General features: G+C 73.7%; 98 protein-coding genes and 3 tRNA genes (1 of these 101 cut by a window edge). 61 read left to right on the forward strand and 40 right to left on the reverse strand.

All coding sequences use genetic code 11. The annotated features are described in order from the left end of the window. Positions 1-55: 55 nt before the first annotated feature. Positions 56-1,564, forward strand: coding sequence for an alpha/beta fold hydrolase (locus GA0074704_RS09415; RefSeq protein WP_088970143.1), 1,509 nt, complete (start codon positions 56-58; stop codon positions 1,562-1,564). Positions 1,565-1,572: 8 nt separating this feature from the next. Here GA0074704_RS09415 and GA0074704_RS09420 read toward each other — a convergent pair whose 3' ends face one another. Together GA0074704_RS09420 and GA0074704_RS09425 are read right to left on the reverse strand one after the other, a co-directional pair. Next, the gene (locus GA0074704_RS09420; RefSeq protein WP_088970144.1) at positions 1,573-1,953 is read right to left on the reverse strand and encodes a MauE/DoxX family redox-associated membrane protein; all 381 of its coding nucleotides are present in this window, start codon (positions 1,951-1,953) and stop codon (positions 1,573-1,575) included. Next, positions 1,950-2,432, reverse strand: coding sequence for a DUF6232 family protein (locus tag GA0074704_RS09425; RefSeq protein WP_088970145.1), 483 nt, complete (start codon positions 2,430-2,432; stop codon positions 1,950-1,952). Before GA0074704_RS09425 ends, GA0074704_RS09420 begins: the two co-directional genes overlap by 4 nt. A 341-nt stretch (positions 2,433-2,773) precedes the next feature. Between GA0074704_RS09425 and GA0074704_RS09430 the strand changes: the two genes are divergently transcribed. Beyond that, positions 2,774-3,181: a nuclear transport factor 2 family protein gene (locus GA0074704_RS09430; RefSeq protein WP_231926799.1), complete on the forward strand. Its 408-nt coding sequence runs from the start codon at positions 2,774-2,776 to the stop codon at positions 3,179-3,181. On the opposite strand, the gene GA0074704_RS09435 is transcribed toward GA0074704_RS09430, so the two are convergent. Further along, positions 3,127-3,666 (reverse strand): DUF6232 family protein, encoded by a 540-nt coding sequence (locus GA0074704_RS09435; protein WP_088970146.1) that lies wholly within the window; start codon positions 3,664-3,666, stop codon positions 3,127-3,129. The genes GA0074704_RS09430 and GA0074704_RS09435 overlap by 55 nt on opposite strands. A 98-nt stretch (positions 3,667-3,764) precedes the next feature. Between GA0074704_RS09435 and GA0074704_RS09440 the strand changes: the two genes are divergently transcribed. Together GA0074704_RS09440 and GA0074704_RS09445 are read left to right on the forward strand one after the other, a co-directional pair. Continuing rightward, on the forward strand, positions 3,765-4,538 hold the full coding sequence (locus GA0074704_RS09440) for an enoyl-CoA hydratase-related protein (RefSeq protein ID WP_088970147.1): 774 nt from the start codon (positions 3,765-3,767) through the stop codon (positions 4,536-4,538). 108 nt (positions 4,539-4,646) lie between these two features. Further along, positions 4,647-6,269, forward strand: a complete 1,623-nt coding sequence (locus GA0074704_RS09445) for an acetolactate synthase (protein ID WP_088970148.1) — start codon at positions 4,647-4,649, stop codon at positions 6,267-6,269. Positions 6,270-6,289: 20 nt separating this feature from the next. On the opposite strand, the gene GA0074704_RS09450 is transcribed toward GA0074704_RS09445, so the two are convergent. From GA0074704_RS09450 to GA0074704_RS09460, 3 genes are all read right to left on the reverse strand, one after another. Beyond that, positions 6,290-6,658, reverse strand: a complete 369-nt coding sequence (locus GA0074704_RS09450) for a PLD nuclease N-terminal domain-containing protein (protein WP_088970149.1) — start codon at positions 6,656-6,658, stop codon at positions 6,290-6,292. 90 nt (positions 6,659-6,748) lie between these two features. Next, positions 6,749-7,048 carry a DUF202 domain-containing protein gene (locus tag GA0074704_RS09455; RefSeq protein WP_088970150.1) on the reverse strand — a complete coding sequence of 100 codons (300 nt, stop codon included), beginning with the start codon at positions 7,046-7,048 and terminating at the stop codon, positions 6,749-6,751. Next, positions 7,045-7,428 carry a YidH family protein gene (locus GA0074704_RS09460; protein ID WP_377471520.1) on the reverse strand — a complete coding sequence of 128 codons (384 nt, stop codon included), beginning with the start codon at positions 7,426-7,428 and terminating at the stop codon, positions 7,045-7,047. The genes GA0074704_RS09455 and GA0074704_RS09460 overlap by 4 nt, the downstream gene beginning before the upstream one ends. A gap of 44 nt (positions 7,429-7,472) precedes the next feature. On the opposite strand from GA0074704_RS09460, the gene GA0074704_RS09465 reads away from it, so the two are divergent. The 4 genes from GA0074704_RS09465 to GA0074704_RS09480 all read left to right on the forward strand — a co-directional run bounded on the left by GA0074704_RS09465 (position 7,473) and on the right by GA0074704_RS09480 (position 10,827). Continuing rightward, positions 7,473-8,270, forward strand: a complete 798-nt coding sequence (locus tag GA0074704_RS09465; RefSeq protein WP_088970152.1) for a GNAT family N-acetyltransferase — start codon at positions 7,473-7,475, stop codon at positions 8,268-8,270. A gap of 2 nt (positions 8,271-8,272) precedes the next feature. Beyond that, on the forward strand, positions 8,273-8,680 hold the full coding sequence (locus GA0074704_RS09470) for a hypothetical protein (protein ID WP_088970153.1): 408 nt from the start codon (positions 8,273-8,275) through the stop codon (positions 8,678-8,680). A gap of 396 nt (positions 8,681-9,076) precedes the next feature. Continuing rightward, positions 9,077-9,856 (forward strand): electron transfer flavoprotein subunit beta/FixA family protein, encoded by a 780-nt coding sequence (locus GA0074704_RS09475; RefSeq protein WP_088970154.1) that lies wholly within the window; start codon positions 9,077-9,079, stop codon positions 9,854-9,856. An 11-nt stretch (positions 9,857-9,867) separates the two neighbouring features. Further along, complete coding sequence (locus tag GA0074704_RS09480; protein ID WP_088970155.1) at positions 9,868-10,827, forward strand: electron transfer flavoprotein subunit alpha/FixB family protein; 960 nt, start codon at positions 9,868-9,870, stop codon at positions 10,825-10,827. A 150-nt stretch (positions 10,828-10,977) separates the two neighbouring features. On the opposite strand, the gene GA0074704_RS09485 is transcribed toward GA0074704_RS09480, so the two are convergent. Beyond that, positions 10,978-11,958 (reverse strand): anti-sigma factor, encoded by a 981-nt coding sequence (locus GA0074704_RS09485; RefSeq protein ID WP_088970156.1) that lies wholly within the window; start codon positions 11,956-11,958, stop codon positions 10,978-10,980. Continuing rightward, complete coding sequence (locus GA0074704_RS09490; RefSeq protein ID WP_088970157.1) at positions 11,912-12,520, reverse strand: RNA polymerase sigma factor; 609 nt, start codon at positions 12,518-12,520, stop codon at positions 11,912-11,914. Before GA0074704_RS09490 ends, GA0074704_RS09485 begins: the two co-directional genes overlap by 47 nt. A gap of 239 nt (positions 12,521-12,759) precedes the next feature. On the opposite strand from GA0074704_RS09490, the gene GA0074704_RS09495 reads away from it, so the two are divergent. The 3 genes from GA0074704_RS09495 to GA0074704_RS09505 all read left to right on the forward strand — a co-directional run bounded on the left by GA0074704_RS09495 (position 12,760) and on the right by GA0074704_RS09505 (position 15,526). Next, positions 12,760-13,590, forward strand: coding sequence for a DUF4397 domain-containing protein (locus GA0074704_RS09495; RefSeq protein WP_088970158.1), 831 nt, complete (start codon positions 12,760-12,762; stop codon positions 13,588-13,590). Beyond that, a complete protein-coding gene (locus GA0074704_RS09500) occupies positions 13,587-14,270 on the forward strand; it encodes a class F sortase (RefSeq protein WP_088970159.1) in 684 nt (227 codons plus the stop codon). The genes GA0074704_RS09495 and GA0074704_RS09500 overlap by 4 nt, the downstream gene beginning before the upstream one ends. 80 nt (positions 14,271-14,350) lie before the next feature. After that, complete coding sequence (locus GA0074704_RS09505) at positions 14,351-15,526, forward strand: cysteine desulfurase family protein (RefSeq protein WP_088970160.1); 1,176 nt, start codon at positions 14,351-14,353, stop codon at positions 15,524-15,526. A 21-nt stretch (positions 15,527-15,547) separates the two neighbouring features. Here the strand turns inward: GA0074704_RS09505 and GA0074704_RS09510 are convergent, their stop codons facing one another. Then, complete coding sequence (locus GA0074704_RS09510; RefSeq protein ID WP_231926800.1) at positions 15,548-16,441, reverse strand: CDP-diacylglycerol diphosphatase; 894 nt, start codon at positions 16,439-16,441, stop codon at positions 15,548-15,550. 302 nt (positions 16,442-16,743) lie between these two features. On the opposite strand from GA0074704_RS09510, the gene mnmA reads away from it, so the two are divergent. The 4 genes from mnmA to GA0074704_RS09530 all read left to right on the forward strand — a co-directional run bounded on the left by mnmA (position 16,744) and on the right by GA0074704_RS09530 (position 20,608). Next, positions 16,744-17,817 carry a tRNA 2-thiouridine(34) synthase MnmA gene (gene mnmA, locus GA0074704_RS09515; protein WP_197697614.1) on the forward strand — a complete coding sequence of 358 codons (1,074 nt, stop codon included), beginning with the start codon at positions 16,744-16,746 and terminating at the stop codon, positions 17,815-17,817. 320 nt (positions 17,818-18,137) lie between these two features. Beyond that, complete coding sequence (locus GA0074704_RS09520; protein ID WP_088970163.1) at positions 18,138-19,142, forward strand: methionine synthase; 1,005 nt, start codon at positions 18,138-18,140, stop codon at positions 19,140-19,142. Positions 19,143-19,185: 43 nt separating this feature from the next. After that, positions 19,186-19,554 carry a VOC family protein gene (locus tag GA0074704_RS09525; protein WP_172880487.1) on the forward strand — a complete coding sequence of 123 codons (369 nt, stop codon included), beginning with the start codon at positions 19,186-19,188 and terminating at the stop codon, positions 19,552-19,554. 52 nt (positions 19,555-19,606) lie between these two features. Continuing rightward, on the forward strand, positions 19,607-20,608 hold the full coding sequence (locus GA0074704_RS09530) for an ADP-ribosylglycohydrolase family protein (RefSeq protein WP_088973566.1): 1,002 nt from the start codon (positions 19,607-19,609) through the stop codon (positions 20,606-20,608). Between the two features lie 14 nt (positions 20,609-20,622). On the opposite strand, the gene GA0074704_RS09535 is transcribed toward GA0074704_RS09530, so the two are convergent. Beyond that, positions 20,623-21,183, reverse strand: a complete 561-nt coding sequence (locus GA0074704_RS09535) for a type II toxin-antitoxin system PemK/MazF family toxin (RefSeq protein WP_231926801.1) — start codon at positions 21,181-21,183, stop codon at positions 20,623-20,625. Between the two features lie 117 nt (positions 21,184-21,300). Between GA0074704_RS09535 and ligA the strand changes: the two genes are divergently transcribed. From ligA to gatA, 4 genes are all read left to right on the forward strand, one after another. Beyond that, the gene (gene ligA / locus GA0074704_RS09540) at positions 21,301-23,436 is read left to right on the forward strand and encodes an NAD-dependent DNA ligase LigA (protein WP_088970166.1); all 2,136 of its coding nucleotides are present in this window, start codon (positions 21,301-21,303) and stop codon (positions 23,434-23,436) included. 147 nt (positions 23,437-23,583) lie between these two features. Then, positions 23,584-26,154, forward strand: a complete 2,571-nt coding sequence (locus tag GA0074704_RS09545; RefSeq protein ID WP_088970167.1) for a putative bifunctional diguanylate cyclase/phosphodiesterase — start codon at positions 23,584-23,586, stop codon at positions 26,152-26,154. Between the two features lie 187 nt (positions 26,155-26,341). After that, the gene (gatC, locus tag GA0074704_RS09550) at positions 26,342-26,647 is read left to right on the forward strand and encodes an Asp-tRNA(Asn)/Glu-tRNA(Gln) amidotransferase subunit GatC (protein ID WP_088970168.1); all 306 of its coding nucleotides are present in this window, start codon (positions 26,342-26,344) and stop codon (positions 26,645-26,647) included. Then, on the forward strand, positions 26,644-28,119 hold the full coding sequence (gatA, locus tag GA0074704_RS09555; RefSeq protein ID WP_088970169.1) for an Asp-tRNA(Asn)/Glu-tRNA(Gln) amidotransferase subunit GatA: 1,476 nt from the start codon (positions 26,644-26,646) through the stop codon (positions 28,117-28,119). Before gatC ends, gatA begins: the two co-directional genes overlap by 4 nt. A gap of 94 nt (positions 28,120-28,213) precedes the next feature. Here the strand turns inward: gatA and GA0074704_RS09560 are convergent, their stop codons facing one another. Together GA0074704_RS09560 and GA0074704_RS09565 are read right to left on the reverse strand one after the other, a co-directional pair. Next, a complete protein-coding gene (locus tag GA0074704_RS09560) occupies positions 28,214-28,786 on the reverse strand; it encodes a hypothetical protein (protein WP_088970170.1) in 573 nt (190 codons plus the stop codon). Positions 28,787-28,815: 29 nt separating this feature from the next. Further along, positions 28,816-29,385 (reverse strand): hypothetical protein, encoded by a 570-nt coding sequence (locus tag GA0074704_RS09565; protein ID WP_157743635.1) that lies wholly within the window; start codon positions 29,383-29,385, stop codon positions 28,816-28,818. A gap of 129 nt (positions 29,386-29,514) precedes the next feature. Here GA0074704_RS09565 and gatB point away from each other — a divergent pair, with 129 nt between their 5' ends. Together gatB and GA0074704_RS09575 are read left to right on the forward strand one after the other, a co-directional pair. Continuing rightward, positions 29,515-31,014: an Asp-tRNA(Asn)/Glu-tRNA(Gln) amidotransferase subunit GatB gene (gene gatB, locus GA0074704_RS09570; RefSeq protein ID WP_088970172.1), complete on the forward strand. Its 1,500-nt coding sequence runs from the start codon at positions 29,515-29,517 to the stop codon at positions 31,012-31,014. Positions 31,015-31,136: 122 nt separating this feature from the next. Next, positions 31,137-33,494, forward strand: coding sequence for a transketolase-like TK C-terminal-containing protein (locus GA0074704_RS09575; RefSeq protein WP_088970173.1), 2,358 nt, complete (start codon positions 31,137-31,139; stop codon positions 33,492-33,494). 347 nt (positions 33,495-33,841) lie between these two features. Here the strand turns inward: GA0074704_RS09575 and GA0074704_RS09580 are convergent, their stop codons facing one another. The 3 genes from GA0074704_RS09580 to GA0074704_RS09590 all read right to left on the reverse strand — a co-directional run bounded on the left by GA0074704_RS09580 (position 33,842) and on the right by GA0074704_RS09590 (position 38,583). Then, a complete protein-coding gene (locus GA0074704_RS09580) occupies positions 33,842-35,461 on the reverse strand; it encodes a metallophosphoesterase (RefSeq protein ID WP_088970174.1) in 1,620 nt (539 codons plus the stop codon). 76 nt (positions 35,462-35,537) lie between these two features. Continuing rightward, positions 35,538-36,713, reverse strand: coding sequence for a PQQ-dependent sugar dehydrogenase (locus tag GA0074704_RS09585; protein ID WP_088970175.1), 1,176 nt, complete (start codon positions 36,711-36,713; stop codon positions 35,538-35,540). Between the two features lie 46 nt (positions 36,714-36,759). After that, the gene (locus GA0074704_RS09590) at positions 36,760-38,583 is read right to left on the reverse strand and encodes a SpoIIE family protein phosphatase (RefSeq protein ID WP_088970176.1); all 1,824 of its coding nucleotides are present in this window, start codon (positions 38,581-38,583) and stop codon (positions 36,760-36,762) included. A gap of 177 nt (positions 38,584-38,760) precedes the next feature. On the opposite strand from GA0074704_RS09590, the gene GA0074704_RS09595 reads away from it, so the two are divergent. Further along, on the forward strand, positions 38,761-39,687 hold the full coding sequence (locus tag GA0074704_RS09595; protein WP_088970177.1) for a 2-hydroxyacid dehydrogenase: 927 nt from the start codon (positions 38,761-38,763) through the stop codon (positions 39,685-39,687). Between the two features lie 12 nt (positions 39,688-39,699). Here the strand turns inward: GA0074704_RS09595 and GA0074704_RS09600 are convergent, their stop codons facing one another. After that, entirely contained in the window at positions 39,700-40,077 is a 378-nt protein-coding gene (locus tag GA0074704_RS09600; RefSeq protein WP_088970178.1) for a PH domain-containing protein, read from the reverse strand. Between the two features lie 208 nt (positions 40,078-40,285). Here GA0074704_RS09600 and GA0074704_RS09605 point away from each other — a divergent pair, with 208 nt between their 5' ends. Next, positions 40,286-42,970 (forward strand): putative bifunctional diguanylate cyclase/phosphodiesterase, encoded by a 2,685-nt coding sequence (locus tag GA0074704_RS09605; RefSeq protein ID WP_088970179.1) that lies wholly within the window; start codon positions 40,286-40,288, stop codon positions 42,968-42,970. Positions 42,971-43,003: 33 nt separating this feature from the next. Here the strand turns inward: GA0074704_RS09605 and GA0074704_RS09610 are convergent, their stop codons facing one another. Then, positions 43,004-44,023 carry a LacI family DNA-binding transcriptional regulator gene (locus tag GA0074704_RS09610; RefSeq protein ID WP_088970180.1) on the reverse strand — a complete coding sequence of 340 codons (1,020 nt, stop codon included), beginning with the start codon at positions 44,021-44,023 and terminating at the stop codon, positions 43,004-43,006. A 371-nt stretch (positions 44,024-44,394) separates the two neighbouring features. On the opposite strand from GA0074704_RS09610, the gene GA0074704_RS09615 reads away from it, so the two are divergent. From GA0074704_RS09615 to GA0074704_RS09635, 5 genes are all read left to right on the forward strand, one after another. Next, positions 44,395-45,681: an ABC transporter substrate-binding protein gene (locus GA0074704_RS09615; RefSeq protein ID WP_088970181.1), complete on the forward strand. Its 1,287-nt coding sequence runs from the start codon at positions 44,395-44,397 to the stop codon at positions 45,679-45,681. Positions 45,682-45,809: 128 nt separating this feature from the next. Further along, a complete protein-coding gene (locus GA0074704_RS09620) occupies positions 45,810-46,826 on the forward strand; it encodes a carbohydrate ABC transporter permease (protein ID WP_088970182.1) in 1,017 nt (338 codons plus the stop codon). A gap of 56 nt (positions 46,827-46,882) precedes the next feature. Beyond that, entirely contained in the window at positions 46,883-47,725 is an 843-nt protein-coding gene (locus GA0074704_RS09625) for a carbohydrate ABC transporter permease (protein WP_088973567.1), read from the forward strand. Next, entirely contained in the window at positions 47,722-50,184 is a 2,463-nt protein-coding gene (locus GA0074704_RS09630) for a glycoside hydrolase family 2 protein (protein ID WP_088970183.1), read from the forward strand. The genes GA0074704_RS09625 and GA0074704_RS09630 overlap by 4 nt, the downstream gene beginning before the upstream one ends. Beyond that, entirely contained in the window at positions 50,181-52,163 is a 1,983-nt protein-coding gene (locus tag GA0074704_RS09635; protein WP_088970184.1) for a cellulase family glycosylhydrolase, read from the forward strand. The genes GA0074704_RS09630 and GA0074704_RS09635 overlap by 4 nt, the downstream gene beginning before the upstream one ends. Before the next feature lie 50 nt (positions 52,164-52,213). Here GA0074704_RS09635 and GA0074704_RS09640 read toward each other — a convergent pair whose 3' ends face one another. Continuing rightward, a complete protein-coding gene (locus GA0074704_RS09640; protein WP_088970185.1) occupies positions 52,214-52,729 on the reverse strand; it encodes a DinB family protein in 516 nt (171 codons plus the stop codon). 168 nt (positions 52,730-52,897) lie between these two features. On the opposite strand from GA0074704_RS09640, the gene GA0074704_RS09645 reads away from it, so the two are divergent. Beyond that, positions 52,898-53,110 (forward strand): hypothetical protein, encoded by a 213-nt coding sequence (locus GA0074704_RS09645; protein ID WP_088970186.1) that lies wholly within the window; start codon positions 52,898-52,900, stop codon positions 53,108-53,110. 3 nt (positions 53,111-53,113) lie between these two features. On the opposite strand, the gene GA0074704_RS09650 is transcribed toward GA0074704_RS09645, so the two are convergent. After that, positions 53,114-53,836, reverse strand: a complete 723-nt coding sequence (locus tag GA0074704_RS09650; RefSeq protein WP_231926802.1) for a hypothetical protein — start codon at positions 53,834-53,836, stop codon at positions 53,114-53,116. A 45-nt stretch (positions 53,837-53,881) separates the two neighbouring features. After that, positions 53,882-55,729, reverse strand: coding sequence for a dihydroxy-acid dehydratase (ilvD, locus tag GA0074704_RS09655; protein ID WP_088970187.1), 1,848 nt, complete (start codon positions 55,727-55,729; stop codon positions 53,882-53,884). Between the two features lie 111 nt (positions 55,730-55,840). On the opposite strand from ilvD, the gene GA0074704_RS09660 reads away from it, so the two are divergent. From GA0074704_RS09660 to serA, 5 genes are all read left to right on the forward strand, one after another. Beyond that, the gene (locus GA0074704_RS09660) at positions 55,841-58,219 is read left to right on the forward strand and encodes a putative bifunctional diguanylate cyclase/phosphodiesterase (protein WP_088970188.1); all 2,379 of its coding nucleotides are present in this window, start codon (positions 55,841-55,843) and stop codon (positions 58,217-58,219) included. A gap of 187 nt (positions 58,220-58,406) precedes the next feature. Continuing rightward, positions 58,407-60,287, forward strand: a complete 1,881-nt coding sequence (locus GA0074704_RS09665; protein WP_088970189.1) for an acetolactate synthase large subunit — start codon at positions 58,407-58,409, stop codon at positions 60,285-60,287. A 61-nt stretch (positions 60,288-60,348) separates the two neighbouring features. Continuing rightward, complete coding sequence (ilvN, locus tag GA0074704_RS09670) at positions 60,349-60,864, forward strand: acetolactate synthase small subunit (protein ID WP_088970190.1); 516 nt, start codon at positions 60,349-60,351, stop codon at positions 60,862-60,864. An 85-nt stretch (positions 60,865-60,949) separates the two neighbouring features. Then, positions 60,950-61,963 carry a ketol-acid reductoisomerase gene (gene ilvC, locus GA0074704_RS09675; protein ID WP_088970191.1) on the forward strand — a complete coding sequence of 338 codons (1,014 nt, stop codon included), beginning with the start codon at positions 60,950-60,952 and terminating at the stop codon, positions 61,961-61,963. Between the two features lie 370 nt (positions 61,964-62,333). After that, positions 62,334-63,932 (forward strand): phosphoglycerate dehydrogenase, encoded by a 1,599-nt coding sequence (gene serA, locus GA0074704_RS09680; protein ID WP_088970192.1) that lies wholly within the window; start codon positions 62,334-62,336, stop codon positions 63,930-63,932. Positions 63,933-64,008: 76 nt separating this feature from the next. Here serA and GA0074704_RS09685 read toward each other — a convergent pair whose 3' ends face one another. Further along, entirely contained in the window at positions 64,009-64,365 is a 357-nt protein-coding gene (locus GA0074704_RS09685) for a hypothetical protein (RefSeq protein ID WP_088970193.1), read from the reverse strand. 335 nt (positions 64,366-64,700) lie between these two features. Next, complete coding sequence (locus tag GA0074704_RS09690) at positions 64,701-65,576, reverse strand: FAD:protein FMN transferase (RefSeq protein ID WP_088970194.1); 876 nt, start codon at positions 65,574-65,576, stop codon at positions 64,701-64,703. A gap of 221 nt (positions 65,577-65,797) precedes the next feature. On the opposite strand from GA0074704_RS09690, the gene GA0074704_RS09695 reads away from it, so the two are divergent. The 5 genes from GA0074704_RS09695 (at position 65,798) to GA0074704_RS09715 (ending at position 80,096) form a co-directional block, all read left to right on the forward strand. Next, positions 65,798-66,829: a 3-isopropylmalate dehydrogenase gene (locus GA0074704_RS09695; protein ID WP_088970195.1), complete on the forward strand. Its 1,032-nt coding sequence runs from the start codon at positions 65,798-65,800 to the stop codon at positions 66,827-66,829. 213 nt (positions 66,830-67,042) lie between these two features. Continuing rightward, positions 67,043-68,140 (forward strand): branched-chain amino acid aminotransferase, encoded by a 1,098-nt coding sequence (locus GA0074704_RS09700; protein ID WP_088970196.1) that lies wholly within the window; start codon positions 67,043-67,045, stop codon positions 68,138-68,140. A gap of 208 nt (positions 68,141-68,348) precedes the next feature. Continuing rightward, positions 68,349-78,101: a pre-peptidase C-terminal domain-containing protein gene (locus GA0074704_RS09705; RefSeq protein ID WP_088970197.1), complete on the forward strand. Its 9,753-nt coding sequence runs from the start codon at positions 68,349-68,351 to the stop codon at positions 78,099-78,101. A gap of 62 nt (positions 78,102-78,163) precedes the next feature. Continuing rightward, positions 78,164-78,604, forward strand: a complete 441-nt coding sequence (locus GA0074704_RS09710; protein WP_088970198.1) for a hypothetical protein — start codon at positions 78,164-78,166, stop codon at positions 78,602-78,604. 4 nt (positions 78,605-78,608) lie between these two features. Next, a complete protein-coding gene (locus GA0074704_RS09715; protein ID WP_231926803.1) occupies positions 78,609-80,096 on the forward strand; it encodes a DUF7405 family protein in 1,488 nt (495 codons plus the stop codon). Positions 80,097-80,104: 8 nt separating this feature from the next. Here the strand turns inward: GA0074704_RS09715 and GA0074704_RS09720 are convergent, their stop codons facing one another. From GA0074704_RS09720 to GA0074704_RS09735, 4 genes are all read right to left on the reverse strand, one after another. Next, positions 80,105-80,803, reverse strand: a complete 699-nt coding sequence (locus GA0074704_RS09720; protein WP_088973570.1) for a tyrosine-protein phosphatase — start codon at positions 80,801-80,803, stop codon at positions 80,105-80,107. 123 nt (positions 80,804-80,926) lie between these two features. Next, positions 80,927-81,391 (reverse strand): PRC-barrel domain-containing protein, encoded by a 465-nt coding sequence (locus GA0074704_RS09725; protein ID WP_088970199.1) that lies wholly within the window; start codon positions 81,389-81,391, stop codon positions 80,927-80,929. Between the two features lie 160 nt (positions 81,392-81,551). Continuing rightward, the gene (locus GA0074704_RS09730; protein WP_088970200.1) at positions 81,552-82,082 is read right to left on the reverse strand and encodes a carboxymuconolactone decarboxylase family protein; all 531 of its coding nucleotides are present in this window, start codon (positions 82,080-82,082) and stop codon (positions 81,552-81,554) included. A gap of 2 nt (positions 82,083-82,084) precedes the next feature. Next, a complete protein-coding gene (locus GA0074704_RS09735) occupies positions 82,085-82,645 on the reverse strand; it encodes a peroxiredoxin (protein WP_088970201.1) in 561 nt (186 codons plus the stop codon). A gap of 381 nt (positions 82,646-83,026) precedes the next feature. On the opposite strand from GA0074704_RS09735, the gene cimA reads away from it, so the two are divergent. Beyond that, entirely contained in the window at positions 83,027-84,610 is a 1,584-nt protein-coding gene (gene cimA, locus GA0074704_RS09740) for a citramalate synthase (RefSeq protein ID WP_088970202.1), read from the forward strand. A gap of 15 nt (positions 84,611-84,625) precedes the next feature. Here the strand turns inward: cimA and GA0074704_RS09745 are convergent, their stop codons facing one another. Continuing rightward, positions 84,626-85,612, reverse strand: coding sequence for an endonuclease/exonuclease/phosphatase family protein (locus GA0074704_RS09745; RefSeq protein ID WP_088973571.1), 987 nt, complete (start codon positions 85,610-85,612; stop codon positions 84,626-84,628). A 346-nt stretch (positions 85,613-85,958) separates the two neighbouring features. Here GA0074704_RS09745 and GA0074704_RS09750 point away from each other — a divergent pair, with 346 nt between their 5' ends. The 7 genes from GA0074704_RS09750 to arfB all read left to right on the forward strand — a co-directional run bounded on the left by GA0074704_RS09750 (position 85,959) and on the right by arfB (position 91,514). Then, positions 85,959-86,471 carry a hypothetical protein gene (locus GA0074704_RS09750; RefSeq protein ID WP_088970203.1) on the forward strand — a complete coding sequence of 171 codons (513 nt, stop codon included), beginning with the start codon at positions 85,959-85,961 and terminating at the stop codon, positions 86,469-86,471. Positions 86,472-86,716: 245 nt separating this feature from the next. Next, a complete protein-coding gene (locus GA0074704_RS09755; protein ID WP_088970204.1) occupies positions 86,717-87,763 on the forward strand; it encodes an AAA family ATPase in 1,047 nt (348 codons plus the stop codon). Beyond that, positions 87,760-88,797 (forward strand): DUF58 domain-containing protein, encoded by a 1,038-nt coding sequence (locus tag GA0074704_RS09760; protein WP_088970205.1) that lies wholly within the window; start codon positions 87,760-87,762, stop codon positions 88,795-88,797. Before GA0074704_RS09755 ends, GA0074704_RS09760 begins: the two co-directional genes overlap by 4 nt. Further along, complete coding sequence (locus GA0074704_RS09765; protein WP_088970206.1) at positions 88,794-89,753, forward strand: VWA domain-containing protein; 960 nt, start codon at positions 88,794-88,796, stop codon at positions 89,751-89,753. The genes GA0074704_RS09760 and GA0074704_RS09765 overlap by 4 nt, the downstream gene beginning before the upstream one ends. 41 nt (positions 89,754-89,794) lie before the next feature. Then, positions 89,795-90,661 (forward strand): S1C family serine protease, encoded by an 867-nt coding sequence (locus GA0074704_RS09770; RefSeq protein WP_088970207.1) that lies wholly within the window; start codon positions 89,795-89,797, stop codon positions 90,659-90,661. 109 nt (positions 90,662-90,770) lie between these two features. Next, positions 90,771-91,079 carry a hypothetical protein gene (locus GA0074704_RS09775; RefSeq protein ID WP_088970208.1) on the forward strand — a complete coding sequence of 103 codons (309 nt, stop codon included), beginning with the start codon at positions 90,771-90,773 and terminating at the stop codon, positions 91,077-91,079. Positions 91,080-91,088: 9 nt separating this feature from the next. Beyond that, positions 91,089-91,514, forward strand: coding sequence for an alternative ribosome rescue aminoacyl-tRNA hydrolase ArfB (gene arfB / locus GA0074704_RS09780; protein WP_088970209.1), 426 nt, complete (start codon positions 91,089-91,091; stop codon positions 91,512-91,514). A 28-nt stretch (positions 91,515-91,542) separates the two neighbouring features. On the opposite strand, the gene GA0074704_RS09785 is transcribed toward arfB, so the two are convergent. Next, a complete protein-coding gene (locus GA0074704_RS09785; protein WP_088970210.1) occupies positions 91,543-92,415 on the reverse strand; it encodes a 3-methyladenine DNA glycosylase in 873 nt (290 codons plus the stop codon). A gap of 33 nt (positions 92,416-92,448) precedes the next feature. Next, complete coding sequence (locus GA0074704_RS09790) at positions 92,449-94,035, reverse strand: hypothetical protein (RefSeq protein WP_157743636.1); 1,587 nt, start codon at positions 94,033-94,035, stop codon at positions 92,449-92,451. A gap of 150 nt (positions 94,036-94,185) precedes the next feature. On the opposite strand from GA0074704_RS09790, the gene GA0074704_RS09795 reads away from it, so the two are divergent. The 4 genes from GA0074704_RS09795 to GA0074704_RS09810 all read left to right on the forward strand — a co-directional run bounded on the left by GA0074704_RS09795 (position 94,186) and on the right by GA0074704_RS09810 (position 95,636). Then, positions 94,186-94,989, forward strand: coding sequence for a fumarylacetoacetate hydrolase family protein (locus GA0074704_RS09795; protein ID WP_088970211.1), 804 nt, complete (start codon positions 94,186-94,188; stop codon positions 94,987-94,989). Positions 94,990-95,096: 107 nt separating this feature from the next. Next, a tRNA-Gln gene (locus GA0074704_RS09800) sits at positions 95,097-95,168 on the forward strand. 136 nt (positions 95,169-95,304) lie between these two features. After that, positions 95,305-95,377: transfer RNA gene (locus GA0074704_RS09805), tRNA-Glu, on the forward strand. Between the two features lie 186 nt (positions 95,378-95,563). Continuing rightward, positions 95,564-95,636 (forward strand) — tRNA-Glu (locus GA0074704_RS09810). 225 nt (positions 95,637-95,861) lie between these two features. Here GA0074704_RS09810 and GA0074704_RS09815 read toward each other — a convergent pair. Beyond that, complete coding sequence (locus GA0074704_RS09815; RefSeq protein WP_088970212.1) at positions 95,862-96,548, reverse strand: IclR family transcriptional regulator; 687 nt, start codon at positions 96,546-96,548, stop codon at positions 95,862-95,864. Between the two features lie 551 nt (positions 96,549-97,099). Between GA0074704_RS09815 and GA0074704_RS09820 the strand changes: the two genes are divergently transcribed. Next, complete coding sequence (locus GA0074704_RS09820) at positions 97,100-97,777, forward strand: HU family DNA-binding protein (RefSeq protein WP_172880884.1); 678 nt, start codon at positions 97,100-97,102, stop codon at positions 97,775-97,777. A 79-nt stretch (positions 97,778-97,856) separates the two neighbouring features. Here GA0074704_RS09820 and GA0074704_RS09825 read toward each other — a convergent pair whose 3' ends face one another. The 5 genes from GA0074704_RS09825 to cofC are packed head-to-tail and all read right to left on the reverse strand — an operon-like array spanning position 97,857 to position 103,509. Then, positions 97,857-98,732 (reverse strand): NUDIX hydrolase, encoded by an 876-nt coding sequence (locus GA0074704_RS09825; protein WP_088970214.1) that lies wholly within the window; start codon positions 98,730-98,732, stop codon positions 97,857-97,859. Beyond that, positions 98,720-100,234, reverse strand: coding sequence for a CYTH and CHAD domain-containing protein (locus GA0074704_RS09830; protein WP_088970215.1), 1,515 nt, complete (start codon positions 100,232-100,234; stop codon positions 98,720-98,722). The genes GA0074704_RS09825 and GA0074704_RS09830 overlap by 13 nt, the downstream gene beginning before the upstream one ends. Before the next feature lie 19 nt (positions 100,235-100,253). Continuing rightward, positions 100,254-102,581, reverse strand: a complete 2,328-nt coding sequence (locus tag GA0074704_RS09835) for an RNA degradosome polyphosphate kinase (RefSeq protein ID WP_088970216.1) — start codon at positions 102,579-102,581, stop codon at positions 100,254-100,256. A 51-nt stretch (positions 102,582-102,632) separates the two neighbouring features. Next, complete coding sequence (locus tag GA0074704_RS09840; RefSeq protein ID WP_088970217.1) at positions 102,633-102,830, reverse strand: cold-shock protein; 198 nt, start codon at positions 102,828-102,830, stop codon at positions 102,633-102,635. 40 nt (positions 102,831-102,870) lie between these two features. Then, positions 102,871-103,509, reverse strand: coding sequence for a 2-phospho-L-lactate guanylyltransferase (cofC, locus tag GA0074704_RS09845; protein ID WP_088970218.1), 639 nt, complete (start codon positions 103,507-103,509; stop codon positions 102,871-102,873). Between the two features lie 116 nt (positions 103,510-103,625). Between cofC and GA0074704_RS09850 the strand changes: the two genes are divergently transcribed. The 5 genes from GA0074704_RS09850 (at position 103,626) to GA0074704_RS09870 (ending at position 108,760) form a co-directional block, all read left to right on the forward strand. Further along, positions 103,626-104,363 (forward strand): lysophospholipid acyltransferase family protein, encoded by a 738-nt coding sequence (locus GA0074704_RS09850; RefSeq protein ID WP_088970219.1) that lies wholly within the window; start codon positions 103,626-103,628, stop codon positions 104,361-104,363. After that, a complete protein-coding gene (locus tag GA0074704_RS09855) occupies positions 104,360-105,367 on the forward strand; it encodes an NAD(P)H-dependent glycerol-3-phosphate dehydrogenase (protein WP_088970220.1) in 1,008 nt (335 codons plus the stop codon). The genes GA0074704_RS09850 and GA0074704_RS09855 overlap by 4 nt, the downstream gene beginning before the upstream one ends. Further along, positions 105,364-106,503 (forward strand): cystathionine gamma-lyase, encoded by a 1,140-nt coding sequence (locus GA0074704_RS09860; protein ID WP_088970221.1) that lies wholly within the window; start codon positions 105,364-105,366, stop codon positions 106,501-106,503. The genes GA0074704_RS09855 and GA0074704_RS09860 overlap by 4 nt, the downstream gene beginning before the upstream one ends. A gap of 335 nt (positions 106,504-106,838) precedes the next feature. Beyond that, on the forward strand, positions 106,839-107,633 hold the full coding sequence (locus GA0074704_RS09865) for a putative protein N(5)-glutamine methyltransferase (RefSeq protein WP_088970222.1): 795 nt from the start codon (positions 106,839-106,841) through the stop codon (positions 107,631-107,633). Positions 107,634-107,707: 74 nt separating this feature from the next. After that, the gene (locus GA0074704_RS09870; RefSeq protein ID WP_088970223.1) at positions 107,708-108,760 is read left to right on the forward strand and encodes an ROK family protein; all 1,053 of its coding nucleotides are present in this window, start codon (positions 107,708-107,710) and stop codon (positions 108,758-108,760) included. A gap of 61 nt (positions 108,761-108,821) precedes the next feature. Here the strand turns inward: GA0074704_RS09870 and GA0074704_RS09875 are convergent, their stop codons facing one another. Both GA0074704_RS09875 and GA0074704_RS09880 read right to left on the reverse strand, forming a co-directional pair. Then, the gene (locus tag GA0074704_RS09875) at positions 108,822-109,022 is read right to left on the reverse strand and encodes a DUF397 domain-containing protein (protein ID WP_088970224.1); all 201 of its coding nucleotides are present in this window, start codon (positions 109,020-109,022) and stop codon (positions 108,822-108,824) included. 4 nt (positions 109,023-109,026) lie between these two features. Then, a complete protein-coding gene (locus tag GA0074704_RS09880; protein WP_088970225.1) occupies positions 109,027-109,872 on the reverse strand; it encodes a helix-turn-helix domain-containing protein in 846 nt (281 codons plus the stop codon). 258 nt (positions 109,873-110,130) lie between these two features. On the opposite strand from GA0074704_RS09880, the gene GA0074704_RS09885 reads away from it, so the two are divergent. After that, positions 110,131-110,346, forward strand: a complete 216-nt coding sequence (locus tag GA0074704_RS09885; RefSeq protein WP_088970226.1) for a hypothetical protein — start codon at positions 110,131-110,133, stop codon at positions 110,344-110,346. 3 nt (positions 110,347-110,349) lie between these two features. Here the strand turns inward: GA0074704_RS09885 and GA0074704_RS09890 are convergent, their stop codons facing one another. Next, complete coding sequence (locus GA0074704_RS09890) at positions 110,350-111,666, reverse strand: ATP-binding protein (protein WP_088970227.1); 1,317 nt, start codon at positions 111,664-111,666, stop codon at positions 110,350-110,352. A gap of 244 nt (positions 111,667-111,910) precedes the next feature. Between GA0074704_RS09890 and GA0074704_RS09895 the strand changes: the two genes are divergently transcribed. Next, positions 111,911-113,005 carry a D-alanine--D-alanine ligase family protein gene (locus GA0074704_RS09895; RefSeq protein WP_088970228.1) on the forward strand — a complete coding sequence of 365 codons (1,095 nt, stop codon included), beginning with the start codon at positions 111,911-111,913 and terminating at the stop codon, positions 113,003-113,005. A gap of 10 nt (positions 113,006-113,015) precedes the next feature. On the opposite strand, the gene GA0074704_RS09900 is transcribed toward GA0074704_RS09895, so the two are convergent. Both GA0074704_RS09900 and GA0074704_RS09905 read right to left on the reverse strand, forming a co-directional pair. Further along, positions 113,016-113,621, reverse strand: a complete 606-nt coding sequence (locus GA0074704_RS09900; protein ID WP_088973573.1) for a DUF3515 family protein — start codon at positions 113,619-113,621, stop codon at positions 113,016-113,018. Between the two features lie 60 nt (positions 113,622-113,681). Then, positions 113,682-113,915, reverse strand: a complete 234-nt coding sequence (locus tag GA0074704_RS09905) for an Lrp/AsnC ligand binding domain-containing protein (RefSeq protein WP_088970229.1) — start codon at positions 113,913-113,915, stop codon at positions 113,682-113,684. Positions 113,916-114,037: 122 nt separating this feature from the next. Between GA0074704_RS09905 and GA0074704_RS09910 the strand changes: the two genes are divergently transcribed. Beyond that, complete coding sequence (locus GA0074704_RS09910) at positions 114,038-114,976, forward strand: thiamine-phosphate kinase (protein WP_088970230.1); 939 nt, start codon at positions 114,038-114,040, stop codon at positions 114,974-114,976. 19 nt (positions 114,977-114,995) lie between these two features. Further along, positions 114,996-115,343, forward strand: partial view of a GNAT family N-acetyltransferase gene (locus GA0074704_RS09915; RefSeq protein ID WP_088970231.1) — the 5' portion only. 120 nt of this gene lie beyond the right edge of the window; only the first 348 of its 468 coding nucleotides appear in the window; its start codon is at positions 114,996-114,998; its stop codon lies off the right edge, out of view.

Below are 115,343 nucleotides of genomic sequence, written 5' to 3' on the forward strand. Positions count from 1 at the left end.
GGCGGTGGCCGTCCGGGTGGTGGGGGGCACGGGCGCCGGGCGGTAGGGTGCGGCCATGTCGGCCCGCCCCGCAGGTGTCGTCCCGGCCACCCGCGCGACCGTGCTGCTCGCCGTGCTGGCCCTGCTCGCCGTGGTGCTCGGCGGCGTCCGGTTGGCGCAGGCCGGCGCCGGGTCGAGCGCCCGCCAGGTCACCGTCGACGGGGTGCCGTTGACCGAGGTGCGGGCCGGGTCGTCGCCGGGCCGGCACCCTGGGGTGGTGGTGGCGCACGGCTTCGCCGGCTCGGCCCGGCTGATGCGTCCGCTCGCCGACACGGTGGCCCGGCACGGCGCGGTGGCGCTGCTGCTCGACTTCGCCGGGCACGGCGCGAACCCGGCCCGGCTCCCCGGCGCCGGCCGGGACGGCTCCGCCGCACGGGCCGTGCTGGAACACGACCTGGACGTGGCCGTGGCGCACCTGCGGGCCCTGCCGGACGTGGACCCGGACCGGATCGTGCTGGTCGGCCACTCGATGGGCGCGGGTGCGGTCACCCGGTACGCCGCGACGCACCCGGAGATCGCGGCGACCGTGGCGGTGTCGTTGCCGGACGCGGGCGCCCTGCCGTACGGGCGGCCCCGGGCGTTGCGCCTGGTGGTCGGGGGCGCCGAGTTCCCGGGCTTCCGCCGGGCCGCCGAGCAGGCGCTGCGGGCGGCGCCGCCGGGGCAGCGGAGCCTGACCGTGGTGTCGGGGACCGAGCACATCTCGGTGCTCTTCGCCGGGCGTACCCACGAGACGGTGGTCGCTGCCCTGCCCGGCGGGTCGGCCGGCCCGCCGCCGCGGCCGGGCGCCCGGCTGGCCGGCGCGGGTCTGCTCCTGCTCGGCCTGGGGGTCGGCTTCGTGCCGTTGGTGGCGGCGCTGCGCGGGCGGCGCCCGGACGGCCCGGCAGCCGCCGACGTGCGGCCGGTCACCGGCCGGTGGCTGCTGCTCGGCGCGGTGGCGGTCGCGGCCGGGTTGGCGGCGGTGGTCGCCACGGTGGCGCCCACCGTCCGGTTGCCGCTGGCCGTCGGCGGCTACGTGACCGGTTACCTGCTGCTCACCGGGCTGCTGCTGGCCGTGCTGGCCCGCCGGCTCGTCCCCGGCCGGGGCACCCCGCCGGTCCGGGAGGCCGGCTCACGGCCCGCGCCGCTCGCCGCCCTGACCATCGGGTACGCGCTGGTCTCGGTGGCCGTGCCGATCCACCTCGGCTTCACCGCGGCCTGGCCGGTCGGCGCGAGGTGGTGGCTGCTGCCCGTGGTGGCGGTGGGCTGCCTGGCCTTCCTGCTCGGCGCGGAGCGGATCGCGGCGGGCCGCAGCGGCCGGTACGCCGCCGTGCTCGCCCTCACCGTGCTGGTCCTCGCCGTCGCGGCGGTGGCCGGCTTGGCGCCCGGTTTCGTCCTGCTGGTGGTGCCGCTCTTCGCGGTGCTGGCGGGGTGGGCGGCGGCCTGGGCGGCGGTGCTGCGCCGGGCCGGCGTGCCGGGCTGGCTGCCGGCCGTGGTGGGCACGGTGCTGCTGGCCTGGCCGATCGCCACCACGCTGCCGCTGGCCTGACCAGGGGATCAGCCGTTGTCGGCGGTGCGCTCGGCGACCCGCAGCGCCCACCAGATCAGCGGCGCCTGCAACGGCAGCCGGCCGTAGCCGATCGCCCGCTTCGCGGGCCCCCGGTGCCGCCAGTCCGCGGCCATCTTCACGTTGGCGGGCAGCACGGCGACGAAGAGCGCCGCGGCGGCCAGCCCGCCGGCCCGCCGGGTCCGCGGCGCGGCCACGGCCGCCGCCACCGCCAGCTCCGCGACCCCGCTGGCGTACGTCCAGAAGCGCGCCGGACCGGGCAGCCGGCGCGGCACGATCGGGTCGTAGAAGCGGGGACGGGCCAGATGGGTCACACCGGCCGCCGCCAGCAGTCCGGCCAGGGCGAGGGCCTCGCCGCGACGACTCGTCACCGATGGTCTCCCTGCTGTTCGACGGCGCGTTGCACGGCCCGGTAGATCTGCCCGAACCGTAGCGCGTCCGGGGTGCGCAGCAACATCACCTCCTGCCCGTGGTGCTGCACCCACAGCTCGTGCACCCGGTTGCCGCGCTCGTACGAGCGGTCCAGCCAACCCAACGGCAGTTCGAGGAAGGGGGTGAGGACCAGCGCGCCGACCGCGCAGGCGGCCAGGATGATCAGGGCCAGCTTCCAGTTGCCCCGGTCCTGCGCCGCCCAGGCGAGCGAGAGCACGCAGACCAGCGCGACCAACGGCGGCAGGGACAGCAGCAGCACCAGGACGCCCCGACCCAGCACCCGACCCCGGACGGCCAGCGTGGTGACCCCGCGGGCGTGCCAGACGTACGTCACGTCGGCCACCCGGACCGCCTGCCCACCGGCCCGGATCGACTCGGAGGTCACCTGCACGGTGTCGTCGCGGTAATAGAGGGTCATCACTAAGCATTACCACCGGTGTCCAAGCCGGAACACCCCGTGGGCTCCCCGGTCGTCATCTCAGCTCCGGCTCCGAAGGCGGCGGCGGAACGGCCGGCCGGCCCTGCGGCTCCCCGCGGGTAGCTCGTCGGGGTGCCTACAGACTTGAGAGCGTGGACGACTCAGGACGCGGGTGGTCGGGTCCCGTCCGACCGGGACGGTTGGTTCGGTCGGGAGCCGAAGGCCCCCCGTGGCGGCGCGTTTCGTGTGGCAGCCGTGGTCGAGTCGTTCACGCTCTCAAGTCTGTAGTGGCCGAAGGGGGTATCGGCGGGGTCAGCCAACCTCGGCCTATTCTCGGCGGAGTGGGAGGCGACGAGCGGGAGCGCAACGTCGAGGTGGTCCGCCGGTATCTGCGGACCTTCGTCACGAAGGACCTGGCCGAGTTGGCTGCGGTGGTCGCCGAGGACGTGGAGATCTACGGCTCCGGCCGCAGCGTGCGGGGGCGGGAGTATCCCGAGGGCGCGGTCTCCTCGCCCGGGCTGACCGTGCTGGACCTGGAGATCGTGGAGATCTTCGCGGCGGAGGACCGGGTGGTGGTGTCGATGGCGCTGACCTACCGGCGGGACGCCACCGGGGCGGTCGCCGTGCAGAGCGCCTGCAAGATGTACCGGCTGGCCGGCGGGCGGATCGTGCAGTTCTGGGGCGAGCAGGACCTCTACGGTCTGCTGCGCGGCCTGGAGCTCCTGCCGGCCGAGCTGCCCGCGTTCTGAGTGGCCGACGGGGCCGGCCGGCGGGCGACGGGCTGGCCGCTCTCCATCGCCCGCTGCACCGCCCGGTAGATCTGGCCGAAGCGCAGCGCGTCGCCGGTGGCGAGCAGCCGGACCGGCCTGCCCCGCCAGCGGGCCCACATCTCCCACTGCCGGCTGCCGCGGGCGTACGACCGGTCCAGGTGTTCGAAGAGGAAGTCGGCGAGCGGGCCGACGGCGAGCCCGACGAGCACCGACGCCCCGACGATGGCGATCGTCACGGTGGCGGAACGGTGCAGCCAGAGCGCGAGTGCGACGCCCAGGGCGGCGGCCACCAGCGGGCCGGCCAGCGCGGCCCCGATCGCTCCCCGCCCGGCGAGCACCCGCCACGACCGGCTGCCCCGGCGGTGCCACACCATGCTGATCTCGGCCAGCGGGAAGGTCCGCTCGTCCACCCGGACGGCGGTGGAGGTGACCCGCACCGACCTGTCGTCGTAGAACGTGATCATGGCTTGACTCCCGGTGGTGGGGCTGACACCACACTACGTACCCAAACGATCCGGGTCGTAAGGTTGGCACGCGACTTCGACGAGGAAGTGAGGGCAGCGTGGGCGAGTTCGTCAGGCTGGAATCCAAGGACGGCATCGGCACCATCCGGCTCGAGCGGCCGCCGATGAACGCGCTGAACAAGCAGGTCCAGGAGGAGTTGCGCGCCGCGGCCGCCGAGGCCGCCGCCGACCCCGAGGTCCGCGCGGTCATCGTGTACGGCGGCGAGAAGGTCTTCGCGGCCGGCGCGGACATCAAGGAGATGGCCGACATGTCCTACGTGGACATGGCGGAGCGGGCCGCCGACCTGTCCAGCGCGCTCGGCGCGTTCACCCGGATCCCGAAGCCGGTGGTCGCGGCGATCACCGGGTACGCCCTCGGCGGCGGCTGCGAGCTGGCGCTGGCCTGCGACTGGCGGATCGTGGCCGAGGACGCCAAGCTCGGCCAGCCCGAGATCAAGCTCGGCATCATCCCGGGCGCCGGCGGCACCCAGCGGCTGGCCCGCCTGGTCGGCCCGGCCCGTGCCAAGGACCTGATCATGACCGGCCGGATGGTCGACGCCCAGGAGGCGCTGCGCATCGGCCTGGCCGACCAGGTGGTCCCGGCCGCCGACGTCTACGCCGCTGCCGTGGCGTACGTGAAGCCGTTCCTGACCGGTCCGGTGCAGGCGCTGCGGGCGGCGAAGCTGGCCGTGGACGGTGGCCTCGACATGGACCTGAACTCGGGTCTGGCCTGGGAGAGCCAGCTCTTCGCGGGGCTCTTCGCCACCGACGACCGGCGGGAGGGCATGGCCGCCTTCGTCGAGAAGCGCAGGCCCGGTTTCACCGGCCGCTGAGCCACGCTCTCGGGTCGGCGGCCCTCCGCCGTCGACCCGAGAGCGGTTCACATTCCGCGTACCGGCCAGTAGCGTGTGACTCCGGTCATGCGACGAAGGGGAGTGGCGATGACGGAACAGGTCGAGGGGCACGGCGGGCAGCTCGCGCTGGCGGCGCTGCGGGCGCACGGCGTACGCGAGATGTTCACCCTCTCCGGCGGGCACGTCTTCCCGCTCTACGACGCCGCGCACCAGGCCGGTTTCCCGATCTACGACGTCCGGCACGAGCAGTCCGCCGTCTTCGCCGCCGAGGCGGTCGCCAAGCTCCAGCGCCGCCCCGGCCTGGCCGTGCTCACCGCCGGTCCCGGTGTCACCAACGGCGTCTCCGGGCTGACCAGCGCCTTCTTCAACGCCTCCCCGGTCCTCGTGCTCGGCGGCAGGGCGCCGCAGTTCCGCTGGGGCTCGGGCAGCCTCCAGGAGATGGACCACCTGCCGCTGGTCGCCCCGGTCACCAAGCACGCCGAGACGGTGTTCAGCGCCGACGACATCCCGCGCGCGGTGACCACCGCGCTCACCGCGGCGCTCACCCCGCACCGCGGCCCGGCGTTCCTCGACTTCCCGCTGGAGGCGGTCTTCTCCGTCGGCGACGCCGAGCTGCCCCCGGTGGCCCCGGTCGCCCCGATCGAGCCCGACCCGGACGAGGTCGCCCGCGCCGCCGCGCTGATCGCCGCCGCGCAGCGCCCGGTGATCATCGCCGGTTCCGACGTGTACGCCGGTGACGCCGTCGACGCGCTCCGGGCCGCCGCCGAGGCGTTGCAGGTGCCGGTCTTCACCAACGGCATGGGTCGCGGCTCGTTGCCGCCAGAGCACCCGCTCGCCTTCGCCAAGGCCCGCCGGGCCGCCCTCTCCGGCGCCGACGTGGTCGTGGTGATCGGCACCCCGCTGGACTTCCGGCTGAGCTTCGGCGACTTCGGCGACGCCCAGGTGGTGCACGTGGTCGACGCCCCGAGCCAGCGCGCCGGGCACGTCCAGCCCGCCGCCAGCCCCGCCGGCGACCTGCGGCTGATCCTCACCGCCTTCGCCGAGCACCCCGGCGACCGGACCGACCACGCCGACTGGATCGCCGGGCTGCGTACCGCCGAGGACGCCGCCAAGGCCCGCGACGCCGAGGCGATGGCCGCCGAGACCGACCCGATCCGCCCGGCCCGCGTCTACGGCGAGCTGCGCAAGGTGCTGGCCCCCGACGCGATCACCATCGGCGACGGCGGCGACTTCGTCTCCTACGCCGGCAAGTACCTCGAACCCGCCCAGCCCGGCACCTGGCTCGACCCCGGCCCGTACGGCTGCCTCGGCACCGGCATGGGTTACGCCATGGGGGCCCGGGTCACCCACCCCGACCGGCAGATCTGCGTGCTGATGGGCGACGGCGCGGCGGGCTTCTCGCTGATGGACGTCGAGTCCCTGGTGCGGCAGAACCTGCCCGTGGTGATCGTGGTCGGCAACAACGGCATCTGGGGTCTGGAGAAGCACCCGATGCGGGCCATGTACGGCTACGACGTGGCCGCCGACCTCCAGCCCGGGCTGCGCTACGACAAGGTGGTCGAGGCGCTGGGCGGCGCGGGGGAGACGGTCGAGAAGTCCGCCGACCTCGGCCCCGCCCTGACCCGCGCCTTCGACGCAGGCGTGCCGTACCTGGTCAACGTGCTGACCGACCCGTCGGACGCGTACCCCCGTTCGTCGAACCTGGCCTGAGCGCGGACACCGGCCGGCGGTCAGACCTCCGGCCGGTCCTGCTCGTCCTCCCGGCGGCGCAGGTCCCGCTCCCAGCGGTCGAAGAGTTCCTCGTCCTGCCGGCGGCCGCGCTCGGCGACGGAGCGGAGGAACTCCGGGTCGTCGTCGGGGGCGACCGGCCGCCGCGAGTTGCCGGTCCCGGTCGGCCGCGCTCCGTGGGCCGGTCCGGTGTCCCGCCCGGCGACGAACCAGGCGATCGGGCCGGCCAGCGGCAGGAACACGATCACCGGCACCCAGACGGGCCAGGGCAGCGAACGGACCTCGCGCTTCTCCGCCGAGAGGCAGCTGATCAGCGCGAGGGCGCCGAGGACGACGTGGGCCAGGACGAGAAGGATCGCGAGCCGCACCATGGCTCAACTATGGCGCACCTTCGCCCGATCACCACAGGCGGCGCGAGGCCGCGTGCCGGCCAGGCCGGACGTCATCGGCCGTCGGGGCGTTCACCGCAGCCCCCGTAGCACGTGCAGCACCCCCAGCAGGGCCAGCCCGGCGGCGGCGAGCGCGGTGAGGGGGAACGACCAGCGTTGTCCGCGCTGGACGCCTGCCCCGGTCGCCCGCCGCCAGTCGACGACCAGGATGGCGAGCCAGGCGGCCACCGCGACGCCGGCCAGCAGCGCGTCGACCACGTCACCGGCGAACGCCAACCGCAGCTCCAGCACGACGACCCCGGTGAGCGCCAGCAACGTCCGTCGCCAGGCCAGCCGGGTGCGCTCCGGTTGCAGCCCCGGGTCCCTGGTCATCCGATCGCGCGAGCCAGGACGGCGGCCACCAGCAGCAGCGCGCCGAGCGCCACGACCAGGGCGAGCACGGCGGGGAAGCGGGAGGCCGGCAGCTCCTCGCCGAGCCGGATGGCCCGCTCGGTACGCGCCCAGTGGTCCACCGCCCGGACCGCCACCGTGCCGCCGAGCAGCAGCAGCGCGACGGCGATGATCTCGCGCAGGTGGGCCAGGGGCAGTGGTGGCAGGAACTGGGCGGCGGCCAGCCCGCCGGCGATCAGCGCCAGCCCGGTTCGCAGCCAGGCCAGGAAGGTCCGCTCGTTGGCCAGCGAGAAGCGGTAGTCCGGGGTGCTGCCCACCGAGCGCAGCTCGCGGGGATCGAACCACCGCCTGATCGCCGTCATCACACCGACGATTATCCGCTTTGTCCCGCGAATAGCCTGGGCGGATGACTGATCTTGACGCTCGCACGCTGCGCGACGCCTACGACAACCAGGTCCGCCCGGAGCTGCCGGACCCGCTGCCCGCCGGGGTGACCGTGGAACGGGACGGCCCGCTGTTCCGGGTTCTCGGCCTGGACCAGCGCGGTTTCCTCACCTACCGGGACCTGGGTGGGCTGGCCGGCGCCGAACTGGACGCGCTGGTCGCCCGGCAGGTGGAGTTCTTCCGGGCCCGGGGCGAGGCGGTCGAGTGGAAGCTCGCCGGGCACGACGAGCCGGCCGACCTGGCCGACCGGCTGCGCGCGGCCGGGTTCGTGCCGGAGGACCGGGAGACCGTCGTGGTGGGCCCGGTCGCGGCCCTGGCCGGCGCCGTCCCGGTCCTGCCCGAGGGGGTACGCCTGCGCGAGGTCACCGCCCGGGAGGACCTGGAGCGGATCGCGGCCATGGAGGAGGCGGTCTGGCAGGAGGACCGCAGTCACCTGGTGTACGCGTTGGCCAAGGAGATCGAGGCCGACCCGCAGTCGATCACCATCGTGGTGGCCGAGGCGGGCGACGAGGTGATCAGCGCCGGCTGGATCCGCTACCAGCGTGGCACCGGCTTCGCCAGCCTGTGGGGCGGCTCGACCCTGCCGCAGTGGCGGCGCAGGGGCGTCTACCGGGCGCTGGTGGCGTACCGGGCCCGGCTGGCCGAGCAGCGGGGCAAGACGCTGGTGCAGGTGGACTGCTCCGAGGACAGCCGGCCCATCCTGGAGCGGCTGGGTCTGGTTGGCGTCACCACGACGACACCGTACGTCTACACTCCGTGATCATGGAGCAACGGTTGACCGACGAGGAGCGCCTGACCCTGCGGACCGGCGCGTTCGGCGCCGTCTTCCTGGTGTCGAACGCCGACCCGGGGGTCCTCGCCATGGTCAAGGAGAGCTTCGCCGCCTCGGCCGCGTTCGCCGGGGCGGCCGGGCTGGTCAAGGAGGCGCTCACCGCCGGCCCGTTGCCCGAGCTGCCGACGGATTCCGCGCTGGAGGTGGAGTCGGTGGTGGTGCCGGCGCTGGAGCGGTCGTTGCGGATCCTGGCCGAGAAGTCGCCGGGGGAGGTGGCCGCCTACCGGGCGGTGGTGCTGGACGCCGCCGACCGGGTTGCCGAGGCGCACCGGGGCGTGGTGCCGGCCGAGGCGGCGGTGATCGACCGGATCAGGACGGCCCTGGCCGAGCCGGCGTGAGGGGCGCCACGGGGCTCGGGCGGTCGTTCCAGAGCGCCCGCACCACCGCCCGTACGCACCGGTCCCGGATCCGGCCGCAGGCGCAGCGGTAGGTCTCCGGGTGCGCGCGGTGGTGGCGGCCCGGGTCGCCGTGGCGCGGGCCGCCCAGCCCGCTAGGGCTAATTTGTCCGAACATGAGCCGATACCTCCCTTTGTCCGCAGCGTACCGGCTCGGCGGCGTCGGGTGAGCTGTGTCACTCTGAGTGCCCGGGGAGGCGATGCTACTGACAGGTAACATTGCCCTCGTGGGCAACTGCACAGCAGCCCGCGGTTGACCGAGCGTTCAGTCTCGCGGGAGGCTGCGCCCGTGACCGGGCGAGAGATCGCTACACCAAACAGGAGGGTCGTCGAAGCGCGATGAACATCGTCGTACTCGTCAAGCAGGTGCCCGATTCGGGCGCGGACCGCAACCTGCGTTCTGACGACAACACCGTCGACCGCGGTTCGGCGAACAACGTCATCAACGAGATGGACGAGTACGCCATCGAAGAGGCGTTGAAGATCAAGGAGGCGCACGGCGGCGAGGTCACCGTCCTGACCATGGGTCCGGACCGGGCGACCGAGTCGATCCGCAAGGCGCTCTCCATGGGCCCGGACAAGGCCGTGCACGTCGTCGACGACGCGCTGCACGGATCCTGCGCCGTGGCGACCTCGAAGGTCCTCGCCGCCGCCCTCGGCCAGCTGAACGCCGACCTGGTGATCTGCGGCGCCGAGTCGACCGACGGCCGGGTCCAGGTCATGCCGCACATGATCGCCGAGCGGCTGGGCGTCGCCGCCCTGACCGGGGCGCGCAAGCTCACCGTCGACGGCTCCACGCTGACCGTCGAGCGGCAGACCGAGGAGGGCTACGAGGTGGTCACCGCCTCGACGCCGGCCGTGGTCTCCGTCTGGGACACCATCAACGAGCCGCGCTACCCGTCCTTCAAGGGCATCATGGCCGCCAAGAAGAAGCCGGTGCAGACGCTCTCCCTGGGTGACCTCGGGGTCGCCCCGACCGAGGTGGGCCTCGACGGCGCGACCAGCGCCGTGCTGGAGCACACCAAGCGCCCGCCGCGCTCCGGCGGCGCCAAGATCACCGACGAGGGCGAGGGCGGCGTCAAGCTGGTCGAGTTCCTCGCCACCGAGAAGTTCGTGTGAGAGGTCTGGACATGTCTGAGGTTCTCGTCGTCGTCGAAGCCACCCGGGAATTCGGCGTCAAGAAGGTCACCCTGGAGATGCTCACCCTCGCCCGCGAGCTGGGCACGCCCAGCGCGGTCGTGCTCGGTGGCCCCGGCGCCGCCGAGGCGCTGAGCGCCAAGCTGGGCGAGTACGGCGCGGAGAAGATCTACGCCGCCGAGAGCGAGGAGATCGACGGCTACCTGGTGGCCCCGAAGGCCACCGTGCTGGCCGAGCTGGTCAAGCGGGTCCAGCCGGCCGCCGTGCTGCTGGCCTCCGCGCAGGAGGGCAAGGAGATCGCCGCCCGCCTCGCGGTCAAGCTGGACAACGGCATCCTGACCGACATCGTCGGGCTGGCCGCCGACGGCACCGCCACCCAGGTGGCCTTCGCCGGCTCCACCATCGTCAAGTCCAAGGTCACCAAGGGCCTGCCGCTGGTCACCGTCCGGCCCAACTCGGTCAACCCGACCCCGGCCGCGGCCACCCCGGCCGTCGAGCAGCTCACCGTGTCGGCCACCGACACCGACAAGCTGGCCAAGGTCGTCGACCGGGTCGCCGAGCAGAAGGGCTCCCGCCCCGAGCTCACCGAGGCCGGCGTGGTCGTCTCCGGCGGTCGCGGTGTCGGCAACGCCGACAACTTCAAGCTGGTGGAGGAGCTGGCCGACCTGCTCGGCGGCGCCGTCGGCGCGTCCCGCGCGGCCGTCGACTCCGGCTTCTACCCGCACCAGTTCCAGGTTGGCCAGACCGGTAAGACGGTCTCGCCGCAGCTGTACGTCGCGCTGGGCATCTCCGGTGCGATCCAGCACCGGGCCGGCATGCAGACCTCGAAGACCATCGTCGCGGTGAACAAGGACGGCGAGGCGCCGATCTTCGAGCTGGCCGACTTCGGCGTGGTGGGCGACCTGTTCAAGATCGTCCCGCAGGCTGCCGAGGAGATCCGCAAGCGCAAGTGAGTCGCCGTCGGGGCGTCGCCGCGCGCGACGCCCCGACGAACACGACAGAGCCGCCGCCCGGTGATCCGGGCGGCGGCTCTGTCGTTGCTCGCACGTTGCGGGTGCGAAGGGAGCTGATCGGCGGGCCGGGGAGCTGAGCCGGCCCGCCGATCAGCCCGTCAGGTTGCCCCTCAGCAAACTGTCGCCGGAGTGGGCAGGCTTGTTGTCGTACTGCTCGGCGGAGACGTCGACAACTGAGTATGCCTGAAGATCGACGTTCGGTGGTAACGGGAGCAGAGCGTCGCCGGAGCGGTTGCGCAGCACCCCCACCGAGAACATCTCCATGTTCTTCGGGTTGATCAGCCAGACCTCGTAGTACCCCGGAACGTCCGGGAGATTCGCCACGTGCAGGTGCAGCCGGCCGTCGGTGAAGACCCGGGCGTCGCCGTTGGCGTCCTTGGGCGTCGTGCCGAACGCGGCCAGCGGGGCGCTGGCCACCACGTCCTGCCGTGCGGTCGGCTGCGGCGTGGGCCGGGAACCGTCCAGCACGGCGACCGTGCCGGCGATCGCGATCGCGGCGGCGGCCACCGAGGTCAGGGCGGTCGTCGCCCAGCCCGGCCAGCGCCGCGACCGCCGGGTGGACCCCGGGGCTCGGAACGGGCTGGCCGACGGGCGCGCACCCGGCCGGCTGCTCGGGCCGTCGGTGGGCTCGTCCGTCCCGGCGGCGCCGGCCGTCCCGGGCTGGATCGTGCCGGCAGCGCCGGCCGTCTCGGTGATCCCGGCAGCGCCGGCCGTTCCGGTGATCCCGGTCGTGCCGGCCGTCCCGGTGAGACCGGTTGAGCCGGTCGTGCCGGCGGTGCCGGCGGTGCCGGCGGTGCCGTCGAGGAAGTCCGGCGCCCGGCGGGCGTCGGTCAGCGACGGCAGGCTCCCCGCGGCCTCGATCTCCGCGACGATGTTGCGCCAGAGGTGCTCCGGCGGGTCGGGCAGGTCGGCCAGGCCCTGGGTGTCGGCGCCCAGGCCGGCGACGTGCCGCAGGCCCTCCAGTTCGCTCCGGCACTGCGCGCAGGTGTCCAGGTGGCCGGTCTCGCCGTGGTCCGCGTCGCTCTCACCGAGCGCCAGAAAGACCAGCCGCTCGTGGTCCAGGTGCTGCACCGTCCACCTCCCATCTGCGTTTCAGACTCGCCATGCCGCGCCGGATGTGACTCTTCACCGTGCCCAGCGGCACCCCTGTCACGGTGGCTATCTGCTGGTGTGTCAGGTCGTCGTAGAAGGCCAGCTCCAGCATCCGGCGTTGGTCCTCCGGGAGCCGGGCCAGCTCGTCGGCGACCACCAGGCGGTCGACCACGGCGTCCGGGTCCGGCCCGGTGGAGACCGGCTCGGGCAGCTGCCGGACCGTCTCCACCACCCGGGTCTCCCGGGCCGCGGCGCGGATCCGGTCGATCACCTTGCGCCGGCCGATCCCGAGCAGCCACCCGATCAGTGATCCCTTGTCGGGGTCGAAGGTGTCCCGCCCGAGCCAGGCCGCCACGAAGGTGGCCTGGGTGACGTCCTCCGCGTCGCTGCGGTTGACCAGTGTGCTGGTGGCCAGGTGGAGCACCGCGCGGCCGTACCGGTCGTACGCCTCGCGCAGCGCCATGTCGTCGCCGGCCCGGAACCGCTGGGCCAGATCGTCGTCCGTCGGCGGCGGATCAGGTTCCTGCCGTACCGCCGTCACCGGGCGGCTCGCCTTCCGTGGGGCATGCCCGACTGTAACGCTCACAGCCCTCGCCCCTCTTCCCCGGCCGCCGTGTTGACAGCTTGCTCACCTGCTCTTCGTCGCCGGACCCCGATCCGGATGCGGTCGAAGAAAAGAAAAAGAAATCCTTGCGGGCCGCATCCGTGGGTCCGGGAGCCGGCGTAACCCGTTCTGCAAGCCAGGCCTGACGAATCAGCAGTTATCACCAGGAGGCAGACATGCAGCTCTCGAACTTCCGTCGGGTCGCCGCGGGTGGCGCGGCCGCCGCCCTGACCTTCGCCGGCGTCGGCGCGGCCACCGCCACTCCCGCCTTCGCCGCCTCGTCCAAGGTCTCCGTCGTGCACGGCATCCCGGACACCCCGGTCGACGTCTACGTCAACGGCAAGAAGACGCTCAACAACTTCAAGCCCGGCACGGTGGCCGGCCCGCTGACCCTCCCCGAGGGCGAGTACGACATCACGCTGACCAAGCCGGGCGAGGCGATCGACAAGGCGATCCTCAAGGTCGACGACGCCGAGGTGCCGGGCGGGGCGAACATCAGCCTCGCCGCCCACCTGAGCGCCGACGGCAAGCCGGAGATCACCCCGTTCGTCAACGACACCAGCAAGGTCGGCGCGGGCAAGGCCCGGCTGATCGTCCGGCACACCGCCGCCGCCCCGGCGGTGGACGTGCGGGCCGGCGGCAAGCCCGTCTTCGAGAACCTCACCAACCCGAAGGAGGCCAAGGCCGACGTCGACGCCGGCACCGTCAAGGCGGACGTGGTGCTCGCCGGCACCGACACCGTCGCGATCGGCCCGGCCGACCTCGACCTGAAGGAGGGCACCGCCACCATCGTCTACGCCATCGGCTCCGCCAAGGACAAGAACCTCGGCGTGGTCGCGCAGACCATCACCGGCCTGCACTCGGCCCCGCACGGCGTGCCCAGCGGCACCGGCGGCCAGGCCGGCACCGGCGTGGACGCCTGGTGGTACGCGCTGGCCGGCGCCGGCGTGCTGCTGCTGGTCGGCGGCGGGGCGCGGGTGGCCACCGCCCGCACCGGACGCAAGTGACGATGCGGCACCGCGGGGCGCTGGCGGCGATGGCCGCCGGCGCCGCCGCGCTGACCGTGGCGACCGTCGTGGCCTGCGGGTCGGGCCCGGCAGAGAACGTGGGCGCCGACGAGGTGACCGCCCTGGCCGGTGCCACCGGCACGCCGGCCCCCAGCGCCACCGCGTCGGCGGCCGGGGCGGGGACGTCGTCCGTGCCGATCAGCGAGGGCACCCTGCCCGCGGGCGGCGCCACCGTCCCACCCGCCCGACTGGTCATCCCGGCGATCGACGTCACCGCCACGGTGAAGCCGGTCGGGGTCAACGCGCGGACCAACGAGTTCGAGGTGCCGCCCAGTGTCGACGTGATCGGCTGGTACCGGTACGGCCCCGGGCTGGAGGCCGACGCCGGATCGGTGGTGATCGCCGGGCACGTGGACAGCGCCGACCAGGGCAAGGGGGCGTTCTTCCGGCTCCGGGAGCTGGACCGCGGGGACACCCTCACCGCCACCGGCACCGACGGGAAGCCCCGGGCGTACCGGGTGGTGGCCCGGGAGGAGTACGTCAAGTCCAAGATCCCGCTGGACAAGTACTTCGCCCGGGACGGCAAGCCGCGGCTCACGCTGATCACCTGTGGCGGCCCGTTCGACCCGGCCACCCGGCACTACCGCGACAACATCGTGGTGACCGCGGTGCCGGCCTGAGCCGCCCCGACGTGACCCCCCGGACGCGGATGCCCTCCGGCGTCCGGGGGGTCCCGCCCCGGTCAGTACGCTGACCCCTGATGGCATACCTGGATCACGCGGCGACGACTCCGATGCTCGACGAGGCACTGGAGGCGTACGTCGCCACGTCGCGCGAGGTCGGCAACGCGTCGTCCCTGCACGCGGCCGGCCGGCGGGCCCGCCGGCGGGTGGAGGAGTCCCGCGAGCGGGTGGCCGCCGCGCTGGGCGCCCGCCCCTCCGAGGTGATCTTCACCGGCGGCGGCACGGAGAGCGACAACCTCGCCGTCAAGGGCATCTTCTGGGCCCGGCGCGGCGACGATCCCGGGCGGCGACGGGTGGTCTCCAGCGCGGTCGAGCACCACGCCGTGCTCGACGCGGTGGACTGGCTCGTCGGCCACGAGGGCGCCGAGGTGGGCTGGCTGCCGGTGGACGCCGCCGGCCGGCTCGACCCGGAGGCGCTGCGGGCGGAACTCGCCGCCCACGGCGACCGGGTGGCAGTGGTCACCGCGATGTGGGCGAACAACGAGGTCGGCACCGTGCAACCGGTCACCGCGCTGGCGGCGGTCGCCGCCGAGCACGGGGTGCCGTTCCACACCGACGCGATCCAGGCCGTCGGTCAGGTTCCCGTCGACTTCGCCGCCAGCGGCGTGTCGGCGCTCACCGTCACCGGGCACAAGCTCGGCGGGCCCACCGGCGTCGGCGCGCTGCTGCTCGGCCGGGACGTCGCGGCCACGCCGCTGCTGCACGGCGGCGGCCAGGAACGCGACGTCCGTTCCGGCACGCTGGACACCGCCGGCATCGTGGCCTTCGCCGTCGCCGTGGAGACGGTGGTCAAGGGCCAGCAGGAGTACGCCGCCCGGGTGGCCGCCCTCCGCGACGACCTGGTGCGCCGGGTCCGGGAGGCGGTGCCCGAGGTGGTCTTCAACGGAGCCCCGGCCGACCGGCTGCCCGGTAACGCCCACTTCTCGTTCCCCGGCTGCGAGGGGGACGCCCTGCTGCTCCTGCTCGACGCCCAGGGCATCGCCTGCTCCACCGGCTCGGCCTGCTCCGCGGGGGTGGCTCAGCCGTCGCACGTGCTGCTGGCGATGGGCGCCGACGACGACCGGGCCCGTTCGTCGCTGCGCTTCTCGCTCGGCCACACCAGCACCCCCGCCGAGGTGGACGCCCTCATCGCCGCCCTCCCGGCCGCCGTCGACCGCGCCCGCCGCGCCGCCGCCCTCCGTACCCCCCGCTAGCCGACCTCCCGCGCCCGCTGGTCACGCGTACGCGAGCAGGAAGTCGACCGTGGCCGTGCCGATGGGCAGACCCGCCGGGTTGGGCAGGGCGAGCTGGCTGTTCAGGACGTAGAACCCGCCGCTACCGACCAGCCGGGGGGTCACCGCCAGGATCTGGTCGCCCATCGCCGCCCCGGTCGGCCGCACCACGTAGTCGCGCAGCAGCGTGAAGAGGTTCGTGTTGAGGGTCGCTACGCGCAGCACCCGGTAGGTCCGGTAGGGGGAGACCGCCGCCGAGGCCGACACACCCAGGATCGGGACGAACTGGTTCCGCCATCTGGTCGGGTCGTTGGTGATCGTGCTGTCGTACTGGTTGAGCTGCGTCTGGATGCCCGAGTGGATGCCGGCCAGGTGGATGTGGAGCTGGTCCTGCTGCCGGGCGGCGACCGAGTTGATCCCCAGGCCGATGGTCGGGTAGACCACATGCCCCGGTTGGCCGGCCTGCGCGTTGTTCCACGCGTCCAGCCAGTAGTTCGGCGCCGCCGTGGTGGCGATCCACGGGCACTCGATGCCGCTGACCCGGCAGGTCGGGACCAGCAGGTAGTTGTGGGTGTTGGTGGGAAAGCCGCGCAACACGACGTAGGTGGAGGTCACCGACAGGCAGTCGACGAACGGTGGCGGAGACGCGGCACCCGTGCAGACCTGCACCCGCTCCCACAGCTCGTACCGAGGGCCACTGTCGCTGGGCCTGCCGCACAGCGCGGAGGGGGTCGGGCAGGATCCGGCGCCTGGGGCGCCGAGGTCCGGCGGGGGAAGGTCGTGGCCCTGCCCGCCGTCGTCCAGCCCTCCGTCGGCCAGCGCCCGGCCCGCCCCCACCAGGCCCAGCAGCCCCGCGCCGGCCGCCCCGGAGAGCCGGACGAAGTGCCGCCTGTCCACCTTGCTCGTCCCGTTGCCGCCCAAGGTCGCCCTCCAGAAAGTGGTCCGATGAGACGCGTCGCCCAAGGCCACCCGCACGTCGGGCACGGGCCGGGAAAACGCGAATGTAAGCCATGAACACGTTCAGAATAGGACTAAAGTGCCTATTGGTGACTTGTTGGTCGAGGAGGATCCCCTGATCGTGTCGTGGCGGGGGCGTCCGTACCGCCGGAAGGGTGGCGAGTGACGCACGGGGGTGCGCGGGGGAGGGAGTGACGGGTCGGGGTGGCTAGGCTTGGGCAGGGCGTGAAGGGGGTGTGGTCGTGAGGGTTCTGGCGGCGATGTCGGGCGGGGTGGACTCCGCGGTGGCCGCGGCGCGCGCGGTGGAGGCCGGGCACGACGTGACCGGCGTGCATCTTGCGCTGGCCCGCAACCCGCAGACCTACCGCACCGGCGCCCGGGGCTGCTGCACCCTGGAGGACTCCCGGGACGCCCGCCGGGCCGCCGACGTGATCGGCATCCCGTTCTACGTCTGGGACATGGCCGACCGGTTCCACGAGGACGTCGTGGACGACTTCGTCGCCGAGTACGCGGCCGGTCGTACCCCGAATCCCTGCCTGCGCTGCAACGAGAAGATCAAGTTCGCCGCGGTGCTGGACCGGGCGGTCGCCCTGGGCTTCGACGCCGTGGTCACCGGCCACCACGCCCGGCTCGGCGCCGACGGGCTGCTGCGGCGCAGCGTGGACCTGCCCAAGGACCAGTCGTACGTGCTGGCGGTGCTGACCCGCGAGCAGCTGGACCGGTCGATCTTCCCGCTGGGCGACTCCACCAAGGCCGAGGTCCGCGCGGAGGCCGCCCGGCGCGGCCTGGCCGTGGCCGACAAGCCCGACTCGCACGACATCTGCTTCATCGCCGACGGCGACACCCGGGGCTTCCTCGCCCAGCGGCTCGGCGAGGCCCCCGGTGACGTGGTCGACGCGCTCACCGGAGCGGTGGTCGGCAGCCACGCCGGCGCGTACGCCTACACCGTCGGCCAGCGGCGCGGCCTGCACCTGGACCGGCCCGCCCCGGACGGCCGACCCCGCTACGTGCTTTCCATCACCCCGAAGACCAACACGGTGACCGTCGGCCCGGCCGAGGCGCTGGAGGTCTCGTCGGTACGCGCGCAGCGTCCGGTCTGGACCGGCGGCGAGCGGCCCACCGGCCCGGTCGAGTGCGAGGTGCAGCTGCGGGCGCACGGCGACGTGGTCCCGGCGACCGTGGAGCTCTCCGCCGACGGGCTCGCCGCGCAGCTGCGCCGCCCGGTACGCGGCGTGGCGGCCGGCCAGGCGATCGTGGCGTACCGGCCGGATCCGGCCGGTGACGTGGTGCTCGGCTCCGCCACCATCACCGGCTGAGCGGCCCACCCGTCGGGCCGGGCCGTCCGGGACGTTGCCGCCCGTCGCTACCGACCTGAAGGCGTGAACGACTCGCCCGGAGCGTCGCAGTGCGGGGGCGCGGCAGGCGCGCGCCGCGCCGACAGCGCCGCCCCCGTCGCAGAGCCACACCGAGCGCCGCCCCCTGAGTCGTCGGCGCTCTCAAGTCTGTAGCGACCGCGAGCGGCCGTACCGGGCGCCGGCGGGCCCTCCCCGGAGCCGGGACCGGACCACGGCCGGGACGCCGTGCGGCTCCGACCGCCCCGGGCTGGCGGGAGCGGGAAAGCGGCTACCCTTCGGCCGTGACCGATCACTCCTGGCCCTGGCCCACCGGCGCGGCGACCGGCATCGGTTCGCTGCCCGGCACCGACATCGCCGAGGCGCAGCGGATCGTCCTCGGTGAGCTGCCCGCCCTGCCGCACCTGCCCGAGCTGCCGGCCCGAGGACCCGGGGCCGACATGATCGGCCGGACCGGCGGCCTGCTGGTGGAGCTGCCGGTCGAGCTGTACGCGGCCCGCTGGCGGATCGCCCCTCGCCCCGGCCGTGACCTGCGGCGCGCCCGCGACCTGATGGAACGCGACCTGGACCAGCTCGCCGAGCAGGCCGAGGAGTACGCCGGTCCGGTGAAGATCCAGGCCGCGGGACCGTTCACCATGGCCGCGGCGGTCGAGTTGCCGATCGGCGGCCGGTTGCTGCGCGACCCGGGTGCGGTGCGGGACCTCGCCGGCTCGCTCGCCGACGGGCTGCGCGCCCACGTCGAGGCGGTCACCCGCCGGCTGCCCCGCGCGTCGGTGCTGCTCCAGCTGGACGAGCCGGCGCTGCCGACGGTGCTCGCCGGCCGGGTGCCCACCGAGAGCGGCCTCGGCACCTACCGGCCGGTCGAGGCGGAGGTGGTCCGCGCCCTGGTCGGCTCCGTGATCACCGCGGCCGGGGTGCCGACCGTGGTGCACTGCTGCGCGCCGGACGTGCCGCTGGAGCTGCTCCGCTCCGCCGGGGCGGTGGGCGTCGCGCTCGACCTCGGCCTGGTCCGGGACCTCGATCCGCTCGGCGAGGCGCTGGACGCCGGGCTCGGGCTGTTCGCCGGGGCCGTGCCCACGCTCACCCCGCTGCCGGGCCGCCCGCCCACCTCGGCCGAGGTCGCCGACCGGGTACGCCGGGTCTGGGACCGCCTCGGGTTCCCCCGCCGACGCCTGCCCGAGCAGGTGGTCGTCACCCCCGCGTGCGGCCTGGCCGGGGTCACCCCGGCGTACGCCCGGGCGGCGCTGGCCGCCTGCCGGGACGCCGGACGGCGGCTCACCGAGGAGTGATCGACCGGTTTTCCTGTCGTACCGGGTGGGCAGGATGGCGGGCATGGTGGGAAGACTGCGTTCAGTGGTGATCGACACTCCGGATCCGCGCGGCCTGGCGGCCTTCTACGGCCAACTGCTCGGGCTGCCGTTGATCGAGGACAACTCGGACGGTGACGACTGGGTGGTCCTGGGCGGCCCGCCCGGGCACCTGCCGCGGCTCGCCTTCCAGAAGGCGCTCGACCTGCGTCCGCCGGCCTGGCCGGACCCGGAGCGGCCGCAGCAATTCCACATCGACGTCACCGTCGATGACATCGAGGTCGCCGAGAAGCAGGCGCTGGAGCTGGGCGCGCGGCGGCTGCCCGGCGACGGGGAGGGCTTCCGGGTCTACGCCGACCCGTCGGGGCACCCGTTCTGCCTCTGCTGGGACTGACCGGCGACGTGCGGCGGGCGGGGAGTTGACCGCGCCGGGCATCATCACGGGCGTGATCGACTCCTCGCCGCGCCGGGCCGCCGGCTCGCTCTTCGGGCTCGCCTACGGAGACGCGCTGGGCAAGCCCACCGAGTTCCTGACCGTCGCCGAGATCGTCCGCCGGTACGGCCCCAGCGGCCCCCGAGAGCTGGTCGGGCAGCCCGCCCTGGTCACCGACGACACCCAGATGGCGCTGGCGGTGGCGTGGGCGCTGCACGACGCCCCCGGCTACACCGCCGAGGCCGTGGAGCCGCTGCTGCGGCGGCGCTTCCTGGACTGGGCGGTCAGCCCGGACAACAACCGCGCGCCGGGCATGACCTGCCTGCGGGCCTGCGCCGAGCTGGATCGCGGCCTGCCCTGGCAGGAGGCGACGGTGGCCGGCTCCAAGGGCTGCGGGGCCAACATGCGGGTCACCCCGGTCGGTCTGCTCGACGTCGACCTGGACACCCTGGCCGGGCTGGCCCAGCTCCAGGCCGGGCTGACCCACGGCCACCCGACCGGGCTGGCGGCCAGCGAGCTGACCGCGTACGCGGTGCGGCTGCTGCGCGACGGCGCCGCGCTGGCCGACCTGCCCGCCGCCCTCACCGACCGGGCGCGGGAGCAGCGCCGCGTCTACCGGGGTGAGTGGCTCGGCGACCTGTGGCAACGACCCGGCGGGTCGACGCCGCAGGAGTTCATCGCCCGTGGCTGGGACGAGTGCCTGGACGCGTTGGCCCGGCTCGACGACGCACTGGCCGGTCCGGACGACGGCGGCGATCCCTGTCGGCACACCGGGGACGGGTGGATCGCCGAGGAGGCGCTGGCCACCGCGCTGCTCTGCGCCCTGCGCCACCCGGACGACCCGGTGGGCGCGCTGGCCCGGGGCGCCACCACGGCCGGCGACTCGGACTCGATCGCCGCGCTGGCCGGCGCCTTCGTCGGCGCCGCACACGGCATGTCGGCCTGGCCGGCAGAATGGGCCACCCGGATCGAGTACGCCGACCAGCTCGCCACCCTGGCCGCCGCCTGGGACTGACCGGGCACTTCGGGTCAGGCGGCCAGGTGGGGCAGTTTGCGGACCTGCCGCCAGAGCGTCGGGTCGCAGGTGCCGGCCCGGTCGGCGAAGGCGGCGGCGGTGACCCGGATCGGCTCGCTCACGTCCAGGAAGCTGTCGTGGTCGGCGCTGGCGTCCCAGCTCCGGGTGGGGATCCGCACGTGGTCGTCGCGGTCGCTCTTGTCCTGGCTGGTGATCTTCAGGACGTCGGCGCCCCGCCGGTCGGCCCGCAGCACCAGACACGGCCGCACCTTGGAGCCGGTGCCGTCCTCGTACGGCACGTCGGCCCACCAGATCTCGCCCGGCCGCGGGGTCTCCCCGGTGCGTTCCGCCGGCTCGGCGTCCCGGGGGCGCGGCGGTGCGCCCTGGCGACCCGGTCCACGCGACGGCCGGCCCGGCCGGCGGGTGGCCGCGGGGCCGGTGCCGCTGCGCCCGGCCCGGTGCCGCCAGCTGTTCCACGCCCACCCGGCGGCGACCGCCACGACGATCGCCAGCGCCCAGGGCAGCCACTCGGGCATGCGTACCCCCGCCTGTCGTTGGGTGGCGCGGACCGCCACCGCCCGGCGATCCTCGCACGGCCGCGGCCCGGTCGCCCGGCGGGCGCGGCGGGTGGGCCCGCCGGTTGTCCCACCCGACCGATACGGTGCTGCAGTAGCGTGATCACGGAGGTTGCGGTGTCCGAAGAAGCCATCCCCCAGCAGGTCAGCCCCGCGCAGGAGGCGGCGGCGGGCGCCGAGCCGACCCCACAGGCGCGGGAGCGGCACGCGACGCTCAGCCAGGAGCTGACCGAGCACCAGTACCGCTACTACGTCCTCGACGCGCCGACCGTCGCCGACGCCGAGTTCGACAAGCTGCTGCGCGAGCTGGAGGCGCTGGAGGAGGAGTTCCCGGCGCTGCGCACCCCGGACTCACCGACGCAGCGGGTCGGCGGCACCTTCTCCACCGACTTCACCCCGGTCACCCACGCCGAGCGGATGCTCTCGCTGGACAACGCCTTCGCCGACGAGGAGCTGGCCGCCTGGGCCGAGCGGGTCGAGCGGGACGCCGGCGGCCCGGTGCCCTACCTGTGCGAGCTCAAGGTCGACGGGCTGGCGATCAACCTCACCTACGACAAGGGCCGGCTGGTCCGGGCCGCCACCCGGGGCGACGGTCGCACCGGCGAGGACGTCACCGCCAACGTCCGCAGCATCTCCGACGTCCCGGCCCGGCTCACCCCCTCCGACGATTTCCCCGACGTGCCGGAGTTCCTCGAGGTGCGCGGCGAGATCTACTTCCCGGTGGCCGCCTTCGCCGACCTCAACGCGGGCCTGGTCGAGCAGGGACGGGCGCCCTTCGCCAACCCGCGCAACGCCGCCGCCGGCAGCCTGCGCCAGAAGGATCCGCGGATCACCGCCTCCCGGCCGTTGCGCCTGGTGGTGCACGGCATCGGCGCCCGTCGCGGCTTCCAGCCCAAGGCCCAGTCGGAGTCGTACGCGGCGCTGAAGGCGTGGGGGCTGCCGACCAGTGACCGGGTGCGGGTGGTGCCCGACCTGGCCGGCGTCGCCGACTACATCGCCTACTACGGCGAGCACCGGCACGACGTCGAGCACGAGATCGACGGGGTGGTGGTCAAGGTCGACCCGGTGGCGATCCAGGGTCGGCTCGGCTCGACCAGCCGGGCGCCCCGCTGGGCGATCGCCTTCAAGTACCCGCCGGAGGAGGTGACCACCAAGCTGCTGGACATCGACGTCAACGTCGGGCGGACCGGCCGGGTCACCCCGTTCGCCGTCCTCGAACCGGTCCGGGTGGCCGGCTCCACGGTGGCCCTGGCGACGCTGCACAACGCCCGTGAGGTCGAACGCAAGGGGGTGCTGATCGGCGACACGGTGGTGCTGCGCAAGGCCGGCGACGTGATCCCCGAGGTGCTCGGTCCGGTGGTCGACCTGCGCCCGGCCGACGCCCGCCCGTTCGTCATGCCGACCACCTGCCCGTCCTGCGGCACCCCGCTCGCCCCGGCCAAGGAGGGTGACGTGGACATCCGCTGCCCGAACGGGCGCACCTGCCCCGGGCAGATCCGCGAACGGGTCTCCACCCTCGCCAGCCGCAAGGTGCTCGACATCGAGGTGCTCGGCGAGAAGAGCGCGGCCGCGCTGCTGGACGCGCAGATCATCACCAACGAGGGTGACCTGTTCCAGCTCGACGCCGACCAGCTCGCCGCCTCGCCGTTCTTCGTCAACAAGGACGGCAGCCTGGGCAGCAACGCCGCCAAGCTGCTGGAGAGCCTGGCCGAGGCCCGCGGACGCGACCTGTGGCGGGTGCTGGTTGCGCTCTCGATCCGGCACGTCGGCCCGACCGCCGCGCAGGCGCTCGCCCGGCACTTCCGCTCGGTGGACGCGATCGAGGCGGCCGGCGAGGACGAGCTCTCCTCGGTGGACGGTGTTGGTCCGACCATCGCCGCCAGCATCAAGGAGTGGTTCGCCGTCGACTGGCACCGCGAGGTGGTCGAGAAGTGGCGGCGGGCCGGCGTACGGATGGCCGAGGAGGCGGTCGACGAGGGGCCCCGGCCCCTGGAGGGGGTGACGGTCGTGGTGACCGGCACGCTCGCCGGCTTCTCCCGGGACCAGGCCGCCGAGGCGATCCAGAGCCGGGGCGGCAAGGTCAGCGGCTCGGTCTCCAAGAAGACCGGCTTCGTGGTGGTGGGGGACAACCCGGGTTCCAAGGCCGAGAAGGCGGCCACCCTCAAGGTGCCGGTCCTCGACGAGGACGGTTTCCGGGTGCTGCTCGACGCCGGCCCCGACGCGGCCCGCGAGGTGGCCACCGTCGAGGGTTGAGCCGTTCCGGGCCGGAGCGCGTATACCAACTTAATTACGACTACGACCGATTCGTGACTGTCGCATCGGAAAACCCCCCGCACAGGGCGTTTCATTGGGACACGGTGGGGTGACCATCCCACCACGGCCGGTGGAACGGGAGGTGCGATGGAGACCGGCGATCCCCGGAACGTCGTGCCGCCCGGCCGGGCCCGGCCGTTCTTCGGCTTCGTCACCGGGGTCCTCGCGCTGGCCGTGCTGGTGTCGGCCGGCCCGCTGGCCGGCCTGCCGGGCCGCCTCGACGACCTGCCCGCGGCGTTCTGGACGATGGCGGCGCTCGCCGTCGCCTGCGACGCGCGTCCGTTCGTCCCGCCCGGCCGTCGGGAGTCCTCGGCGGTCTTCCCGTCCACCTGCTTCACCTTCGCCATCCTGCTCGGCTGGGGGCTCGGTCCCGCGGTGGCGGTGCAGGCGGTGGCGGTCGCCGTCTCCGGTTGGCGGATGCGGCACGCCGCCTGGCGCACCGTCTTCAACGGCGCCCAGTACGCCGTGGCGCTCGGTGCCGCGTACGCGGTCACCCGGCTCGGTTCCGGCGGCCTCTTCGACGACGGCCGCCTGCGCTGGACGGACGTCGCGGTGGTCGGCGGCGCCACCGTCGCCTGGTTCGCCGCCAACTACGGCCTGGTCAGCACCGCCGTGCGGCTGCGCTTCGGCGAGCGGTGGTGGCCCGGCGTCCGGCAGGGCCTGCCCTACGAGCTGCTCTCCACCGGCTCGCTGCTGCTGCTCGCCCCGGTGCTGGTGACCGCCGCCCGGGCCAGCGCGGTGCTGATCCCGCTGGTGCTGGTGCCGCTCTTCGCCGTCTACCGGATGGCCCGGCTCTCCGCCGAGCAGGAGGAGCTGGCGTCGCTGGACCCGCTGACCGGCCTGCCCAACCGCAAGGCGCTGCTGGCCGAGGTGGCCGAGCAGGTGCACCTGCACGCCGAGCGGGAGGCGCGAGGCGACCCCGACGGGCACCTGGCGTTGCTGCTCATCGACCTGGACCGGTTCAAGCACGTCAACGACGCCCTGGGCCACGCCGTCGGGGACCGGCTGCTGGTCGAGGTGAGCGCCCGGCTGGCGGCCGTGGTGGGCCCCGGCGACCTGGTGGCCCGGCTCGGCGGAGACGAGTTCGCCATCGTCGGCACCCGGCTCACCGGCGCCGACCAGGCCCGCGAGCTGGCCGAGCGGGCGGTCCGGGCGCTGGTCGAGCCGGTGGAGCTGGACGGCCTCCCGCTGGACGTCGGCGGGTCGATCGGGATCGCGGTCTTCCCCGAGCACGGCGAGGACTACGCCACCCTGATGCGCCACGCCGACGTGGCGATGTACGACGCCAAGCACCGCAACGACACCGTCGCCGTCTACGCCGCCGAGTCCGACCACAACTCGGCGGAGCGGCTGGCGCTCCTGGCCGACCTGCGTCGGGTGCTGGAGTGCGGCCGAGGTGGCGCCGACCGGCGTGGCGGGTCACCACGGCCGGCGGCGGACCCCGGCCCGCCGCACGCCGGTGCCGTGGTGGGCGTCGACCTGCCGGGTCCGGAGGCCGGTACGCCGGACGGCGACGACCTGACCCACCCGGCCGCCGGTGCGGAGCCGCCCGCGGGGGTGCGCGGCTCGGACGGCGCGGCCCTGCCCGCCGGCCCCGGACCGTTGCCGGCCGCCCGGCGACCCGTGGGCCGGCGGTGGGGGCGGCGCCGGCGCGACCCGGCCGAGTTGGCCGGCTCCGACGAACTGATCAAGCGGATCGTCACCGGCGCCGACCCGATCCGCCGCCGGGCGCAGGCGCAGGCGCAGACGACCGAACCGGCCGGAACCGGCCGTTCGGCCGACGTCCCGCCCGCCGTCGCCGACGGTCAACCGCCGACGCCGCCGCCGGCCGGGCCGGCCTGGTCCGGCGAGCGCGAGCGGCAGCCGGACCCCACGGGCGCGGGCGAGATCACGATGTACTACCAGCCGCAGATCGCCATCGCCACCGGCGAGGTGGTGGGGGTGGAGGCGCTGCTGCGCTGGCGGCACCCGCGGCGTGGCATGGTCGACCCCGGCGAGCTGATCCAGGTCGCCGAGCAGAGCGCCGTGATGCGGCTGCTCACCCGCCGGGTGGTGGACGACGTGGTCGAGCAGCTCGCCAAGTGGACGGCCGCTGGCACCGACCTGCGGGCCGCCCTCAACGTCAGTGTCCGTGACCTGCACACCGGCGAGGTCGCCGACCAGATCGCCGACCGGCTCACCCGCTTCGGCGTACGACCGGACCGGCTCCAGGTGGAGATCACCGAGGGGGCGCTGATGGCCGACCCGCGTCGGGTGCTGGCCACCATCTCCCAGCTGCACCGGATCGGGGTGGGCATCGCCCTGGACGACTTCGGCACCGGGTACTCGTCCCTGCAACACCTGCGCCGGCTGCCGCTGTCCGAGGTGAAGGTGGACCGCTCCTTCGTGCTCGGCATGACCGAGGACGCCGACGACGCGGCGATCGTCCGGTCGATGATCGAGCTGGCCGGCGCGCTCGGCCTGCGGGTGGTCGCCGAGGGCGTGGAGGACGAACGCACCTGGCGGCTGCTGCACGCCGCCGGCTGCGACGTGGCGCAGGGCTGGTTCTACGCCCGCCCGATGCCGGCGGAGGAGCTGACCGGGTGGCTGGCCCGCTACCGCCCGGTGCGTCCCACGGTGACCGCCGACGGCGACCGGCAGCGCCGGCCCGCCCGCTGAAGCGCGGCCGAGCCCCACCTGCCCGGGCGGACGGGGGGAGTCGGAGGCGTCGGCGTGAACGCAGGACAATAGACTCGCTCCGGCCACCGCGCGTCATCGCCCGACCCGTCGCGCCGGTGCTCCCGGGCGGCCCGTCGCCGACCGGGGTGACCGAGGACCCAGCAGGACAGCCACGAAGGGGGCACCGATGGCCGCCATCTCCCGCGAGGAGGTCGCGCACCTCGCGCGACTGTCGCGGCTCGCCGTCACCGAGGAGGAGCTGGACACCTTCGCCGGCCAGCTCGACGTGATCCTCCAGGCGGTCGCGCAGGTCGGCGAGGTCGCCGCGGCGGACATCCCGCCGACCTCCCACTCCGTACCGCTGACCAACGTGCTCCGCGAGGACGTGGTGGTGCCCGGGCTGACCCCGCAGGAGGCCCTGTCGGGTGCGCCCGACGCCGAGGAGCAGCGGTTCCGCGTCCCGCGGATCCTGGACGAGGATGTGGCGTCATGAGTGAGCTGATCAGGAAGACCGCGACGGAGATCGCCGGTCTCGTCGCCAGTGGCGAGACCTCCGCGGTCGAGGTCACCCGGGCCCACCTGGACCGGATCACCGAGGTCGACGACCGGGTGCGGGCGTTCCTGCACGTCGACACCGAGGGCGCGCTGGCCGCCGCCCGGGCCGTCGACGAGCGTCGGGCCGCCGGTGAGCCGCTCGGCCCGCTGGCCGGCGTGCCGGTCGCGGTCAAGGACGTGCTGACCACCAAGGGCGTGCCGACCACCGTCGGGTCGAAGATCCTCGAGGGCTGGCGACCGCCGTACGACTCGACGATCGTGCAGCGGCTGCGCGAGGCCGGCACGGTGATGCTCGGCAAGACCAACATGGACGAGTTCGCGATGGGCTCCTCCACCGAATACTCCGCGTACGGCGCCACCCACAACCCGTGGGACCTGGGCCGTATCCCGGGTGGCTCGGGCGGTGGCAGCGCCGCGGCGCTGGCCGCGTACGAGGCGCCGCTGGCGATCGGCTCGGACACCGGCGGCTCGATCCGCCAGCCCGGTGCGGTCACCGGCACCGTCGGCGCGAAGCCCACCTACGGCGGCACCTCCCGGTACGGCCTGGTGGCGTTCTCCTCGTCGCTGGACACGCCCGGCCCGTGTGCCCGTACGGTGCTCGACGCCGCGCTGCTGCACCAGGTGATCGGCGGACACGACCCGCGTGACTCCACCTCCATCCCGCAGCCGGTGCCGGACGTGGTGGCCGCGGCGAAGCTCGGCGCGACCGGCGACCTGACCGGGGTGAAGCTGGGTGTGGTCAAGGAGTTCTCCGGCGAGGGCGCCGAGCCGGGCGTGCTGGCCGCGTTCCGCGAGGCGGTGGAGACGCTGACCAAGCTGGGCGCCGAGATCGTCGAGGTCTCCTGCCCGAACTTCTCCTACGCGCTGCCGGCGTACTACCTCATCGCGCCGAGCGAGTGCTCCTCGAACCTGGCCCGCTTCGACGGGGTGCGGTTCGGCCTGCGCGAGGGCGACGACGGGAACCGGTCGCTGGAGGAGGTCATGTCGCTGACCCGCGATGTCGGCTTCGGCCCCGAGGTCAAGCGCCGGATCATGCTCGGCACGTACGCGCTCTCCTCGGGCTACTACGACGCCTACTACGGGCAGGCGCAGAAGGTCCGGACGCTGATCACCCGGGACTTCACCGCCGCGTTCGAGCGGGTCGACGCGCTGATCTCGCCGACCACCCCGTTCGTGGCGTTCGAGATGGGCGCGCGCACCTCGGACCCGTACCAGATGTACCTGGCGGACCTGTTCACCATCCCCACCAACCTGTACGGCGGCCCGGGCATCTCGGTGCCGTGCGGGCTGGCCGACGGGCTGCCGGTGGGCCTTCAGGTGATGGCCCCGACGATGGCCGACGACCGGATGTACCGGGTGGCCGCCGCGCTGGAGTCGGCGGTGGGCACGCTCACCCCGCCCGCCCTGTAACCCAGGCGATGCCGCGAGCCGGCGCCGACGGAGACCTCCGTCGGCGCCGGCTGCTCTTCGGGTACGGGAGCCGTCGGGACGGAACGGTCGGCGTTCAGCCGTCGCGTCGTCCGGCGAGGTAGGTGCGGGCCCGTCGCCGGCCCTGGAGTTGTGTCCAGATCAGGAACAGCGCGGCCAGCACGCCGGCGGCCCCGGTCAGCCGGACCGCGAGGTCGTCGTCGAAGGCCAGTTGCGAGCCCTGGGTGAGCAGGAGCAGCACGCCGACCCAGAGCAGCCACCCCTGGGCGAGGGTCCGGGTGGCCATGTCGCGGGCCAGCGCGTCGATCCGGGGGTCGTCGATGTGCCCGTCGCGCAGCGCCCGCTTGGCTCGGCGCATCGACTCCGGGTCGGCGGGGGCCTGCTTCGGCAGCCGCTTGACGATCCGCCGGCCGAAGACCAACGCGACCAGCACGCCGATCATCGGCGGGATCAGCATCAGCAGGAACACCAACCAGAGATCATTCCGGTCGGTGCCGTCCGTGCCGATCAGCACGGTGGCTGCGGCCGCCACCCCGAGCACCAGCAGTGCGCAGAACACGTACAGGTCGAGCCGGCGTTGCCGGCGGTGGCCGTCGGCGAGCAGCGCCGCCCGGTCCGCCTCGGAAAAGGTGTCCCCCGCGTTCGTCATGGTCGATCCCTACCCGAGTGGGCGCGGCGCTACGCCGGGTGCTCCGGCCCGGGAACGGATTCGACGGGCGGGGTGGCCGCGACGCCCTCCGCCGGACGGGCAAGGTACGCGCGGGCCTCCCGCAGACCCCGCCGCCGCTGCCACGCATAGACGCTCCACAGCCCGACCGACAGCACTGCCAACAGCACCCGCGACGGACGGCCGCCGATCGCCCCCACCACCTGGGACAAGGCGACGGTGCCAAATATCCAGATCAGCCACCGCTCGCCCAGCCGGCGCTGCGCCTCCTTGCGGGCCAGCGCGTCGACCCGGGGATCGTCGGTGTGCCCGGCGCGCAGCGCCTGCCGTGCCGCCGGGGCAGCGCCCGTGATCGGGGACCAGTCGAGCCGGTCCGGTCGGCGGCGGCCGTACTCCAGGGCGATCGCCGCGCCGAGCGCCGCCGGGATCAGGGTGAGCAGGAAGACGGTCAGCACGCCACGGCCGGTGACCTCGCGGGAGTCGAGCGCCATGAGGGCCACCATCAGCGCCGGCAGCCCGACCGCCAGCGCCACGGCCACCATGACGGTCCTCCGGTCGAGCCGGCGTCGGGTATTCGTCATGGTCGACCCGTACCCAGTGGCGCTCTTCGCCACGCGCGGGCCGTGCGGGATGGGCAAACCCGGCCGAGGTGCGGCCGGGCAACCCCATTAGGCTGGACAGGTTCTGTCCGGATCGCGCCTGGAGCTCAGATGACGACGACACTGCCCGCGTACGACGAGGTCGTCGCGCGCTACGAACCGGTGATCGGCCTGGAGACCCACGTCGAGCTGGGCACGAACACCAAGATGTGGTGCGGCTGCCCGACCGACTTCGGCGGCGAGCCGAACACCCGGGTCTGTCCGGTCTGCCTCGGCCTGCCCGGCTCGCTGCCGGTGGCCAACAAGGCGGCCATCGAGGCGACCATCCGGATCGGCCTGGCGCTGAACTGCTCCATCGCCGAGTGGTGCCGGTTCGCCCGGAAGAACTACTTCTATCCGGACATGCCGAAGAACTTCCAGATCAGCCAGTACGACGAGCCGCTCTGCTTCGACGGCTACCTGGACGTCGAGGTCAACGGCGAGCTGGTGCGGATCGGCATCGAGCGGGTGCACCTGGAGGAGGACACCGGCAAGACGCTGCACGTCGGTGGCGCCACCGGCCGCATCCACGGCGCGACCGAGTCGCTGGTCGACTACAACCGGGCCGGCATCCCGCTGGTGGAGATCGTCACCAAGCCGGTCCCCGGCACCGGTGCGCTGGCGCCGGAGGTGGCCCGGGCGTACGTCACCGAGCTGCGCGACGTGATCCGCTCGCTGGGCGTCTCCGACGTCCGGATGGAGGAGGGCTCGCTGCGCTGCGACGTCAACACGTCGCTGAACCTGCCGGGCGAGGAGTGGGGCACCCGCACCGAGACCAAGAACGTCAACTCGCTGCGTTCCGTCGAGCGGGCGGTCCGCTCGGAGATGCTGCGCCAGGCGTCGGTGCTCGACGCCGGCGGCCGGATCACCCAGGAGACCCGGCACTTCCAGGAGGACACCGGCGACACCCGGCCGGGCCGCTCCAAGGAGACTGCCACCGACTACCGCTACTTCCCGGAGCCGGACCTGGTGCCGCTCGCCCCGGACGCCGCGTGGGTCGCCGAGCTGAAGGCCGCCCTGCCGGAGCTGCCGCGGCTGCACCGCCGCCGCCTCCAGCAGGAGTGGGGCCTGTCCGAGCTGGACATGCAGTCGGTGCTCAACGCCGGCGCCGTCGAGCTGATCGAGGCCACCGTGGCCGCCGGCGCCACCCCGGCCGCCGCCCGCAAGTGGTGGCTCGGTGAGCTGTCCCGCCGGGCCAACGAGACCGGCGTGGAGCTGGCCGACGTGGGCGCCACCCCGGCGCAGGTCGCCGAGCTGCAGGGCCTGGTGGACGCGGGCAAGCTCAACGACAAGCTGGCCCGTTCCGTCCTGGAGGGCGTGGTGGCCGGCGAGGGTTCGCCGAGCGAGATCATGACCAGCCGGGGCCTGGAGGTGGTCTCCGACACCGGCGCGCTCACCGCCGCCGTGGACGAGGCGATCGCCGCCAACCCGGGCATCGCCGACAAGGTCCGCAGCGGCAAGGTCGCCGCAGCCGGCGCGCTGGTCGGCGCGGTCATGAAGACCACCCGTGGCCAGGCCGACGCCCAGACCGTCCGCACCCTGATCCTGGAGCGCCTCGGCGCCCAGGGCTGAACAACCCGCGAAGGCCGCCGCCGTGACCCGGCGGCGGCCTTCGGAAATTCCACCGGAGTACGCGCGCGACCCGCGCCACCCCCTCGCGAGGGCGTCAACGGCGACGCCCGGATGGAGTCACCGTGAACCAGCACGACCTCGACGTCCTCGACGAGATTCAGCGGCGGGTGCTCTGGCTCGCCACCCGGATCGTGGACGCGGCCAACCACGACCGGGACACCGGTGACGGGGTGAAGGTCGGCGGCCACCAGGCGTCCAGCGCCTCGCTGGTCACCGCGATGACCGCGCTCTGGTTCGCACACCTGGACACCGAGGACCGGGTCGCGGTCAAGCCGCACGCCTCGCCGGTGTTCCACGCGATTCAATACCTTCTGGGCAACCTGGACCGGTCGTACCTGCCGAAGCTGCGGGCGCGCGGCGGGCTCCAGTCGTACCCGTCGCGGACCAAGGACCCGGACGAGGTGGACTTCTCCACCGGTTCGGTCGGGCTGGGCGCCGCCGCGCCGCTGTTCGCCGCGGTCACCCGCCGCTACGTCGACGCGCACTTCGGTGCGCGTCCGCACTCCCGGTTCATCGCCCTGATCGGCGACGCCGAGCTGGACGAGGGGAACATCTGGGAGGCGGTCGCCGACCCGGCCACCACCGGGCTGGGCAACGTGATGTGGCTGGTCGACTTCAACCGCCAGTCGCTGGACCGGGTCGTCCCCGGCATCCGGATCAACCAGTGGCGCGGCCAGTTCGAGGCGGCCGGCTGGCACGTGGTGGAGGTCAAGTACGGCCGCAAGCTGGCCGAGGCGTACGCCCGGCCGGGTGGCGACGTGCTGCGCGACTGGATCGACCGGATGCCCAACGAGCAGTACCAGTCGCTGTTCGGGCTGGCCGGGCCGGCCTTGCGCAAGCAGTTCCTGGACGGCGCGCCGGCCGAGGTGGGCGCCTTCGTGGAGGGCATCGGCGACGACGAGCTGGGCCCGCTCGTCACCGACCTGGGCGGGCACGACCCGCAGGCGATGCTCGACGCGTACGCCCAGTGCGACGCGGTCACCGACCGGCCCAGTGTGGTCTTCGCGTACACGGTCAAGGGTTGGGGCCTGCCCATCGCCGGCAATCCGCGCAACCACTCGGCGCTGCTCACCACCGAGCAGGTCGACGCGTTCCGCGCGGAGCTGGGCCTCACCGCGGAGACCGAGTGGGACCGGCTGGACCCGGCGTCGGAGGCCGGCATCCGGGCCGGCGCCCGCCGGGAGGCGCTGTCCCGCGCGCCCCGCGAGCGGGCGCTGGGGGTCACCGTCCCGGAGACCACGAAGGTACGCGCCAACAAGCCCGTCTCCACTCAGGAGGTCTTCGGGCGGGTGCTGGTCGACCTGGCCCGCGACCCGAAGGTGGCGCCGTACCTGGTGACCACCGCTCCGGACGTGGCCACCTCCACCAACCTGGCCGGGTTCATCAACAAGACCGGGGTGTTCGCCCCCACCGAGCGGCGGTCCTGGACCGAGGACCGGATGCTGCGCTGGACGGAGAGCCCGGCGGGCCAGCACATCGAGCTGGGCATCTCGGAGATGAACCTGTTCCTGCTGCTCGGTCAGCTCGGCCTGTCGTGGGACCTGTCCGGGCAGCCGCTGCTGCCGGTGGGCACGGTCTACGACCCGTTCGTGCTGCGCGGCCTGGACGCGTTCCTCTACGGCACCTACTCCGGCTCCCGGTTCGTGGTGGCGGGCACCCCGTCGGGCATCACCCTCGCCCCGGAGGGCGGCGCCCACCAGTCCACGATCACCGCCTCGGTGGGGTTGGAGCTGCCCGGGGTCACCTTCGTCGAGCCCGCGTACGCCGGCAGCCTGGACTGGCTGCTCTGCGACGCGCTCGGGCAGATCGCCCAGGGGTCGGCCCCCTCGGCCACCGCCGCGCCGGCCGAGGACGGGGCGTACTACTTCCGGCTGAGCACCCGCCCGATCGACCAGGCGCCCTTCGAGGCGGCCCGGGCCCGGATCGGCGACGCGGTGCTGCGCCGGCAGGTGGTGGCGGGGGCGTACCGGCTGGTGGACGCGCACGAGGCGTACCCGCATCTGGTGGACGCCCCGGTCGTGCAGCTCGCCGCCTCCGGCGCGGTGCTGCCGGAGGTCCTGGCGGCCGCCGCGGAGCTGGCGGAGGAGGGCGTCGCCGCGCACGTGGTCGACGTGACCAGCCTGGACCGGCTCTACCGGGCCTGGCAGCGGACGCTGCGCCAGGGCGTGCGGACGGCGACCGTGCCGAGCGTGCCGGGTGCGCTGCGGTCGGCCTTCGCCGACCGGGTGCCGGTGGTGTCGGTGCACGACGCCGCGTCGCACGCGATGGCCTGGCTCGGCTCGGCGGTGGGCGCTCCGGCGGTGCCGCTGGGCGTGGACGAGTTCGGCCAGTCCGGCAGCGTGCAGGAGCTGTACGAGCTGCACGACCTGCTGCCGGGCAGCATCGTCAACGCCGCCCTGGCCGCCCTCGCGCTGCGCTGAACCGACGCCCCCGGTCGTCCGGCGGTCACGCCGGACGACCACGCCGGGTGACGGTGGCCCCGTGCTGCGTTGAAGGACCCTGAGTGACCTACGGTGACCGCCGCCTCACCTCGGCCGACATCCCGCTCCGCCTTTGCTCTGCTGCAACCCACGCGACACCGCGATGATCTGGGACTCTATGCGGCCACTCCCCGTGGATCGGCCGTCGCGACGGTGACGCTACGTGCCTGTTGCGCATGATTAAGCAGAGCAAAGGCGGCAGGGGATCCGCCTTGGGGGGAGCTGTCGTCACAGAAGGTGGTCATCAGGCATCCGGTGCGGGGTGGTCACCCCGCCCGGGCACCCGGTCAGCTGGGGCTGGGGGAGGCCGGGGTCGGGGACTCCGGGCCACCGCGGGTCGGGGTCGGGGTGACCGGCACCTGGTCGCCCTTCGCCGGGTCCCGGATCACGTGCCGTTCCAGGTTGACCTGGGACTGCCCGGTGCCGCCGACGGTGATGTCGTCGTACGCCTGGAGCAGCTTCTGCTGGTCGAAGTAGAGCACCGTCATCGACAGCGGGGTGGGCTTCTCGCCCTCCAGGCCGCGCAGGCCGGCCCCGCCGGTGGAGCCCTCCACCATCAGCGTGGTCGGAGCCTTGCCCGGCACCTGCGGCAGCTTGGACACCTGCCGGGCGTGGGTGTGCCCGGAGAGCACCAGCGGGCAGGTGCCGGAGAGCGGTCCGGCCGAGGCCGGGTCGTGCACCAGCGCGATGTCCACCGGTTTCGGTGACCTGCTCACCGTGGCGGCGAGCTGCTCGCCCGCGCCGATCACCTGGTCGGCGACCGCCTTGGTCAGGCCGCTGCCGGCCGGCGAGGTGTTCTTGTCGGGGGTGAACCGGGGGTCGCCGATGCCGGCGATGGTCAGCCCGTCGACGGTGGTGGTCGAGTTGTTCAGCACGATCGCGTTCGGCTGCTGCGCGACCGCCGCGGCCGTCCGGGGCGAGTCGTGGTTTCCGCGGATGTAGACGTACGGCTTCTTGAGCAGGCCGATGGAGCCGACGAAGGACGCCTCCGGCTCGCTGCCCCAGTCGGTGATGTCGCCGGTGTCGATCACCACGTCGATGCCGAACTGCTCCACCACCGTCCGGATCAGCTGCCAACCGGTGGGGTTCAGGTGCATGTCGGAGATGTGCAGCACCCGGGTGGTGCCGGGGGCCGGCTCGTAGACCGGCAGCGCGGAGACGGTGGTGTAGAGCTTGCTGACGTTGCCGACCAGCCGTTGGAGCTGCTCGGAGTACTTGGTGTAGTCGTTGGCGATCCGGCGGGCGTCACCGACGATCGCGGGCGCGTTGACCAGCAGCCCCTCGTACCGGGGCTCGTCGATCGCCTCCGGCCGGATGGTGCCGGCGGCCAGGCCGAGGGTGCCGGCCGTGACCGCCAGGGCCACCCCGCCCGCCCAGGCGGTCCGCCGGACGTTGCGGAAGACCAGCGCCGCCAGCACCAGCGTGGCCAGCACCGACCAGCCGAGGGTACGCAGCCCCAGGCGCATCACCCCGGCGCGGACGTCTCGGACGGCGGACTGGCTGGCCCGGCTGATGCTGGCCGGGTCGCCGATCAGCGCCTCGGTGCGGCGCTGGTCCAGCGCGCCCAGCTCGACGGTGAGGTGGGTCGGCCCGTCATGGCTGTTCAGGATGAGCGCGCCGAGCGGCGGGATGTCGACGGTGGTGCCCCCGGTGAGCGCGGGCCGCAGGCTCAGCTCGGCCCGGAACGGCCCGATGTCGGTGTCGACGTGCCCGCCGGCGTAGGTGCCTCCGACCACCCCGATGAGGGCGACCGCCAGGACGGCCAGGGCCAGCCCGAACCGCCGGAGGCGGGGGTTTCCTCCCAGCCGTCCGGTACGTCCTGACAGGCGGGGTCGGCGCCGGTCGTTCCCGGTCGCCGGGGCGTCCTCGCCGCCGGTGCTGTGCCGCTCGTTCTCCTGACCGTCCATGCTGAGATTCTGACCTGCCCGGTGGAGGATCTTGGCAAACCTGAAAGATGTTGACCGTTCGCCCGGGGGGTGGCGGTCAGCTGCGCCCCGCGCCACCGCCACCGAAGACCAGCCGCAGGAGGCGGTCGTCCTCCGGGGCCGGCTCACCCCGCCCGTCGTGGTTCGAGGTGCTCACCCAGACGGAGCCGTCCGGGGCGGTCGCCGCCGCCCGCAACCGGCCGTACCTGTTGGTCAGCAACTGCCGGGGCTGGCCCAGCACCGTACCGGTGTCGGTCAGCTCGACCAGCCACAGCCGCTGGCCGCGCAGGCAGGCGGTGACCAGCAGCCGCTGCGCGGCGGCCAGTCCCGAGCAGGACGCCTCCGCCGTGCGCCACTGCACCAGCGGATCGCGGTAGCGCCGGTCACCCGCCCGCCCCTCGACGTGCGGCCAGCCGTAGTTGCCGCCCCTGACGATCTGGTTGATCTCGTCCCAGGTGTTCTGCCCGAACTCCACCGCGTACATCCGCTTGCCGGCGTCCCACGCGAAGCCCTGCACGTTGCGGTGGCCGAGCGACCAGACGGGCGAGCCGGGGAACGGGTTGCCCGGCGCCGGGCGGCCCTGCGCCGTGATCCGCAGGATCTTGCCCGACAGCGCCTTCGGGTCCTGCGCGGAGCCCCGATCGCCGGCGTCACCGGTGCTGGCGTAGAGGTAGCCGTCGGGGCCGAAACCGAGCCCACCACCGTTGTGGGTGCCCGACTTCGGGATGCCGGTGAGCACCGGCGTCGACCTGCCGCCGAGCGTGAACTTCACGATCCGGTTGTCGTCCCGGCCGGTCAGGTAGGCGAAGACCGTCCGGTCCCTGGCGTACGTCGGGGAGACGGCGACGCCGAGCAGCCCGCCCTCGCCGGCCGGCGTCACCTCCGGCAGGGTCTGCGCCACGGTGATCTTCAGCCCGTCGGGCCCGGACTCGGGCCCCACCTTCAGCACCCGGCCGCCGTCCCGCTCGGTGACCAGGGCGCCGCCGTCGGGCAGGAAGGCGATCCCCCACGGCACCCGCAGCCCCTTGGCCAGCACGGTGGTGACCACCTCCTGCCCGGCGCCGCCGGGAGCGGCCGAGACCGACGGGGTGGGGAAGGAGGGCGGCTCGCCGGCCGGGTCCGGCCCGGGCGGGCCGAAGCTGCATCCGGCGGTCGCCAGCAGCAGCGTTGCGCACGACGCCGCCAGGGCCGCGCGGCGGCGGCCGGTGCGGAGGTACGGGGGACGGGCGCTCACCCGGCCCAGCCTAGCCCGCCGTGGCGCTCCGACGGGTCGAGCGGAGTCAGTGGGCGCGGGCGGCGAGCAGCGCGATGTCGTCCTCCCGGTTGTGCACCGCGGTCACCAGCCGGTCGCAGAGCTCGTCCACGGTGAGCCGGTCACCACCGGTGAGCCGGTCGACCAGCTCCTCCAGCCCCTCGTCCAGCGGCCGGTCCCGCCGTTCGACCAGCCCGTCGGTGTAGAGCAGCAGCGTGTCGCCGGGCGCCAGCGGCGTCTCCCGGCCGGTACGGCGGATCGGGCGGGCGAGGCCGAGCAGCGGCTCCCGCGGCGCGTCGAGGACCTCCACCGCGCCGCCGACGCGTACCAGCAGCGGCGGTGGGTGCCCCGCGTTGCACCAGCTCAGCGTCAGGCCCCCGGTGTCGGCGTGACGCAACCGGGCCAGCACCGCGGTGGCGACCGTGGGAATCCGCAGTCCCCGGATCGCCTCGTCCAGGTGGGTCAGCAGCCCGGCCACCGGGTCGGTCCGGCCGAACGCGTTGCCCCGGACCAGGTTGCGCAGCTGACCCATGGTGGCCGCCGCCTCGATGTCGTGCCCGGCGACGTCGCCGATCGCGACGACCAGGTCGCCGTCGGGCTGGACGAAGGCGTCGTACCAGTCGCCGCCGACCTCCACCCGGTCGGCCACCGGCTGGTAACGGGCGGCCAGCTCCACGCCCGCCGGTCGGGGCAGGGCGGGCAGCATGCTGTGCTGGAGCACCTCGGCGACGTGCCGCTGCTCGCCGTACATCCAGCTGTTGCCGACGGCCTGCCCGGCTCGGCGGCCGATGTCCTGCGCGGTGTGCAGGTCGCCGTCGTCGAACGGCCGCCGGTCGGGCCCGTTGACCAGGGTGATGCAGCCGATCACCGCGCCCCGGCCGGCCGCGGTGATCGGGACGCTCAGGTGCGAGGCGAAGCCGAGCCGTTCGGCCAGCGCCGGCATCTCGGGCAGCGTGGTGCGCTCCGCGACGTCGGCGACCGTACCCGCGCTCACCAGCACCGACTGCCCGCTGCGCAGCACCGATCGGGTGATCGACCGCGGCCCGAGGCCGGTGGTCATCAGGTCGGCGAACCGGGCCGCCTCCGCGGCCCGCTCCGGGTCCCGGTGCACGGCCGAGACGGTTCGTGGCTCGCCGGCCCGGTCGACCAGCGTCACCAGGCACCAGTCGGCCAGCACCGGCACCATCGCGTGACCGAGCCGCTCCACCGAGGTGTTCACGTCCAGGGTCCCGCCGAGGGTCTCGCTCATCTCGGCGAGCATGGTCAGCCGCCCGTGCGCCTCCTCGGTCTGCCGGCGGGCGTCCTGCGCGCCGTCGAGGGCGATCCGCAGCCGCAGCTCCGAGGAACAGGCGGCGGCCAGGTCGGCCAGCGTCCGCAACTGCCGGGCCGTCCAGGCCCGGGGCTTGCTGTCGATCGCGCAGAGCGCACCGAGGACCCGACCCTCCAGGTCGGTCAGCGGCATGCCCGCGTACGCCACGACGCCCAGGTCGGGGATGGCGAGATTGTCCCGGACCCGGGGGTAGAGCCGGGCGTCCGGCAGCACCATCGGCACCTCGATGTCGACGACGTGCTGGCAGAAGGAGTGGCTCAGCGGGGTCTGCCGCCGCTCCGCCCAGGGCTCGGGCAGCCCGATCGCGCCCGGGAAGAACTGCCGGTCCCGGCCGACCAGCGACACCAGCGCGACGGGCACCTCCAGCAGGTCGCTGACCAGCCGGGCGAACCGGTCGAACGCCTCGTCGGCGCGGTTGTCCAGCCCGGTCTCCGCGAGGGACCGCAACCGGGCCGGGTCGGACAGCGCCGGCGACACGATCCGCGGGCGTCCGGCCGCGCGGTCGCGAGAGCCGTCGTTCATTGTCCACCTGTCCGCGCGCCGGGGAGCCTCCGGACGGCGCTCCGATCCTTCGTTATACCCGCCGACCGCCCGCCACGCCCGAGTCGTGACGCCGTAACGACGATCACCGCCCGCCGCCGGGCGGGGAACGGCCGTCGGTCGGGCCGGCAGCCGCCGGGACCGCTATCGTCGGCGGTCGTGAAGGTGTGGATCCCGCACGAGGCCGGCCGTGAGCTGCTGGGCGAGCTGCCCGCCGACGTCATCGTGGAATGTCTTGCCGACCCGGCGCAGCTCCCGTCCGACCCGGCCCGGGTGCGGTTCTGGGTGCCGCCGTTCCTGTCCGCCGGTGACGTGACCGGGCTGCTGGACCGGCTGCCGGCCCTGGAGGTCGTGCAGCTGCTCTCCGCGGGGGCCGACGCCTGGGTCGACCGGGTACCGGCGGGGGTCACCCTCTGCGACGCGCGGGGCGTGCACGACTCCGCCACCGCCGAGTGGGTGGTCACCGCGATCCTGGCCCACCTGCGCGGTTTCCCGGCGCTGGCCCGGGCGCAGGCCCGCCGCGAGTGGGCGTACGACGAGGTCGCCCCCACCGACGAGCTGGCCGGCAAGCGGGTGCTCATCGTCGGCGCCGGGTCGATCGGCGCGGCGGTTGAGGCCCGGCTCGCCCCGTTCGAGGTCGACTTCACGCTGGTCGCCCGGACGGCCCGGCCCGCCGAGGGGGTGCACGGGGTCGACGAGCTGCCCCGGCTGCTGCCCGAGGCGGACGTGGTGGTGCTGCTCGTGCCGCTGACCGACCGGACCCGGGGCCTGGTCGACGAGAAGTTCCTCGCCGCCATGCCGGACGGCGCGCTGCTGGTGAACGCCGCCCGCGGTCCGGTGGCCCGGACGGAGGCGCTGGTCGCGGAGGCCCGCACCGGCCGGCTGCACGCCGCGCTGGACGTCACCGACCCGGAGCCGCTGCCCGCCGACCACCCCCTGTGGGAATTGCCGAACGTGCTGCTCACCCCGCACGTGGCGGGCTCGGTGCGGGGGCTGCTGCCGCGGGCGTACCGGCTGGTGGGCGCGCAGCTGCGCCGCTTCGTCGCGGGTGAGCCGCTGGAGAACGTGGTCACCGACGGCTACTGACCCGCGTCCTGCTCAGCGGGTGGTGTCGGGCAGGGGCTGGCCGGTCACCGCGACCAGCCGGGGCAGGTCGCTGCCGCGTACCGCCGGCAGCACGAGCCGTTCGCCGTCGTCGAGCCGGACGACCGCCCGGCCCCGTGGGTCGGCGGCCAGTTCGGCGACCCGCTCCCAGGCGATCCGGCGCTGCCCGGTGAGGGCGCGCAGCCGCAGCTCCCGGGGGTCGGCGTCGGTTCCGGCCCGCCAGGCCCAGACGGCGACGGCCAACGGCACCAGGAGCACGGGCAGCAGGTACGACCGGGCGGTGGCCAGCGGCAGCGCGCCGATGAAGGCGACGATCGCCGCGACCAGGATCGCCTGGTTGTGCCGGAAGCGGAGGGTGTCGACGCGACTCACCCCCGAATGATCCCACCTGCGACGGCGGGCACCCGGCCCGGGCCGGGAACCGGGCCCCGCGCAGCGGCGGAGTGATCTGGATCACTGTGGTGGGGACGTCACCGGTAGGCGATTCGCTCGTTCACGCAGTTGGGCGTCCGGGGTAGGCATCCCGGACGCGCCACGCACCGTCGCACCGCCCCCGTGCCCCCTCACGAAGGCGACCGCCGTGCCCGTCGCGTACCCCTGCCAGAGGCTCCGCCGCCGACCGCCGTTGCCCGAGGCGGTCGTGCTGGCGTCGGCGGCCCTGCTCCTGTTCCTGGCCGTGGCCGGCGTCCTGCCGCCGTCCGCCGCCGTGGCGCTCGCCGCCGCGGCCGGCACGGTGCTGGCCGGCGTCCGGCTGTCCCGATTGGCCGCCACGGCCACCGGTGGACCGCCGACGCCCCCGGCCCCCGGTCGGCCGCCGGTCGCGACGGCCGGGGCGTCGGCGGCGGACCCGCGGCACGGCCGGTGGCGGCGGCGGGCGGCGCTGCGGCGTCGCGTCGTCGGGCTGCTCGACGCGGCGGTGGCGACGGCCGGTCTCACCGCGGCCGTGCCGCCTATCGTGGCGCCTCCGCACCGGTCGGCGGTGGTCGCCGCGGGCGTGGCGCTGACCGGCGTGCTGTTCGGCGGCGCCCTGTTCCTGCTGCCGGGCCGGTCCCGACTGGACCGCCCGGTGCGGCTGCGCCGGGTGGTGGAGGTGGTCAGCTTCGGCGTCAGCCTGGTCTTCGCGACCTGGGTGCTGTTGCCACCGGGTGAGTTGCCGCCGGCCGTACGCGAGCTGACCGTGGCCGGCGCGGGGCTGTTGGCCGGGCTCGCCGGGACCGGTATCGCGGACCGACGGCGCCGGCCGGGCGCCGCGCTCTGCTGGACCGGGGCGGCGGCCGTCCTGTTCGGGCTGGGTCTGCTGCTCGTCCTGCCGGTGGCCGGCGCGTCGGAGCGGGCGACCCTGCTGGCCGTGCCGCCGCTGCTGGGCGGGGCGCTGGCCACCGCGACCGGCGCCGCGAGGCTGGCCGGTGGTGACCCGCCCCGGCCGGCGGGACCGGTCTGGCCGACGGTGACCGCTCCGGCGGCGATCGCCACGGTGGCCGCCGCCTGGCACCTGCTGGTCGTCGGCGAGTTCGACGTGACCGGGATGCTGCTCGGCCTCGCGGTCATCCCGCCGATGGTGGTACGCGAGCTGCTCTCCGCCGCCGACAACCGCCGGTACGCCGACCGGCTGGGCGCCCAGGAGGCGCACTTCCGGGCCCTGGTCTCCGGCGGGCACGACCTGGTGCTGCTGCTCGACGAGGCGCTGCGGGTGCGCTGGCAGTCCCCGGCGGCGGCCCGGCTGTTCGGGCTGACCGACGCCGACGTCCGTGACCGGCCGCTGCCCGAGTTGCTGCACCCGCAGGACGCGCCGCGCGCCGCCGGGCTGCTGACCGGAGTGCTCGGTGGCGTCGAGCCGACGCTGCTGTCGGCCCGGCTGCGGGACGGGCAGGGCAACTGGCGGGAGACCGAGTCGACGGTCAGCGACCAGCGTGGCGTGGTCGAGGTGGGGGCGCTGGTGCTGCACGTTCGGGACGTCGGTGACCGGCGCCGGCTGGAGCGCACGGTGCACCGGCTCGCCGCCACCGACCAGCTCACCGGCCTGGCCAACCGGGTCGAGCTGCTGCGGGCGCTGGGCTCCCGCCGGCACCCGCACAACCCGTCCGGCGCGCTGCTGGTGGTCGACCTGCACGGCCTCGGCGAAGTGAACGACGCGCACGGGCGGGCCGCCGGGGACCTGGTCCTGGTCGAGGTGGCCCGACGGCTGCGCGGCACGGTCGGGCCGGACGAGATCGTCGCCCGGCTGACCGGGGACGAGTTCGCGGTGGTCACCACGGCGGGGCCGGTACTGGCGTTCGGGCTGGGTGACCGGTTGGTGGCGGCCCTGGGCGAGCCGTACCCGCTGCCCGACGCCGGGCCGGTGCGGCTGGCCGCCAGTGTCGGGCTGGCCGAGATCACCGACGCCGGCCCGGAGGACGTGCTGCGCCAGGCCGACCTGGCCCGGCGGCGGGCCGTCCAGCTCGGCCGCAACCGGGTGGAGTGGTACGACGGCTACCTGGAGGAGCAGCTGGTCCGCCGGCTGGACCTGGAGCGGGAGCTGCCCGGGGCGGTGGCGCGGGGCGAGCTGGACCTGGTCTACCAGCCGGTGCTGGGGTTGACCGACCGCTGCCCGGTGGGCACCGAGGCGCTGCTGCGCTGGCGCAGCCCGGTGCTGGGCACGGTGCTGCCGGCGGAGCTGCTGCCGGTCGCCGGTGACCTGGACCTGCTGGGGGAGTTGGGGCGCTGGGTGCTGACCCGGGCCTGCCGGCAGCTCGCCGACTGGTCGCAGGGCAGCCCGCAGCTGTGGATGGCGGTGAACGTGTCCCCCCGGGAGCTGGCCGGGACCGACTTCGTGGAGCGGGCCGCCACGCTGCTGGCCGAGTACGGGGTGCCCGGGGAGCGGCTGGTGATCGAGGTGTCCGAGCCGCTGGTCACCGAGGACGTCGGCATGGTCGCCGCCCGGCTGGCCGGGTTGCGGTCGCTGGGCGTACGGATCGCCCTGGACGACTTCCGGCCCGAGCACGCCTCGCTGGCGCAGCTCCGCCGGCTCCCGATCGATCTGCTGAAGGTCGGTCCGGACCTGGTGGGCGCGGTGGACGATCCGCAGCGTCCGCTGCTCGACGTGGTGGTGAGCCTGGCCGACCGGTTGGGCGTGGCGGTGGTGGCCGAACAGCTCGAGTCGACCGGCCAGGTGGATCGGGCGCACCGGGCCGGCTGCCGGTACGGGCAGGGCTTCGTGCTGGCCCGTCCGGCGACCGCGGAGCGGGTGGAGGCGTACTTCGAGGAGTTCCCGTCGGCGTCCCGGTGAACGGTCAGCCGTTCAGCTGTTTACTTAACCGGTTCACCTGATGCGCGGCGGCGCGGTGCTGCCCCGCGGGGTGAGGTGGGCCGTCTCGTCCTGCAACCCGCTGACCGGTTCGCCGGCGATCGCCGCGAGCAGCTGGCGGGCGGCGTGCGCGCCGTACGCGGGGATGTCCCGGCCGAGCGCCGTCAGCGGTGGGTGCACCAGCTGGCACAGCGGCGAGTCGTCCCAGGCCACGATCGACAGGTCACCGGGGACCTGGAGCCCCATCTCCTGCGCCACCGAGAGGCCGGCGATCGCCATCACGTCGTTGTCGTAGATGACCGCGGTCGGCCGGGCGGCGGAGCTGAGCAGCCGCCGGGTGGCCCGGGCGCCCTCCTCGCCGGTGTAGTCGGACCAGACGGTGCTGGCCTCGTCCAGCCCGAGCCGGGCGCAGACCTCGGTGAACGCGTCGCTGCGGATCTCGGTGTGCAGCAGCGAGGGCAGGCCGCCGACCCGGGCGATCCGCCGGTGCCCGAGCGCGACCAGGTATTCCACGGTCTCCACCAGGGCGGCCGCGTCGTCGGACCAGACGCTGGCCAGGGTGCCGGTGTGGCCGGGGCCGCCGATCACCACGGCGGGCAGTTGCAGCTCCTCCAGGGCGGGCACCCGGCGGTCGTCGGTACGCAGGTCGCAGACGAAGACGCCGTCCACCCGGCGCTCGGCCCACCAGCGCCGGTAGACCGCGATCTCGGCCTCCTGGTCGGCCACCACCTGGAGGGTGAGCGCGTACGAGCGGGCCGACAGTTCGGCCTCGACGCCGCTGATCAGCTCCATGAAGAACGGCTCGATGCCCAGTATCCGGGCGGGCCGGCACAGCGCCAGGCCGACCGCCTTGGCGGTGGCGCCGGAGAGCGCCCGGGCGGCGCTGCTCGGGCTGAACCCGATCTCGGCGGCGATGGCGAGGATGCGCTGCCGGGTCGCCTCGGAGACCCCGGGCTGGCCGTTCAGCGCGTACGACACCGCGCCCTTGGAGACGCCGGCGCGCCGGGCGACGTCGGCGATGGTCGGCCGCTTCACCGGCGCGCTCCTCCACTGGTCCGGCCCCTCGGGGCGGGCTTGCCTGGCGCCGGGGTCACCGGCGGCCACCACGCTAACCCAAGCGGTCGGCGCATGATCACCGCCGCGCCGGGTCAACTGAACGGCTACTTGTTCGGTTAAGCGTACGGGGTGGCCCCCGGGTGAGCGCCAGCCCCTGCCGTTCACATCTGCGCGATATAACGCTCAACCACGCATGGTCGCGCTCCCATGGCGTCGAGATGATTACGGGACGGCCTTCCCGTTAACCGGCCGTTGACACTCCGGGGGCTGAACCGTACGGTGGCCTCACTTATCCGGTTCAGTCAACGTCTCTCGATCCCGGGAGCGTTCCCATTTGCTCGGAGGATGACATGAAACGGTCCTGGACGCGGTGGGCCCGCGCGCTCGCCGCGGGCACCGTCGGCCTGAGCCTGATCGCCGCCTGCAGCGGCCAGAGCACCAAGGGCGGCGACTCGGACTCCGCCAGCGGCCCGGTCACCCTGAAGATCAATTTCTGGGGTGACTTCGGCCTGACCGACCTCAAGACCAAGTACGAGGCCGAGCACCCGAACGTCAAGATCCAGCTGAACTCGGGTGAGTACAACGCCCAGCACGAGGACCTGCAGAAGAAGCTCGTCGCCGGCAACGGCGCGCCGGACATCGCGGCGATCGACGAGGGCTTCATGGTCCAGTTCCGCGGCCAGTCCGACAAGTTCGTCAACCTGCTCGACAAGGGCGCCGCGGACTACGAGAGCAAGTACCTGCCCTGGAAGTGGAAGCAGTCGCTGTCGGCCGACGGCAAGACCCAGATCGGTCTCGGTACCGACGTCGGCGGTCTGGCCATGTGCTACCGCACCGACCTGTTCAAGGCCGCCGGCCTGCCGACCGAGCGGGACCAGGTCTCCGCGCTCTGGCCCACCTGGGACAAGTTCATCGAGGTCGGCCAGCAGTACACCGCCAAGACCAAGAAGAAGTTCATCGACGCCGGGACCAACCTGTTCAACCCGATCCTCGGCCAGCAGCCGGTCGGCTTCTACGACGACCAGGAACAGCTGAAGATGGACGGCGGCCCGAAGGTCGCCTTCGACTACACCGTCAAGGCGGTCGACGCCGGCCTCTCCGCCAACCTGGTCAGCTTCCAGGCCGACTGGGACAAGGGCTTCACCAGCGGCGCCTTCGCCGTGCTGGCCTGCCCCGCCTGGATGCTCGGCCACATCAAGGACACCGCGCCCGGCACCGAGGGCAAGTGGGACATCGCCGCGGTTCCCGGTGGCGGCGGCAACTGGGGCGGCTCGTTCCTGACCATCCCCAAGCAGGGCAAGCACGTCGACGAGGCGTACAAGCTGCTGACCTGGCTGGTCGCCCCCGAGCAGCAGATCGAGATCTTCAAGAAGGTCGGCAACCTGCCCTCGCAGCCGGCGCTCTACTCGGACCCGGCCATCGCCGAGTTCAAGAACCCGTTCTTCAACAACGCCCCGGTCGGCCAGATCTTCCCCAAGATGGCGCAGGGCCTCACCCCGCAGTACCTGGGCAAGAAGAACGGCCCGACCCGGGTCGAGGTGGAGAACGTCATCCGCCGGGTGGAGAACAAGACCCTGAAGCCGGACGCCGCGTGGGCGGAGGCGGTCAAGGCGGCCGAGAAGGTCAAGAGCTCCTGATCTGACCGGCGCGGCGGCGGGGCGGGTCCGGCACCCGCTCCGCCGTCGCACCACCCCCGGCGTACGCCGACCGGACCGGCGTCGCCCGCCCGTAGCCCGTGTCACCTCTTCCGTCCTGGAGTGATCCCATGTCCACCACGCGTGCCGCGCCCACGCCGCCCGCCCACCGGTCCGCGCCGAAGCGCGCCGGCGGCTCCGGGGCGGACGAGCGGCGACTGAACTGGCGCAACCGGCTGTACCGCTTCGACATGCGCTACATGCCGTACCTGATGATCGCGCCGTTCTTCCTGCTCTTCGCCGTCTTCGGGCTCTTCCCGCTGCTGTTCAACGCCGTGGTCTCGCTGCGCAACTACCGGCTCGACGACCCGACGCTGCCGTACTGGGCCGGCTTCGCGAACTTCACCAAGCTCTTCGGCGACGAGTACTTCTGGAACGCCCTCTACAACACCTTCGGCATCTTCCTGCTCTCGTCGGTGCCGCAGCTGCTGCTCGCCCTGGTGGTCGCCTCGCTGCTCAACCGCAAGCTGCGGGCGCAGACCTGGTGGCGGGTGGGGGTGCTGCTGCCGTACATCACCCCGATCGTCGCCTCGACGATGGTGTTCAGCGTCTTCTTCTCCCGCGACTTCGGGATGGCCAACTGGGTGCTCGGCCTGTTCGGCCTCGGCGGCCCCGACGACCCGATCGACTGGCGGGCCGACAAGCTGCACTCCTGGATCGCCATCGCCACGATGGTCAACTGGAAGTGGATCGGCTACAACGCGCTGCTCTACCTGGCCGCCATGCAGTCCATCCCGCGCGACGTCTACGAGGCCGCGGCGATCGACGGCGCCGGCCCGTGGAAGCAGCTCTGGCGGATCACCGTGCCGATGATCCAGCCCGTGGTCGTCTTCACGGTCATCCTCTCCACCATCGGCGGTCTCCAGCTCTTCACCGAGCCGATGCTCTTCGACCAGAACGCCCAGAACGCCACCGGCGGGCCCAACCGCGAGTGGCAGACCATCGCCCAGCTGATCTACAAGGTCGGCTGGAAGGACCTGAACCTCGGCTACGCCGCCGCGATGTCGTGGGCCCTCTTCCTGATCATCCTGATCGTCGCCGGGATCAACTTCGTGGCGACCAACCGACTGTCCGGAGGTCGCAAATGAGTGCGATCGCGCCCCCGCGTACCCCCGTCGCCGCCGCGCGACGCCGGCCCACGGCGATGGCCCGGGCCCCGCAGGACACCCCGGCGGGCATCTGGACGTACCTCTTCCTCGCCCTGACCATGCTCTTCGCGGCGTTCCCGCTGTACTGGATGTTCGTCATCGCCACCAGCAACGACGAGGCGCTGGCCAAGCTGCCGCCGGCGGTGGTCCCCGGCGACCGGTTCATGGTGAACCTGCGGGAGGTCTTCAGCCTCCAGGACGTCTACTTCGCCGCGTCGCTGGTCAACAGCCTCATCGTCTCGACCGTGGTGACCGCCTCGGTGCTGTTCTTCTGCTCGCTGGCCGGCTTCGCCTTCGCCAAGCTGCGCTTCAAGGGCAGCAACGCGCTGATGCTCTTCGTGGTGCTCACCCTGACCGTGCCCAACCAGCTCGGCATCGTCGCGCTCTACATCGTGATGGGCAAGCTCGGCTGGAACGGCACCCTGCTCGCCGTCATCGCCCCCGGCCTGGTCACCGCCTTCGGCGTGTTCTACATGCGGCAGTTCATCGTCAACACCGTCCCCGACGAGCTGATCGAGTCGGCCCGGATGGACGGCGCCACCACCATGCGGGTGTACGCCAACATCGTCCTCCCGGCGATCCGCCCGGCCCTGGCCGTGCTCGGCCTGCTCACCTTCGTGGCCACCTGGAACGACTTCCAGTGGCCGCTGATCACGCTGTCCGGCACCGACTTCCCGACCTCGATGGTCGCCATCTCGGACCTGGCCAGCGGCAACTACGTCATCTACCGGCGGGTGCTGGCCGGCGCGTTCCTGGCCACCATCCCCCTGCTGGTGATGCTCTTCATCGGTGGACGGCAGATCGTCCGCGGAATCATGGAAGGCGCGGTGAAGTCTTGACCCGACAGACGCTGCACGAGGGCTGGACGCTGCGGGCCGTACCGGGCGCCGGGGTGCCGGCCGAGGTCGCCGAGCGGGCCGTGCCGGCCACCGTGCCGGGTTGCGTGCACACCGACCTGCTGGCCGCCGGGCTGATCCCCGACCCGTTCGGTGACGACAACGAGACCCGGCTGGGCTGGATCGGCCGCACCGACTGGGTCTACGAGAGCAGCTTCGACTGGCAGCCCGGCGGCGACGACCGGGTCGACCTGGTCTGCGCCGGCCTGGACACCGTGGCCACCATCGACGTCAACGGGATCGAGGTGGGCCGGACGCAGAACATGCACCGGGGCCACCGGTTCGACGTCGGGTCGCTGCTACGGCCGGGCGGCAACACGCTGACCGTGCGCTTCGACTCGGCGTACCGCTACGCCGAGGCGCAGCGGGACCGGCTCGGCGACCGGCCGAACGCCTACCCGGAGCCGTTCCAGTTCATCCGGAAGATGGCCTGCAACTTCGGCTGGGACTGGGGTCCCACCGTGGTGACCGCCGGCATCTGGCAGGAGATCGGCCTGCACGCCTGGTCGACCGCCCGGCTGGCCCAGGTCCGCCCGGTGGTCACCGTGGCCGACGGCGTCGGCCGGGTGGAGCTGCACGTCGAGGTGGAGCGGGTCGGCGGCCCGCCGCTGACGCTGCGCGCCGCCGTGGGCGACGCCACCGGCGAGGTCACCGTCGCGGCGGGGGAGCGCACGGCCGTGCTGACCCTCACCGTCGCGGACCCGGAGCTGTGGTGGCCCCGGGGGTACGGCGAGCAGCCGCTGTACGACCTCGACGTGACCCTCTGCGCCCCCGACGGCCGGGCGCTGGACGGCTGGTCCAAGCGGCTCGGCTTCCGCTCGGTACGCCTGGACACCACCCCCGACGCGCACGGCACCCCGTTCGCCCTGCACGTCAACGACGTGCCGGTCTTCGTCCGCGGCATCAACTGGATCCCGGACCACCCGTTCCCCACCGAGATCACCCGGGGGCGGCTGGCGGAACGCTTCGACCAGGCCCTCGGTGCGAACATCAACCTGCTGCGGATCTGGGGCGGCGGCCGGTACGAGTCCGACAACTTCTACGAGCTCGCCGACTCCCTCGGCATGCTGGTGCAACAGGACTTCCTCTTCGCCTGCGCGGCGTACCCGGAGGAGGAGCCGTTCCGCACCGAGGTCGAGGCGGAGGCGCGCGAGCAGGTGACCCGGCTGGCCGCCCACCCGTCGCTGGTGCTCTGGACCGGCAACAACGAGAACATCTGGGGCTGGCACGACTGGGACTGGCAGGAGCCGCTCGCCGGCCGCACCTGGGGGCGCGGCTACTACCTGGAGCTGCTGCCAGCCGTCGTCGGCGAGCTGGACCCGACCCGCCCGTACTGGCCGGGCAGCCCCTGGTCGGGCAGCGACGACATCCACCCGAACGACCCGGCGCACGGCACCATGCACATCTGGGACGTCTGGAACGACGACGACTACACCAAGTACCGGGAGTACGTCCCCCGCTTCGTCGCCGAGTTCGGCTACCAGGCGCCCCCGGCGTACGCGACGCTGCGCCGGGCGCTCTCCGACGATCCGCTGGCGCACGACTCGCCCGGGATGGCGCACCACCAGAAGGCCATCGACGGGGACCGGAAGCTCCAGCGGGGGCTGGACGCCCACCTGCCCGCCCCGGCCGACTTCGACGACTGGCACTACCTGACCCAGCTCAACCAGGCCCGCGCCATCCAGCTCGGGGTGGAGCACTTCCGGTCGTACCGGCCGGTCTGCATGGGGACCATCGTGTGGCAGCTCAACGACTGCTGGCCGGTCACCTCCTGGGCGGCGGTCGACGGGGACGGCCGCCGCAAGCCACTGTGGTACGCGCTGCGCCAGGCGTACGCCGACCGGCTGCTCACCGTGCAGCCGCGCGACGGCGGGCTGGCGCTGGTGGCGGTGAACGAGACCGGCGAGGCGTGGAGCGCGCCGGCCACGGTCACCCGGCTCACCCTGGCCGGGGAGCCGAGGGCGAAGACCTCGGTCCAGCTCGACGTCCCGGCGTACTCCTCGGTGGTGCTGGCGCTGCCCGCGGACCTGGCGGGGCCCGAGCAGGCCCGGCGTGAGCTGCTGGTCGCGGAGGCCGGCGACAGCGCGGAGCGGGCGCTGTGGTTCTTCGCCGAGGACCGGGAGGTCGACTGGCCGGCGCCGGAGCTGGACGCGGTGGTCGAGGCCGCGGACGGCGGCCAGCGGGTCCGGGTGACCGCCCGGAGCGTGCTGCGCGACCTGACCCTCTTCCCGGACCGGCTCGACCCGTCCGCCGGAGTGGACCGGGCGCTGGTCACCCTGCTGCCGGGGGAGTCCGCGACGTTCACCGTGCACGCCGACGGGCCGCTGGACCCGGCCGCGCTCACCAGCCGTCCGGTGCTGCGCTGCGTCAACGACGTACCGGTGAGCGAGGTGGCCCGATGAGAGGACGGCTTGCCGGCGTACTGCTGGCGCTGGCCGGGCTGCTCACCGCGACCGGCGTCACGGCCCCGCCCGCCGCGGCGGCCGGCCGGCCCGGTGACGGCTTCGTCGTGCGCAAGGGAGACCGGCTCTTCCTGGACGGCAGGCCGTTCCGGTTCGCCGGCAGCAACAACTACTACGTGGAGTACAAGTCCCGCGCGATGGTCGACGACGTCCTCGCCGACGCGAAGGCCGCCCGGTTCACCGTGCTGCGGCACTGGGGTTTCCTGGACATCGGCACCCCGGGTGGCACCGATTCGGTCGCCGGCCCGTCCGACGGGGTGTGGTTCCAGTACTGGGACGGTACGAAACCGGGGTACAACGACGGCCCGGACGGGTTGCAGCGCCTGGACTACGTGCTCTACGCGGCCCGCCGCGCGGGCCTGAAGGTGGTCGTGCCGCTGGTCAACAACTGGCGCGACTTCGGCGGCATGGACCAGTACGTCCGCTGGCGCGGCGCCGCGCACCACGACGACTTCTACACCGACCCGGTGATCCGGGGCTGGTACCGCGACTGGGTGTCGCACGTGCTCGACCGGGTCAACCCGCTGACCGGGGTGGCGTACAAGGACGACCCGACGGTGCTCGCCTGGGAGTTGGCGAACGAACCGCGTTGCAAGGGCTCCGGGGTCTACCCGACCTCGCCGGGCTGCTCGACGGCGACGGTCACCGGCTGGGCCGACGAGATGAGCCGGCACGTCAAGGCCGTCGACCGGCACCACCTGGTCGGCGTCGGCGACGAGGGCTTCTTCTGCGACGACCCGGCCGCCGCGGAGTGGACGGTGAACTGCGGCGAGGGCGTCGACGCGGTGGCGTTGGCGAAGCTGCCGGCCGTCGACCTGATGGGCTACCACCTCTATCCGGACCACTGGGACAAGGACGCCGACTGGGGGGTGGCCTGGATCGAGCGGCACAACCGCGAGGCGGAGGCGATCGGCAAGCCGGCCGTGCTCGGCGAGTTCGGCTGGGCCGACAAGGCCACCCGCAACCCGGTCTACCAACGGTGGACCGACGCGGTCATCCGCGGCGGCGGGGCCGGTTTCCTCTACTGGATCCTCTCGGGTGTCCAGGACGACGGCAGCCTCTACCCGGACTACGACGGCTACACCGTCTACTGCCCGAGCCCGGTCTGCACCACCCTGAGCAACGCCGCCGACCGGATCCGGCGCGGCCTGCGGCCCCGCCCGCCGGTCGCCGACCACGACACCGCCACCACCACCGCCGGCACGCCGGTCACCCTCACCCCGACGGACAACGACATCGCGTACGTGGGCAGGGTGCGACCGTCCACGCTCGATCTCGACCCGGCGCTCGCCGGCCAGCAGCGGGTCGCCTCTGTCGCAGGTGGCTCGTTTGGGTTGTCGGCCTCCGGGGACGTGGTCTTCACCCCGGTGGACGGCTTCCAGGGCAAGGTGACCGGGCACTACACCGTGCGGGACGTCGCCGGCCAGCGGTCCAACGTCGCCGACCTGGTGATCACGGTCAAGCCGGCGCCGGGCGACCCGATCCGGCTCGCCTCCTGGGAGTCCGGCGTGGAGGGCTGGGCGCCGGGGAGCTGGCAGACCGACGCCGGCACCGTCGCGCAGACCGCCGCCTTCCACACCGACGGCGCGTACGGCCTGGCCGTGACGGCCACCGGCGGCGGCTGGTTCGGGGTGACGCTGCCCGCGCCGGTCGACCTGTCCGCCAAGGGCACCGTGAGGTACGACGTGCGGACGTCGTCGACGGCGGGCACCTCCTCGGCGATCGCCCTGCAGACCGGTTCCGGGTTCACCTGGTGCCAGTCGACGTTCGGCTGGGTGCCGGAGGGGACCACCACCACGGTCGAGGTGGACCTGCTCGACCAGATGTCCTGCGACGCGGCGGCCCTGGCCGACGTACGCGGGGTGTTGATCTGGGTCAGCCCCGGTGTGCACGAGCTGGACAACCTCCGCGCCGAGTGATCACGGCGACCGGGCGGCGGCTGACCCGCCGCCCGGCCGCCGGGCAGGCCTCAGGCGCCGGTCCGCCCGTCGACGAGCTCGCGAACGACGTCGAGGTGGCCGTTGTGGCGGGACGTCTCCTCGATGAGGTGCAGGATCACCCACCGCAGGTCGACGTGGCGGCCGTCGCCGATCGGACGCCTGGCCGCCGTGTCCAGCTCGTGCTCGGCCACCAGGCGGCGGTAGCGGGCGCTCTGCTCCTCGTACTCGGCGAGAAGCTGGGGCAGTGGGATGTCGACCGCTTTCCGCATCTCCGGGTCGGGATCGTCGTCGGTCGCCTCGGTGAGGGGCCCCGCGGGCTCCTCGCCGAGGAACATCACCTGGAACCAGTGGTACTCGACCCAGCGCAGATGGCTGATCAGCCCGCACAACGTCATCAGCGGTGACCCGGGGAGCGGGGCCCTGCGGGCGTCCTCGGCGGAGACGCCCTCGCACTTGGCCCGGGCGGTGTCCCGGGCGTAGTCGAGGAAGGTGGCCAGCTGCGTACGCTCGTCCCAGGTGGGCGGCGTGTCGGTTCGTTGAGGCATCGCGGGGAGTTTCCCGCACTCCGGAACGGCTGTCGACGCAATTGAGCGGAACCGTCGGCCACCTCCGCGCCGAGTGACGGTTGCGGATCTTGGACACTTGTCGTTCACCGCGAACGGCAACTGTCCAAGATCGCGGTTGGGGCCCCCGCACAGGGGTAGCACAGCGGCATGACGGATCCGGTTGAGCTTTCCGAAGAGCACGCGGGCGGCGCCGACCCCGGCGCAGGCGCGCCCGACGCCCAGCACGCGCCCCCGGGCGAGCCCGACGAACAGTTCCAGTCCCCGCTCGGCGTGGCGGGCATGACCCCGGGCGGGGCCGCTGCCCCCGACGGCTCCGCGCCCGCCGACGAGAACCCCGGCGCCGAACCCGGCGCCAGGTAGCGATCAGCCGGGCAGGGCGCCCAGGCCAGCCAGCAGCTCCCAGCGCTCGGCCTCGCTGAGCACCGCGTACGCGGGCTCGTCGCGGCGGTCGGTCTCCGCCTCGATCGCGGCCCGTTCCGGCCCGTCGGGCAACGTCACGATCTCCTCGGCGGTCAGCCCGGCGGCCCGCCACGCCGCCCGGTGCGCGTCAGCGCGGTGGTGGCGCAGCGACCCGAGCCGGGTGACCAGCAGCAGCACGGGAGAGGCGCCGTCCGGCTCGTACGGCGGCGTCATCGCTCGGAACGCCGGCCCGCCGGAGGCCAGTCCGTGCGCCAGCACTCGACCGACCAACTCGGCCAGGTGCGGCACCGATGCCAGCCCGGCCAGGAAACCCGGCGCGGACGACCACCGCTCCTCGGCCGCTTCGGCGGTCGCCCGCTGAGCGAAGAGCGCCAGCTCCCGGCCGAGCGCGGTCAGGTGCCAGGTGCCGTCGGCGTGCACCGTGGTCACGCCCTGCGCCAGTTCGGTGTCCATCCTCCCGGAGGTGTAGACCAGCGCGTCGGTGAGCGCGTCGGCCGGCATCGGGCGGGCCAGTACGCCGGAGAAGAAGCTGTTCTCATAGCCGAGGTCGACGTGCCGCTCGGCGTAGAACGCCGCCATCCGTTCCCGAGCCGCCCAGCGCGCGCCCACGTACACCCGGTCGACGACGGGCCGGATCAGTCGCGCGTAGCTCACCGTGGTCCCCACGTCGCCGGACCCTACCGGCGGCGCGGGGGATCGGTGGGGAGCGGTCTACTCGGGCACGCGCCGGTATGCGCCGTCGCTGGCCGAGGTGGCCATCGAGGCGTACGCACGCAGCGCCGCCGACACCGGCCGCTGCCGGTCGGTCGGCGTGTAGGGCTTGTCCCGCTTCTCCTCGGCCACCCGCCGGGCGGTCAGCTCGTCGGCGGGCACGTTCAACCCGATCGACCGGCCGGGGATGTCGATGACGATCTCGTCGCCGTCGCGGACCAGCGCGATCAGCCCACCGGAGGCGGCCTCGGGGGAGACGTGCCCGATGGAGAGGCCGGAGGTGCCGCCGGAGAACCGGCCGTCGGTGAGCAGCGCGCAGGCCCGGCCCAGGCCCCGGCCCTTGAGGAACGAGGTGGGGTAGAGCATCTCCTGCATGCCGGGGCCGCCCTTCGGGCCCTCGTAACGGATCACCACCACGTCCCCGGCGACGACCTGCTTGGCCAGGATGGCCGTCACCGCGTCGTCCTGGGACTCGTAGACCTTGGCCGGGCCGCGGAAGGTCAGGCACTCCTCGGGCACGCCGGCGGTCTTCACCACACAGCCCTCCGGCGCGAGGTTGCCGTGCAGGATGGCGAGCCCGCCGTCGGCGCTGTAGGCGTGGGAGAGGTCGCGGATGCAGCCGCCGGCCGCATCGGTGTCCAGCGACGACCAGCGGTTGGTGGTGGAGAAGGGCTCGGTGGTACGCACCCCGCCCGGGGCGGCGTGGAACAGCTCGACCGCCTCCGACCTCGGTGAACCACCCCGGACGTCCCAGTCGGTCAACCACTGCGCCAGCGAGGGGGAGTGCACGGCGTGCACCTCCCGGTGCAGCAGGCCGGCGCGGTCCAGCTCGCCGAGGATGGCCGGGATGCCGCCGGCCCGGTGCACGTCCTCCATGTGGTACTGCGGGGAGTTGGGCGCGACCTTGGCCAGGCAGGGCACCCGGCGGGAGATGGCGTCGATGTCGGCCACGTCGAAGTCGAGTTCGGCCTCGCGGGCGGCGGCGAGCAGGTGCAGGATCGTGTTGGTCGACCCGCCCATCGCCACGTCCAGCGCGACGGCGTTCTCGAACGCGGCCCGGTTGGCGATCGAGCGGGGCAGCACCGAGGCGTCGTCGCCGTCGTACCAGCGCTTGGCGATCTCCACGGCGGTCCGGCCGGCCTCGACGAAGAGCGAGCGGCGGGCGGCGTGGGTGGCGAGCGTCGAGCCGTTGCCCGGCAGGGCCAGGCCGATCGCCTCGGTGAGGCAGTTCATCGAGTTGGCGGTGAACATGCCGGAGCAGGAGCCGCAGGTCGGGCAGGCGGAGCGCTCGATCTCGCCGAGCTGCTCGTCGGTGACCGCCTCGTTGGAGGAGGCGATCATCGCGTCGATCAGGTCGATCTTGGAGTGGACGACGCCCTCGATCGCCACGGTCTTGCCGGCCTCCATCGGACCACCGGAGACGAAGACCGTCGGGATGTTGAGCCGCAGGGCGGCCAGCAGCATGCCGGGGGTGATCTTGTCGCAGTTGGAGATGCAGACCAGGGCGTCCGCGCAGTGCGCGTTGACCATGTATTCCACGGCGTCCGCGATCAGCTCCCGGCTGGGCAGCGAATAGAGCATCCCGCCGTGCCCCATGGCGATGCCGTCGTCGACCGCGATGGTGTTGAACTCGCGGCCCACCCCGCCGGCCTCGGCGACGGCGTCGGCGACCAGGCCGCCGAGATCCTTGAGGTGTACGTGACCGGGCACGAACTGGGTGAAACTGTTGGCGATGGCGACGATCGGCTTGCCGAAGTCGTCGTCGGTCATCCCGGTGGCCCGCCAGAGGGCCCGGGCGCCGGCCATCGTCCGACCGTGGGTGGAGGTCCTCGACCGCAGCTCAGGCATGTGTACCAGTCTTGCACCACCGGATCGCCACCCCGGCCGCGCGCGACCCGTGTCCCAACAGATGCACACCCGATCCCCCACCGGGGACGGTCATCCGGCACAGTTGAGGGCGTGCAGTCCCCACCGGGCATGGTCGCCGTAGCGGTGCTGAGCGGGCTGGTCGCCGCGGGCTCCGCCGCCCTGCTGACCCGCTCCGCCCGGCGGCGGTCCGGCGCGTACGCCACGGCCCGCCTGCTGGTCGCGGGCGCGGCGTTGATCGCGCTGGTCAGCCTGCTGGTCGGGGTGACCGCCACGGTGACCGGCCCACCCGACTGGGTCGATCCGGGGGCCGGGCACAGCGGCTGGGCCGAGCTGGTCGCGGTCGGCACCGCCCTGGCCGGGCTGGCGTTCTGCGGTGGCCTGCTCCGGCTGCCCGGCGCGGCGGCGACCGGCCGGCTGGCCCTCGACGGCCTGGTGGTGGCGACCGCGCTCTGGTTCGTCGGCTGGGTGCTCTGCTCCGAGCCCACCCGGCTGCTCGGCGCGGCCACCCCGGTCGTCTGCCCGACGATCCTGCTCGCCTCGATGTCCGCCGCCCTCACCACCGGGCTCGCCGTGATCGTGGTGGTGCGCGCCACCGCGCCGCGCCGCCGGCTGGCCCTGCTGGCCGCCGGCGGCACGCTGACCACCTGGGGTGGACTGGCCGTGGCCGCCGGGCTCTGTCAGGCCGGTCCGACGGTGGTCGCGGTGGGCGCGGTGGTCACCGCCCTGGGGCTCGCGGCCTGCGCGGTGGCGGCCCGGCGGGTGGGCCCACCGGGCCAGCTGGACGTGGACCCGATCGGCAGGGACGGCGAGTACGCCTTCGTCCCGATGCTCGGCATGGCCGCTTCGGCGATGTACCACCTCGCGCAGGGCGGCCGGTTCGACGCGCTGGCCATCGTCGCCGGCAGCCTGGAGGGCTTCGCGCTGGTGGCGCGGCAGTACCTGACCCTCAACGACGTGCGCGGGTACGCCGCCCGGCTGGCCGAGCGGGAGCGGCACTTCCGGGAGCTGGCGCACACCGACCCGCTGACCGGGCTGGCCAACCGTCGGGGCCTGCTGCGCGCCCTGCACCGCTGCGCCGAGGCCGGCGTGCCCTGCGTGCTGCTCGTGCTCGACCTGGACGGGTTCAAGAACGTCAACGACATGCGCGGCCACGACGTCGGTGACGCGGTGCTGGCCGAGGTGGGCCTGCGGCTGCGCGGCAACCTGCGCCCCGGTGACCTGGCCGCCCGGCTCGGCGGTGACGAGTTCGCGGTGCTGGTGCACGGCGGGCACGCCGAGGCCGACCCGGTCGCCGAGCGGCTGCTCGGACTGCTCAACCGCCCGTACGAGCAGCTGGACGGGCCGGTGTTCCTCTCGGTCAGCATCGGGCTGGCCGAGCCGGCCGGGACCCCGGACGTGGAGCTGCTCCAGCGCAACGCCGACCTCGCCCTGCGCTACGCCAAGCAGCGGGGCAAGAACCGGATCGAGCGCTACGACGTCGCGTACGACCAGCTGCTGCGCCGGCGGACCATGCTGGAGCACGAGCTGCGCGGCGCGATCGACCGCAACGAGCTGCGGTTGGCCTTCCAGCCGGTGGCCTCGCTGCCGTCGGTGCGCCCGGTCGGCGCCGAGGCCCTGCTCCGCTGGCACCACCCGGAGCTGGGCAACGTGCGGCCCGACGAGTTCATCCCGCTCGCCGAGGAGTGCGGGATGATCTCCACTCTCGGCGCCTGGGTGCTGCACCAGGCCTGCTGGCAGCTGTCCCGCTGGCTCGCCGACGGGCACGACGTCTGGGTGTCGGTGAACGTCTCCCCGCGCGAGCTGCACGCCCCGGAATACGTCGTGCAGGTGGCCGAGGCGCTGCGGGCGCACCACGTGCCGCCGCAGCGGCTGGTGCTGGAGGTGACCGAGCACGCCGTGGCGACCGATCTCGACGAGCTGATCCGGCGGCTGGCCGCGCTGCGGCTGACCGGGGTGCGGATCGCCCTGGACGACTTCGGTGCCGGCTACTCGTCGCTGGGGCAGCTGCGTCGGCTGCCGATCGACATTCTCAAGATCGACCACAGCCTGGTGGCCGAGCACGAGCCGGTCCGTCCCGTGGGCCGGGACGGGCCCGCCTTCGCCCCGATGGTCGACATCGTCATGCGGCTCGGGCACCAGCTCGGGTTGGAGGTCATCGCCGAGGGGGTGACCACGCCCACGGAGCTGGCCGCCGTGGTGGCCGCCGGCTGCCGCTTCGGGCAGGGCGCGCTCTTCGGCTGGGGGGTGCCGGCCGAGCACCTGGAGGCGATGCTCGACGCGGCCACCTCACCGGCGGCCCGGCCGGCGCAGCTGCCGGCGGTGCCCGCGCAGCGCTCCCGCGACCGCTCGGCGGGCGGGTCGGCGCAGGTGGTTCCGGGTGCGCCGGTCCCACCGACGGGTGAAGCGTCGCGCTCCGTGAACCAAAATGTGGGATCAGTTGACTCATCGCGTGAGATGCGTCAGGCTTGACCGCATGCCGTCCCAGTGGTCGTCGCGAGTACTTACCTGAGCGCACTCTCCCTCGTCGAGAGTGCGCTGGCCCCGTGCGTTGAGCACGTGGGCTTTTTTGTTGCCGCCGGAACCCGGCGGGGCGGGCCCCGCCCGCGTTGCACTCCTTGAAGAGCCACCATCACTTCAGCCGAAGGTCTGAACCGCCATGACGAGACCCACGCCCGAGACCCTCGCCCACTCCGCCCGCCGGAACCGCGCCGTCGTCGAGTCCGACGTCGAGGCCACTCCGGCCCCGCGTACCGCCCCCGTCCCGGCCCCGCCGGCCGTACGGCAGCCCGCGCCGGTCCAGGTCTCCGGCGCCGGCTCGCTGGTCCGCTCGCTGGAGGCGCTCGGCGTCGACGTGATCTTCGGTATCCCCGGCGGCGCGATCCTGCCCGCGTACGACCCGCTCTACGACTCCTCCGTCCGGCACATCCTGGTCCGCCACGAGCAGGGCGCCGGGCACGCCGCCACCGGCTACGCGCAGGCCACCGGCAAGGTCGGCGTCTGCATCGCCACCTCCGGTCCGGGCGCGACGAACCTGGTCACGCCGATCGCCGACGCGTACATGGACTCGGTGCCGATGGTGGCGATCACCGGGCAGGTGGCGCGCCCGTCGATCGGCACGGACGCCTTCCAGGAGGCGGACATCCAGGGCATCACCCTGCCGATCACCAAGCACAACTTCCTGGTCCAGACGCCGGAGGAGATCCCGCAGGTGCTGGCCGAGGCGTTCCACCTCGCCGCCACCGGCCGGCCCGGCCCCGTCCTGGTCGACATCCCCAAGGACGTGCTCCAGGCGCAGACCACCTTCGCCTGGCCGCCGACCCTGGACCTGCCCGGCTACCGGCCCACCCTGCACCCGCACGGCAAGCAGATCCGGGAGGCGGCCCGGCTGCTGACCAGCGCCCGCCGCCCGGTGCTCTACGTCGGCGGCGGGGTGCTCAAGGCCCGGGCCACCGAGGGGCTGCGCCGGCTGGCCGAGCTGACCGGCGCGCCGGTGGTCACCACCTTGATGGCGCTGGGCGCGTTCCCCGACTCGCACCCGCAGCACCTGGGCATGCCCGGCATGCACGGCACGGTCTCCGCCGTGTACGGCCTGCAGAAGGCTGACCTGATCGTGGCGCTCGGGGCCCGCTTCGACGACCGGGTGACCGGCAAGCTGGACTCGTTCGCCCCGGACGCCACGGTGGTGCACGCCGACATCGACCCGGCCGAGATCGGCAAGAACCGGCACGCCGACGTGCCGATCGTGGGCGACGCCCGGCACGTGATCGACGAGCTGATCGCCGCAGTCACCGTCGAGCAGGCGGCCGGGCGCCGGGCCGAGCTGGCCGACTGGTGGACCCAGCTAGACGACCTGCGCAGCCGCTACCCGCTGGGCTACGACGAGCCGACCGACGGCACCCTCTCCCCGCAGTACGTCATCAAGCGGCTGGGCGAGATCGTCGGTCCGGACGCGATCTACGTGGCCGGGGTGGGCCAGCACCAGATGTGGGCCTCCCAGTTCATCTCGTACGAGAAGCCGTACACCTGGTTGAACTCCGGCGGCCTCGGCACCATGGGCTACGCGGTGCCGGCGGCGATGGGCGCGAAGGTCGGCATGCCGGACACGGTGGTGTGGGCGGTCGACGGTGACGGCTGTTTCCAGATGACCAACCAGGAGCTGGCGACCTGCGCCCTGGAGGGCATCCCGGTCAAGATCGCCGTGATCGACAACGGCAACCTCGGCATGGTGCGGCAGTGGCAGACGCTGTTCTACAACGAGCGCTACTCCAACACCGAGCTGGGCACGCACAAGCACCGCATCCCCGACTTCGTCAAGCTGGCCGAGGCGCTGGGCTGTGTGGGGCTGCGCTGCGAGACCGCCGAGGACGTGGACAAGACGATCGAGGCGGCCATGGCGATCACCGACGCGCCGGTGGTGATCGACTTCGTGGTCGGCAAGGACGCCATGGTCTGGCCGATGGTGGCCGCCGGCACCAGCAACGACGAGATTCAGTTCGCCCGGGGCGTGCGCCCGGCCTTCGACGAGGACGACATCTAGTCATGACCGAATGCACCGAGCGCAGCGAGGGCCATGAGGGCATGACGAAGGGGACACTGCAATGACGATGCACACGCTCTCCGTGCTGGTGGAGAACAAGCCGGGTGTGCTGGCCCGGGTCTCCGGGCTCTTCTCCCGCCGCGGCTTCAACATCAGCAGTCTCGCGGTGGGCGAGACCGAGGACCCGAACGTCTCCCGGATCACCATCGTGGTCGACGCGGAGTCGTCCCCGCTGGAGCAGGTCACCAAGCAGCTCAACAAGCTGGTCAACGTGCTCAAGATCGTCGAGCTGGACCCGCAGGTCTCGGTGGCCCGGGAGCTGGTGCTGGTCAAGGTCCGCGCGGACCGCGCCGTCCGCGGCCAGGTGCTGGAGACGGTGAACCTGTTCCGCGCCCGGGTGGTCGACGTCGCCCCGGACACGCTGACGATCGAGGCCACCGGCACCCCGGACAAGCTCGACGCGCTGCTGCGCGACCTCGAGGCGTTCGGCATCAAGGAGATGGTCCAGTCGGGGCTGGTGGCGATCGGGCGCGGCTCGCGTTCGATCACCGCCGGCCCGGCCCTGCGGGCCGCCTGAAACCCCGACCCCGGCGGCGCCCGCGCGCGTCGTCACCCACAGATCCACGACGGGCCGCCCGGACCGCCGTACGAAAGGGAAGTCCATGAGCGTTGAGGTGTACTACGACGACGATGCCGACCTGGGCCTGATCCAGGGTCGCAAGGTCGCGGTGATCGGCTACGGCAGCCAGGGCCACGCCCACGCGCTGTCGCTGCGGGACTCCGGCGTCGACGTGGTGATCGGCCTGCCGGCGGGTTCGAAGAGCCGGCCGAAGGCCGAGGAGCAGGGCCTGCGGGTGCTCAGCCCGGCCGAGGCGGCGGCCGAGGCCGACGTGATCATGATCCTCGCCCCGGACACCGCGCAGCGGGCGCTCTACACCGAGGCGATCGCTCCGAACCTCGCCCCCGGCAAGGCGCTCTTCTTCGGCCACGGCTTCAACATCCGGTACGGCCTGATCACCCCGCCGGCCGACGTGGACGTGGCGATGGTCGCCCCGAAGGGCCCCGGTCACCTGGTCCGCCGGCAGTACGTCGACGGCAAGGGCGTGCCCTGCCTGGTCGCCGTCGAGCAGGACGCCAGCGGCACCGCCTTCCAGCTCGCCCTGTCGTACGCCAAGGGCATCGGCGGCACCCGGGCCGGCGCGATCCGGACCACCTTCACCGAGGAGACCGAGACCGACCTCTTCGGCGAGCAGGCGGTCCTCTGCGGTGGCGCGGCGGCGCTGGTGCAGACCGGTTTCGAGGTGCTCACCGAGGCCGGCTACGCCCCCGAGGTGGCCTACTTCGAGTGCCTGCACGAGCTGAAGCTGATCGTCGACCTGATGTACGAGGGCGGCATCGCCCGGATGCGGTACAGCGTCTCCGACACCGCCGAGTACGGCGACCTGTCCCGGGGCCCGCGGGTGGTCGACGCCCGGGTCAAGGAGGAGATGCGCAAGATCCTCGGTGAGATCCAGTCCGGTGAGTTCGCCCGCGAGTGGGTGGCCGAGGACGAGGCCGGTCGCCCGAACTTCGCCAAGTGGCGGGCCGAGGGCGCGGCGCACCCGATCGAGGAGACCGGCCAGAAGCTGCGGGCCATGATGAGCTGGGTGGACCGGCCGATCACCGAGACCGCCTGACCGGGGTCCCTTTCGTGGGGTGGCCCACCGCCGCTCGCGACCCGACGCTCTCCCCGGCGTCGGGTCGCGGGCGGCTGGGCTCCGCGGGGAAACATCCCGGTGAGCGTGATGCCGAAGAGGTATCACCATGACTCTCAGGTATCGCGCTCGCGAATCTGTCCAGCTCGACCGGCGGTGAGGTTCCCCGCTCACCCGGGGTGCCTGTGAGGGCACTCACCCCACGGTCCGCGACACACCGGCCGGACCGGCCCCTACGATCCCCTATAGGTGCTCCGACCGGCACCTGACGGCCATGGCTCGGAACAGCGCAGGGCGCAGCGCGGCGTCCCGGCGCCCCAGGCCGACCACACCCGAGCGTCTACGAGGACCGATGAATCCTGTCGTACTGATCGCCGAAGAACTCGCTCCCGCCGCCATCGAGGTGCTCGCCCACGACTTCGACGTACGTCACGTCGACGGCACCGACCGCCCGGCCCTGCTCTCCGCGCTCGCCGAGGCCGACGCGGTGATCGTGCGCAGCGCCACCCAGATCGACGCCGAGGCGGTCGCCGCCGCGCCGCGCCTGAAGGTGGTCGCCCGGGCCGGCGTCGGCCTGGACAACGTCGAGGTGCCGGCCGCCACGGCGCGGGGCGTCATGGTCGTCAACGCCCCCACCTCCAACATCGTCTCCGCCGCCGAGCAGGCCGTCGCGCTGCTGCTGGCCGTGGCCCGCAACACCGCCGCCGCCAGCGCCGCGCTGAAGGCGGGGGAGTGGAAGCGGTCCAAGTACACCGGCGTCGAGCTCCAGGGCAAGACCGTCGGCGTGGTGGGTCTCGGTCGCATCGGCGTGCTCTTCGCCCAGCGGATCGCCGCCTTCGGCACCCGGCTGATCGCGTACGACCCGTACATCCAGCCGGCCCGGGCCGCGCAGCTCGGGGTCCGCCTGGTCGGGCTGGAGGAGCTGCTGCGGGAGGCCGACTTCATCTCCATCCACCTGCCCAAGACCCCGGAGACCGTGGGCCTGATCGGCGAGAAGGAGCTGGCGATCGTCAAGCCGGGCGTCCGGATCGTCAACGCCGCCCGCGGTGGCCTGGTCGACGAGCAAGCCCTGGCCGACGCGATCGCCGAGGGCCGGGTCGCCGGCGCCGGCGTCGACGTGTACGCCAAGGAGCCGTGCACCTCCTCGCCGCTGTTCGCCTTCGACAACGTGGTGGCCACCCCGCACCTGGGCGCCTCCACCGCCGAGGCGCAGGACAAGGCCGGCCTGGCCGTGGCGAAGAGCGTCAAGCTGGCGTTGCAGGGCGAGTTCGTGCCGGACGCGGTGAACGTGCAGGCCGGCGGCGTGGTCGCCGAGGACGTCCGCCCGCTGCTGCCGCTGGCCGAGAAGCTCGGCCGGGCGTTCACCGCCGTGGCCGGGGGGATCGCCGCCAGCGTCACCGTGGAGGTACGCGGCCAGGTTGTCGAGCACGACGTGTCGGTGCTCAAGCTCGCCGCCACCAAGGGCCTGTTCAGCTCCGTGGTGGAGGAGCAGGTCACCTACGTCAACGCGCCGCACCTGGCCGCCGAGCGGGGCGTGGAGGTGGCGCTGGACACGCAGACCGAGACCGTCGACCACCCGCTGCTGGTCACCGTCCGGGGCGCGCTGCCCGACGGCCGGACGGTCAGCGTTTCCGGCACGGTCACCCAGGCCGGCGCCCGGGACGTCATCAAGCTGACCGAGGTGGACGGCTTCGACGTGGAGATCGGCGCGGAGGGCATCCTGGTCTTCCTGCGCTACGTCGACCGGCCGGGCGTGGTCGGCACCGTCGGCACCCTGCTCGGCGAGGCCGGCGTCAACATCGCGGCGATGCAGGTTGCCCGCCGGGAGGCCGGCGGCGAGACGCTGATGACCCTCACCGTCGACCAGGCGCTCGGCGCCGACCTGCTCACCTCGGCCGCCGAGTCGATCGGCGCGGTCGCGGCCAGCGCCGCCGACCTGCGCGACGAGTAGTCCAGCCAGGACAGTGCGGGGGCCCGGCCGGTAGGCCGGGCCCCTTCGTCGTCGTGGCCGGTCGGTGAGTGGCCGGTCAGTGGCCGACGCGGGCCGGCGGCGGGTAGACGGAGCCGTCCTGGGCGTCGAAGAGCATCAGCCCGTGCTCCGCGGCCAACCGTTCGATGTCGAGCAGCACCTGGTCCGCGCAGGCCGGGTCGAGGTTCATCTCGACGTGGTCGGCGGCCGCGTGCAGCGGCGCGACCTCCCACGGCGTGCCGGGCCCGGCGGCCCGGTCGGGGTAGTTCGTCGTGATCGCCCGGTAGAAGCCCACGACCCGCGGGTCGGGATGGCGGTCACCGTGCCGCCCCTCGCGACACCGCTGCACGGCGGCGCGTACGTCCGCGCCGGTGGCCCCGTCGGGCAGGGCCCACACGCTCAGATCGAAACTCACGGCGGACAGCGTGCCATCCGCCGGGGCCGCTGTCGAAACTGCCCCGCCGCAGGTCGCCGGTCGATTTGCCGACCGTGGTGACCGGACGGTCCGCTGTGGAGACTCTTGCGTCGAGTTGCGTCGATTCGCTAGCGTACCGGTGCGGTCACCGGCTGGATCGGCGTCGGCCCGTCTTCGGGTGACGTGGCCTGACGTCCGGCCGCCCGGGCCCGCACCCCTCGATTGCGCGAGCCACGCGCACTCGTCGCTGACCGGCCCCCACGGTCGTTGCCGAGACCGTGGGGGCCGATCGCGGAGCCCCCGCCCGGGATGCGAAGGGCCGGGCGGGCCTCGGGTCAGCGGCGCCGGTCGGCGAGCAGGGCCCGGTAGTCGGAGCCGGCCCGGAACCAGGACAGCCCCGCCGGCCCGGCGGCGTAGAGCGCGGTGGCGTAGGCGTCGGCGACCGCGAGGTCGGGTCCGACCACCGTGGCGGCGCTCAGCTGGTCGGCCGGTTCGCCGGTGTGCGGGTCCACCACGTGCCCGCGTCGGCCGCTCACCCCCGACGTGCCGACCGCGCCCGCGGTCATCTCCAGCACCAGTGGCGGGCGCCGGCCGTCGGTCGGGTGGTGCACCGCCACCCGCCACGGGCCGCCGTGCGCGGCGTTTCCGCGTACCACCAGGTCGGCGCCGGTGAGCACGGCGTAGTCGTGGACCCCGGCGGCGCGCAGCCGGGCCGCCGCCCGCTCCACCGCCCAGCCGCCGAGCAGGCCGCCCGGGTCGAAGCCGCCGGGCACGGCCCAGGCGTCGAACCAGCCGTCGGTGGCGGCCCGCATCGCGGCGCACCGGTCCACCAGGTCGGCCAGGGGCTGGTACGACTCGGCGCTGATCTCGCCCCGGCGCAGTCGGGAGACGAGGCTCTCCGGCCGGGTGGGACCGTACGTCAGGTCGACGGCCCGCAGTTCGGCGACGGCGTCGCGCAGGGCGTCGCCGAGGCCCTTGTGCCCGAACCAGCCGGGCGCGTTGAGCAGGAGGGTGTACTCGGCGGTGGCGGTGCGCACGGTGTACCGGACGGCGAGCCGGTCGGCGGTCTCGTCGGCGGTCCGCTCCACCCGGTGGCTGCGGGCGCCGAGGCGCAGGTCGGGGCGGCGGCTGCGGTACGCCGGCTGGGGCGCCGGACGGTCGGTGGGGCGGTCCTCGACCCAGGTCGTCCGTGGTTGCTCGTCCATCCGCATGGCTTCCCGCTCCCTCGCCGTCGCGCCGCAGCGCCGCGGCGGATCCGGTCCCGGGCCCCCGTGACCCGTCCCCACCGACCCTAGGCAGCGGAGTTGACCACATCATGAATGCCAGCTGGGAGAGGCCTGTGCATCCTGATATTCCACATCCTGGAAGATGCGTACCGGGAAGCGGGACGGCGACGTACGGTGGCCGGGACCGACGAGGTGAGGAGCGGCAGGTGGCACGGATCGCGGTGGTGGCCGGGGACGGGATCGGACCCGAGGTGGTCGCGCAGGCCCGCAAGGTCATCGACGCGGTGCTGCCCGGCGTCGAGGCCACGGAGTACGACCTGGGCGCCGCGCGGTACCACCGGACCGGCGAGGTGCTGCCCGACTCGGTGCTGGACGAGCTGGCCGGCCACGACGCGATCCTGCTCGGCGCCGTCGGCGACCCGACGGTGCCGCCGGGCGTGCTCGAGCGGGGCCTGCTGCTCAAGCTCCGGTTCGCCTTCGACCAGTACGTCAACCTGCGACCGTCCCGGTTGTGGCCGGGGGTGACCGGCCCGCTCGCCGCCGTCAAGCCCGGCGAGGTGGACCTGGTGGTGGTCCGCGAGGGCACCGAGGGGCTGTACGCGGGCGCGGGCGGCAGCCTGCACCGGGACACCCCGGCTGAGGTGGCCACCGAGGAGAGCCTGAACACCCGGCACGGCGTCGAGCGGGTCATCCGGGACGCCTTCGCCCGCGCCGCCACCCGGGAGCGCCGCAAGGTCACCCTCGTGCACAAGACCAACGTGCTGACCCACGCCGGCTCGCTCTGGGCCCGCGCCTTCGCCGCGGTCGCCGCCGAGCACCCGGACGTGGAGACCGAGTACCAGCACGTCGACGCCGCCGCGATGTTCCTGGTGACCCAGCCCCAGCGGTACGACGTGGTGGTCACCGACAACCTCTTCGGCGACATCCTCACCGACATCGCCGCCGCCGTCACCGGCGGCATCGGGCTGGCCGCCAGCGGCTGCATCAATCCCGAGGGGCGCTACCCGTCGATGTTCGAGCCGGTGCACGGCTCCGCGCCGGACATCGCCGGCAGGGGAGTGGCCGACCCGGTCGCCGCCGTGCTCTCCGCCGCGCTCCTGCTCGACCAGCTCGGCCATCCGCGGGCCGCCGCCCGGGTCACCGCCGCGGTAGCCAGCGAGCTGGCCGGCCGGACCCCGGGCGTACCGCTGCGCACCGCCGAGGTGGGCGACCGCCTCGCCGGGTACGCGGTGGCCTGACCAGGCCCTCTTTCCCGCCCCGGGCCGGGCCGCCGGACCCGCCTGCGGGCGCACCCGCACCCCCTGCCCAGCCGGGCGTCCTGACCCGCATCGGAATCGTTCGATGCGGGCGGGCGGCGCTATCGGCTGAACGACCGTTGGGGGTAAGTTTCTGGCACCAGTGATGCGGTGTGCGGCCCCGCGCGCCGTTGGAGTCCCAGGGAGGTCAGTGCGATGAGCGGTGGTGACAAGCTCGATTTCGAGATCCGTCCGAATCCCGCGGCGGTATCGGCAGCCGACCGGGCCGCCCTGCTGGCCAACCCGGGCTTCGGCCGGGTCTTCACCGACCACATGGTCACCATCCGGTACGCCGAGGGCAAGGGCTGGTACGACGCCCGGGTCGAGGCCCGCGCGCCGATCCCGATGGACCCGGCTTCGGCCGTCCTGCACTACGCGCAAGAGATCTTCGAGGGGTTGAAGGCGTACCGCACGGCCGGTGGTGAGGTCACCATGTTCCGGCCGGAGGCGAACGCGGCGCGGTTCGTCGAGTCCGCCAAGCGGATGGCCATGCCCGAGCTGCCGCCGGAGACCTTCGTCGAGTCGCTGCGCCAGCTCGTCGAGATCGACCGCGAGTGGATCCCGGACGGGCCGGACGCCAGCCTCTACCTGCGGCCGTTCATGTTCGCCAGCGAGGTCTTCCTCGGGGTCCGCCCGGCCAACGAATACCTCTACTGCGTGATCGCCTCGCCGGCCGGGGCGTACTTCACCGGTGGCGTCAAGCCCATCACGGTCTGGGTCTCCCCGGACTACACCCGGGCGGCGCCCGGCGGCACCGGCGCGGCCAAGTGCGGCGGCAACTACGCCACCTCGCTGGTGGCCCAGGCCGAGGCGATCGAGGCGGGCTGCGACCAGGTGGTCTTCCTGGACGCGGTGGAACGGCGCTTCGTCGACGAACTCGGCGGCATGAACGTCTTCTTCGTCTACGACGACGACACCCTGGTCACGCCGCCGCTGACCGGCACCATCCTGCCGGGCATCACCCGCGACGCGATCCTCACGCTGGCCGCCGAGTCGGGGCTGCGGACCGAGGAGCGGCCGGTCAGCTTCGCCGACTGGCAGGCCGATGCCGCGAGCGGCCGGCTGCGTGAGGTCTTCGCCTGCGGCACCGCCGCGGTGATCACCCCGATCGGCCGGGTGAAGTTCCCGGACGGGGAGTTCCTGGTCGGCGGCGGCGAGCCGGGCCGGACCACCAACGCGCTGCGCCAGCAGCTGGTGGCGATCCAGCGCGGCGAGGCCGAGGACCGGCACGGCTGGGTGCGGCGGCTCCTCTGACCTGCCCTTTTTCGCCCGGCTTCGGGCAACGCAACGCTCTGTCCGATAGCCGACACGAAACGTACATCGGCTGATTGTTTCTCCTGGTCGAAGCCCCTGTCACGGACTGTGACGGGGGCTTCGGCGGGGATGGCCGATCGGCCATCTATGCTCGTTGATTTCCCTCCCCTACGTTGCTGCGCAGAAGTTGCATCGTGGGGGAGGCAGCATGTCCACACCGCTGGGCCGTCGCACCATCCGATCGAGGTTCTGGGCCGGCACCCGCCTGCGGTTCTCCGCGAGCCTCGCCGCGCTCGCCCTGCTGCTGACCCTCGGCGTACGGGCCGACCTGCCGGCCATCGTCCCGGCGGCGGCCGCCTGCGACTCCGTCGGCTACGCGTACGACGCGGCGGGGCAGTTGACCGGCGTGCAGGACCAGGCCGGCGGCACCGCCCGGTACGGCTACGACCCGGCGGGCAACATCACCTCCGTCACCAACGACGGCAGCCCCGCCCTGGCCGTCCTGTCGGTCGTTCCGGCCCGGGCGGCGGTCGGCGCCGACGTCACACTCCAGGGCGGCTGCTTCTCGGACGTGGCCGCGGAGAACACCGTCCGGTTCAACGGCGTACCGGCCGCGGTGACCGAGGCCGGCGGCCACCGGCTGGTCGCCCGGGTCCCCGCTGGCGCGACCAGCGGCCCGATCACCGTCACGGTCGACGGGGTCACCGCGGCCAGCCCGCAGTCCTTCGTGGTCGCCGGGGCGGACGAGTCAGCCCCGACCGTCACCGACGTCTCCCCGACGGTGGTCGCGCCCGGCGGCACCGTCACCGTCTCCGGCACCGGTTTCGCCACCGACGCCGGCGACAACGCGGTCACCCTCAACCGCACCCGCGCCTTCACCGCCGCGGCAGCCGCCAGCAGCCTCACCGTCCAGGTGCCCTCGGGCGCAGCCTCCGGCCGGATCGGCCTGCGCACCCGGTACGGCAGCGGTGAGAGCGCCGCGGACGTCTTCGTCGCGCCCGCGCCGTACACCGTCGCGGACGTGGTGCACACCTCGCGGGTCGCGCTCGGCGCGCCGAAGTCGGTCGCCATCCCGACCGCCGGCAAGGTCGCGCTGGTCGTCTTCGACCTGGCCGAGGGGCAGCAGGCGAGCGTCAAGCTGGCCGACGGCACCTTCGGCAGCTGCGGCATCTCCACCGCCAAGGTCCTCGACCCGTACGGGCGGACCGCCGCGTCGTCCGGCTGCGTCGGCGCCACCGGCTTCATCGACACGGTCCGGGCCCGCACCGCCGGCACGTACACGCTGCTGCTGGCGGCGGCGGGCACCGCGACCGGGTCGGTCACCGCGACGGTGCAGGAGGTGCCGGCGGACGCGACGGCCGGCACCACCCCCGGCGGCGACCCGGTCACCGTCACCACCACCGTGCCCGGGCAGAACGCCGCCGTCACCTTCCCGGGCAGCACCGGGCAGCGCGTCTCGGTGAAGCTGAGCGGCGGCACCTACGGCACCTACAACGCCTCGGTCACCCTGCGTCGCCCCGGCGGCGGCACCGTCGTCAGCAACGGCTCCTGCGGGGCCGGCTGCTTCCTCGACGCCCTGGTGCTGCCCACCGAGGGCACCTACACCCTCTTCGTCGACCCGCAGTCCACCTCCACCGGCGCGATCACGGCCCAGGTGTACGACGTGCCCGCCGACGCGGCGGTCACCGCGACGCCCGGCGGCCCGAAGGTCGGCGTCGGCACCACGGTCCCCGGCCAGAACGCCGTCGTGTCGTTCCCCGGCACCGCCGGGCAGCGGGTCGTCGTCCAGTTCACCGGCGGCACGTACGGCACCTACAACGCCTCGGCGATCATCCGCAGGCCGGACGGGACGAACCTGACCGGCAGCGCGTACTGCGGCTCCTCCTGCATCTTCGACACCACCGTCCTGCCGGCCGACGGGACGTACACCGTCCTGCTCAACCCGGACAACACCTACGTGGGCACGGTCGACGTCCAGGTGTACGACGTGCCGGCCGACGCCACCGCGACCGCCACCCCCGGCGCCGGCCCGGTCACCGTGGCCACCACCGTCGGGCAGAACGCGGTGGTCTCCTTCGCCGGGACGGCGGGTCAGCGGATCTCGGTGCAGATGAGCGGTGGCACGTACGGCACGTACAACGCCTCGGCGATCATCCGGAAGCCGGACGGGACGAACCTGACCGGCAGCGCGTACTGCGGGTCGTCGTGCTTCTTCGACACGGTGGTGCTGCCGGTCGACGGCACGTACACCCTGTACCTCAACCCCGACGGGGTGACCGTCGGTCAGGTCGCGACGCAGATCAACGTGGTGCCGGCGGACGCCACGGTGACCGCCGTCCCGGGCGGCCCCGCCGTCACCCAGGGCACCACCGTGCCGGGGCAGAACGCGGTGGTCTCCTTCGCGGGGACGGCCGGTCAGCGGGTCTCGGTGCAGATGAGCGGTGGCACGTACGGCACGTACAACGCCTCGGCGATCATCCGGAAGCCGGACGGGACGAACCTGACCGGCAGCGCGTACTGCGGGTCGTCGTGCTTCTTCGACACGGTGGTGCTGCCGGTCGACGGCACGTACACCATCCTGCTGAACCCGGACGGCACCGCCGTGGGTGAGGTGACCACGCTGGTCAACGACGTGCCCGCGGACGCGGCGGCCAGCACCACGCCGGGCGGCGCCCAGGTCACCGTCACCACCACCGTGCCCGGGCAGAACGCGGTGGTCTCCTTCACCGGCACCGCCGGGCAGTCCGTCTCGGTCAACCTGACCGGCGGCACCTTCGGCACCTACAACGCCTCGGCCACGCTGCGCGCGCCGGACGGCAGCACCCTGGTCAGCGAGGGCTACTGCGGTACCAGTTGCTCGTTCAACGCGGTCACGCTGCCGGTGACCGGCACGTACACGGTCCTGGTGAACCCGAGCGGCACCACCCTCGGCGCGATCGGTGTCCGGGTCTACGACGTGCCGAACGACGCGGTCGCCAACACCACGCCGGGCGGCGCGGCGGTGTCGGTGACCACGACGGTGCCGGGACAGAACGCGGTGGTCTCCTTCCCGGCGACGGCGGGTCGGCGGGTCGCGGTGCAGCTCTCGGCCGGCACGTTCGGCACGAACGAGGCGGTGGTGACGCTGCGGAAGCCGGACGGCACGGCCGTGGTGAGCAACGGCAACTGCGGCGCCTCCTGCTTCCTGGACGTGTCCGCCCTGCCGGTGGACGGCACGTACACCGTGCTGGTCGACCCGAAGGGGACCGTGGTCGGCAACATCACCGTCAAGGTGCACGACGTGCCCGCCGACAGCACGGCGACCGCCACCCCGGGCGGCGCGGCGGTGTCGGTGACCACGACGGTGCCGGGACAGAACGCGGTGGTCTCCTTCCCGGCGACGGCGGGTCAGCGGGTCGCGGTGCAGCTCTCGGCCGGCACGTTCGGCACGAACGAGGCGGTGGTGACGCTGCGGAAGCCGGACGGCACGGCCGTGGTGAGCAACGGCAACTGCGGCGCCTCCTGCTTCCTCGACACCACGGCGCTGCCGGCCGACGGCACGTACGCCGTGCTGGTCGATCCGAAGGTCACCGCGGTCGGCACGATCACCGTCAAGGTGTACGACGTGCCGGCGGACCGGACGGCGAGCACCACGCCCAACGGGGCGGCCGTCACCCTGACCACCACCGTGCCGGGCCAGAACGGGGTGGTGTCGTTCCCCGCAACCGCCGGTCAGATCGTCACCGTCACCATGTCGGCGGGCTCCTACGCCGGTGGCAACGCGGCGGTCACCCTGCGCGCCCCGAACGGCGGCACCGTCACCAGCACCTCGTCCTGCGCCACGAGCTGCTCGTTCAGCTCGGTGTCGCTCGCCACGGCCGGCACGTACACCGTCCTGGTGGACCCGCTCGCGGCGGCGGTCGGCAGCCTGACGGTCCAGGTCCTCGACGTGCCGGTGGACGCCACCGTGGGCACCACCCCGGGCGGTGACCCGGTCACGCTCACCACCACGGTCCCCGGCCAGAACGGCGTGGTGTCCTTCCCCGGCACGGCCGGCCAGCGGGTGCTCGTGCAGGCGACGGGCGGCACCTACGGGACGTACAACGCGTCGGCGATCGTGCGCAAGCCGGACGGGTCGAACCTGACCGGCAGCACCTACTGCGGTTCCTCCTGCCTCTTCGACACCATGACGCTGCCGGTCACCGGCACGTACACCGTCTTCCTCGACCCGGCGGGCACCTACACCGGCTCGCTCACCGTCCGGGTGTACGACGTGCCGGCGGACGCGACGGCCACCGCCAGCGCGGGCGGCAGCGGGGTCGCCCTCACCACCACCGTGCCCGGGCAGAACGCGACGCTCTCCTTCACCGGCGCCGCCAACCAGCGGATCGTGGTGCAGGGCACCGGCGGCACCTACGGCACGTACAACGCCTCGCTGATCATCCGGAAGCCGGACGGGTCGAACCTGACCGGCAGCACGTACTGCGGGTCGTCGTGCTTCTTCGACACCACGACGTTGCCGGTCGGCGGCACGTACACCATGTTCCTGAACCCGGACGGGATGTCCACCGGCTCGGTCAGCCTGCGGATCTACGAGGTGCCGGCGGACGCCACGGCGACCGCGAGCGTCGGCGGGGACGCGGTCGCCCTCGGCACCACCGGGCCGGGCCAGAACGCCACGCTGTCGTTCGCCGGCACCGCGGGCCAGCGGATCGTCATCCAGGGGACCGGGGGCACCTACGGCACGTACAACGCCTCGGCGATCGTGCGCAAGCCGGACGGGTCGAACCTGACCGGCAGCGCGTACTGCGGGTCTTCGTGCTTCTTCGACGTCACCACGCTGCCGGTGACCGGCACGTACACGATCTTCCTGAACCCGGACGGGATGTTCACCGGCGCGGTCAATCTGCGGATCTACGACGTGCCGGCGGACGCCACGGGCACCGCGAGCGTCGGCGGGCCGCCGGCCACCCTCACCACCACCGGCCCCGGGCAGAACGCGGTGCTCTCCTTCACCGGCACCGCCGGGCAGCGGATCTCCGTGGTGGGCAGCGCCGGCACGTACGGCACGTACAACGCCTCGGCGATCGTGCGCAAGCCGGACGGGTCGAATCTGACCGGCAGCGCGTACTGCGGGTCGTCGTGCTTCTTCGACGTCACCACGCTGCCGGTGACCGGCACGTACACGATCTTCCTGAACCCGGACGGGATGTACACCGGCGCGGTCACCCTCCAGGTGAACGACGTACCGGCGAACGCCACTGTGAGCGCCACGCCGGGCGGGCCGACCGTCACCCTGACCACCACCGTCGCCGGCCAGAACGCGGCGATGACCTTCGCCGGCACCGCCGGTCAGGTGGTCAGCGTGGTGATGAGCGCCGGCACGTACGGCACGTACAACGCCTCGGCGATCGTGCGCAAGCCGGACGGGTCGAACCTGACCGGCAGCGCGTACTGCGGGGCGTCCTGCACCTTCGCCTCGCTCACGCTGCCCACCACCGGCACGTACACGGTCTTCGTCGACCCGTCGTCCACCGTGGTCGGCAGCCTCACCGGCGAGGTCCGGCTGCCCGCCGGGCTCACCGCCGCCGCTCCGAAGACCAGCAGCCCGAAGGCCGGCGCCCCGGCGAGCGGCTCGAAGAGCACGGCCAGGGCCGACGTCACGGAGACCTGGACGCCGGACCGATTCAACCTGGCCGGTGAGGACTGGGAGAGCCACCGCACCGGCGCGTACGGCAACCTCCAGCCGGCGCTGCGCGCCGAGGCGGGCGCCACCGCGCTGGCCGGGCAGGCGCTGCTGCTCAACGGCAAGCCGCTGGCCGGGGTGACCCTCGCGGTGGGCCGCAAGTCCACCCGCACCGACGCCACCGGCCGGTTCCTGCTCACCGGGCTCACCGGCGGCCACCACGTCCTGGTGATCGACGGGGCGACGGCGAGCACGCCGGGGCGGGCCTTCGGCCGCTTCGAGACCGGGGTTGACCTGCGGGCGGAGCAGACCACCGAGCTGTCGTACCCGATCTGGATGACCCGGCTGGACACCGCGCACGCCGTGAAGATCGCGTCGCCGACGAAGCGGCAGACGGTGGTCACCACCCCGGCCATCCCCGGCTTCGAGGTACGGCTGCCCAAGGGCACCGTGATCCGGGACCGGGCCGGCAAGCGGGTCACCGAGCTCTCCATCACCGCCCTGCCGGTGGACCAGCCGCCGTTCCCGCTGCCGGTCGGGGTACGCACCCCGGTCTACTTCACCGTGCAGCCGGGCGGGTCGGTGGTGCTGCCCGAGGGCGCGCAGATCATCTACCCGAACACCCAGAAGCTGGCGCCGGGCAGCCGGCTGGACTTCTGGGACTACGACCCGGGCCGGGTGCCGTGCACGAAGGCGCCGGTGAAGTCGTACCCGAAGCCGCCGGCCAAGGCGGTCAAGGCGCCCTCGGTCTGCGCGGTCACCGGCGCCGAGGCCGGCTGGTACATCTACGGCCACGGCACCGTCACCCCCGACGGCCGGCAGATCGTGCCCGACCCGGACGTGCGGGTCTGGGAGTTCACCGGGGCGATGTTCAACGGCAGCGGCAAGCGCCCGGCCGGCTCCGGACCCGGTGAGGACGGCGACGACGGCGGCGACCCGGTCGACCTGGCCACCGGTCTCTTCGTCGACGAGCACACCGACCTGCTGGTCAACGACGTGCTGCCGATCTCGATCACCCGCACCTACCGGCAGAACGACACCAACAGCCGCGAGTTCGGCATCGGCGCGAACTTCACCTACGGCATCTTCGTCTATTCCGAGCAGCAGTACGTCCAGGCCGACCTGGTGCTGCCGGACAGCGGCAAGGTCCACTTCGACCGGGTGAGCCCCGGCACCGGCTGGACGGACGCCGTGTTCAAGGCGGTGAACACCACCGGGCCGTACCGGGACGCGGTGATGAGCTGGAACGGCGACGGCTGGGACCTGGTCCGCAGCGACGGGCTGACCTTCGTCTTCGGCGAGAACGCGCCGTTGCAGTCGATCCGTGACCGGCACGGCAACCAGATCACCCTGACCCGGTCCAGCGGCGGACAGTCCGGCGACATCACCCAGATCACCTCGCCGAACGGCCGCTGGATCAAGCTCTCCTACAGCGGTGGCCGGGTCACCCGGGCACAGGACAACGCCGGGCGGGTCGTCCAGTACGGCTACGACACCTCCGGGCGGCTGACCTCGGTCACCTCGCCCGGCGGCCGGACCACCACGTACGGCTACGACACCGCGCACCGGATGACCACGGTCACCGACGCCCGCGGCATCACCTACCTGACCAACACCTACGACGCCAACGGGCGGGTGGCCAGCCAGGCCATGCCGGACGGGGTCAGCTACCGGTTCGCGTACACCACCGACGCCAACGGCAGGGTGGTGAAGACGGCGGTCACCGAGCCGGACGGCAGCGTCCGGGAGACCAGCTTCGACGCCGACCGCCGGGTGGTCGCCGAGACCACCGCCGCCGGCACCGCCCAGGAGCGCACCTCCACCACCACCCGGGACCCGGTCACCCACCTGCCCACCGCACTGGTCGACCCGTACGGGCGGCGCACCACCCTGGACTACGGGCCGAACGGCGACCTGACCTCGGTCACCGCGCTGGCCGGCACCGCCGCCGCCCAGGCCGCCACGGTCACCTCCGGCGGGCCGTACCGGCAGCTCACCTCGGTCACCGACGACCAGGGCCGCAGCACCCGCATGGAGTACGACAACGACGGCAACCTGGTGGCCGCGACCGACGCCGCCGGCCGCACCCGCCGCTACACCTACAACGGCGCCGGGCAGGTCACCTCGTCGGTCGACCCGCTGGGCAACACCACCCGCTACCGCTACGAGCTGGGTGACCTGGTCGAGGTGACCGACCCGCTGGGCCGGACCACCCGCAGCTTCACCGACGCGGTGGGCCGCCCGGTGGCGGTCACCGACGCGCAGGGGGTGCTGGAGCAGGTCCGCTACGACCCGGACAACCAGGTGGTCGCCAGCACCGACGGGCTCGGTCGCAGCACCGCCTTCGACTACGACGGCAACGGCAACCTGACGTCGTTCACCGACCCGCGGGGCAACACCACCCGGGTCGACTACGACAACTCCGACCGGCCGGTCACCGTGACCGACCCGCTGGGCAAGCAGGCCCGGCAGGCGTACGACGTGCTCGGCCGGGCGGTCTCCGCCACCGACCGGCGCGGGAAGACCACGGTGACCGCGTACGACGGCCTCGGCCGGACCACCTTCATCGGGTACGGCGCGACCGCCGGCCCGACCTACGAGAGCACCAAGCGGTTCAGCTACGACACGCTGGACCGGCTCACCACCATCGACGACTCGGCCGGTGGGGCGATCACCCTGGCCTGGAACGCGCTCGACCAGGTGACCAGCGTGACCGGCCCGGCCGGCACCGTCGGCTACTCCTACGACGCCGCCGGCCGCCGGGCGGGGATGACCGTGCCGGGCCAGCCGGCCATCTCCTACGGCTACGACGCGACCGGGCTGATCGAGCGGATCACGCAGGGCGGCACCACCGCCACCTGGCACCGGGACGCCGCCGGCCGGACCGACCGCGTCGAGCAGGCGGGCGTGGTCACCCGGTACGCGTACGACGCGGCCTCCCAGCTGACCGGGATGACGTACGAAACCGCCGGTGGGGTGCCGATCGGCAACCTCGGCTACCGGTACGACCGGACCGGGCGGGTGGCGGACCTTACCGGCACCCTCGCCCACGTCACCATCCCCAGCACCGGGCCGCCGGCCAGCTACGATGCGGCCAACCGGTTGACCGGCCGGGGCGCCCGGACCTTCGCCTACGACGACGAGGGCAACCTCACCTCCGACGGGTCGTCCAGCTACGCCTGGAACGCCCGTGGCGAACTGGCCGGGGTGACCGGGCCGGGCGTGGCCACCACGTACGGCTACGACGCGGCGGGCCGCCTGGCCAGCCGGACCAGCGGCGGCGCCACCACCGGGTTCCTCTACGACGGCCCGAACCTGGTCCGCGAGCAGACCGGCTCGGCGGTCGCCGACCGGCTCACCGCCGGACTCGACCAGACCCTGGTCCGTACCGACGCGGCGGGCGCCCGGGTGCCGATCACCGACGCCCTCGGCAGCGTGCTCGGCCTCGCCGACTCGTCCGGCACCCTGACCACCGAGTACCGCTACGACCCGTTCGGCGCGGTCACCGCCAAGGGCGCGGGCAGCGGCAACACCCAGCAGTTCACCGGCCGGGAGCGGGACGCCGACACGGGGCTGCTCTACAACCGGGCCCGTTGGTACAGCCCGGAGACGGGCCGCTTCCTCAGCCAGGACCCGGCCGGCCTCGGCGGCGGCAGCACCAACCTCTACACCTACGCGCTCAACGACCCGGTCAACCTCTCCGACCCCAACGGCGACTGCCCGATCTGCGTCGCGATCATCGTGGGCGCGCTGGTCGGCGGGGCCACCTCGGTCGGCATCGGGGCCGGCATCTCGGCCCTGACCGGGCGCAAGTACAGCTGGAACGACGCCCTCAAGGACTTCGCCATCGGCGCCGCCCTCGGCGGCCTCACCGGTGGGGCCGGGGCGTGGCTCAAGGCCGGCAGCGGGGTGTGGAAGCTCGGCCAGTTCGAACGCGGCCTGGCCATCGAGGCGAAGCTCGGCGGCAACCTGCCGCGCAGCTTCCCGACCATCGACCGGTTCGCCAACGGCACCGCCACCAGCATCAAGAGCGTCGACCTGGGGGCGAAGACGTACCAGTCGGCGGCGAAGCTGACCAGTCGGCTCAAGGGCTACGTGGACAAGGCGGCCGGCTTCGCCAAGAGCAACCCGGTGACCTTCGACGGTGTGACCATCCGGCCCGGGCAGGTCGCCGCCCGGGAGTTGGAGGTGGTGGTGCCGCGCGGGGCCACCGCCGCCCAGCAGAACGCGCTCAACCAGATAGTGCAGTACGGCGCCCAGAAGGGGGTGACCGTCCGGGTCATCGTGATGAGATGACCCCTTCCCCGGGGACGTCCCGCGGGTACGCTGGGACGTCCCCCTGTCGACAGAGGACACCGATGACCAGACTCGCCGGACTCGACCTGCGTAGAGGTCGCCACGTCGTCCACTCCTCCTCGCTCACCGTCGACGGCCTGTGGATCGCCAACGGCGTCTTCGAGCTCCTCGACGACTCGCCGGGGGACAAGGAGCTGGGCGCGGCGGTGCGCCGGATGCTGGACGCCTCCCGCGACGGCGTACCCACCCCGGACCTGCGCGGCGGGCCGTCCCTGTTCGCCCCGGTGCTGGACGCGCTCGGGCTGCGCTCCTGGGCCACGTACGCCAAGGGCGCCGTGCACGTCGACGTCGAGCAGGACGGCGAGGACGTGCTGGTCAGCCCGACCCGTAACGGCGGCCGGGAGGGGTTCGTCGGCCTGACCGAGCAGTCGGTGCGGCTGGCCGCCCCGGACGACGAGGAGCTGGGCGTGGCGCTGCGGGCCGCGCTCGGCCGGTCGAGCTGAGCCGATGGACGGCGAACCGCGGCTCAGCCGGCGCACGATGCTCGCCGGTGGGGCCCTCGCCATGGCCGCGTCCGCGCTGGCCGCCTGCTCGGCGAGCGCCCGTACGCCGGTCCGGCCGGCGGCGCCGGACCCGTCCGCCGGCCTGCCGGACATCCAGTTCGACGTGGCCCGCTACAGCGCTCCCGAGCGCAGCTCGCCGACCGGCGGGCCGTTCGTCATGCCACCGGTGCACACCGTCTACCTGACCGCCGCGCTCTCCCGCGCCCCGGGCCGTGACGACCAGCGGGAGCTGCACCGGGTGCTGGCCGCCCTGGAGGCCGGGTACCCGTTCGGCGCCGCCGGCCTGATGACCTTCGTGTCGTACGGGCTGCCGTACTTCCGCCGGCTGCCCGGCGGGCTCACCGGTGACCTGGTCGACGCGCACCTGCCGAAGCTGCTCGCCGACCCCGCCCGGTCGGTGCTGGAGGAGGCGGTGCCGGGGCCCACCGACGTCCACCCGGACAACCCGGGGGTGGCCAAGAAGCGGTTCACCGTGCCGGTGCGGATCGAGCAGAACGACCTGCTCTTCACCTTCCGCAGTGACCGGGCGGCGGTGATCCAGGACGTGCTGGCCTGGTTCGACGGCAGCGGCAGCCTCGCCGGCCGGCCGACGCCCTCGCCGGGCTTCGCGGGCCTGCTCACCGTCACCTCCAGCCGGCACATGTTCACCCAGGTCGGCCTGCCCCGTTCGGTCGCCGAGCAGAACCGGCTGCCGTACGCCCGGTTCATCCAGCCCGACTCGCCGATGTGGATGGGCTTCTCGGACCAGCAGGTCAACGCCTCCGGCCCGCCGGCGATCTGCACCTTCGCCGGCAACGCGTCGGCCCGGTTGACCACCGCCCGGCCCGGCGACTACCTGGACAACGGCGGCGTGCAGCACCTGTCGCACGTCATCCTCGACATGCTCCAGTTCTACGACATGGCCGACGCGGACACCCCGCCCAGCGCGAACGGCAACTTCACCAAGCGGGTGCAGTACATGTTCCACGCCCCGCCGGTGCACCCGGGCAACGCCGACCAGTTGACCGACGGCGGCGGCCCGTCCTTCCTGCCGGCGGAGAACCGCGGCCCGGCGTACGCGGAGCGGACGGCGCGGGGGATCGGCCTGCCCCCGGGTGAGCGGCGGATGGGGCACCTCTCCACCCTCCAACGCACCTCGCGGGCCGCCGACGGCACCCCGATGCACCTGCGGGTGGACGGCCCGGGCTTCGACGCGATGGACGTCCCGGACGGCAGCAGCCAGCCGAAGCTGCACTTCAGCATCTTCGTGCCGACCGCCGACTTCTTCACCCGGATGCGGCGCAGCCAGGCCGCGGTGGACCTGGCGCGCAAGCACCGGGTGGCGGAGCAGGACAACGGCCTGGAACGCTTCCTGACCTGCACCCGTCGGCAGAACTTCCTGGTGCCGCCCCGGCGGAACCGGGCGTTCCCGCTGGCGGAGCTGGCCGGTTGAGTCGGTCCTCAGTCGAGCAGGTGGTCGTGGAGGGCGGCCAGTTGGGCGTCGGTCACGCCGGCGTGGCGCAGGTAGCCCTCCGCCGAGCCGTACCCGGTGCGCAGCTCGGTGAGGAAGAGCCGCATCGCCTCCTCCGGTGAGGCCAGGAACGGGCGGGGCAGCTCCGCGGCGTCCGGCATGGTGGCGGCGATCCAGGCGCTGAACCGGGCGGACGCCTCGGTGCTCAGCGCGTAGTCGGCGGCGATGTCGTCGTCGGAGACACCGAGCACCGCCAGGGTCAGCGCGCACACCACCCCGGTGCGGTCCTTCCCGGCGAGGCAGTGCACCACCACCGGTGCGTTGGCGCTGTCGGCGATCAGCCCGACCGCCTCGGCCAGTCCGGCGGTGCCGGTGCGGGCGAGCCCGGCGTACCGGTCGGCCAGCCAGCGCGCGACGCTCTGCTCCTCGGGGTGCGGGATCTGCGACCAGTCGTCGTGCTCCGGGTGGATGTGCCGGTAGCTCAGGCCGGGCAGCTCGGGCACCCGGCCGTCCCGCTCGACCTCGCGGGGCCGGCGCAGGTCGATCACGGTGCGGACGCCGAGGGCGGTGAAGGCCGCCCGGTCGGCGTCGTCGAGGCGGTGCGGGGAGTCCGAGCGGTAGAGCCGGCCGTACCGGACGGTGCGGCCGTCGTGGCCGGTCGGCCCGCCGACGTCGCGGAAGTTGAACATGGTGGTGAAGGGGCTGGGTCGGTTGGCCTCGGTGGCGTCCACCCCGGACACGGTAGACGGCCGGTGGGAAGACTTCCCACCGGCCGTCTCACTTCGCCGCGCTGTGCGCGGGCGGTACGGGTGTCAGACCCGGCCCTGAGTGTCCGGCGGCAGCGCCGAGTAGTTCTCGCCGTAGTAGCCGCCGAGCTTCTCCCGGTAGGCCGGGTCGGTGTGGGTGTTCTCGTCGTACTCCGGGGCGGCCTTGATCTGGTCCTTGTCCCGGTCGACGTAGACCTTGTTCTCGTCGTGGTCGACACGGTTGACCGTGCCGGCCGGCAGCAGGACCTTCTTGCCGAAGATCCACGGCCCGGTGTCGACGACCAGGTAGCTGTCGTCCACGTCGTGGCTGGCCCGGTCGATCTTGCCGATGTGGCCGTCGGTCGCCTCGACCTTGTAGCCGACCAGGTCGGCGCCGGCGACACCGGCCTCGTCCCGGTAGCGCCACGGGTCGAACGCGCCGCCCGGCGTGCCGGTGGTGTAGCCGGCCGGGTCACCGTCGACGGTGGAGCCGGTGACGGTGTTCGGGTTCTGCGGGTCGAGCCTGTCCATGGGAAACTCCTGCCTCGACTGTCATAGTCGTTATGGGAGAAAAGCTCATGTCGTGTCCGGATAAGTGGTACCCGGCTCGGCCGCTTTCTACACCCGTACCCGAAAAAACGACGACGGGCCGGCGCCGCGGTCGCGGCGCCGGCCCGTCGGGGCGTACGCCTCAGGCCAGTGCGGCCCGGGCGTCCAGGGCCACCGCGGCGGCGTGCACGACGGCCGCGATCCGCAGCGCCTCGTGCACCTGCTCACGGGTGAAGCCCGCGGCGCGCAGTGCCTTCTCGTGCGACTCCAGGCACACCCCGCAGCCGGTGATCGCCGAGACGGCGAGGCACCAGAGCTCGAAGTCGCCCTTGTCGACACCGGGCCGGGCGATGATCTGCATCCGCAGCCGGGCCGGCATCGAAGCGTACTGCTCGTCGCCGATCAGGTGCTTGGCCCGGTAGTAGACGTTGTTCATCGCCATGATCGTGGCGGCGCCCTTGGCTGCCTCGACCGCCTCCGGCGTCAGGTGGGAGGCCGCCTCCTCGGCGATCTCCCGCAGCAGCTCGCCGTTGCGGGCCGAGACGGCACAGGCCAGCGCCGTGCCCCAGGCCTGCTCCGGCTTGAGCGTCGAGGTGCCGACGGTCGAGCCGAGGTTGAGCTTGATGTCCTTGGCGTACTCGGGCAGCGCCGCCTTGACCGCGTCCAGACCCATGGTCAGGCCCCGGCGCCGGCGAGCAGCTTGGTGGCGTCCAGGGTGTCGCCACCGGAGTTCCAGTTGCACGGGCAGAGCTCGTCGGTCTGCAGGGCGTCGAGCACCCGCAGCACCTCGGAGACGTTGCGGCCGACGGAGCCGGCGGTGACCATGGCGAACTGGATCTCATTGTTCGGGTCGACGATGAAGGTGGCCCGCTGGGCGACGCCGTCGGAGCCGAGCACGCCGCACGCCTCGGTCAGCTCGCGCTTGATGTCGCTGAGCATCGGGAACGGCAGGTCGCGCAGGTCCGGGTGGTCCTTGCGCCACGCGTAGTGGACGAACTCGTTGTCCACCGACACGCCCAGCACCTGGGCGTCGCGGTCGGCGAACTCGCCGTTGAGCCGGCCGAACTCGGCGATCTCCGTCGGGCAGATGAAGGTGAAGTCCTTCGGCCAGAAGAAGACCACCCGCCACTGGCCCTCGTGGGACTTGTGGTTGATCGTCTCGAACGCCTTGTCGGCGTCGAGCGACACGCAGGCGGTGAGTTCGTACTCGGGGAAGCGGTCACCGACGGTGAGCACAGGTCCTCCTTGACAGTGGCTCGTCAGCGGCGCGAGGCCGATAACTGGATCGGTTCCAGATACTTCCGCAGCGCTCCTCGTGCCTGCTCGGCTCCCGGACCACTTGTGAAGTCGATCACCAGCGCCGGGCTCCCGGGCCGGAGCGGGCGCGGCGGGGTTGATGACGACGCTGGGTGACTATCCCGCGATGTGGATTGCCGCTCCCAAAACCAGCGGGGCGGTGGCAGACTACGAATCGTGACCAGCACCGTACTGATTAGCCCCTGACGCGCCGGCATCCTCCCCCTCGCCGAGCGCGTAGACCTCCCGCATCCGCTGGAGGTCTTTTTGTTTGCTCCGCACCGCCCCGACGAACCCGCACCGAAGACAGAAGGGACCCCCATGACCTTCCAGGTGTACGACACCACGCTGCGCGACGGCGCGCAGCGCGAAGGGCTCAGCTACTCCGTCGTCGACAAGCTGGCCGTCGCCCAGCTGCTCGACGAGTTCGGGGTGGGCTTCATCGAGGGGGGCTGGCCCGGGGCGGTACCCAAGGACACCGAGTTCTTCCGCCGGGCCCGCAAGGAACTCGACCTGCGCCACGCGGTCTTCGCCGCGTTCGGGGCCACCCGCCGGGCCGGGGTCGCGGTGGACGCCGACCCGCAGGTGCGCGGCCTGCTCGACGCCGAGACCCCGGTGGTCACCCTGGTCGCCAAGGCCGACCTGCGGCACGTCGAACGGGCCCTGCGGACCACCCCGGCCGAGAACCTGGCGATGATCCGCGACACGGTGGCCCACCTGGTCCGCCACGACCGGCGGGTCTTCGTCGACGGCGAGCACTTCTTCGACGGCTACCGGCACGACCCGGCCTACGGCGCCACCGTGGTGGAGACCGCCCTCGCCGCCGGCGCCGAACGCTTCGTGCTCTGCGACACCAACGGCGGCATGCTCCCCTCCCAGGTCACCGCCGTCATCGCCGACCTCACCGCGCGGACCGGCGTGGCGCCGGAACTGCTCGGCATGCACGCCCAGAACGACACCGCCTGCGCCGTGGCCAACACCATCGCCGCCGTCGAGGCCGGGGTCCGGCACGTCCAGGGCACCGCCAACGGGTACGGCGAGCGGCCGGGCAACGCCGACATCTTCGCTGTGGTCGGCAACCTCCAGCTCAAGCTCGGGCTGCCCGTCCTACCGGCCGGGTGCCTGGAGCAGATGGTGCGGGTCTCGCACGCCATCGCCGAGATCGCCAACATCGTCCCCGACACCCACCAGGCGTACGCCGGGGCCGCCGCCTTCGCCCACAAGGCGGGGCTGCACGCGAGCGCGATCAAGGTCGACCCGTTGCTCTACAACCACGTCGACCCGTCGGTGGTGGGCAACGACATGCGGATCCTGGTCACCGAGATGGCCGGCCGGGCCAGCGTCGAGCTGAAGAGCCGCGAGCTTGGCCTGGACCTGGCCGGCCATCCGGAGGCGCTGTCGAAGGTGACCGGCCGGGTCAAGGAGCTGGAGGCGGACGGCTGGTCCTTCGAGGCCGCCGACGCCTCCTTCGAGCTGCTGGTCCGCTCGGAGCTGCCCGGCGGGGCGGCCCCCCGGCCGTTCGCCCTGGAGTCGTACCGGGTGCAGGTGGAGCACCGGGAGGACGGCGCGGTGGTCTCCGAGGCCACCGTCAAGATCCGGGTACGCGGCGAGCGGGTGATCGCCACCGCCGAGGGGAACGGCCCGATCAACGCCCTCGACGAGGCGCTGCGGGTCGGGCTGTCCCGGCACTACCCGGAGCTGCTGAGCTTCGAACTGGCCGACTACAAGGTGCGGATCCTGGAGGGCAGCCACGGCACCGGGGCGGTGACCCGGGTGCTGGTGGAGACCGTGGACGGGGCCGGCAACGACTGGACCACCGTCGGGGTGCACCCGAACGTGGTCGAGGCATCCTGGCACGCCCTGGTCGACGCGCTCACCTACGGCCTCGCCCGCACCCGGGTGTAGGAGCGGCGGGGCGGCTCAGCCGGTGGGCAGGCGCAGCTCGGCGAGGACCGCCCGGTGGTCGCTGCCGGGCAACCCGTGCACGTCGACCGCGCGTACCGCGATGCGGCGGTCGACCAGCACGTGGTCGATGGTGACCGGCGGGATCGGGTCGCCGTCGTACGGGCCCCAGGTGCCGACCAGGCCGGCGCCCACCGCGTCGGCGGCGTCGGCGTACCCGGTGTCGAGCAGGGCGCGCAGCGGCGCGTGGTCGAGGGTTGCGTTGAAGTCGCCGGCCAGGATGCGCAGCGGTCCGTCCGGGGTGGCCGGTGGCTGCCCGGCCAGGTCGGTGCGCCAGTCGTCGACCACCGACACCGACCAGGGCGCCGCCGGGTGGGCCGACTCGACCCGGACCGGTGGCGCCCCGGGCGCGGCGATGGTGGCCGACGCCTGGGTGAAGTTGAAGCCCCGGTTGCGGCGTACCTGGGGATCGGAGAGCGGGAACCGGCTGTAGAGCCCCGAGCCGGTGGTGCCGACCTCGGGGTTGAGCTGCCGGTGGGGGAGCAGCGCGCCGAGGCCGGCCCGGTCCAGGCCCGCCGCGGCGCCCGGGGTGAACTCCTGCACCACCAGCACGTCGACCCGGTGGCGGCGGACCAGGCCGACCAGCTCGCCGGGGTCGGCGTCGCCGTGCAGCAGGTTGGCGGTGAGCAGCCGTACCGTCGGGCCGTGGGCCGCCGGCTGCCCGGCGGGCAGCGCGCGGGGGGCGACGACGGCGACCAGCGCGGCCGCGCTGACCCCCGCGACGACCGCCGGCCACCGGCGCCGCAGGGCGAGCGCCGCCACCAGCGCCAGCAGGCTCCATCCCGCGACGTACGGCGTGAAGGCCACCGCCTGCACCAGCGGCCCCCGCTCCAGCCCCGGCAGGCGGACCGCCGCCCAGCCGACCCCGGGCGCGACGGCCAGCCAGCACAGGGCCGCCGCGGTCCGGCGGGCGGTGACGGTACGCGCAGCAGTGGCCGCAATCATGCCGATCACCGTATCCGCCCGCCCCTCAGCCCACTGCCCCGAAAACAATTCGTGAATGCCTCAGCGGTGACCTCTCACGATTTCCTCACCCCATTTAAGGGCTTGATCATCTATTGACGTGTCGCATTTTTCGGTGTTACGTTCCACCTGTTCGCAGCTCCTCATGCTCATCGGATTCGCTGGTCAGAGCGGGCCTTGGCGCGCTGTGGTGCAGTGTCCGAGAGGCTGCTGACGACAATTCTCCAGAGTAATCAGATCGTGTTGTCCACGCTGTTGCGCCGCAGTTTTTCCGACCCGCCACACGCGGTTCGGCCACATCATCTCGGCAACTCGAGGGAGACCTGCCATGGCCACATTCCTGTCCCGCAACGCGCCGGCGGCGGCCGTCGCCGCCCTGACGCTCACCCTGGCGGGCGGCGGGATCGCCGCCGCCCGGGGCCCCGCCGACCGGCCGGCGGACCGCGTGCACCGGGTCGTCGTGCAACCGCCGGTCAGCGCGGAGGACGTCCGGACCGCGAAGGCCGCGCTGGCCTCCGCCGAGATGAGCACCATGGCCACCAGCCCCGGCACCGTCGCGTGGGCGGTGGTCAGCGCCAACGGCACCCTGCTGCGCGGTTCACCCGAGGTCTTCTCGGCGAAGCGGTACAGCACCGGGCAGTACCAGATCATCTTCCGCTACACCGTCTCCGGCAAGGGTTACGGCGCGACCGTCGGGACCACCGACCAGTACAACGTCCCGCCGCCCGGCGAGGCCGCCGTCGCTCCCCGCAACGGCACGGTGAACGCCGTCTTCGTGGCGACCTACAGCTCGTCGGGCGCCCTCGCCGACAAGCCCTTCCATCTGGTGGTATTCAACTGACCCCTCCCGGTGGGCGTCGGCCCCCGGTCCCCGGTGCGGGGCCGGCGCCCACCGGCACCCCACCGTGGCCGCCCCGAGCGTGAACGCTCGCCCGGGCGGCGCTCGGACGTGTCATTCGTCCCCACCCGGCGCGGACGTCGGCCTTCGGCACCGGCCGGGCGGTTCGTGCCCGATTCCCGCCCACCGGCCCCGTCCGGGCCGGACAATCCCACGTTTGTCGCCGTCCTTCGCGGGAAGCAAGCACCGTGACGGACATCTCGGACACCCTGGCCGGCCTGCCCAGCCCGGCCGCGGCCGACGCGGCCGGTGCGGACCTGGAACAGACCCTCCTCGAGGTCAAACGCGTGATCGTCGGGCAGGACCGGCTCGTCGAGCGCCTGCTCACCGCCCTCGTCGCCAACGGGCACTGCCTGCTGGAGGGGGTGCCCGGCGTGGCCAAGACGCTCGCCGCGCAGACCCTCGCCACCGTGGTCGGCGGCACGTTCTCCCGGATCCAGTTCACCCCGGACCTGGTTCCCTCCGACATCGTCGGCACCCGCATCTACCGGGCGTCCCAGGAGAGCTTCGACATCGAGCTCGGTCCGATCATGGCGAACCTGGTGCTGGCCGACGAGATCAACCGTGCGCCGGCGAAGGTGCAGTCCGCGCTGCTGGAGGCGATGGCGGAGCGGCAGGTCTCCATCGGCGGGCGGAGCTGGCCGGTGCCGGAGCCGTTCCTGGTGCTCGCCACCCAGAACCCGATCGAGTCCGAGGGCGTCTACCAACTGCCGGAGGCGCAGCGGGACCGGTTCCTCATGAAGATCACCGTGGACTACCCGAGCGACGCGGACGAGCTGACCATCCTCTACCGGATGAGCAGCGACCGACCCACCCCGCGTACGGTGCTCGACCCACACCGGCTGCGGGACCTGCAACGCAGCGCCGAGGGGGTCTTCGTCCACCACGCGATCGCCGAGTACGTCGTCCGGCTCATCCTGGCCACCCGCGACCCCGGCCGGTTCGGCCTGGCCGACATGGCCGCCCAACTGGCGTACGGGGCCAGCCCCCGGGCCACCCTGGGCCTGGTCGCGGCGGCCCGGGCCCAGGCCCTGCTGCGCGGCCGGGAGTACGTCACCCCGGAGGACGTCCGGGAACTCGCCGTCGACGTGCTGGCCCACCGGCTGGTGCTCACCTTCGACGCGGTGGCCGACGGGGTGGCCGCCGAGGCCGTGGTCCGCCGGCTGGTCGAGGCGGTGCCACCGCCCCGGGTCGCCGCGCAGCCCGAGTACCCGGCCGACCTGGCGGCGGCATGAGGCGCCGACCGGCGCCCGCCCCACCCGCCGGGCCCGGCCTGGGTGCGCTCACCCCGGACCAGCGGCTGCGTCGGCTGGAACTGACCGTCACCCGCCGGTTGGACGGACTGCTGCACGGCCAGCACCGGGGCCTGCTCCCCGGCCCGGGCAGCGAGGCCGCCGGCAGCCGTGAATACCGCCCGGGGGAGGACGAGGTACGCCGGATGGACTGGGCGGTCACCGCCCGCACCGCCGTCCCGCACGTACGCGAGGTCGACGCCGACCGGGAACTCACCACCTGGCTGCTGGTGGACGCCAGCCCCAGCATGGAGTTCGGCACCGCAGAGCTGGACAAGCGGGAGCTGGCGGTGGCGGCGGTCGCCGCGGTCGGCTTCCTCACCGCCGGCACCGGCAACCGGCTCGGCGCCCAGGTGCTCGGCCCGACCGGGCTGCGCCGGTTTCCGGCCCGCGGTGGACGTACCCATCTGCTGGGGTTGTTGCGCGCCCTGCTCGACGCGCCCCGCGCCGGCGACCGGCCGGGAGCCGACGGCCGGCCCACGGTCGCGGGCGGCCCGGTGGGCGCGGCCCCGTCCGGGCTGGCCGAGGCGCTCACCGCCGTGCAGCGGGTGGCGCTTCGACGTGGCCTGGTCGTCCTGGTCTCGGACTTCCTCGACGACCTGCCCGACGACCCGGCCGCCGCGGCGCCCTGGGAACCGGCGCTGCGCCGGCTCGCCGCCCGCCACCAGGTGCTCGCCGTCGAGGTGACCGACCCCCGGGAGTGGGAGCTGCCGGATGTCGGCCTGATCACCCTCGCCGACCCGGAGACCGGCCGCCGGCGCGAGGTCTGGACCGGCGATCCGGGGCTGCGCCAGCGGTTCGCCGACGCCGCGACGGCCCAACGCGACCAGGTACGCCAGCTGCTGCGCCGGTGCGGGGCGACCCACCTGGCGCTGCGTACCGACCGGGACTGGGCGGCCGACATCGTCCGGCACGTGCACGCCCAGCGCCGGCTCGCCGCCGCGCCGGTCGGGGTGGCCCGGGGAGGTGCCGCGTGACCTGGCAGTCACCCGTACGCCTGTGGCTGCTGCTCGGCGTGGCGGCCCTCACGGTCGGCTACCTGGTCGCCCAGCGCCGCCGCAGCCGGTACGCGGTCCGGTTCACCAACCTGCGGCTGCTGGACCGGGTCGCGCCGCACCGCCCGGGCTGGCGGCGGCACCTGCCGGCCGGCCTCTTCCTGGCCATGCTCGCCCTGCTGGTGGTCGGTTTCGCCCGGCCCAGCGCCGAGGTGCGGGTGCCCCGGGAGCGGGCCACCGTCATGGTCGCGGTGGACGTCTCCACCTCGATGCTCGCCACCGACGTGGAGCCCGACCGGCTCGGCGCGGCCCGGGACGCGGCCCGGCGGTTCGTCGACGGGCTGCCCGACGAGTTCAACGTGGGGCTGGTGGCGTTCGCCGGCAGCGCCGCCGTGGTGGTGCCGCCGAGCACCGACCGGGAGGCCCTGCACGAGGGCATCGACCGGCTGGCCGAGGGGATGACCGGGGTGCAGGGCACCGCGATCGGGGAGGCGATCAGCACCTCGCTGGGCGCGGTGAAGAGCATCGACGACAAGGCCGCCAAGCATCCGCCACCGGCCCGGATCATCCTGCTCTCCGACGGCGCCAACACCTCGGGGGCGGACCCGATGGAGGCGGCCTCCTCGGCGGTGGCGGCCAAGGTGCCGGTGCACGCCATCTCGTTCGGCACGCCGACCGGGTTCGTGGACCGGGGCGGCCGGGCGATCCAGGTGCCGGTGGACGGGCAGACCCTCAAGGCGGTCGCCGAGCAGACCGGTGGCGGCTTCCACGAGGCCACCACCCGGCAGGAGCTGCGGGCCGTCTACGACGACATCGGCAGCTCGGTCGGCTACCGCACCGAGCGGCAGGACGTCTCCGCCCGGTTCATCGGGCTCGGGCTGGTCTTCGCCATGGGCGCCGCCGCCGGATCGATGCGCTGGTTCTCCCGGCTGCCCTGAGGCGGCGCCGCGACCCGTACCGAACACGTGAGGAGCGATGCATGGCCGTGCAGACCGGACTGGGCGAGCCCCGCGGCCCCTGGTTCATCTCCCCGGAGCTGGACCCGGACGGGCGGACCGTCCCGGGCGGGCCGGGGCCGGCGGGTGGGCCGGGCCGTCGGTGGCGCCGGCCGGGGCGGCTGATGACCGCGCTGACGGTGGTGGCGCTCTCCACCGTCTCGGGCGCCGTGGCCGGCGGCTGGGTGGCCGGGCGGGACGGTCCGGCCGGTCCGGCCGCCGCCTCCGCCGCGCCGGTGCCGGCGGAGCTGGTCACCGCCGCGCAGAAGACCGTGCCCGGGGTGGTGTCGGTGATGGTGGGTGGAGCGGGCGGCGCCTCGGCCACCGGGTCCGGCTTCGCCATCGACGACGAGCAGCACATCGTCACCAACGACCACATCCTGGCGAAGGGGGGCGGCGGCGCGGTGACCGTGGAGATGCCCGACGGGCGCCGGTTCACCGCCCAGGTGGTGGGCCGGGAGCCGGCCAGCGACCTGGCCGTGCTCAAGGTGCCCGCCTCCGCCGGGCTGTCCCCGCTGCCGCTGGCCAAGCCCAACACCACCCGGGTCGGTGAGCCGGTGCTCGCGGTCGGCTCCCCGCTCGGATTGGCCGGGACCGTCACCGCCGGCATCGTCAGCGCGTTGAACCGTCAGGTACGGCTCGGCGCCGGGCGGCACAGCGCTGTCCAGACCGACGCCTCGATCAACCCCGGCAACTCGGGCGGGCCGCTGGTCAACGCCCGCGGCGAGGTGGTCGGGGTGAACACCGCGATCGCCACGATCGACGGCAGCGGCTCGATCGGGATCGGTTTCGCCATCCCGATCGACCAGGTCCGGCAGACCGCCGACATCATCATCGGCAAGGGCGGCTGACCTGCGAAGATCCATTGTGGGAGCTGGGCGAACGGGATAACTGTCAGATATCTGGCATAAGCCCATCGGGCCATGGAAATATTACGCTGAGTATGGATAACTCACGGGGATGGAACGGTCCCTGATGGCAATCCTGCTGGCGGTCGGCTTGCTGGTCGGCGGAGTGATGGGTGCGGCCTACGCGCGGGCCAGACGCGGCTGGGCCGACTACCAGAACACGAAGAAGAGCGTCCCGGGCCTGCGCCGGTTGGCCTGGCTGCTGATCCGGCTGGCGGCCACGAAGATCGGCATCGTGGCCCTGCTCCTGGTCGGCGCCGTCGCGTACGCCGCCGCCGGGCCCGACCACGAACAGGCCGGGCCGACGCCCAGCCCCACCCCGAGCCCGTCCGCCACGCCCGCCCACCGCACCGGGCGCTAGCCTCAGGAGGTGGACGGCGGACTGCGGGTGAGTGATCGGCTTGTCGTACCCGCCGCCGAGCTGCGGGAACGCTTCTCCCGCTCGTCCGGGCCCGGCGGGCAGGGGGTCAACACCGCCGACTCGCGGGTCGAGTTGAGCTTCGATCTGGCCGGCTCGCCGAGCGTTCCCGAGTCGCTACGGGCGCGGGCGCTGGAGCGGCTCGCCGGCCGGCTCGTCGACGGGGTGCTGACCATCGCCGCCAGTGAGCACCGGGCGCAGCTGGCCAACCGGGAAGCCGCCCGCGAACGGCTGGCGGCGCTGCTCCGCGAGGCGATCGCCCCGCCGCCCAAGGCCCGCCGGCCCACCCGACCCTCCCGGGGCGCCAAGGAGCGCCGGCTCGCCGACAAGAAACGGCAGTCCCAGCGCAAGCGCGACCGCCGGGTGGACGGCGACTGAGGGCGGGGCGACAGCTGACCGGGGCCGGTCAGAGTCGGTCGATCGCCGCCAACAGGCGACCGCGCAGCCCGGCCGCCCGCTCGGCGAAACCACGCTGGGCCGTCGCGTACTCGGCCCGTCCCTCCGCCGTCTCCACCCTCACCGGCGGATGGCCGAGCGCGGCCAGGTCGTACGGGCTGGCCCGCATGTCCAGCGTCCGGATCTCCCGGGCCAGCTCGAAACAGTCGGCGACCAGCTCGCTCGGCACCAGCGGGGAGAGCTTGTACGACCACTTGTAGAGGTCCATGTTGGCGTGTAGGCACCCCGGCTGCTCCAGCGCGTGCTGGGTCTCCCGGGTCGGGGTGAGCAGGTTCAGCGGCCGGGCCGGCGCGGTGAAGAACCGGTACGCGTCGAAGTGGCTGCACCGCACGCCGCGCTCCCGCACCACCTCCGCCGTCCGCTCCGGCGTCAGCCGCAACGGCCAGGCGTTGTGCCGGACCTCCTCCTGGGTCTGCCGGTAGACCATCGCCCACTCGTGCATCCCGAAACAGCCCAGGTGGGCGGGGCGGGACGCGGTCGCGGCGAGCAGGTCCCGGATCCAGCTCAGCGACTCGGCGCGGCGTTCGCGTACCCGATCGGTGTCGAGGGTGACCCCGGCGGCGTCGGCGCGGTAGTCCCGGCCGAACTCGCCCGGTTCGGCGTCGCGCAGCGTCACCCCGGCGCCGGGGTGCCAGCGGCGCAGCTGGGCGGGGCGGTGCGAGTAGTAGGTGAAGAGGAAGTCCTCCACCGGGTGCCTGCCGCCGACCCGCCGGCGGGCCAGGTGCGGGGCGAGCCAGGCGTCCATCCGGCGCTCGTGCGCCGCCCGCCGGGCCCGCCAGTCCGCCGCGTCGAGCACGGTGGCGGGGGCGAGGGCGGCGGTCACCGGACCAGGGTACGACCGCCGCCCCGCCCCCGGTCAGGGCACGTCCACCCGGACCCCGGCGGAGAACACCCCGCTGCGCAGTTCGAGCTGTCTGGGCGCGTCCGTGCCGTTGACGGTGAAGACCAGTGGCAGCACCTTCCGGCTGCCCGCCGCCACCGGCTCGGCGAAGACGTCCCGCCCCTGGTTGGCGGCCCGGGTGGCCGCCTCGTCGGCACTGACCCAGGTGCCGCCCGGCAGGTAGGCCCGCTGGAGCTGGCCGTGCCAGGTCTGCTGTTCGGGCGTGAGGTTGCGCACGCCGACCGTGGCCTGGCACTCCCGGTCGCTGACCGCCGTCGCCGCGGCGGCGCAGGCCACCCGGTAGACGGTGAACTCGAACGCGGTCTCCCGCAGCGGCGCCCCGATCGGCCCGTTGACCGTCTGTCCCACCCAGGCGCCGCTGGTCGGCTGCTTCTGGGTGTCGATGGCGGCCACCCGCTGGGTGGCGGTCCAGGCAGCCGCGCCGACCACTCCGGCGAGGACCGCCGCGGCCACCCCGACCGCCAGCCAGACCGGCGGGGTGCGCCGCCGCCGGGACGGACCGGGCGCCGCCGGTTGCGGATAGACGCTGCCCCGCACCGGTACGCCGGAGTACAGGGGCGTCCCGGGGCCACCGGCCGGCGCGGACCGGGCCGGGCCGGCCGGGGGGTACCCCGACCCCGGCGAGGCGGTGGCGCGACGGCGACGTCCGCGCTGCCACCACCAGAGCGCACCGGCCGTGATCACCAGCGCCGCGGTCAGGGCGGCGAGCAGCACCGGGGTACGCCGCCAGGTCGGCGCGGGCGTCACCGACGCCGCCGGCACCGTACCGCCCGACCAGGTCGCCGTGGCGCAGTCGTACGGCTGGCTGCCGTCCTCGCTCAGGGCGCAGGCCGGTGCGGTGACCGCCCGGCCCGGCGGCGGGATGGAGAGCGCGGTGTGCAGGGTGGTGGTGCTCCGCGCGGGCAGGGTGAGCTGCCAGGTGATCTCACCGGGCGTGGCCCGCCCGGCCGCCCGGGTCGCCGTTCCGCCGGCGGTGACCGTGGTGGCCCGGGTGCCGTCGGGCACCTCCTGGCGCACGGTGGCCGGCACCGGCGTACCGCTGGCGTTGCGCACGTCGATCCGGTAGCCCGGCGCGGGCGTCCGGGCCGGGCTCACCGCCACGGTGACGGCTCCCGGCGCGATGGCCCGGACCAGCGGCCGGGACGGCGGGCTCGCCGTTCCGGAGCGGTTCGCCCGGGGCGCGGCCGAGCCGGCCGGAGCCGCGGGCCCGGTGGGAACGGCGGCCCCGGTGGGCACCGTCGGATCGGTCGCCGCCGCCGCGGGCCCGCCCGGCACCGGCCCGCCCGGTGCGGGCGCGTTGGGCGCCGGTCCGCCCGGCTCGGGCGCCGCCGGTGCGGCCGGAGCGGCGCCGCCGGGGGCCGGCGCGGCGCCGCCGGGGGCCGGCGCGGCCGGTTCCGGGGCGGGTGGCTCCGGCGCGGGCACGGCGGCCGCGACGGGCGCGGCGTGCGGCGCGGGATGGTGGACCGCCGGTACGGCGGCGAGGACGCCCAGGCAGTTGACCAGCACTGCGAGGGCCCTGTGGTGTCGTCTCGATGCAGGCATACGAACGAACCTCCGGAGCCGACGCTAGGGGCGCGGTCACGTCGAGCGGGTACGAAGTCGCGATTCCCACCCCTGCCGCCGACGGGTGACGTAGGGTGCCTCGGCTCCGACCCGCCCGCCCGTGCCGTCGCCGGGAGCTACATTGAGCTGGTGCGTATCGCTCGTTTTGCTCATGCCAAGGGAATGTCGTTCGGGGTCGTCGAGGGGGAGCCGGAGGCCGGCCCGCAGGGGCTGACCATCGCCGAGATCGAGGGTCACCCGTTCGGCTCGATCCAGTTCAGCGGCGCGCGGTGGGCGCTGTCGGACGTCCGGCTGCTCTCGCCGATCCTGCCCAGCAAGGTGGTCTGCGTCGGCCGCAACTACGCCGAGCACGCCGCGGAACACGGCAGTGAGGTGCCGAAGGAGCCGCTGCTGTTCCTGAAACCGTCCACCTCGGTGATCGGCCCCCGGGACGCCATCCGGCTGCCGGTCTTCTCCAAGCAGGTCGAGCACGAGGCCGAGCTCGCCGTCGTGATCGGCGCCCCGGGCGCCCGCCGCGCCGACCGGGCCGCCGCCGAGCGGGCCATCTTCGGCTACACCTGCGCCAACGACGTGACCGCGCGGGACCTCCAGCGCTCCGACGGGCAGTGGACCCGGGCCAAGGGCTTCGACTCGTTCTGCCCGATCGGCCCGTGGATCACCACCGGGCTGGACGTGCGGGACCTGGAGATCCGCTGCGAGGTGGGTCGCAACCCGGAGGAGATGGAGGTACGCCAGCTGGGTCGCACGAAGGACATGGTCTTCGACGTGCCGGCCCTGGTGTCGTACATCTCCCACGTGATGACGTTGCTCCCGGGCGACGTGGTGCTGACCGGCACGCCGGCAGGGGTTAGCCCGCTCGCCGACGGGGATACGGTCAGCGTCCGCATCGAGGGCATCGGGGAACTGACCAACCCGGTGGTCCCGGTCGCATGACCCGCATCGGGCCCTGAACCCGCAGGTCAGGGGTAGTTTCGGGGGCCCGATTTGGCCTCGGCGGCGCCGGGAGGGTAATGTTTCTTCCCGGCACCGCAAGGCGCCGATGGGGTATGGGGTAATTGGCAGCCCGACTGATTCTGGTTCAGTTAGTCTAGGTTCGAGTCCTGGTACCCCAGCGCTGCCGAGGGTCGCGAGATCCTCTGGCCGCTGGATTCTTCCGAGTTCAGCTCCGGCCTCCGCGAGGGGTCGGAGTTGTTCTCTGATAGAGTGCAGCTTCCCTGCCCGCGAGGGTCGGGGAGCAACGAAAGTTCTGGCCCCGTCGTCTAGCGGCCCAGGACGCCGCCCTCTCAAGGCGGTAGCGCCGGTTCGAATCCGGTCGGGGCTACAGCGCGAAGCCCGTCCCACCTCGGTGGGGCGGGCTTTTTCGTGTCCCGGTTCGGTGCTGCGCCGGCCGGTCTTCGCGCGTCCCGGCGTCCTGTCGTGCGGGCCCACCCCCGCCGCAGGGGAGCCATCGGATTCCGATAGACTACTGCCGCACCGCTCGCCAGGGCGGTGATGCAGCAAAAGTTCTGGCCCCGTCGTCTAGCGGCCCAGGACGCCGCCCTCTCAAGGCGGTAGCGCCGGTTCGAATCCGGTCGGGGCTACATCTGCGACGAGCCCGTCCCACTTCGGTGGGGCGGGCTCGTCGCTTTTTTGCACTGCGGTCCGGCGCCGCAGGCCGGCCCGTGCGGCCGGCGACCTGCGGTCGGTCTGGCGCCTCGCTGTCGAGGCTCCGGCACGGCGTGCCGGGCACCGAGCGAACCGGCTGCGCCCGGTCCGTCCGGCGGTGCCGGCGGATCCGGCCCCGGCCGACCGTCCGGTGGCGCGGGTCAGAGGCCGGAGAGGCGCTGACCGGCGCGGACGATGGCCATCGCGTGGCGCTCGCCCGGGCGGCGACCGAGGCGTTCGATCGGGCCGGAGATGCTGATCGCGGCGATGACGCGGCCGGTGCGGTCCCGAATCGGGGCGGAGACGCTGGCCACCCCGGCCTCCCGTTCCGCGACGCTCTGCGCCCAGCCCCGACGGCGCACCTCGGCGAGGGTGCGGCCGGTGAACTTGGAGCGGGGGAGCAGCGGCATGACCGCCTCGGGGGGCTCCCAGGCCAGCAGGATCTGTGCCCCGGAACCCGCCGTCATGGGCAGCACGGAGCCCACCGGGACGGTGTCCCGCAGGCCGCTGGCCCGTTCGGCGGCGGCCACGCAGATCCGCTCGTCGGCCCGGCGCAGGTAGAGCTGCGCGCTCTCGCCGGTGGCGTCCCGGAGCGCGGCCAGCAGCGGTTCGGCCGCCGTCAGCAGCACGTCGGGCGCGGCGTTGGCGAGCTCACCCAGGCGCGGGCCCGGACGCCATCGGCCCTGGGTGTCCCGGACGAGCATGCGATGGATCTCCAGCGCCTGGGCCAACCGGTGCGCGGTGGCCCGGGGCAGCTTGGTGCGCTCGACGAGTTCGGCCAGGCTGGCGCCGTCGACGCAGGCGGCCAGGATGACCACCGCCTTGTCGAGTACGCCCACGCCACTCATGCTGTGTCCCACGAGCCGAAACATACCTCCCAGAATCTAGGATGTCCAGATCGTGGGAGCCGCGTCACGCTCGGTTCGACCGCCCGCCGGTGGCGGCGCCCGGCCGCTGCCGCACCGGATCGACGCATCCTGTCGCTCCATCATGGACCATCGAACCCGTTCCGCGTCCACCGGCGAAGCCCTCGCCGCGGCCACCGCCCGGCGACCGATCCCATTTGCGAACGGCGATGAAGAGTATTCGTCTGCATGATTCCCGGTGCTGCTGCGGGGGCCGGAACCATTTACCCGTACGGCTCTTGGGAACCCGTCGCCACGGGCCGGCCACGCGACATTGGACCTGCCGTACGCGCTGCCGCCGCCAGGCCCCGCCCCACCGGACCCCGTACGCCTGACTGGGCCTCGGTTTTCGCCCCTGCTCGGCGGCCTGCGTGGGTGAATCCCTTGAGACACAAGGGCTTTTTTCCACCGAATGTTTGTGTCCCGGCAGCGCAGGGCATACCGTGCGCGCAGAATGGCTCGCGTCGAGTCAGTTGCACAATCGGGAGGAAGTCGTGAACAAGGCCGAGCTCATCGAGGCGCTCGCCGTTCGCCTGGGGGACCGGAAAACGGCGACGGCCGCGCTCGACGCGGTTCTCGCTGAGGTCCAGGCGGCGGTCACCAAGGGCGAGAAGGTGGCGATCACCGGATTCGGAGCGTTCGAAAAGCGTGTCCGGGGCGCCCGAACAGCGCGCAACCCGCGGACCGGCGAGGCGGTGAAGGTCAAGAAGACCTCCGTCCCGACGTTCCGCCCGGGGGCCGGTTTCAAGGAGATGGTGGCCAGCGGCAAGGTGGCGAAGGCCGCCGCGCCGGCCAAGAAGACCACCACCGCGGCGGCGAAGACCACCGGCACCAAGGCGACCGGGGCGAAGGCCACCGGCGCCAAGGCCACGGGTGCGAAGGCGACCGGCGCGAAGGCGACCGGAGCGAAGGCCACCGGCGCGAAGGCGACGGCGGCGAAGAAGACCACCACCGCCAAGGCGACGGCGGCGAAGAAGACCACCGCCGCCACCAAGAAGACCACGGCGGCCAAGGCGACCAAGACCACGGCCACCAAGAAGGCCACGCCGGCGAAGAGCGCCGCGAAGTCCACCGCGGCGAAGAAGACCACCGCTGCGGCCAGCCGCAGCACGGCGGCCAAGAAGGCCCCGGCGAAGAAGGCTCCGGCCAAGAAGGCAGCGACCAAGCGCTGACCGCGTCCGGGTCCGAGGGCGTCCACCGTCACGGTGGGCGCCCTCAGCCCTGTCCCGGCCCGTGACCCGACGGCGCCGGTCAGAGCCGGTCGGCGCCGACCAGCCGCTGCCCCGCGAAGGCCAGCAGCCACCCCCCGCCCTTCGGCGTGGTGAAGTCGTCCGCCCGGCCGGTCAGCAGTTCCAACGCACCCGGGATCACCTTGCCCTGGCTGCACACCCCGACCGGCTCACCCGCGCCGCCCAGCTCGGCCAGGCGGGCCGCCACGGCCAACCGGCACTCGTCGGGCTGCTGACCGGGCTCCGGCTCGTCCAGGTCGCCCAGCACCTCGATCGGCAGGTCGAGCAGCGCCGCCGCCGGATCGAGGGTCTGCCGGCAACGCCGGGGGGAGGCGGAGAGCAGGCGTACCGGGCGGACCACGGCGACCAGCGGAGCCAGCCGGCGGGCCTGCACCTGCCCGGTGGCGTCCAGCGGCCGGCCGGTGTCCGGCCCCGACCAGGTCGCCCGCTTGCCGGCCTGGGCGTGCCGGACCAGCACCACGGCGCCGGTCACCGGGGCCAGCGCGGCGAACGTGGCCAGCACCTCCGCGTCGTGCGGATAGCTGACCAGGCGCACGGCGTCGTCGACCGGGAGCCAGCGGACGTCGTCCACCTCGGTGCCCGGCTGGAAACCGCCCTCGCCGACGGCCCGCATCGACCAGTAGTCGACCGTCTTGGGTAGTCCCTCGCTGCGGTAGCCCACGGTGGGCAGGCGCACCTGCGGCACCGCCCGCACGTCGGTCTCCTCGGCGACCTCGCGGACGGCGGCCAGCAGCGGGTGCTCACCCCGCTCCAGCTTCCCCTTCGGCAGCGACCAGTCGCCGTAGCGGGGGCGGTGCACCAGACACACCTGCACGCCGTCGTCGGTCGGGCGCCAGACCACGCCGCCGGCGGCGTGGATGCGGGTCACGGCAGCCATCGGGTCCGGCTCCTGCGGCCGGCCCGCCGCCAGGCCGCCGGGAAGTCGGTGCGGGCCCGGCGTACCGATCCGCGTTCCCGTTCCAGCAAACGCCCCGCGGCCACGGCCAGGCCGTGGCCGTCCGGGTGTTCGGCCGCCAGCGCCACCCAGGTCCGGCCGGCCACCGCCGCGTCCTGGTGCTCGCCGAGCAGGTCCTGCACCCGGGCCAGCGCCCGGCCCAGCTTGCGGGCGTCCGCGCCGGCCACCGGCGCCACCGCCCTGACGGCGTACCGGGCCTGCTTGGCGGCCTTGCGGACCGCGTGCCACTCGTCGTCCGGGCCGTCCGGGGCCAGCGCCGGGGCCTGCTCGGTCAGCGTCCGCCACGGCTTGGCGACCAGCTTCGGCAGCGCCTTGCGTGCCGGCCGGGCCGCCCGGGCCCGCAGCCGGGGCTCCCCGGCGGCCGACACCAGCGCGTCGACCAGCGCCAGGTAGCGCGGGGACCGCAGGGCCGTGTCCACGGCGGCCAGCGCCGCCTCCTGGCGGGCCGCGAGGGCCGCGTCCAGGGCGTCCACCGGCTCCGGCGGCACCGGGCAGGTGGGGTCGGCCGAGGCGGTACGCCGAAGCCGCTCCCGCAGCACCTCGGCGTCCCGGGCCGCACCGAGCACCTCGCCCAGCCACGTCAGCTCGGCGCGCAGCGGCCGGACCTGCTCCCGTTCCAGCAGCCGGCGGAACGTCCGCAGGGCGCTGCGGAGCCGCCGGCAGCCCACCCGCATCTTGTGTACGGCGCTGTCGTCGTCGCCGACCGGGGCACGCAGCCGCACCAGCGGGTCGTTCGCCAGGATCCGGGCCACCCCGTCGCGGACCGCCTCGACGGCCACCTCCCCGGCGGTCGGCACCGCCGGCAACCCGGCCGGGGCCACCAGATCGGCGGGCTCCTGCGCCCGTGGGCCGAGCGCGCGGACGTGCTTGGGGACGAACGCCCCGCCCCGCGCCCCGGCGCCCTCCAGCGCCGCACCCACGTCGTCGAGCAGTGCCCGGTCACCGGCCTTGCGTTCCACCTCCAGCTCGCGGAACGCGTCGGTGGTCCGCCCCGCGGCGTCGAGCACCGTCACCCGGTCGTCGACCACCTCGGCCAGTACCGCGCCGTCGCGCCCGCACACCTCGTACGCGTCCCGCACGGTTCGCACCACCGCCACCGGACCCAGCGCGGCGCCCCGGGCGTGCACGGTGACCAGAGCGGCCAGCTCGGCCGGCGGCTCACCGGGCGGGCCGGGTCGGGAGATCTCGTGCCGCACCCCCTGGGCGCCGGTCGGCAGCTTCACCGTCCACGGCAGCGCGTCACCCTCCCGGTGCCGCAGCGAGACACCGGCCCGGGCCAGCCGCAGGTCCGCGGTGTCGACGTAGCTCGCGACCAGGGTCACCGGTGGCACGGTCCGCACCGCGCCGCCGGCGGGCGCCACGGGGGACAGGTCCGGCAGCACGAAGTCGTCGGCCACCTCGTACTTGCGTTCCTCCTCGACCATCACGCCACCCTATGGCCGCTCAGCCGGCCGTGCCGCCGACGCGGCGCAGCAGCGTCTCCTGCAGGTGCACCAGGGGCGTGTCGGTGCCGGTACGCCGGGTCCAGCTGCCGTCGGCGGCCAGCTCGAACGCGTCCACCTCCGGGCTCATCGCGCAGGTCAGCACGTGGTCCAGTTCGGCCCGGGCGACCGGGTCGCTGACCTGCACCAGCGCCTCCACCCGGCGGTCCAGGTTGCGGTGCATCAGGTCCGCCGAGCCCATCCAGAACTCGGCCTCCCCGTTGTTGCCGAACCGGAAGACACGCGAGTGTTCCAGGAACCGGCCGAGGATGGACCGGACCCGGATGTTCTCCGACAGGCCCGGTACGCCGGGACGCAGCGTGCACATCCCGCGGATGATCAGGTCGACGTGCACGCCGGCCCGGGAGGCCCGGTACAGCGCGTCGGTGATCTCCTCGTCGACCAGCGCGTTCACCTTGAACTGCACCAGCCCCGGCATGCCGAGGCGGACGTGGGCGATCTCCCGTTCGATCCGCTCGATCAGGCCGCTGCGGATGCCCTGCGGCGCCACCAGCAACCGCCGGTACGCGGTCTGCCGGCTGTAGCCGGTGAGCACGTTGAACAGGTCGGTCAGGTCGGCGCCGATCTCCGGGTCGGCGGTGAGCATGCCGAAGTCCTCGTACAGCCGGGCCGTCTTCGGGTGGTAGTTGCCGGTGCCGATGTGGCAGTACCGCCGGATCTGGTTGCCCTCCTGGCGTACCACCAGGGCGGTCTTGCAGTGCGTCTTCAACCCGACCAGGCCGTAGACGACGTGGCAGCCGGCGCGTTCCAGGGTGCGCGCCCAGCCGATGTTGGCCACCTCGTCGAAGCGGGCCTTCAGCTCCACCAGCACCACCACCTGCTTGCCGGCGGCGGCCGCGTCGACCAGCGCGTCGACGATCGGGGAGTCGCCGCTGGTCCGGTAGAGGGTCTGCTTGATGGCCAGCACGTTCGGGTCGGCGGCGGCCTGCTCGACGAAGCGCTGCACGCTGGTCGCGAACGAGTGGTACGGGTGGTGCACCAGCACGTCGCCGTCGCGCAGGGTGGCGAAGACGCTGCGCGGCACCTCGCCCTCGGTGAGCCGGGGGTGGGTGGCCGGTACGAACGGCGGGTCCTTGAGGTCGGGGCGGTCGGCCTCGCCGTACACCTGCCACAGCGCGGAGAGGTCGAGCAGGCCGCGGACCCGCAGCACGTCGTGGCTGTCCATGTCCAGCTCGCGGACCAGCAGCTCCAGCATGTGGTCGGAGATGGAGGCGGCGACCTCGAGGCGTACCGGCGGTCCGAAGCGGCGGCGGGCCAGCTCCCGTTCCAGAGCCTGGAGCAGGTCCTCGTCGCGGTCCTCGTCGACCTCCACCTCGGCGTTGCGGGTGACCCGGAACAGGTGGCACTCGACCACCTGCATGCCGGAGAAGAGCTGCCCCAGGTGCACCGAGATCAGGTCCTCCACCGGCAGGAACCGCACCCCGGGCCGTTCCCGGTCCACCCGGACGAACCGCGGCACGTTGTTGGGCACCTTCACCCGGGCGAACAGCTCCGACCCGCCGCCCGGGTCGCGGACCGCCACGGCCAGGTTCAACGACCGCCCGGAGATGTACGGGAACGGGTGCGCCGGGTCCACGGCGAGGGGGGTGAGCACCGGGAAGATGTGTTCGCGGAAGTAGGTGCGCAGCCGTTCCCGTTCGGCGGCGTCCAGCTCGGTCCAGCGGACGATCCGGATGTCCTCGGCGGCGAGCTTGGGCAGCACGTCGTCGACGAAGCAGCTGGCGTGCCGGGTGACCAGGTCGGCGGCCTTCTCGGAGATCAGTTCCAGCTGGTTGCGCAGCGGCATCCGGTCGCCGCCGCGCACCGGCAGGCCGGCGGAGAGCCGGCGCTTCAGCCCGGCGACCCGGACCATGTAGAACTCGTCGAGGTTGCTGGCGAAGATGGCCAGGAACTTCGCCCGCTCCAGCAGCGGCGTGCGCGGGTCCTCGGCCAGCGCCAGCACCCGGGCGTTGAAGTCGAGCCAGGACAGCTCGCGGTTGAGGAACCGGTCGGCGGGCAGCGGATCGGCGGCCGGTGGCGCGTCGGTCGGCGCGGCCGGGTCGAGGACCTCTTCCAGGCCGGCCGAGTCGGCGGCGCCGGCTTGCAGCCCGGCCAGGTCGGCGGCGCCCCCGGGCGGGGCTCCGGCCGGCTCGGCGGAGACCGCCGGGTGCGGTGGCCGGCTGAACCGGCCGCCGGGGCCGCGGCGGCGGGCGCCGTTGCGAGACTGCGCGGGCTGCGGTCGGTCGGTGGGGGACGGCTGGCTGGCGGGGTCCTTGCGAGGGGTGCTCACCAGCCCATAATCACCCGATCCGGGTTAACGCAAAATGAACTTGGGCCGGGATCACGCCATCGTCGGCAGGGTGACCCGGACCACCTCGCCCTGCGCGTCGACGTCCACCCGCACCCGCTGGCCCAGGCGCAGCAGCCGCAGGCCCGAGGCGTCGAAGGCCCGGGCGGGGAACGGCAGCTCGGTGCCGTCGTCGAGGAGCAGCAGGCCGCTGCGGCTCTGCGCGTCGTAGGTCGCCACGGTGCCCTGCATGCCAGCACCGTACACCGGTGGGCGGCGGCGGCCGGTGCGCTCAGCCGGCGGGGGCGGCGTCGAGCAGGGCCGCGGTGGCCGGGCCGAGCCCGAGCCGGGCGGCGGCGGCCAGGTCGGCGGCGGTGTCCACGTCGCGGCGCAGCGTCGGCCAGGCCCCGGCCAGCGGCACCGCCCCGCCGGCCGCGTGCGCCGCCGCCGAGCCGACCCCGAAGCGCGGCTCCAGGGGTACGCCCGGCGGCGCGGCCAGCAGTACGGTGCCGGTGCCCGGGGCGTCGGCCACGAACCGGCGTACCCCGGCCGGCCCGTCCTGGGCGGCGGTGAGCGCCTGTGCCAGCTCGGCCGGGCGCAGCGCCGGCAGGTCGGAGGTCAGCCCGGCCACCCACCGCCCGCCGGTGGCCACGGACGCGCCGTGCCGGAACGCGCCGTTCAACCCGCCGCCCGGCGGCTCCGGCACCAGCCGGGCCCCCGCCGCCGCCAGTTCCGCCGCGACCCGGTCGTCGCCGGTGACCACCAGCACCTCGGCGACCGCGGGACAGGCCCGCACCGCGCGGACCGTGTCGGCCGCCAGAGCCAGGGCCAGGTCCTCGTGGGGTACGACCGGCAGGGCGCCCCGCAGCCGGCTCTTCGCCACGTCGAGGCGCTTCACCGGCACCACCACGGTCCAGGTCGGCTGACGCACGGCATCACATCCTGCCAGCCGGCGGCGGTACCCTCACTGGCCGGACCCGGGGCGAGCAGGCATGATTTCCCAGCGGACCACACCGCGGGTGCGGGCGCGGGCAATGAGGAGGCAGGGTGACACGGCGCAGGCTGGGATTCTGGCAACGGTTCGCCGTGGTGCTGGTCAAGCCCGTGATGACCGTCTGGACCCGGCGCACCTGGCGGGGTACGGAACACCTGCGCGAGCCCGGCGGCGTCATCATCGTGCCCAACCACCTCTCGCACGCCGACCCGCTGGTCTCCGCCCACTTCGTCTACGACTCCGGCCGTTGGCCGCAGTTCCTCGGCAAGGCCAGCGTGTTCCGGGTCCCGGTGATCGGCTGGATCCTGCACCGGTGCAGGCAGATCCCGGTGGAGCGGGGCACGGTCGACGCGGTGAAGTCCCTGGACAAGCTGGTCGCCGCGCTCGACGCGGGTGGCGCCGTGGTGATCTACCCGGAGGGCACCACCACCCGCCATCCCGACATGTGGCCGATGAAGGGCAAGACCGGGGCGGCGCGGCTCGCGCTGGCGACCGGCGCGCCGGTCGTGCCGGTGGCGATGTGGGGGCCGGAGAAGATCTTCGACCCGCGCACCAACCGGTTGAGCCTGCGCCCGCGGATCCCGGTCACGGTGGTGGCCGGCCCGCCGGTGGACCTGAGCCGGTGGGCCGGGGCCACCCCCACCCGGGCCACCCTGGAGGAGATGACCGACGCGATCATGCTTCGGCTGCGCGACATGCTCGCCGAGATCCGGGGCGGCACACCGCCGCCCCTGTGGGAACGTCCCGGCCGGATCCGGCCCACCGACCAGCGCCCGGAGGCGGCAGCGTGAGCGGACACGTGGCGGTGCTCGGAGCGGGCTCCTGGGGCACCGCGTTCGCCAAGATCCTCGCCGACGCCGGCCGGGACGTGACGGTGTGGGCCCGTCGGGCTCCGGTGGCCGAGGCGATGCGTGTCCACCGGCGCAACCCGGAGTACCTGCCGGAGCTGCTGCTGCCGGACCGGGTGTCGGCGACCGGCGACCCGGTCGAGGCGATCACCGGCGCCGAGCTGGTGGTCCTCGCCGTGCCGTCGCAGACGCTGCGCGGCAACCTCGCCGAGTGGGTGCCCCACCTGCACCCCGACGCCACCCTGGTCTCCCTGATGAAGGGGATCGAGCTGGGCACCACCAAGCGGATGAGCGAGGTGATCGTGGAGACCGCCGGGGTGACCGGTGACCGGGTGGTCGTGGTCTCCGGTCCCAACCTCGCCCCGGAGATCGCCGCCGAGCAACCCGCGGCCACCGTGGTCGCCGGCACCGACCCGGGCCGGGCCACCCTGGTCCAGACGTCGATCCGGACGCCGTACTTCCGGCCGTACACCAACGACGACGTGATCGGCTGCGAGCTGGGCGGGGCGGTCAAGAACGTCATCGCCCTGGCGTACGGCATCGCCACGGCGATGGGTTTCGGCGACAACACCCGGGCGATGCTGATGACCCGGGGGCTGGCCGAGACCGCCCGGCTGGGCGTGGCGCTCGGCGCCGACCCGATCACCTTCGCCGGCCTGGCCGGAATGGGCGACCTGGTGGCCTCCTGCTCGTCGCCGCTGGCCCGCAACCGCACCTTCGGCGAGCACCTGGGTCGTGGCGAGACGCTGGAGCAGGCGCAGGCGGCGACGCGGCAGACCGCCGAGGGCGTGAAGAGCTGCCTGGCCATCCGGGACCTGGCCCGGGCGCACGGGGTGGAGATGCCGATCACCGAGCAGATCGAGCGGATCTGCCACGAAGGGATGGACCCGCGGCTGGCCGTGGACACCCTGATGAGCCGGACCGCCAAGCCGGAGTCGTACGAATGAGCGGGACGACCGACGCGGGGTGGGGGGACGGGACGCGCAGTGTGCGGGCCGGGCTGCCGGATCCGGTGCCGGGCCAGCCGTTCCTGCCGGGCCCGGTCTTCGCCGCGCCGTACCACCTCGACCCGTGGCAGGGCCCGTCGGCGGCGGCCAACGGCTACGGTCGCCCGGACAACCCCACCCGGCGGCTGCTGGAGGCTGCGGTCGGGGAGCTGGAGGGGGGCGACTGCCGGGTCTTCGCCAGCGGGCAGGCGGCCATCACCGGCCTGCTGCTGGCCCTGCTGCGACCCGGTGACACCGTGGTCCTGCCCGCCGACGGCTACTTCCCGGTGCGCGCCTTCGCCACCGACACCCTGGCCGGCATCGGCGTACGGGTGCTGTTCGCCCCGACCGCCGGCCCGTACCCGTCGTTCGACGGGGTGAAGCTGGTCCTGGTGGAGACGCCGGCGAACCCCGGCCTCGACGTGGTCGACCTGGCCGAGCTGACCGCCCGGGCGCACGCCGCCGGGGCGCTGGTCGCCGTCGACAACACCACCGCCACGCCGCTCGGGCAGCGCCCGCTGGACTTCGGCGCGGACCTGGTGGTGGCCTCCGGCACCAAGGCCCTGACCGGGCACTCCGATCTGCTGCTCGGCTATGTCGCCACCCGTTCGGCCGGGTTGCTGGAGCCGTTGACCGCCTGGCGGACCGTCACCGGCGCCGTCCCGGGTGCGTTCGACGCCTGGCTGGCCCACCGTTCGCTGGCCACCCTCGACCTGCGGCTGGGCCGGCAGAGCGGCAACGCCGAGGCGGTGGCCCGGGCCCTGTCCGGGCGTCCCGACGTGACCGGGCTGCGTTGGCCGGGGCTGCCGGAGGATCCGGCGTACCCGGTGGCGTCGGAGCAGATGCGCCGGATCCCGGGGGTGCTCTCCTTCGACCTGGGCGACGCCGAGCGGGTCGCCCGCTTCCTCGACGCGTCCCGGCTGGTCGGCGCCGCCACCTCGTTCGGTGGCCTGCACACCACCGCCGACCGGCGGGCCCAGTGGGGCGACGACACCGCGCCCGGTTTCGTCCGGCTCTCCTGCGGGGTGGAGGACCCGGCCGACCTGGTGGCGGACATCGTCGCCGCGCTGGACGCAGCCGGCCCGCCCCCGGGCTGAGCCCGCCGCGCCGCTCGGCCCGCCGCGCCGCTCGGCCCGCCGCGCCGCTCGGCTGGCCCTCCGCGCCGGGAGTGAACTCCGTTGCGAGCGTGATACCTCAGAGTCATCAAAATTCCTCTGAGGTATCACGCTCGCAAAAGTTCCGCCGCCGACCGGGCCGAGCCGGGGCGCGCAGCGAAGGGGGGAACGGCTATCGTCATGGCGGCCCCGGAGCGGGGCCTCGACCCCGAGGAGGTGAGTCCGATCCGTCAGTCAGCAGGACCGGCGCTCCCTCCCGAGTCCGGGTCGCGATAGCGGCCCCGGGAGCGCCGACGAGCGTTCCCGGAAGGTTTCCCATGGCATCCGCCCCGCACCACCCCGACCGTCCCGCCCTCGTCCGTCGGCTCCGCGCCGCCGGCTGCGTCTTCGCCGAGGACGAGGCCGAGCTGCTGATCGCCGCCGCCGACTCCCCGGCGGCACTGGCCGCCCTGGTCGAACGCCGGATCGCCGGTGAACCCCTGGAACACCTCCTCGGTTGGGCCGAGTTCGACGGCCTGCGGGTCGCCGTGGACCCGGGGGTGTTCGTCCCGCGCCGACGTACCGCCCTGCTGGTCCGGGCGGCGACGGAGCGGACCGCACCGGGCCCCGCGATGGTCGAGCTGTGCTGCGGCACCGGCGCGGCCACGTTGGCCCTGGCCCCGCTGGTGCGCCCCCGCTGGGCCGGGGCGGTGGACGTCGACCCGGCGGCGGTGGCGTGCGCCCGCCGCAACCTGGCCCCGCTCGGGGTCCACGTGTGGGCCGGTGACCTCTTCGACCCGGCCCCGGAGAGCTGGCGGGGCCGGCTGGACCTGGTGGTGGCCAACGCCCCGTACGTCCCGACCGACGCGGTGGCGCTGCTGCCGCCCGAGGCGCGGCTGCACGAGGCCGCGGTGGCGCTCGACGGCGGGCCGGACGGGCTGGCCGTGCTGCGCCGGGTGGCGGCAGGGGCGGCGCGGTGGCTCGCGCCCGGCGGTCACCTGGTCGTCGAGGCGAGCAGCGGGCAGGCTCCGACGCTCTGCGCGGTGCTCGCCGGGCACGGCCTCACCCCGACCGTGCTGCACGACGACGACCTCGGTGCCACCGCCGTCGCCGCCCGCCGCGGTCCCGGGTAGCGCCGGAGCGTGGCGGGCCGGCGAACGGGGAATTAACCTCACGTCAGGCGGTTCGGACGGGGAGAGGTGGCGCGGTGGGCAGCGTGGGCGTCCCGGTGGTGGTGGGCCTCGACAACGGCGGCACCAGCAACAACGCCACCGTGCTGACGCTCGACGGCCGGTTCCTGGTGGACGGGCTGATGGAGACGCCCAGCGAGGTGCGCTCCGGTCCGCAGGTCGCCGTGGAGGCGCTGGCCCGGGCGTTCGACGGGGTGCTGGCGACCACCGGAGTGCCGCGTGAGCTGGTCCGCGCGGTCGGGCTGGACACCCCCGGCCCGGCCAGCGCCACCGGGGTGATCTCCTCCCGGGGCTCGACCAACTTCGCCCACCCGCAGTGGCGCGGCTTCGACGTGCGGGGCGCGCTGCAACGGCGGCTCGGCCTGCCGGTGGTCTACCACAACGACGGCAACGCGGCGGCGCTCTACGCCCACCACGTCCACTTCGGACCGGATGCGATGCGTCGGTCCTCGGTGTCCGCCATCGTCGGCACCGGGCTGGGCGGCGGGGTGGTGGAGAGCGGCCGGGTGGTCACCGGCGCGGCCGGGATGGCCGGGGAGTTCGGCCACGTGCACATCCCGCTCACCGGCCTACTCGGCCCGGGCCAGGCGGTGCCGACCTGCGCCTGCGGCTTCTCCGGGGACGCCGAGAGCGTCGCCTCGCTGACCGCGATCGAGCGGAACCTGCTGCCGTACTGGCTGCCCCGCCACCCCGGCCACCCGCTCGCCGCCGAGCCGCCGGCCCGGGCCGCGAAGCTGGTCCGGGGGTACGGCGAGCGGGGCGACGCCCTGGCCCGGGAGGTCTTCGCCCAGCAGGCGATGGCGCTGGGCCGGCTCTTCACGATCGCGGCGAACTTCACCGACCCGCACGCGTACTTCGTCGGCGGTGGGGTGGTGGAGGCGGCGCCGGAGTTCCGGGACTGGTTCCTGGCCACGGTGCGGGAGCACACCGTGCTCCGTGACGAGCAGGCCGAGGTGGCGACCTTCGCCCTGGTGCCCGAGCGGGACATGGCCGGTGCGCGAGGGGTGGCCATCGCGGCGGTGGAGGCGCTCCGCGCCCAGCCGGCTCCCGAGCCGTTGGTCGGCGGTTAGCCGAGGCTCGACGACGCGGTCCGCTCGCCGGTGGCGCGGTCCGGCGGTCGGTGGCGTCGGGTCAGCGGCGGGGCGGCGCGTCGGCGAAGGCCACCCACGCCGCGGGTGCGAAGAGCAGGGCGGGGCCGGCCGGGTCCTTGGAGTCGCGTACGGCCACCGTGCCGGGCAGGAGGGCCATCTCCACGCAGGCGCCCTCGTCGCCGCTGCGGCTGCTCTTGCGCCACCGCGCCACGGCCAGGGCCGCGCTGGTCGTCGGGGTCATGGTCCTACCGTCCCTTCAGGAGCTGGTGGAGCTGGTCCCGGCTCGCCGCGGGGGTCAGCGCGACGGTCCGCAGGTGCTCCATGATCTTGGTGCAGGTACGCAGGTCGCCCGGCCGGTCGAGGACCATCTGCCCGGCCACGGTCTCCACCGAGGCGATGATCGGGTCCTCCGGGTCGGCGAACTCGAGGATGTGCAGGGATCCCCGCGTGCCCCGGTGGTAGCCGGCGCGCAGTGGGATGACCTGAACGGTGATGTTGGGCAGCTCGGCCATCTTCAACAGGTGTCGCAGCTGCCCGTCCATCACGGTCCGGTCGCCCACCGGCCGGAGCAGGGCGGCCTCGTCGATGATCGCGTCGAAGATGGGCGGCTCACCGCCGGTCAGCCGCTGCTGCCGGTCCAACCGCAGGTGCACCCGCTGCTCGACCTGCTCGTCGGTGAGGGTGTGCGGGCCGCCGCGCATCACCCCGCGAACGTAGTCGGCGGTCTGCAGCAGGCCGGGCACCACCGAGGGTTCGAAGTTGGCGATCCCGGTCGCCTCCGCCTCCAGCGCGATGAAGTCGATGGTGCGCCGGTCCAGCAGGTACGAGTAGGAGACCCACCAGCCGGGCTTGCGGGCGTCCTTGGCCAGCTCGACCGCCGCGGCCACCTCGTCGGCGCCCACGCCGTAGCAGGTGAGCAGGGCGCGTACGGTCGCCGGGCTGATCAGCGTCTGGGCGTTCTCGTAGCGGGAGAGCGTGCTGCGGGTGCTGTTGATCTCGTCGGCGGCGGCCTCGAGGGTGAGGCCGGCGGCCTCCCGGTGGGTGCGCAGGGCGATGCCGAGCCGTCGCGCCCGGGCGGTCTTCGGAGCCATACGTCGATGGTGGCACATGTTTGCGGGAAGGGGTACATGAGAGAACGTCGATGAGAGTTGCATTCACGCGTTCGCACATGTCAATGTGTGAGCACGTCCTCACCGCCGGTTGTCGTGGCGACGGCGGGGGTGAGCGACTGGAGGGGATGGGGTGCGCGGCGATCGGGTTTGTCCCCCGGACTCGATCGCCGCGTGCCCCGCCGCCGGCCGGGAGGGAGTTGCGATGCCGATGGGCACACGACCGGGCGGTGGGGCCCGGTGACCCGGTTCCTGGTGGTGCTGACCGACGTCCGCCCGCTCGGCGGGACCGGACGCAACGAGCGGACCTGCCCCGAGCGACGCCGCCAGGTCGTCGGCGCGAGCAGCCGGGAGGCGGCCGACCGGATCGCCGGAGCGTTCATGGCGCTCGGCATGGTCCGCGCCGGTCGGCAGCGGGTCAAGGTGATCGCCGTCGGCCGGCGCCGCGAGGGTTGACCCTCAGAGCATCCGGCGCCGCTTCAGGTACGCCACCAGGTCGTCGTAGACCCCACCCTCGTTGGCGAACATCGCCACGTTCCGGGCGGTCGACAGCCACGGTCGGGTGGAGGGCCGAACCTCCCGCAACGCCCGTTCCAGGTCCCGCTGCTCGATCATCCGGACCTCGCCGGTACGTACCGAGTCGGCCATCGCGAACTCGGCTGCCGTCTCGCAGAGGTGGGCCAGGTCCGCGCCCGAGTAGTCCTCGGTCGCCGTCACCACCTTGCCCAGGTCCACGTTGGCGATCGGCCGCTCCCGCAGGTGGTACCGGAGGATCGCCGCGCGGGCCTCGGCATCCGGGGGCAGCACCAGCACCACCCGGTCCAGCCGGCCCGGCCGGCGCAACGCCGGGTCCACGTCCCACGGGGTGTTGGTGGCGGCCAGCACGAAGACGCCCTCGTTGTTGCCCTCCATCCCGTCCAGCTCGGCGAGCAACTGGTTGCCGAGCGTCCGCATCGCGCTCGACCCCACCTGGGACCGCTTGTGGCCCAGCGCGTCCACCTCGTCCAGGAAGAGCACGCACGGGGCGTTGCGGCGGGCCGCCTCGAACAGCTCGTGCAGGTTCCGCTCCGAGTTGCCGATCCACATGTCGAGGACGTCCACGATGGACAACGAGAGGAACTTCGCCCCCATCTCGCCCGCCACCGCCCGGGCCAGGAAGGTCTTGCCGCAACCCGGCGGGCCGTACAGCATCAGGCCGCCGCGCAGGCTCTTGCCGTACATCCGGCGCAGCTCCGGATTGCGCAGCGGGCCGAGGAAGGCCAGCTCCAGCCGTTCCTTGACCGTGGTCATCCCGCCCACGTCGGCCAGCCGGATCCCGCTGGACTCCACGTCGTAGACCCGGTCGCCGTCGCCGGCCACCGGTTCCGGCTCGTCGCCGGCCCGGACGAAGCGCGGCGGTACGACGTCGGCCAGCTCCCGCTCGTACGCCGCCAGCGGGTCGCCGCCGTCACCGCCACGCTCGGCGGCCCCCGTGCGGCCGTCCGTCCCGCCGCGGCCATCGGTTCCGTTGCCGCCGTCGGCGCGGACGCGGCCGGTCGGGCCCGCGGTGCCGGAGCCGGCGGGCGGGGCGGCCGGTCCACCCAGGGCCCGCTGCATCAGCGCCCGGGCCGGCTCGTTGCCCGGATCGCGGGTGAGCGCCTGGCCGATCTGGGCGACCGCCTCGCCGTGGCGGCCGGCGTCCAGCAGCAACCCGGCCAGGTGCAGCCGCAACGGCAGGTCGTCCGGACGGCCCTCCACCGCGGCGGTGAGGCTGGCGATGAGGGGATCGGTGCTCATAGGACGAGCAGCGTAGTGCGCCCGTGCCCGGTCCCGCTCTCCCGCCGCCCCACCGTCCCGTCCCGGCCTGTCCGACGCCCTCCGCGCCGTTACGCTACGTATGCAGAAGGTTGACCGGTTGCGGGGCATGCGGGTTGTCGCCGGGTATCACCAGCCGGTCCTCGCCACGCACAGTAAGGTCAACCGGGTGAGCGCCCCGGGGCGAGCACGGCCAGCCGCAGTCGCGATCGAAGAGGTGACCCCAGTGACCACCCCAGGCAGGACCCGCGTGGCGATCGTCTTCGGCGGACGCAGCCCCGAACACGGCATCTCCTGCGTCAGCGCGGGCAGCGTGCTCGCCGCCCTGGACCCCGACGAGTTCGAGGTGGTGCCGGTGGGCATCACCCGGCAGGGCCAGTGGGTCCTGGCCAGCGGCGACCCGGGCCAGCTGGCCATCACCGACCGGAAGCTGCCGGAGATCACCGCCGGCTCCGGCGCGGAGCTGGTGCTGCGCGCCGACCCCACCGCCGCCGGTCTCATGGTGCTCGACCCGGCCCAGGGTCCGCGGGCGCTCGCGGACGTCGACGTGGTCTTCCCCGTGCTGCACGGCGCGTACGGGGAGGACGGCACCATCCAGGGCATGCTCGAGATGGCCGACATCCCGTACGTCGGGGCGAACGTGTTCGCCTCAGCCGCGGCCATGGACAAGGAGTTCACCAAGAAGCTCTGCGCCGCCGAGGGCATCCCGGTCGGGCCGTACGTGGTGCTGCGCAACGGGATGACCATGACCGAGGCGGACAAGGAGCGGCTGGGCCTGCCGGTCTTCGTCAAGCCGTCCCGGGCCGGTTCCTCCTTCGGCATCACCAAGGTCGACGACTGGGGGCAGCTCGACGAGGCCGTCGCCACCGCCCGGCAGATCGACACCAAGGTGCTGGTCGAGGGCGCGATCGTCGGCCGGGAGATCGAGTGCGGCGTGCTGGAGGGCGAGGCGGGCGGTGCTCCCGAGGCGTCCGTGCTGGCCGAGGTCCGGGTCGTCTCCGGCCACGACTGGTACGACTTCGAGGCGAAGTACATCGACGACGCCTGCGAGTACGACATCCCGGCCGGCCTGCCCGACGAGGTCACCCGCCAGGTGCGGGAGTACGCCACCCGCGCCTTCACCGCGCTGGACTGCTCCGGCCTGGCCCGGGCCGACTTCTTCGTCACCCCGGAGCTGGAGATCTACCTCAACGAGATCAACACCATGCCGGGCTTCACCCCGACGTCGATGTTCCCGCGGATGTGGGCCGCCTCCGGTCTCGAATACCCGAAGCTGGTCAACCGCCTGATCCGTACCGCCCTGCGCCGCGCCGGCCGCTGAGCCGGCGCGGTCAGCCGGCGCAGCCGGAGGGGACGGTCTTCGCCGACGGCACCGCGGCCACGACCGCCTCGGAGACCGGCGCGGCCCACTGGAGCGCCCCGTCGTAGGCGCGCGGCACGGTGAGGGTCACCGGCACCTCGCGGTCGACGGTGGTGAGCACCGTCGGAGCGTCCTTGGCCTCCACCGGGTGCCAGCAGACCCCGTTGACCCGCCAGACCTCGTCGGTGGACGGGAACTGCGCCGCCGGGCCACCGCAGGCCACCGTGAGCGCGGGATCGCCGTACGCGGCGTTCTGCTCCGGTCCGGCGGTGACCGGCCGCTGGGCCAGGTCGCGGACCGTGGCCGGCAGCTGGGAGACCAGCGCGCGGCAGACGACGGCCGGGCGGGCCGCCAGGGCCGGGGCCGGCATCTCCACCGGCCCGGTCGCCTGGGCGCGGGCCGCGCTCGCGGTCGGCGCCGGCGCGGCGGCCGGCTCCGGCGGGGAGAGCTTCGCCAGGACCAGGGCCGCCACCACGGCGGTCACCGGCACGGCGACCAGGGTGGCGATCAACGCCGCCCGGCGGGTCGACCGGTCGGCGACCGGGGCGGCCGCCGGAGTCTCCGTGAGGTCCGTCACGCCGTCGCCGTCCGGCCGGGGCCGGTCGTCCACCGCGCGGGGGGAAGTGATCTCGTCCACTTAGAGGCGCACCACCGAACATGTGAGGGTGCGGGTGATGCCGGGCACCATCTGCACCTTGCTGACGATGAGTTTGCCGAGCTCGTCGACCGTGTTGGCCTCGGTCAGCACCACCACGTCGTACGGCCCGGTGACGGCGTCGACGCGGACCACGCCGGCGATGTCCGCGATCCGACCGGCCACGTCACGCGCGCGCCCGACCTCGGTCTGGATGAGGATGTACGCCTGTACCACGACTCGACCTCCGTCCGCCGCCGCTCGAGGGCGGCCCGAAGGGTGAAACTACCTTACGGAGCAGGCGTGACCCCGATCGGTGGTCACGGAGGAGCGGTGAGCGAGCAGGGCGAGGGAGCGGGATGAGCGTGACCGGTGTCGGAGAGTTCGGACTGATCGGGCGGGTGACCGCCCGGCTGTCGTACGGGCCGACCTGCCTGCTCGGGCCCGGTGACGACGCGGCGCTGGTCACCGCGCCGGATGGGCGGGTCGCCGCGTCCACGGACGTGCTGGTCGAGGGGCGGCACTTCCGGCGTGACTGGTCCGGCGCGCGCGACGTCGGGCACCGGGCGGCGGCGGCGAACCTCGCCGACATCGCCGCCATGGGGGCCGCCCCGACGGCCCTGCTGGTGGCCCTCTGCGCGCCGCCCGACCTGCCGGCCAGCTGGGCCGAGGAGCTGGCCGACGGGCTGGGCGCCGAGGCCGCCTCGGTCGGGGCGAGCGTGGTCGGCGGGGACATGTCGGCCAGTCCGACGCTCACCGTCGCCGTCACCGCCCTGGGCGACCTGGCCGGGCGGGCCCCCGTGCTGCGCTCCGGCGCCCGCCCCGGGGACGTGCTGGCGCTGTCGGGACGGACCGGGTGGGCGGCGGCCGGCTACACCGTGCTGTCCCGGGGCTTCCGGACCCCGAAGCTGCTGGTCGAGGCGTACCGCCGGCCGCAGGTGCCGTACCGGGCCGGCCCGGAGGCCGCCGCCGCCGGGGCGACCTCGATGATCGACGTGTCGGACGGGCTGCTCGCCGACCTCGGGCACGTGGCCCGGGCCAGCGGGGTCGCCCTCGACGTCCGGCGGGACGCCTTCGAGGTGCCCCGCCAGATGGGCGACGCGGCGCAGGCGCTCGGCGTCGACCCGTACACCTGGATCCTGACCGGTGGCGACGACCACGCGCTGGCCGCGACCTTCCCGGCCGGGACGGAGCTCCCCCCGGGGTGGCGGCCGGTCGGCGCGGTGACCGACGGCGAGGGGGTCACGGTGGACGGGCGGGCCTGGGAGGGCCCGGCCGGCTGGGACCACTTCCGGTGAGGCTCGTACCCTTCAGACCGTGAGTGAGCTGCAGATCTGTCCCCGCCCGTTCGACTCGCCGGAGTCCCGGCGACTGATCGCCGCGACCCTGGCCGACCTCGGCGAGCGGTACGGCGGCAACGGCGACGAGACCCCCGTCGACCCGGCGGAGTTCGCCCCGCCGAACGGCGAGTTCCTGATCGCGTACCTCGACGGCGAGCCGGTCGCCTGCGGCGGCTGGCGCAGCCACGGCGGCCCGGACGACGCCGCCGAGCTGAAGCGGATGTACACCGCGCCGGCGGCCCGCGGCCGGGGCATCGCCCGGGCGCTGCTCGCCGCGGTCGAGCGCTCGGCCCGCGAGCAGGGTCGCAAGCGGGTCATCCTGGAG

Origin of the sequence: Micromonospora siamensis, assembly GCF_900090305.1 — a bacterium.
In the GTDB taxonomy this organism is placed as follows: Bacteria; Actinomycetota; Actinomycetes; order Mycobacteriales; family Micromonosporaceae; genus Micromonospora; species Micromonospora siamensis.

Bases quoted from the DNA above. Each gene is read 5' to 3' on its own strand.
- ilvC (WP_088970191.1), top strand. From the start codon at position 60,950: ATGAGCGTTGAGGTGTACTACGACGACGATGCCGACCTGGGCCTGATC.
- GA0074704_RS09690 (WP_088970194.1), bottom strand. From the start codon at position 65,576: ATGCGGATGGACGAGCAACCACGGACGACCTGGGTCGAGGACCGCCCC.
- GA0074704_RS09775 (WP_088970208.1), top strand. From the start codon at position 90,771: ATGGAACGGTCCCTGATGGCAATCCTGCTGGCGGTCGGCTTGCTGGTC.
- GA0074704_RS09700 (WP_088970196.1), top strand. From the start codon at position 67,043: ATGAGCGGTGGTGACAAGCTCGATTTCGAGATCCGTCCGAATCCCGCG.
- GA0074704_RS09415 (WP_088970143.1), top strand. From the start codon at position 56: ATGTCGGCCCGCCCCGCAGGTGTCGTCCCGGCCACCCGCGCGACCGTG.
- GA0074704_RS09890 (WP_088970227.1), bottom strand. From the start codon at position 111,666: ATGAGCACCGATCCCCTCATCGCCAGCCTCACCGCCGCGGTGGAGGGC.
- GA0074704_RS09625 (WP_088973567.1), top strand. From the start codon at position 46,883: ATGGCCCGGGCCCCGCAGGACACCCCGGCGGGCATCTGGACGTACCTC.
- GA0074704_RS09435 (WP_088970146.1), bottom strand. From the start codon at position 3,666: ATGATCACGTTCTACGACGACAGGTCGGTGCGGGTCACCTCCACCGCC.
- GA0074704_RS09760 (WP_088970205.1), top strand. From the start codon at position 87,760: ATGAGGCGCCGACCGGCGCCCGCCCCACCCGCCGGGCCCGGCCTGGGT.
- GA0074704_RS09705 (WP_088970197.1), top strand. From the start codon at position 68,349: ATGTCCACACCGCTGGGCCGTCGCACCATCCGATCGAGGTTCTGGGCC.
- GA0074704_RS09620 (WP_088970182.1), top strand. From the start codon at position 45,810: ATGTCCACCACGCGTGCCGCGCCCACGCCGCCCGCCCACCGGTCCGCG.
- GA0074704_RS09470 (WP_088970153.1), top strand. From the start codon at position 8,273: ATGGAGCAACGGTTGACCGACGAGGAGCGCCTGACCCTGCGGACCGGC.
- GA0074704_RS09565 (WP_157743635.1), bottom strand. From the start codon at position 29,385: ATGACGAATACCCGACGCCGGCTCGACCGGAGGACCGTCATGGTGGCC.
- GA0074704_RS09880 (WP_088970225.1), bottom strand. From the start codon at position 109,872: ATGGCTCCGAAGACCGCCCGGGCGCGACGGCTCGGCATCGCCCTGCGC.
- GA0074704_RS09445 (WP_088970148.1), top strand. From the start codon at position 4,647: ATGACGGAACAGGTCGAGGGGCACGGCGGGCAGCTCGCGCTGGCGGCG.
- GA0074704_RS09560 (WP_088970170.1), bottom strand. From the start codon at position 28,786: ATGACGAACGCGGGGGACACCTTTTCCGAGGCGGACCGGGCGGCGCTG.
- GA0074704_RS09505 (WP_088970160.1), top strand. From the start codon at position 14,351: ATGGCATACCTGGATCACGCGGCGACGACTCCGATGCTCGACGAGGCA.
- GA0074704_RS09645 (WP_088970186.1), top strand. From the start codon at position 52,898: ATGACGGATCCGGTTGAGCTTTCCGAAGAGCACGCGGGCGGCGCCGAC.
- gatB (WP_088970172.1), top strand. From the start codon at position 29,515: ATGACGACGACACTGCCCGCGTACGACGAGGTCGTCGCGCGCTACGAA.
- GA0074704_RS09615 (WP_088970181.1), top strand. From the start codon at position 44,395: ATGAAACGGTCCTGGACGCGGTGGGCCCGCGCGCTCGCCGCGGGCACC.
- GA0074704_RS09425 (WP_088970145.1), bottom strand. From the start codon at position 2,432: ATGACCCTCTATTACCGCGACGACACCGTGCAGGTGACCTCCGAGTCG.
- GA0074704_RS09480 (WP_088970155.1), top strand. From the start codon at position 9,868: ATGTCTGAGGTTCTCGTCGTCGTCGAAGCCACCCGGGAATTCGGCGTC.
- GA0074704_RS09460 (WP_377471520.1), bottom strand. From the start codon at position 7,428: ATGACGGCGATCAGGCGGTGGTTCGATCCCCGCGAGCTGCGCTCGGTG.
- gatC (WP_088970168.1), top strand. From the start codon at position 26,342: ATGGCCGCCATCTCCCGCGAGGAGGTCGCGCACCTCGCGCGACTGTCG.
- GA0074704_RS09830 (WP_088970215.1), bottom strand. From the start codon at position 100,234: ATGGTCGAGGAGGAACGCAAGTACGAGGTGGCCGACGACTTCGTGCTG.
- GA0074704_RS09770 (WP_088970207.1), top strand. From the start codon at position 89,795: ATGGCCGTGCAGACCGGACTGGGCGAGCCCCGCGGCCCCTGGTTCATC.
- GA0074704_RS09580 (WP_088970174.1), bottom strand. From the start codon at position 35,461: ATGGACGGTCAGGAGAACGAGCGGCACAGCACCGGCGGCGAGGACGCC.
- GA0074704_RS09635 (WP_088970184.1), top strand. From the start codon at position 50,181: ATGAGAGGACGGCTTGCCGGCGTACTGCTGGCGCTGGCCGGGCTGCTC.
- GA0074704_RS09840 (WP_088970217.1), bottom strand. From the start codon at position 102,830: ATGCAGGGCACCGTGGCGACCTACGACGCGCAGAGCCGCAGCGGCCTG.
- GA0074704_RS09790 (WP_157743636.1), bottom strand. From the start codon at position 94,035: ATGCCTGCATCGAGACGACACCACAGGGCCCTCGCAGTGCTGGTCAAC.
- GA0074704_RS09450 (WP_088970149.1), bottom strand. From the start codon at position 6,658: ATGGTGCGGCTCGCGATCCTTCTCGTCCTGGCCCACGTCGTCCTCGGC.
- ilvD (WP_088970187.1), bottom strand. From the start codon at position 55,729: ATGCCTGAGCTGCGGTCGAGGACCTCCACCCACGGTCGGACGATGGCC.
- GA0074704_RS09910 (WP_088970230.1), top strand. From the start codon at position 114,038: ATGAGCGTGACCGGTGTCGGAGAGTTCGGACTGATCGGGCGGGTGACC.
- GA0074704_RS09640 (WP_088970185.1), bottom strand. From the start codon at position 52,729: ATGCCTCAACGAACCGACACGCCGCCCACCTGGGACGAGCGTACGCAG.
- GA0074704_RS09725 (WP_088970199.1), bottom strand. From the start codon at position 81,391: ATGGACAGGCTCGACCCGCAGAACCCGAACACCGTCACCGGCTCCACC.
- GA0074704_RS09545 (WP_088970167.1), top strand. From the start codon at position 23,584: ATGGAGACCGGCGATCCCCGGAACGTCGTGCCGCCCGGCCGGGCCCGG.
- GA0074704_RS09590 (WP_088970176.1), bottom strand. From the start codon at position 38,583: ATGAACGACGGCTCTCGCGACCGCGCGGCCGGACGCCCGCGGATCGTG.
- GA0074704_RS09525 (WP_172880487.1), top strand. From the start codon at position 19,186: ATGGTGGGAAGACTGCGTTCAGTGGTGATCGACACTCCGGATCCGCGC.
- GA0074704_RS09495 (WP_088970158.1), top strand. From the start codon at position 12,760: ATGCAGCTCTCGAACTTCCGTCGGGTCGCCGCGGGTGGCGCGGCCGCC.
- GA0074704_RS09715 (WP_231926803.1), top strand. From the start codon at position 78,609: ATGGACGGCGAACCGCGGCTCAGCCGGCGCACGATGCTCGCCGGTGGG.
- gatA (WP_088970169.1), top strand. From the start codon at position 26,644: ATGAGTGAGCTGATCAGGAAGACCGCGACGGAGATCGCCGGTCTCGTC.
- GA0074704_RS09475 (WP_088970154.1), top strand. From the start codon at position 9,077: ATGAACATCGTCGTACTCGTCAAGCAGGTGCCCGATTCGGGCGCGGAC.
- GA0074704_RS09710 (WP_088970198.1), top strand. From the start codon at position 78,164: ATGACCAGACTCGCCGGACTCGACCTGCGTAGAGGTCGCCACGTCGTC.
- GA0074704_RS09665 (WP_088970189.1), top strand. From the start codon at position 58,407: ATGACGAGACCCACGCCCGAGACCCTCGCCCACTCCGCCCGCCGGAAC.
- GA0074704_RS09825 (WP_088970214.1), bottom strand. From the start codon at position 98,732: ATGGCTGCCGTGACCCGCATCCACGCCGCCGGCGGCGTGGTCTGGCGC.
- GA0074704_RS09720 (WP_088973570.1), bottom strand. From the start codon at position 80,803: ATGTTCAACTTCCGCGACGTCGGCGGGCCGACCGGCCACGACGGCCGC.
- GA0074704_RS09465 (WP_088970152.1), top strand. From the start codon at position 7,473: ATGACTGATCTTGACGCTCGCACGCTGCGCGACGCCTACGACAACCAG.
- GA0074704_RS09875 (WP_088970224.1), bottom strand. From the start codon at position 109,022: ATGACCCCGACGACCAGCGCGGCCCTGGCCGTGGCGCGGTGGCGCAAG.
- cimA (WP_088970202.1), top strand. From the start codon at position 83,027: ATGACCTTCCAGGTGTACGACACCACGCTGCGCGACGGCGCGCAGCGC.
- GA0074704_RS09750 (WP_088970203.1), top strand. From the start codon at position 85,959: ATGGCCACATTCCTGTCCCGCAACGCGCCGGCGGCGGCCGTCGCCGCC.
- GA0074704_RS09865 (WP_088970222.1), top strand. From the start codon at position 106,839: ATGGCATCCGCCCCGCACCACCCCGACCGTCCCGCCCTCGTCCGTCGG.
- GA0074704_RS09730 (WP_088970200.1), bottom strand. From the start codon at position 82,082: ATGGGTCTGGACGCGGTCAAGGCGGCGCTGCCCGAGTACGCCAAGGAC.
- ilvN (WP_088970190.1), top strand. From the start codon at position 60,349: ATGACGATGCACACGCTCTCCGTGCTGGTGGAGAACAAGCCGGGTGTG.
- GA0074704_RS09815 (WP_088970212.1), bottom strand. From the start codon at position 96,548: ATGAGTGGCGTGGGCGTACTCGACAAGGCGGTGGTCATCCTGGCCGCC.
- GA0074704_RS09455 (WP_088970150.1), bottom strand. From the start codon at position 7,048: ATGACCAGGGACCCGGGGCTGCAACCGGAGCGCACCCGGCTGGCCTGG.
- serA (WP_088970192.1), top strand. From the start codon at position 62,334: ATGAATCCTGTCGTACTGATCGCCGAAGAACTCGCTCCCGCCGCCATC.
- GA0074704_RS09860 (WP_088970221.1), top strand. From the start codon at position 105,364: ATGAGCGGGACGACCGACGCGGGGTGGGGGGACGGGACGCGCAGTGTG.
- GA0074704_RS09745 (WP_088973571.1), bottom strand. From the start codon at position 85,612: ATGATTGCGGCCACTGCTGCGCGTACCGTCACCGCCCGCCGGACCGCG.